The organism is Pseudomonas sp. QC2 (assembly GCF_002859085.1).
GTDB lineage: Bacteria > Pseudomonadota > Gammaproteobacteria > Pseudomonadales > Pseudomonadaceae > Aquipseudomonas > Aquipseudomonas petroselini.
In genome coordinates, this window is the sequence record NZ_PKKS01000018.1 from 1 (window position 1) to 112,388 (window position 112,388).

108 protein-coding genes, 1 other RNA gene and 1 pseudogene (1 of these 110 running past the window's edge) are annotated in these 112,388 nt (G+C 60.9%); 49 read left to right on the top strand and 61 right to left on the bottom strand.

Features of this window, described 5'->3' with window-relative positions; translation table 11 throughout:
• Positions 1–189: 189 nt before the first annotated feature.
• Positions 190–828, bottom strand: coding sequence for a peroxiredoxin (locus tag QCBJ_RS15930; protein WP_015886425.1), 639 nt, complete (start codon positions 826–828; stop codon positions 190–192).
• Positions 829–1,120: 292 nt separating this feature from the next.
• Positions 1,121–2,491 (bottom strand): OprD family porin, encoded by a 1,371-nt coding sequence (locus tag QCBJ_RS15935; protein WP_102061179.1) that lies wholly within the window; start codon positions 2,489–2,491, stop codon positions 1,121–1,123.
• Positions 2,492–2,861: 370 nt separating this feature from the next.
• Here QCBJ_RS15935 and tauA point away from each other — a divergent pair.
• Positions 2,862–3,233 (top strand): annotated as a pseudogene (gene tauA, locus QCBJ_RS30420) (taurine ABC transporter substrate-binding protein); the annotation flags it as partial.
• Between the two features lie 165 nt (positions 3,234–3,398).
• Here the strand turns inward: tauA and argA are convergent.
• Together argA and argE are read right to left on the bottom strand one after the other, a co-directional pair.
• Complete coding sequence (argA, locus tag QCBJ_RS15945; protein ID WP_015886427.1) at positions 3,399–4,700, bottom strand: amino-acid N-acetyltransferase; 1,302 nt, start codon at positions 4,698–4,700, stop codon at positions 3,399–3,401.
• Between the two features lie 135 nt (positions 4,701–4,835).
• Positions 4,836–5,984, bottom strand: a complete 1,149-nt coding sequence (argE, locus tag QCBJ_RS15950; protein ID WP_046034906.1) for an acetylornithine deacetylase — start codon at positions 5,982–5,984, stop codon at positions 4,836–4,838.
• A gap of 158 nt (positions 5,985–6,142) precedes the next feature.
• On the opposite strand from argE, the gene QCBJ_RS15955 reads away from it, so the two are divergent.
• Positions 6,143–7,510 (top strand): inorganic triphosphatase, encoded by a 1,368-nt coding sequence (locus QCBJ_RS15955; RefSeq protein ID WP_015886429.1) that lies wholly within the window; start codon positions 6,143–6,145, stop codon positions 7,508–7,510.
• 86 nt (positions 7,511–7,596) lie between these two features.
• Here the strand turns inward: QCBJ_RS15955 and QCBJ_RS15960 are convergent, their stop codons facing one another.
• Entirely contained in the window at positions 7,597–8,067 is a 471-nt protein-coding gene (locus QCBJ_RS15960) for an Lrp/AsnC family transcriptional regulator (RefSeq protein ID WP_015886430.1), read from the bottom strand.
• 127 nt (positions 8,068–8,194) lie between these two features.
• Between QCBJ_RS15960 and QCBJ_RS15965 the strand changes: the two genes are divergently transcribed.
• From QCBJ_RS15965 to QCBJ_RS15995, 7 genes are all read left to right on the top strand, one after another.
• Positions 8,195–8,533: a hypothetical protein gene (locus QCBJ_RS15965; protein WP_015886431.1), complete on the top strand. Its 339-nt coding sequence runs from the start codon at positions 8,195–8,197 to the stop codon at positions 8,531–8,533.
• Positions 8,534–8,615: 82 nt separating this feature from the next.
• Entirely contained in the window at positions 8,616–10,295 is a 1,680-nt protein-coding gene (locus QCBJ_RS15970; protein ID WP_046034904.1) for a GspE/PulE family protein, read from the top strand.
• Between the two features lie 77 nt (positions 10,296–10,372).
• Entirely contained in the window at positions 10,373–11,293 is a 921-nt protein-coding gene (locus QCBJ_RS15975) for an SPFH domain-containing protein (protein ID WP_010207363.1), read from the top strand.
• Positions 11,294–11,303: 10 nt separating this feature from the next.
• Entirely contained in the window at positions 11,304–11,750 is a 447-nt protein-coding gene (locus tag QCBJ_RS15980; protein WP_015886433.1) for an NfeD family protein, read from the top strand.
• 69 nt (positions 11,751–11,819) lie between these two features.
• Positions 11,820–12,134 (top strand): DUF2388 domain-containing protein, encoded by a 315-nt coding sequence (locus tag QCBJ_RS15985; RefSeq protein ID WP_003176799.1) that lies wholly within the window; start codon positions 11,820–11,822, stop codon positions 12,132–12,134.
• Between the two features lie 188 nt (positions 12,135–12,322).
• Positions 12,323–12,988: an outer membrane protein gene (locus tag QCBJ_RS15990; protein ID WP_102061180.1), complete on the top strand. Its 666-nt coding sequence runs from the start codon at positions 12,323–12,325 to the stop codon at positions 12,986–12,988.
• Positions 12,989–13,146: 158 nt separating this feature from the next.
• Positions 13,147–14,286 carry a DegT/DnrJ/EryC1/StrS aminotransferase family protein gene (locus tag QCBJ_RS15995; RefSeq protein WP_102061181.1) on the top strand — a complete coding sequence of 380 codons (1,140 nt, stop codon included), beginning with the start codon at positions 13,147–13,149 and terminating at the stop codon, positions 14,284–14,286.
• Between the two features lie 41 nt (positions 14,287–14,327).
• Here QCBJ_RS15995 and gcvH read toward each other — a convergent pair whose 3' ends face one another.
• The 9 genes from gcvH to QCBJ_RS16040 form a co-directional block, all read right to left on the bottom strand.
• Entirely contained in the window at positions 14,328–14,711 is a 384-nt protein-coding gene (gcvH, locus tag QCBJ_RS16000; RefSeq protein WP_102061182.1) for a glycine cleavage system protein GcvH, read from the bottom strand.
• A 53-nt stretch (positions 14,712–14,764) separates the two neighbouring features.
• Positions 14,765–15,847, bottom strand: a complete 1,083-nt coding sequence (gene gcvT / locus QCBJ_RS16005; protein WP_102061183.1) for a glycine cleavage system aminomethyltransferase GcvT — start codon at positions 15,845–15,847, stop codon at positions 14,765–14,767.
• Positions 15,848–16,003: 156 nt separating this feature from the next.
• Entirely contained in the window at positions 16,004–17,620 is a 1,617-nt protein-coding gene (locus tag QCBJ_RS16010; RefSeq protein WP_102061184.1) for an iron ABC transporter permease, read from the bottom strand.
• Positions 17,621–17,854: 234 nt separating this feature from the next.
• Positions 17,855–18,859, bottom strand: a complete 1,005-nt coding sequence (locus QCBJ_RS16015; protein ID WP_015886439.1) for an extracellular solute-binding protein — start codon at positions 18,857–18,859, stop codon at positions 17,855–17,857.
• A 164-nt stretch (positions 18,860–19,023) separates the two neighbouring features.
• Positions 19,024–20,241: a 2-octaprenyl-3-methyl-6-methoxy-1,4-benzoquinol hydroxylase gene (locus tag QCBJ_RS16020; protein ID WP_177410669.1), complete on the bottom strand. Its 1,218-nt coding sequence runs from the start codon at positions 20,239–20,241 to the stop codon at positions 19,024–19,026.
• A gap of 9 nt (positions 20,242–20,250) precedes the next feature.
• Positions 20,251–20,736 carry a DUF4442 domain-containing protein gene (locus tag QCBJ_RS16025; protein ID WP_046034897.1) on the bottom strand — a complete coding sequence of 162 codons (486 nt, stop codon included), beginning with the start codon at positions 20,734–20,736 and terminating at the stop codon, positions 20,251–20,253.
• Positions 20,729–21,916, bottom strand: a complete 1,188-nt coding sequence (ubiH, locus tag QCBJ_RS16030; RefSeq protein ID WP_015886442.1) for a 2-octaprenyl-6-methoxyphenyl hydroxylase — start codon at positions 21,914–21,916, stop codon at positions 20,729–20,731. The genes QCBJ_RS16025 and ubiH overlap by 8 nt, the downstream gene beginning before the upstream one ends.
• The gene (pepP, locus tag QCBJ_RS16035; RefSeq protein ID WP_093542599.1) at positions 21,913–23,235 is read right to left on the bottom strand and encodes a Xaa-Pro aminopeptidase; all 1,323 of its coding nucleotides are present in this window, start codon (positions 23,233–23,235) and stop codon (positions 21,913–21,915) included. The genes ubiH and pepP overlap by 4 nt, the downstream gene beginning before the upstream one ends.
• A 20-nt stretch (positions 23,236–23,255) precedes the next feature.
• Entirely contained in the window at positions 23,256–23,813 is a 558-nt protein-coding gene (locus QCBJ_RS16040; protein WP_015886444.1) for a YecA family protein, read from the bottom strand.
• A 138-nt stretch (positions 23,814–23,951) separates the two neighbouring features.
• Here QCBJ_RS16040 and QCBJ_RS16045 point away from each other — a divergent pair, with 138 nt between their 5' ends.
• From QCBJ_RS16045 to QCBJ_RS16060, 4 genes are all read left to right on the top strand, one after another.
• Positions 23,952–24,161 carry a TIGR02449 family protein gene (locus tag QCBJ_RS16045; protein WP_007982902.1) on the top strand — a complete coding sequence of 70 codons (210 nt, stop codon included), beginning with the start codon at positions 23,952–23,954 and terminating at the stop codon, positions 24,159–24,161.
• Entirely contained in the window at positions 24,158–24,475 is a 318-nt protein-coding gene (locus QCBJ_RS16050; RefSeq protein ID WP_010207385.1) for a cell division protein ZapA, read from the top strand. Before QCBJ_RS16045 ends, QCBJ_RS16050 begins: the two co-directional genes overlap by 4 nt.
• Positions 24,476–24,505: 30 nt before the next feature.
• Positions 24,506–24,684: non-coding RNA, 6S RNA (gene ssrS, locus QCBJ_RS16055), on the top strand.
• A 56-nt stretch (positions 24,685–24,740) separates the two neighbouring features.
• Positions 24,741–25,370, top strand: coding sequence for a 5-formyltetrahydrofolate cyclo-ligase (locus QCBJ_RS16060; RefSeq protein ID WP_015886445.1), 630 nt, complete (start codon positions 24,741–24,743; stop codon positions 25,368–25,370).
• A gap of 7 nt (positions 25,371–25,377) precedes the next feature.
• Here QCBJ_RS16060 and QCBJ_RS30215 read toward each other — a convergent pair whose 3' ends face one another.
• Positions 25,378–25,524: a hypothetical protein gene (locus QCBJ_RS30215; protein ID WP_015886446.1), complete on the bottom strand. Its 147-nt coding sequence runs from the start codon at positions 25,522–25,524 to the stop codon at positions 25,378–25,380.
• Positions 25,525–25,718: 194 nt separating this feature from the next.
• Between QCBJ_RS30215 and QCBJ_RS16065 the strand changes: the two genes are divergently transcribed.
• The 4 genes from QCBJ_RS16065 to QCBJ_RS16080 all read left to right on the top strand — a co-directional run bounded on the left by QCBJ_RS16065 (position 25,719) and on the right by QCBJ_RS16080 (position 31,035).
• Positions 25,719–26,168: an EVE domain-containing protein gene (locus QCBJ_RS16065; protein ID WP_015886447.1), complete on the top strand. Its 450-nt coding sequence runs from the start codon at positions 25,719–25,721 to the stop codon at positions 26,166–26,168.
• 69 nt (positions 26,169–26,237) lie between these two features.
• On the top strand, positions 26,238–27,203 hold the full coding sequence (locus tag QCBJ_RS16070; RefSeq protein WP_046035028.1) for an HlyD family secretion protein: 966 nt from the start codon (positions 26,238–26,240) through the stop codon (positions 27,201–27,203).
• A complete protein-coding gene (rbbA, locus tag QCBJ_RS16075) occupies positions 27,200–29,917 on the top strand; it encodes a ribosome-associated ATPase/putative transporter RbbA (RefSeq protein ID WP_093542603.1) in 2,718 nt (905 codons plus the stop codon). The genes QCBJ_RS16070 and rbbA overlap by 4 nt, the downstream gene beginning before the upstream one ends.
• A complete protein-coding gene (locus QCBJ_RS16080; protein ID WP_102061186.1) occupies positions 29,917–31,035 on the top strand; it encodes an ABC transporter permease in 1,119 nt (372 codons plus the stop codon). Before rbbA ends, QCBJ_RS16080 begins: the two co-directional genes overlap by 1 nt.
• Positions 31,036–31,132: 97 nt before the next feature.
• Here QCBJ_RS16080 and QCBJ_RS16085 read toward each other — a convergent pair whose 3' ends face one another.
• Positions 31,133–31,540: a flagellar basal body-associated protein FliL gene (locus QCBJ_RS16085; RefSeq protein WP_015886451.1), complete on the bottom strand. Its 408-nt coding sequence runs from the start codon at positions 31,538–31,540 to the stop codon at positions 31,133–31,135.
• Positions 31,541–31,690: 150 nt separating this feature from the next.
• On the opposite strand from QCBJ_RS16085, the gene QCBJ_RS16090 reads away from it, so the two are divergent.
• Both QCBJ_RS16090 and glpT read left to right on the top strand, forming a co-directional pair.
• Positions 31,691–32,668 (top strand): NADPH:quinone oxidoreductase family protein, encoded by a 978-nt coding sequence (locus QCBJ_RS16090; RefSeq protein WP_064054381.1) that lies wholly within the window; start codon positions 31,691–31,693, stop codon positions 32,666–32,668.
• A 295-nt stretch (positions 32,669–32,963) separates the two neighbouring features.
• Positions 32,964–34,301, top strand: coding sequence for a glycerol-3-phosphate transporter (glpT, locus tag QCBJ_RS16095; protein WP_015886453.1), 1,338 nt, complete (start codon positions 32,964–32,966; stop codon positions 34,299–34,301).
• Here the strand turns inward: glpT and QCBJ_RS16100 are convergent.
• Positions 34,298–34,951, bottom strand: a complete 654-nt coding sequence (locus QCBJ_RS16100) for a gamma-glutamylcyclotransferase (RefSeq protein WP_102061187.1) — start codon at positions 34,949–34,951, stop codon at positions 34,298–34,300. The genes glpT and QCBJ_RS16100 overlap by 4 nt on opposite strands.
• A gap of 27 nt (positions 34,952–34,978) precedes the next feature.
• Positions 34,979–37,366 (bottom strand): TonB-dependent siderophore receptor, encoded by a 2,388-nt coding sequence (locus QCBJ_RS16105; protein WP_102061188.1) that lies wholly within the window; start codon positions 37,364–37,366, stop codon positions 34,979–34,981.
• A 325-nt stretch (positions 37,367–37,691) separates the two neighbouring features.
• Here QCBJ_RS16105 and QCBJ_RS16110 point away from each other — a divergent pair, with 325 nt between their 5' ends.
• Complete coding sequence (locus QCBJ_RS16110) at positions 37,692–38,174, top strand: hypothetical protein (RefSeq protein WP_015886456.1); 483 nt, start codon at positions 37,692–37,694, stop codon at positions 38,172–38,174.
• Between the two features lie 213 nt (positions 38,175–38,387).
• On the opposite strand, the gene QCBJ_RS16120 is transcribed toward QCBJ_RS16110, so the two are convergent.
• The 6 genes from QCBJ_RS16120 to QCBJ_RS16145 form a co-directional block, all read right to left on the bottom strand.
• Complete coding sequence (locus QCBJ_RS16120; protein ID WP_102061190.1) at positions 38,388–39,356, bottom strand: CDP-6-deoxy-delta-3,4-glucoseen reductase; 969 nt, start codon at positions 39,354–39,356, stop codon at positions 38,388–38,390.
• Positions 39,356–40,822, bottom strand: coding sequence for a 4-hydroxy-3-polyprenylbenzoate decarboxylase (gene ubiD, locus QCBJ_RS16125; protein ID WP_003176824.1), 1,467 nt, complete (start codon positions 40,820–40,822; stop codon positions 39,356–39,358). The genes QCBJ_RS16120 and ubiD overlap by 1 nt, the downstream gene beginning before the upstream one ends.
• A gap of 59 nt (positions 40,823–40,881) precedes the next feature.
• Entirely contained in the window at positions 40,882–42,864 is a 1,983-nt protein-coding gene (locus QCBJ_RS16130) for an acyltransferase family protein (protein WP_102061191.1), read from the bottom strand.
• A 156-nt stretch (positions 42,865–43,020) separates the two neighbouring features.
• Positions 43,021–44,280 (bottom strand): transcription termination factor Rho, encoded by a 1,260-nt coding sequence (gene rho / locus QCBJ_RS16135; protein ID WP_003176825.1) that lies wholly within the window; start codon positions 44,278–44,280, stop codon positions 43,021–43,023.
• A gap of 234 nt (positions 44,281–44,514) precedes the next feature.
• Complete coding sequence (gene trxA / locus QCBJ_RS16140; protein ID WP_015886460.1) at positions 44,515–44,844, bottom strand: thioredoxin TrxA; 330 nt, start codon at positions 44,842–44,844, stop codon at positions 44,515–44,517.
• A gap of 121 nt (positions 44,845–44,965) precedes the next feature.
• Positions 44,966–45,661, bottom strand: a complete 696-nt coding sequence (locus tag QCBJ_RS16145) for a FadR/GntR family transcriptional regulator (protein ID WP_015886461.1) — start codon at positions 45,659–45,661, stop codon at positions 44,966–44,968.
• Positions 45,662–45,916: 255 nt separating this feature from the next.
• On the opposite strand from QCBJ_RS16145, the gene QCBJ_RS16150 reads away from it, so the two are divergent.
• The 4 genes from QCBJ_RS16150 to QCBJ_RS16165 are packed head-to-tail and all read left to right on the top strand — an operon-like array spanning position 45,917 to position 48,750.
• Entirely contained in the window at positions 45,917–46,702 is a 786-nt protein-coding gene (locus tag QCBJ_RS16150; RefSeq protein WP_015886462.1) for a transporter substrate-binding domain-containing protein, read from the top strand.
• Positions 46,703–46,716: 14 nt separating this feature from the next.
• A complete protein-coding gene (locus QCBJ_RS16155) occupies positions 46,717–47,385 on the top strand; it encodes an amino acid ABC transporter permease (RefSeq protein WP_010207407.1) in 669 nt (222 codons plus the stop codon).
• Positions 47,382–48,032: an amino acid ABC transporter permease gene (locus tag QCBJ_RS16160; RefSeq protein ID WP_046034889.1), complete on the top strand. Its 651-nt coding sequence runs from the start codon at positions 47,382–47,384 to the stop codon at positions 48,030–48,032. The genes QCBJ_RS16155 and QCBJ_RS16160 overlap by 4 nt, the downstream gene beginning before the upstream one ends.
• Complete coding sequence (locus QCBJ_RS16165; protein ID WP_046034888.1) at positions 48,019–48,750, top strand: amino acid ABC transporter ATP-binding protein; 732 nt, start codon at positions 48,019–48,021, stop codon at positions 48,748–48,750. The genes QCBJ_RS16160 and QCBJ_RS16165 overlap by 14 nt, the downstream gene beginning before the upstream one ends.
• On the opposite strand, the gene QCBJ_RS16170 is transcribed toward QCBJ_RS16165, so the two are convergent.
• The 4 genes from QCBJ_RS16170 to QCBJ_RS16185 form a co-directional block, all read right to left on the bottom strand.
• The gene (locus tag QCBJ_RS16170) at positions 48,737–49,270 is read right to left on the bottom strand and encodes a hypothetical protein (RefSeq protein ID WP_102061267.1); all 534 of its coding nucleotides are present in this window, start codon (positions 49,268–49,270) and stop codon (positions 48,737–48,739) included. The two genes, QCBJ_RS16165 and QCBJ_RS16170, sit on opposite strands and share 14 nt — an antisense overlap.
• Before the next feature lie 4 nt (positions 49,271–49,274).
• Positions 49,275–51,791 (bottom strand): fimbria/pilus outer membrane usher protein, encoded by a 2,517-nt coding sequence (locus QCBJ_RS16175; protein WP_256581515.1) that lies wholly within the window; start codon positions 51,789–51,791, stop codon positions 49,275–49,277.
• Positions 51,792–51,798: 7 nt separating this feature from the next.
• Positions 51,799–52,497, bottom strand: coding sequence for a fimbria/pilus chaperone family protein (locus tag QCBJ_RS16180; protein WP_080943257.1), 699 nt, complete (start codon positions 52,495–52,497; stop codon positions 51,799–51,801).
• A gap of 133 nt (positions 52,498–52,630) precedes the next feature.
• Positions 52,631–53,281 (bottom strand): DUF1120 domain-containing protein, encoded by a 651-nt coding sequence (locus tag QCBJ_RS16185; protein ID WP_043206046.1) that lies wholly within the window; start codon positions 53,279–53,281, stop codon positions 52,631–52,633.
• Positions 53,282–53,724: 443 nt separating this feature from the next.
• Here QCBJ_RS16185 and ppx point away from each other — a divergent pair, with 443 nt between their 5' ends.
• Positions 53,725–55,227 carry an exopolyphosphatase gene (gene ppx, locus QCBJ_RS16190; RefSeq protein ID WP_015886469.1) on the top strand — a complete coding sequence of 501 codons (1,503 nt, stop codon included), beginning with the start codon at positions 53,725–53,727 and terminating at the stop codon, positions 55,225–55,227.
• Positions 55,228–55,465: 238 nt separating this feature from the next.
• Here the strand turns inward: ppx and ppk1 are convergent, their stop codons facing one another.
• Together ppk1 and hemB are read right to left on the bottom strand one after the other, a co-directional pair.
• Positions 55,466–57,688 (bottom strand): polyphosphate kinase 1, encoded by a 2,223-nt coding sequence (ppk1, locus tag QCBJ_RS16200; RefSeq protein WP_015886470.1) that lies wholly within the window; start codon positions 57,686–57,688, stop codon positions 55,466–55,468.
• A gap of 18 nt (positions 57,689–57,706) precedes the next feature.
• Entirely contained in the window at positions 57,707–58,720 is a 1,014-nt protein-coding gene (gene hemB / locus QCBJ_RS16205; RefSeq protein ID WP_093542616.1) for a porphobilinogen synthase, read from the bottom strand.
• Between the two features lie 207 nt (positions 58,721–58,927).
• Here hemB and QCBJ_RS16210 point away from each other — a divergent pair, with 207 nt between their 5' ends.
• Positions 58,928–59,563 carry a DedA family protein gene (locus tag QCBJ_RS16210; protein WP_015886472.1) on the top strand — a complete coding sequence of 212 codons (636 nt, stop codon included), beginning with the start codon at positions 58,928–58,930 and terminating at the stop codon, positions 59,561–59,563.
• On the opposite strand, the gene QCBJ_RS16215 is transcribed toward QCBJ_RS16210, so the two are convergent.
• Entirely contained in the window at positions 59,544–60,779 is a 1,236-nt protein-coding gene (locus tag QCBJ_RS16215; protein WP_015886473.1) for a sterol desaturase family protein, read from the bottom strand. The genes QCBJ_RS16210 and QCBJ_RS16215 overlap by 20 nt on opposite strands.
• A gap of 116 nt (positions 60,780–60,895) precedes the next feature.
• Between QCBJ_RS16215 and elbB the strand changes: the two genes are divergently transcribed.
• Positions 60,896–61,561 (top strand): isoprenoid biosynthesis glyoxalase ElbB, encoded by a 666-nt coding sequence (gene elbB, locus QCBJ_RS16220; protein WP_102061192.1) that lies wholly within the window; start codon positions 60,896–60,898, stop codon positions 61,559–61,561.
• Between the two features lie 370 nt (positions 61,562–61,931).
• On the opposite strand, the gene QCBJ_RS16225 is transcribed toward elbB, so the two are convergent.
• Together QCBJ_RS16225 and QCBJ_RS16230 are read right to left on the bottom strand one after the other, a co-directional pair.
• Positions 61,932–62,387, bottom strand: coding sequence for a YaiI/YqxD family protein (locus QCBJ_RS16225; protein WP_015886475.1), 456 nt, complete (start codon positions 62,385–62,387; stop codon positions 61,932–61,934).
• Positions 62,388–62,389: 2 nt separating this feature from the next.
• Positions 62,390–64,285 carry an FTR1 family protein gene (locus tag QCBJ_RS16230; protein WP_102061193.1) on the bottom strand — a complete coding sequence of 632 codons (1,896 nt, stop codon included), beginning with the start codon at positions 64,283–64,285 and terminating at the stop codon, positions 62,390–62,392.
• Between the two features lie 267 nt (positions 64,286–64,552).
• Between QCBJ_RS16230 and QCBJ_RS16235 the strand changes: the two genes are divergently transcribed.
• Genes QCBJ_RS16235 through QCBJ_RS16250 form a run of 4 tightly spaced genes read left to right on the top strand, consistent with a single transcriptional unit; the run spans position 64,553 to position 67,696 of the window.
• The gene (locus QCBJ_RS16235; RefSeq protein WP_015886477.1) at positions 64,553–65,947 is read left to right on the top strand and encodes a COG3014 family protein; all 1,395 of its coding nucleotides are present in this window, start codon (positions 64,553–64,555) and stop codon (positions 65,945–65,947) included.
• Positions 65,948–65,957: 10 nt separating this feature from the next.
• Positions 65,958–66,329 carry a YcfL family protein gene (locus QCBJ_RS16240; RefSeq protein ID WP_015886478.1) on the top strand — a complete coding sequence of 124 codons (372 nt, stop codon included), beginning with the start codon at positions 65,958–65,960 and terminating at the stop codon, positions 66,327–66,329.
• Between the two features lie 35 nt (positions 66,330–66,364).
• Positions 66,365–66,952, top strand: a complete 588-nt coding sequence (gene lpoB, locus QCBJ_RS16245) for a penicillin-binding protein activator LpoB (RefSeq protein ID WP_015886479.1) — start codon at positions 66,365–66,367, stop codon at positions 66,950–66,952.
• 3 nt (positions 66,953–66,955) lie between these two features.
• Positions 66,956–67,696 (top strand): hypothetical protein, encoded by a 741-nt coding sequence (locus tag QCBJ_RS16250; protein ID WP_046034882.1) that lies wholly within the window; start codon positions 66,956–66,958, stop codon positions 67,694–67,696.
• Between the two features lie 154 nt (positions 67,697–67,850).
• On the opposite strand, the gene QCBJ_RS16255 is transcribed toward QCBJ_RS16250, so the two are convergent.
• The 3 genes from QCBJ_RS16255 to QCBJ_RS16265 all read right to left on the bottom strand — a co-directional run bounded on the left by QCBJ_RS16255 (position 67,851) and on the right by QCBJ_RS16265 (position 71,052).
• Complete coding sequence (locus QCBJ_RS16255; protein WP_015886481.1) at positions 67,851–68,483, bottom strand: LysE family transporter; 633 nt, start codon at positions 68,481–68,483, stop codon at positions 67,851–67,853.
• Positions 68,484–68,569: 86 nt separating this feature from the next.
• A complete protein-coding gene (locus tag QCBJ_RS16260) occupies positions 68,570–69,142 on the bottom strand; it encodes a mechanosensitive ion channel family protein (RefSeq protein WP_015886482.1) in 573 nt (190 codons plus the stop codon).
• Positions 69,142–71,052, bottom strand: a complete 1,911-nt coding sequence (locus tag QCBJ_RS16265; RefSeq protein WP_015886483.1) for an ATP-binding cassette domain-containing protein — start codon at positions 71,050–71,052, stop codon at positions 69,142–69,144. Before QCBJ_RS16265 ends, QCBJ_RS16260 begins: the two co-directional genes overlap by 1 nt.
• A 50-nt stretch (positions 71,053–71,102) precedes the next feature.
• On the opposite strand from QCBJ_RS16265, the gene QCBJ_RS16270 reads away from it, so the two are divergent.
• Entirely contained in the window at positions 71,103–71,570 is a 468-nt protein-coding gene (locus tag QCBJ_RS16270; protein WP_102061194.1) for a TIGR02444 family protein, read from the top strand.
• Here QCBJ_RS16270 and QCBJ_RS16275 read toward each other — a convergent pair.
• Positions 71,567–72,703: an AlgP family protein gene (locus QCBJ_RS16275; protein ID WP_102061195.1), complete on the bottom strand. Its 1,137-nt coding sequence runs from the start codon at positions 72,701–72,703 to the stop codon at positions 71,567–71,569. The two genes, QCBJ_RS16270 and QCBJ_RS16275, sit on opposite strands and share 4 nt — an antisense overlap.
• Before the next feature lie 192 nt (positions 72,704–72,895).
• Here QCBJ_RS16275 and QCBJ_RS16280 point away from each other — a divergent pair, with 192 nt between their 5' ends.
• Positions 72,896–73,573 carry an FKBP-type peptidyl-prolyl cis-trans isomerase gene (locus tag QCBJ_RS16280; RefSeq protein ID WP_015886486.1) on the top strand — a complete coding sequence of 226 codons (678 nt, stop codon included), beginning with the start codon at positions 72,896–72,898 and terminating at the stop codon, positions 73,571–73,573.
• A 53-nt stretch (positions 73,574–73,626) separates the two neighbouring features.
• Here QCBJ_RS16280 and QCBJ_RS16285 read toward each other — a convergent pair whose 3' ends face one another.
• The 7 genes from QCBJ_RS16285 to QCBJ_RS16310 all read right to left on the bottom strand — a co-directional run bounded on the left by QCBJ_RS16285 (position 73,627) and on the right by QCBJ_RS16310 (position 80,019).
• On the bottom strand, positions 73,627–74,085 hold the full coding sequence (locus QCBJ_RS16285; protein WP_028618432.1) for an Rsd/AlgQ family anti-sigma factor: 459 nt from the start codon (positions 74,083–74,085) through the stop codon (positions 73,627–73,629).
• Positions 74,086–74,294: 209 nt separating this feature from the next.
• Positions 74,295–74,816, bottom strand: a complete 522-nt coding sequence (locus QCBJ_RS16290; protein ID WP_015886488.1) for a disulfide bond formation protein B — start codon at positions 74,814–74,816, stop codon at positions 74,295–74,297.
• A gap of 245 nt (positions 74,817–75,061) precedes the next feature.
• The gene (locus QCBJ_RS16295) at positions 75,062–76,303 is read right to left on the bottom strand and encodes a heme biosynthesis protein HemY (RefSeq protein WP_064053273.1); all 1,242 of its coding nucleotides are present in this window, start codon (positions 76,301–76,303) and stop codon (positions 75,062–75,064) included.
• Positions 76,304–76,308: 5 nt separating this feature from the next.
• The gene (locus QCBJ_RS30425) at positions 76,309–77,421 is read right to left on the bottom strand and encodes a uroporphyrinogen-III C-methyltransferase (RefSeq protein WP_015886490.1); all 1,113 of its coding nucleotides are present in this window, start codon (positions 77,419–77,421) and stop codon (positions 76,309–76,311) included.
• Positions 77,422–77,439: 18 nt separating this feature from the next.
• Positions 77,440–78,198: a uroporphyrinogen-III synthase gene (locus tag QCBJ_RS30430; RefSeq protein WP_015886491.1), complete on the bottom strand. Its 759-nt coding sequence runs from the start codon at positions 78,196–78,198 to the stop codon at positions 77,440–77,442.
• A complete protein-coding gene (hemC, locus tag QCBJ_RS16305) occupies positions 78,195–79,136 on the bottom strand; it encodes a hydroxymethylbilane synthase (protein WP_015886492.1) in 942 nt (313 codons plus the stop codon). Before hemC ends, QCBJ_RS30430 begins: the two co-directional genes overlap by 4 nt.
• A gap of 136 nt (positions 79,137–79,272) precedes the next feature.
• Positions 79,273–80,019, bottom strand: a complete 747-nt coding sequence (locus QCBJ_RS16310) for a LytTR family DNA-binding domain-containing protein (protein WP_015886493.1) — start codon at positions 80,017–80,019, stop codon at positions 79,273–79,275.
• Positions 80,020–80,520: 501 nt separating this feature from the next.
• Between QCBJ_RS16310 and argH the strand changes: the two genes are divergently transcribed.
• Positions 80,521–81,915, top strand: coding sequence for an argininosuccinate lyase (gene argH / locus QCBJ_RS16315; RefSeq protein WP_046034880.1), 1,395 nt, complete (start codon positions 80,521–80,523; stop codon positions 81,913–81,915).
• A 99-nt stretch (positions 81,916–82,014) separates the two neighbouring features.
• Here the strand turns inward: argH and QCBJ_RS16320 are convergent, their stop codons facing one another.
• Positions 82,015–82,674, bottom strand: a complete 660-nt coding sequence (locus QCBJ_RS16320; protein ID WP_046034879.1) for a glutathione S-transferase family protein — start codon at positions 82,672–82,674, stop codon at positions 82,015–82,017.
• Positions 82,675–82,799: 125 nt separating this feature from the next.
• Here QCBJ_RS16320 and QCBJ_RS16325 point away from each other — a divergent pair, with 125 nt between their 5' ends.
• The 3 genes from QCBJ_RS16325 (at position 82,800) to QCBJ_RS16335 (ending at position 86,432) form a co-directional block, all read left to right on the top strand.
• Entirely contained in the window at positions 82,800–83,084 is a 285-nt protein-coding gene (locus QCBJ_RS16325) for a hypothetical protein (RefSeq protein ID WP_010207441.1), read from the top strand.
• 85 nt (positions 83,085–83,169) lie between these two features.
• Positions 83,170–83,424 carry a TIGR02647 family protein gene (locus QCBJ_RS16330; RefSeq protein ID WP_010207442.1) on the top strand — a complete coding sequence of 85 codons (255 nt, stop codon included), beginning with the start codon at positions 83,170–83,172 and terminating at the stop codon, positions 83,422–83,424.
• A 167-nt stretch (positions 83,425–83,591) separates the two neighbouring features.
• Positions 83,592–86,432, top strand: coding sequence for a class I adenylate cyclase (locus QCBJ_RS16335; protein WP_015886496.1), 2,841 nt, complete (start codon positions 83,592–83,594; stop codon positions 86,430–86,432).
• Positions 86,433–86,460: 28 nt separating this feature from the next.
• On the opposite strand, the gene rnk is transcribed toward QCBJ_RS16335, so the two are convergent.
• The 3 genes from rnk to cyaY form a co-directional block, all read right to left on the bottom strand.
• The gene (gene rnk / locus QCBJ_RS16340) at positions 86,461–86,871 is read right to left on the bottom strand and encodes a nucleoside diphosphate kinase regulator (protein WP_015886497.1); all 411 of its coding nucleotides are present in this window, start codon (positions 86,869–86,871) and stop codon (positions 86,461–86,463) included.
• 131 nt (positions 86,872–87,002) lie between these two features.
• Positions 87,003–87,221 carry a DUF1289 domain-containing protein gene (locus tag QCBJ_RS16345; protein WP_015886498.1) on the bottom strand — a complete coding sequence of 73 codons (219 nt, stop codon included), beginning with the start codon at positions 87,219–87,221 and terminating at the stop codon, positions 87,003–87,005.
• A gap of 2 nt (positions 87,222–87,223) precedes the next feature.
• Positions 87,224–87,556, bottom strand: a complete 333-nt coding sequence (gene cyaY / locus QCBJ_RS16350; RefSeq protein WP_015886499.1) for an iron donor protein CyaY — start codon at positions 87,554–87,556, stop codon at positions 87,224–87,226.
• Between the two features lie 238 nt (positions 87,557–87,794).
• On the opposite strand from cyaY, the gene QCBJ_RS16355 reads away from it, so the two are divergent.
• From QCBJ_RS16355 to QCBJ_RS16380, 6 genes are read left to right on the top strand one after another with little or no spacing between them, the layout of a single operon-like run.
• Positions 87,795–87,965: a lipoprotein gene (locus QCBJ_RS16355; protein WP_010207449.1), complete on the top strand. Its 171-nt coding sequence runs from the start codon at positions 87,795–87,797 to the stop codon at positions 87,963–87,965.
• Between the two features lie 9 nt (positions 87,966–87,974).
• Positions 87,975–89,222 carry a diaminopimelate decarboxylase gene (gene lysA / locus QCBJ_RS16360; protein ID WP_102061196.1) on the top strand — a complete coding sequence of 416 codons (1,248 nt, stop codon included), beginning with the start codon at positions 87,975–87,977 and terminating at the stop codon, positions 89,220–89,222.
• Positions 89,223–89,225: 3 nt separating this feature from the next.
• Positions 89,226–90,056 (top strand): diaminopimelate epimerase, encoded by an 831-nt coding sequence (gene dapF, locus QCBJ_RS16365; protein WP_015886501.1) that lies wholly within the window; start codon positions 89,226–89,228, stop codon positions 90,054–90,056.
• Between the two features lie 13 nt (positions 90,057–90,069).
• A complete protein-coding gene (locus QCBJ_RS16370; protein ID WP_015886502.1) occupies positions 90,070–90,786 on the top strand; it encodes a DUF484 family protein in 717 nt (238 codons plus the stop codon).
• A 2-nt stretch (positions 90,787–90,788) separates the two neighbouring features.
• A complete protein-coding gene (gene xerC, locus QCBJ_RS16375) occupies positions 90,789–91,688 on the top strand; it encodes a tyrosine recombinase XerC (RefSeq protein ID WP_010207453.1) in 900 nt (299 codons plus the stop codon).
• Positions 91,685–92,380 carry an HAD family hydrolase gene (locus tag QCBJ_RS16380; protein ID WP_102061197.1) on the top strand — a complete coding sequence of 232 codons (696 nt, stop codon included), beginning with the start codon at positions 91,685–91,687 and terminating at the stop codon, positions 92,378–92,380. The genes xerC and QCBJ_RS16380 overlap by 4 nt, the downstream gene beginning before the upstream one ends.
• A gap of 132 nt (positions 92,381–92,512) precedes the next feature.
• On the opposite strand, the gene sutA is transcribed toward QCBJ_RS16380, so the two are convergent.
• The 4 genes from sutA to glnK all read right to left on the bottom strand — a co-directional run bounded on the left by sutA (position 92,513) and on the right by glnK (position 95,293).
• Positions 92,513–92,839, bottom strand: a complete 327-nt coding sequence (gene sutA / locus QCBJ_RS16385) for a transcriptional regulator SutA (protein ID WP_015886504.1) — start codon at positions 92,837–92,839, stop codon at positions 92,513–92,515.
• A 103-nt stretch (positions 92,840–92,942) separates the two neighbouring features.
• The gene (locus tag QCBJ_RS16390) at positions 92,943–93,368 is read right to left on the bottom strand and encodes a secondary thiamine-phosphate synthase enzyme YjbQ (protein ID WP_015886505.1); all 426 of its coding nucleotides are present in this window, start codon (positions 93,366–93,368) and stop codon (positions 92,943–92,945) included.
• 211 nt (positions 93,369–93,579) lie between these two features.
• Positions 93,580–94,920: an ammonium transporter gene (locus tag QCBJ_RS16395; RefSeq protein ID WP_015886506.1), complete on the bottom strand. Its 1,341-nt coding sequence runs from the start codon at positions 94,918–94,920 to the stop codon at positions 93,580–93,582.
• A gap of 34 nt (positions 94,921–94,954) precedes the next feature.
• Entirely contained in the window at positions 94,955–95,293 is a 339-nt protein-coding gene (gene glnK / locus QCBJ_RS16400) for a P-II family nitrogen regulator (RefSeq protein ID WP_002555808.1), read from the bottom strand.
• A gap of 420 nt (positions 95,294–95,713) precedes the next feature.
• Here glnK and QCBJ_RS16405 point away from each other — a divergent pair, with 420 nt between their 5' ends.
• The 3 genes from QCBJ_RS16405 to QCBJ_RS16415 all read left to right on the top strand — a co-directional run bounded on the left by QCBJ_RS16405 (position 95,714) and on the right by QCBJ_RS16415 (position 98,034).
• Positions 95,714–95,974, top strand: a complete 261-nt coding sequence (locus QCBJ_RS16405) for an accessory factor UbiK family protein (protein ID WP_010207460.1) — start codon at positions 95,714–95,716, stop codon at positions 95,972–95,974.
• Between the two features lie 65 nt (positions 95,975–96,039).
• Complete coding sequence (locus QCBJ_RS16410) at positions 96,040–96,444, top strand: hypothetical protein (protein ID WP_177410666.1); 405 nt, start codon at positions 96,040–96,042, stop codon at positions 96,442–96,444.
• A 93-nt stretch (positions 96,445–96,537) separates the two neighbouring features.
• A complete protein-coding gene (locus tag QCBJ_RS16415) occupies positions 96,538–98,034 on the top strand; it encodes a YifB family Mg chelatase-like AAA ATPase (RefSeq protein ID WP_102061198.1) in 1,497 nt (498 codons plus the stop codon).
• Between the two features lie 71 nt (positions 98,035–98,105).
• Here QCBJ_RS16415 and QCBJ_RS16420 read toward each other — a convergent pair whose 3' ends face one another.
• Positions 98,106–100,082 carry a methyl-accepting chemotaxis protein gene (locus QCBJ_RS16420; protein WP_015886510.1) on the bottom strand — a complete coding sequence of 659 codons (1,977 nt, stop codon included), beginning with the start codon at positions 100,080–100,082 and terminating at the stop codon, positions 98,106–98,108.
• A gap of 177 nt (positions 100,083–100,259) precedes the next feature.
• Entirely contained in the window at positions 100,260–101,180 is a 921-nt protein-coding gene (locus QCBJ_RS16425; RefSeq protein WP_015886511.1) for a LysR substrate-binding domain-containing protein, read from the bottom strand.
• Positions 101,181–101,332: 152 nt separating this feature from the next.
• On the opposite strand from QCBJ_RS16425, the gene QCBJ_RS16430 reads away from it, so the two are divergent.
• A complete protein-coding gene (locus tag QCBJ_RS16430) occupies positions 101,333–102,736 on the top strand; it encodes a NorM family multidrug efflux MATE transporter (protein WP_046034869.1) in 1,404 nt (467 codons plus the stop codon).
• 63 nt (positions 102,737–102,799) lie between these two features.
• Here the strand turns inward: QCBJ_RS16430 and QCBJ_RS16435 are convergent, their stop codons facing one another.
• Positions 102,800–104,464: a bifunctional diguanylate cyclase/phosphodiesterase gene (locus QCBJ_RS16435; protein ID WP_015886513.1), complete on the bottom strand. Its 1,665-nt coding sequence runs from the start codon at positions 104,462–104,464 to the stop codon at positions 102,800–102,802.
• A gap of 256 nt (positions 104,465–104,720) precedes the next feature.
• Here QCBJ_RS16435 and rep point away from each other — a divergent pair, with 256 nt between their 5' ends.
• Positions 104,721–106,730 (top strand): DNA helicase Rep, encoded by a 2,010-nt coding sequence (rep, locus tag QCBJ_RS16440; RefSeq protein ID WP_102061199.1) that lies wholly within the window; start codon positions 104,721–104,723, stop codon positions 106,728–106,730.
• A gap of 58 nt (positions 106,731–106,788) precedes the next feature.
• A complete protein-coding gene (locus QCBJ_RS16445; protein ID WP_003195447.1) occupies positions 106,789–107,361 on the top strand; it encodes a xanthine phosphoribosyltransferase in 573 nt (190 codons plus the stop codon).
• A 138-nt stretch (positions 107,362–107,499) separates the two neighbouring features.
• Here QCBJ_RS16445 and QCBJ_RS16450 read toward each other — a convergent pair whose 3' ends face one another.
• From QCBJ_RS16450 to dadA, 6 genes are all read right to left on the bottom strand, one after another.
• Positions 107,500–109,422 carry an acetyl-CoA hydrolase/transferase C-terminal domain-containing protein gene (locus QCBJ_RS16450; protein ID WP_102061200.1) on the bottom strand — a complete coding sequence of 641 codons (1,923 nt, stop codon included), beginning with the start codon at positions 109,420–109,422 and terminating at the stop codon, positions 107,500–107,502.
• Between the two features lie 133 nt (positions 109,423–109,555).
• Entirely contained in the window at positions 109,556–109,969 is a 414-nt protein-coding gene (locus QCBJ_RS16455; protein WP_016975909.1) for a cytochrome c5 family protein, read from the bottom strand.
• Between the two features lie 182 nt (positions 109,970–110,151).
• Complete coding sequence (locus QCBJ_RS16460; protein ID WP_003176893.1) at positions 110,152–110,700, bottom strand: cupin domain-containing protein; 549 nt, start codon at positions 110,698–110,700, stop codon at positions 110,152–110,154.
• A 116-nt stretch (positions 110,701–110,816) separates the two neighbouring features.
• Positions 110,817–111,890, bottom strand: coding sequence for an alanine racemase (gene alr, locus QCBJ_RS16465; RefSeq protein WP_102061201.1), 1,074 nt, complete (start codon positions 111,888–111,890; stop codon positions 110,817–110,819).
• A gap of 80 nt (positions 111,891–111,970) precedes the next feature.
• A complete protein-coding gene (locus QCBJ_RS16470) occupies positions 111,971–112,324 on the bottom strand; it encodes a RidA family protein (protein WP_046034864.1) in 354 nt (117 codons plus the stop codon).
• Positions 112,296–112,388, bottom strand: the final stretch of a protein-coding gene (gene dadA, locus QCBJ_RS16475; RefSeq protein WP_102061202.1) for a D-amino acid dehydrogenase. Its footprint extends 1,209 nt past the window's final position; the window shows 93 of its 1,302 coding nt (coding positions 1,210–1,302); its start codon lies beyond the right edge, outside the window; its stop codon occupies positions 112,296–112,298. The genes QCBJ_RS16470 and dadA overlap by 29 nt, the downstream gene beginning before the upstream one ends.

Consider the following 112,388-nt stretch of genomic DNA (forward strand, 5'->3'; position numbering starts at 1 on the left):
CTATGTCTCGCGCTACAACATCAGCAGGCCTCACAGCTATAACGACTACAGGTCGCCGGTCGTGAAGGAAAGGTTGGCGGCGTGAACCGTAATCGGTGTCCAAGATTACTTGACCAGTTCAAGCCCCCTCCCACAGGGGAATGCGGTCAACGGTGGGAGGGGGGCTTTCCCCCGATGCCTATATCCGCGTTAACGATTGGGTTGCGGGGTGAGTCGCAGGTACGGCTTCACTGCGCGATACCCCTTCGGAAAGCGCTTCTTGATCTCTTCCTCATCCTTGAGCGACGGCACGATCACCACTTCATCACCGTCCTGCCAGTTGGCAGGCGTGGCGACCTTGTGGTTGTCGGTGAGTTGCAACGAGTCAATCACCCGCAGGATTTCGTGGAAGTTGCGCCCGGTGCTGGCCGGGTAGGTGATGGTCAGGCGGATCTTCTTGTTCGGGTCGATCACGAACAAGGAACGCACGGTGAGCGTGTCACTGGCGTTGGGGTGGATCAGGTCATACAGGTCGGACACTTTGCGATCGGCGTCGGCCAGGATCGGGAAGTTGACGACAGTGTTCTGGGTTTCGTTGATGTCTTCGATCCACTTGTGGTGCGAGTCCACCGGGTCCACCGACAGGGCGATGGCCTTGACGCCACGCTGGGCGAATTCATCCTTGAGTTTGGCGGTGAAACCCAGCTCGGTGGTGCACACCGGCGTGAAGTCCGCTGGGTGGGAAAACAACACACCCCAGCTATCGCCCAGCCATTCGTGGAAACGAATCTTGCCGGCGCTGGAATCCTGTTCGAAGTCGGGGGCGATATCGCCCAGTCTTAGGCTCATGGTGTGGCTCCTGGTGAGTGCTTATGGAGCCCACTGTGCATGGATTGTGGATTATTTAAAAAGAATAAATATCGATTTATCTAGACGATAAAGGAATATTAAAAATCTGTTCATTGGACGGGCGTACGCGCGAGGAGCAACATCCATTTCAAGGTTTGAGAAGGCCTTGAGACGCTGTACACAGAGGGATTCAGGAAGGGCTTGCGGGGGTTGAGCCCGACTTGAAAAGTAAGACACCTTGCCCGGCGTTGCGCCGGGCAAGGTTTTACAAGCTTACAACAGCTTCATGCTACTAGAACAGTGGCAGCGAGTAGCTGACGATCAGGCGGTTTTCGTCCTGGGAACGGGTGTTCGCCAGGTCGGTGCGCCACATTGCGTTTTTCCAGGCAACACCGAGGTTTTTCAGTGGGCCTTCTGGGATTACGTAAGCAACGGTGATGTCGCGTTCCCACTCGGATTGACCGGTGGTTTCAGCACGACCCGCATTGTTGGCGATTGTGTCAATGTCGCTACCCTTGAGGTAGACAACACCGGCCGTCAGGCCAGGTACGCCAACCTTGGCGAAATCGTAAGCGTAACGTGCTTGCCAGGTGCGCTCGCCAGCGCGGGCGAACTTCTGGATCTGCATGTCGGTAGTGATGTAAGCCGACGAACCGTCACCCTGGTTCAACCAAGGGAAATCGCTGCTGCCATTGCTGACTTGATAACCACCACCGAAGGTGTGCCCCGCAACGGTGTACAGGAACAGGCCGCTGTACAGGTTGTTGTCGACCTTGCCTTTACCTGCGTTGAAGTTGTTGTAGTTACCGCTGGTGAAGTAGGCAGCAGTGTCGCCGTTCTTCCCATCGTCAGAGCTGTTGAAATAACGCAGGTCAGACTTCAATACGCCCGGACCGATTGCCCAGTTATGGGTCAGACCCAGGAAGTGCTGCTTGTAGAAGTCTTCCAGATTGCCGTAGTAGTACTGGGCAGTCAGGTCTTTGGTGAGCTTGTAATCGCCACCGGCGTAGTAGAACTTGTTGGTGAACTTGCCTGCGTTGTAGTTGGAGCTACCGTTGGCGCCAGCAATCGACAAGTTTTCGTTGTTGCTGGAGTTACGGCCCTTGGCCTTCTCCACCTGGCCGGCAACCAGGGTCAAATCCTTGATGTCGTTGGTGGTGATCTGGCCACCTTGGAAGGTTTGAGGCAGCAGACGACCATCGTTAGTCACGATAACTGGCAGTTTAGGCTGCAGAGTGCCCAGCTTCAGTTCGGTTTGGGAGATCTTGACCTTACCGGTCACGCCCAGGCTGGCGTAATCATTAACAGCCTTGTTGCCGTCGCTTGGGAACACGGTGCCGCCGGAAGCGGTGCCGGTGAAGTTACCGTGATCAGACTTGCTCGAATCCAGACGCACACCGTACAGGCCGATCGCATCAACACCGAACTGAACGGTACCTTGGGTGTAACCCGAGATAAAACGCAGGTCGAAGCCTTGGCCCCACTCAGCGTTTTTGCTGCGGGTGTTGGACGTCGCGTTCGGGTGCCCATCACGGTTGTCCGTGTTGATGTAAAAGTTACGCAGCCCCAGTGTTGCCTTACTGTCTTCGATAAAACCGGCAGCGCCTGCTTGCTGGGCGATTGCGCCCAAAGCTACAGCCAAAGCCAAGGTGGACTTCTTCATGTACCGCTCCTCTCATTTCTAATTTTTGTATTTCTTAGGTCTCGGGTCTAACGCCCTCGATCCACAGATGCGCGATTAGCACCGCATAGTGACTGACAAGTCAATCGTAACCTTGTGTGTCTACTACCTTCGTCTAACCGCAGTTGATTTGGTCCCTGCAGGGTAATGAGTTTTTCATACACCCAAAAAGAATTGTTTCATTCTTTTTCATACGATTTGGGAATAAGCCATTTCGTGATGCGGACAGGTCAGGGTAGACCAACCGCTCCCTTAGCTAATGCCTAAAAGGTATTTGTTAACGCCTTTTTAGATCGAATAGCGTGGCCATACGGTTGCATACGTCACCTACGATCAAAAACGCGACGCCATCATGGCCAAACGCATATCCTCCCGTCAATTTGTTACAGTTTTTGTGTCACTAATTCTTTCTTTTGATGTCAAAGCCGCCCATTTGCGATCGCCTACCTCAGCAGCTTCACGAAATCTACCCCTCGTTGCATCGTTAGTATCGGCCCAGATCAATGCTTCTGAAGCATGAGCGGTGCATAACGGCAGCCACAATGTCGCAGCCCAGGACCTGATCGGAAGAACCATCGCCACACCGATTCTCTCAACCTCTCATAAAAGCCAGCTCGGCACGCTGAAGCCTTGGGGCCTGCATGCTCGGAAAGTGAATGTGTTGAACCTGAACGCGACAGAAATTGCCGCTGAGTGGAAACGTAGCGAAATCGACGCGGTGTTCGGGTGACAGCGCAATAAATCTCGAAACTGACAGCCTAAAAACTACGGACATTTCCGAACTGCTGGCCAGCGTCCGATTGCCGGACGCCCAGACACCTCAGATCCAATGTGGGAGCGAGCAAGGCCGTTCCCACATTTTTAACCTGTGTCGTTCCCGAAATCGGGTTTAGAGGGCCTTCTCGAAAATCTTCGAGTTACGCTGATAGTTGTACAGCGACGCCCGCGCCGACGGCAGACGGTCCACACTGCTCGGCACAAAGCCGCGCTCACGGAACCAGTGGGCGGTACGCGTGGTAAGCACGAACAAGGTCTTCAACCCCTGCGCCCGCGCACGGGTCTGGATACGCTCCAGCAACACATCACCCCGTGCGCCGTGGCGGTATTCCGGGTTCACCGCCAGGCAGGCCAGCTCACCCGCATCCGAATCGGCGATCTGATACAACGCCGCACAGGCGATGATCATGCCTTCGCGCTCCACCACGCTGAACTGCTCGATCTCACGCTCAAGCACTTCGCGCGAACGGCGCACCAGGATGCCCTGCTCTTCCAGCGGGCTGATCAGGTCGAGCAAGCCGCCGACATCTTCAATCGCCGCTTCACGCACCAGTTCGAACTGCTCCTGGGCCACCAGCGTACCGCCGCCGTCCCGTGTGAACAGTTCGGTGAGCAAGGCCCCGTCTTCGGCGTAGCTGACGATATGGCTGCGTCCTACGCCGCCCCGACAGGCCTCGGCGGCCGCATCCAGCAACTCGGCCTGGTAGTTGCTGCTGCCCAGGCGTTGCAGGTGGGCCGGCACTTGTTGCGGGCGCAACTCGCGCACCAGGCGACCGTTTTCATCGATCAAGCCCAGGTCGGCACCAAACAGCAGCAGCTTGTCGGCGCCCAGGTCGATGGCAGCGCGGGTAGCGACGTCTTCGCAGGCCAAGTTGAAGATCTCACCGGTCGGTGAATACCCCAGCGGCGACAGCAGCACGATGGAGCGTTCGTCCAGCAGGCGGTTGATGCCCTTGCGGTCGACACGACGCACTTCGCCGGTGTGGTGGTAGTCCACGCCTTCCAGTACGCCGATAGGACGTGCGGTTACGAAATTGCCGCTGGTCACGCGCAGGCGCGAGCCCTGCATCGGCGACGAGGCCATGTCCATCGACAGGCGTGCTTCGATGGCGATACGCAAGTGGCCGACGGCGTCGATCACACACTCCAGTGTCGCGGCATCGGTGATGCGCATGCCTTCGTGGTAAGTCGGAGTCAGGCCACGCGCTTCAAGGCGCACCTCAATCTGTGGGCGCGAACCGTGCACCAGCACCAGTCGCACGCCGAGGCTGTGGAGCAGCACCAGGTCGTGGACGATATTGCCGAAGTTAGGATGTTCCACACCATCGCCGGGCAGCATGACCACAAAGGTGCAGTCCCGGTGAGCGTTGATGTAGGGCGAAGCGTGACGAAGCCAATTGACGTATTCGGGCATGGAACCTGGGCCTGTAATAAAAAGCAGCCGAAAAAGGATGAGTCGTGAAAACGCACAGCGGGCTGATGGTTATCGTCGGAACAGGCTTGGCGACACGCTCACTCTCCTTCTATGTACGAATAGGCAGGGGTTAATTTATGCAGGTTTCAGGCAGTAATGTTCGATCAGTTCCCGCAATAGACGCACTGTAGGCGTCAAGCGTGACATTTCGAGGTACTCGCCCGGCTGGTGGGCGCAGGCGATGTCGCCGGGGCCGAGCACCAGGGTTTCACAACCAAGGCGCTGAAGATAAGGCGCTTCGGTGCCGAACGCTACTGCTTCGGCACGATGACCGGTCAATCGTTCCGCGACCCGCACCAGCTCGGCGTCTTCGACTTGCTCAAACGGCGGCACTTCGGGGAACAGCGGCGCATAGTCGATCTTGACCTGATGGCGCTCGGCCAAGGGTTCAAGCTTCTGCCGGATGGCCGCGCGCAGCACTTCGGGATCCATGCCCGGCAAAGGTCGCAGGTCGAATTCCAGGGAGCATTGACCGCAGATGCGGTTGGGGTTGTCACCGCCGTGGATGCAGCCGAAGTTCATGGTCGGCTGGGGCACACTGAATTGCGGGTTGCGGTACTCCCGCTGCCAGGCCAGGCGCAAACCACGCAGTTCGCCAATGGCGTCGTGCATGGCTTCCAGGGCACTGTGACCCAGGCGCGGGTCCGACGAGTGGCCGCTTTGCCCAAGAATGTCGATGCGCTCCATCATCACGCCTTTGTGCAGGCGGATCGGCTTGAGGCCGGTGGGCTCGCCGATCACGGCCGCACGGCCCAGGGGGCGACCCGCCTCGGCCAGTGCGCGCGCACCGGACATCGAGCTTTCTTCATCGCAGGTCGCGAGGATCAGCAGCGGCTGCTTGAACGGTTGGTCCAGCAGCGGCAATACCGCTTCGATGGCCAGCGCGAAAAAGCCCTTCATGTCGCAACTGCCCAATCCTACCCAGCGGCCGTCGACTTCCGTCAGTTTGAGCGGATCAGTCTTCCACAACGCGGCGTCATAAGGGACGGTGTCGCTATGCCCCGCCAGCACCAGGCCGCCGGGGCCGCTGCCAAAACTGGCGAGCAGGTTGAACTTGCCGGGGCTGACGTGTTGGATGTCGATGGCGAAGCCCAGGTCTCCCAGCCAGCTGGCAAGCAAATCGATCACCGGGCGGTTGGTCTGGTCGAGAGACGCTTGGGTGCAACTGACCGAAGGCGCGGCAACCAGTGCGGCGAACTGCTCTTTCATGGACGGTAACGGCATGCGCGGTCTCTCAACTTCCCGGATGAACCTCACTATAGAGGCATCTGCACAACACAATAAACCGTTGCGGCACGTTGCCGGGCTCAGTCCTGTACACTGCACGACCTTGGCAGCCACACTTTTCCCCGGCTGCGCTCCCGATCCTGGATTTTCCGGCCATGCAGAAAGAAACCGAAATCAAGCTCCGCGTCAGCCGCGAAACACTCGCCGCGCTGCGTGAGCACCCGCTACTGAAAAAACGCAACAAAAGTGGCTGGGAACGCCGTGAGTTGATGAACCAATACTTCGACACCCCCGAGCGCGACCTGGCCCAGGCCAAAGTCGCCCTGCGCCTGCGCAAGGACGGTGACGACATCATCCAGACCCTCAAGACCCGTGGCCAGAGCGTCGCCGGCCTGTCGGAACGTAACGAATACAACTGGGAACTGCCCAAAGCCAAGCTCGACGTGAAGAAGCTCGACGGCGAATGCTGGCCAGAGCAGTTGGCCGAGCTGGACAAAAAGACCCTCAAGCCGATCTTCACCACCGACTTCGTGCGTGAACGCGCCGAAATCGCCTGGGGCCGTGGCAAGGCCAAGGTGGTCATCGAAGCCGCCCTGGACCTGGGCCATGTGGTGGTCGGCAAGCAGAAAGAAGAAATCTGTGAGCTGGAACTGGAACTGCGCGAAGGCGAACCGGCTGCCCTGCTGGAACTCGCCGCCGAACTGGCCGCCACCCTTGCCTTGATGCCATGCGACATCAGCAAAGCCGAGCGTGGCTATCGCCTGTACGACGCCAGCAGCTACTCCTTGAGCCTGCCGGCGCCGCAACTGCAGGCCGAAATGCCGCTGGACGACGCCTTCGCCGCGATCATGTGGCACTTGCTTGGCAGCAGCCAGCGCCTGGCCGAGCAATACCGTTTTAATGGCCACTGGCGCCTGCTGCAGGACTGGGTCGACAACCTCGGCGAACTGCGCGCCCTGATCGGTAGCCTCGGTCAGGCGGCACCGCGCCAATCCACCAGCGAACTGCGCAGCGCACTCGATGCCCTGCTGGAAGACTGGCGCCCGCTGGTGCAAGCCGGTGATGACGACGAAGACATTCGCAAAGCCGCACCGGAACAGTTCATCGAAGAATTGGACGACGTGCGTTGGGGCCTGTTCTCACTGAACGCTTCGCGCTGGCTGCTGGCCCGCACCTGGACCGCCGACCGCAACGTACGCGGCAACCGCCAAGGCGCTGCGCAAATCACCAACTGGCTGCCACGCCTGCTGGCCGACGATGCCGTCGCCCTGCAACTGCCGCGCTACCAGCAACAGCCGGAAGACCTGGCTGAGCAGCTGCCGCGCATCGAACGCATCCAGGCCTGGCTGCACCATGCGCGCCAGGTGGTGGATATTCCGGAACTGGACCGCCTGTACGGCGAGCTGAACAAGTTGGTGCAATTGGCCAACCAGCCGATCACCGACGAGTCGCTGGATGCGCGGATGCATCAGGCGATTGCGGTGTACCAGAACCGTGCGTGGAAGATGTTGCTGCGTCTGTAAGATCGCCATCGGCGAGCAAGCCCGTCCCACATTTGAAATGCATTCCAAATGTGGGAGGGAGCTTGCTCCCGATGAGGCCGGTCCGGTCAGCGCAAGACCGGCAGGCTGGTAGTGGATTTGATCTCCGACAACGCCACAATCGAATTAACTTCCTGAATCCCCGGCACCATCGACAGCTTTTCAAAGAAAAACCGCTCATAGGCCTCGATGTCCGAGGTGACGATACGCAGCAGAAAATCCACCGCCCCCATCAGCACATAACACTCCAGCACTTCCGGAAACCCGCGAATCGCGTCGGTGAACTCGGTGAAGTTGGAGCGACCGTGGGCGTTGAGTTTCACCTCGGCGAAAATCTGCGTGTTGAGGCCGATCTTCTTGCGGTCCAGCAAGGTCACTTGACCGCGAATCACGCCCTCTTCCTTGAGCCGTTGGATCCGTCGCCAGCACGGCGATTGAGACAGGCCGACCTGTTCGGCGATCTGCGCGCTGGAGAGCGAGGCGTCTTCTTGCAACAGGGCCAGGATACGGCGGTCGTAGGCGTCCAACTGGCTGTGCATATAAATACCTTTTATTGTGCTTATCTTGAATTATACGATTCGATTAATCGCACAAAAGGCTCATCTTAGATAAGAAATCTCCGTTAGCGAATGTAAAAATTTCTCCAGTCGAATCTGGAGAGCCAGCATGCACGCCATCGAAACCACCCACCCTGTAACCCGCGTCGATGCGTGGGCCGTCAACAGTGCCCACTGCCAGGCGCACTACCGCATCGTCGCCGAGGCGGAACCGGATGTGTTGTGCCGGGTGCTCAACTATTTCGCCCTGCAATGCCTCACGCCGCGACAGGTCACGGTGAACAGGGAAGATGACCTGCTTAACATCAACATCCTGATGGATGGCTTGAGCTGGCACCGCGCCCAGGTGATCGGTGAAAAGATTCGAAACCTGATCAGCGTGTGCTCGCTCGACGTGTGGTCGGCTGATTCGGCGGGGCCTCAGGCGGTGATGGCCGTCGCGCAGTAAAAACCTGCAATACACGCTGGGAGGTGGATATTCAGAGGCTGACTAGCCTGGGGTTTACACCCATTGCCCCAGGAAAACCTTCATGCTTGTTGATCAACGATTGGAACTGCATCAGCTGTTGCCGGCTTTGGTCGACGGGCGCCTGATCACACCCGAAGTGGCGCAGCGCTTGTCGGCGCTGCCGGCCAGCAACAGCCAGCATCCCCTGGAGAGCATCGCAGCCCAAGGCCCCAACCTGGAAACCCTGACCGAATGGCTTGCCCAGCATGCCGGGCAACCCTATCTGCGTATCGACCCATTGAAGATCGACGTGGCAGCCGTGGTGCCGCTGATGTCTCACGCGTTCGCCCAACGTCATGCCATTCTCGCGGTGGCGGTGGACGCGCAGACCGTCACTGTCGCCAGCGCCCAACCCCACATCACCAGCTGGGAAGCCGGGCTGGCGCAGGTGCTCAAGCGTTCGATCAAACGCGTGGTGGCCAACCCGCAGGACATCGCGCGCTGCATCGGCGAGTTTTACCGGCTGGCCAAATCCGTCAGCGGTGCCGACCAAAAGGTCGCGGCGCCTGGCCATGTCGAATTGCTCAACCTCGGCGCCAGCGAGCAAGAGCCGGATGCCAATGACGCGCATATCGTCAACATCGTCGACTGGTTGTTGCAGTACGCCTTCGCACAGCGTGCCAGTGATATCCACATCGAGCCGTGCCGCGAACAGGGCCGGGTACGCTTTCGTATCGACGGGCTGCTGCATGACGTCTATCAGTTTCCGCCCCAGGTCACGATGGCGGTGGTCAGCCGCCTGAAAAGCCTGGGCCGTATGAACGTAGCGGAAAAACGCCGGCCCCAGGACGGCCGAGTCAAGACCAAAAGCCCGACAGGCGCGGAAGTGGAGCTGCGCCTTTCCACCTTGCCCACGGCGTTTGGCGAGAAGCTGGTGATGCGGATCTTCGACCCGCAGGTGCTGCTCAAAGGCTTTGACCAATTGGGCTTGTCTGCTGATGACCAACAGCGCTGGCACGCCATGACCAGCCAGACCAATGGCATCATCCTGGTCACCGGCCCTACCGGTTCGGGCAAGACCAGCACCCTCTACACGACGCTCAGGCAACTGGCGACCCGGGAGGTCAACCTGTGCACCGTGGAAGACCCGGTCGAGATGGTCGAGCCGGCGTTCAACCAGATGCAGGTGCAGCACAACATCGACCTGACCTTCGCCAGCGGCATCCGCGCCCTGCTGCGCCAGGACCCGGACATCATCATGATCGGCGAGATTCGCGACCAGGAAACTGCTGAAATGGCGATCCAAGCCGCGTTGACCGGACACTTGGTGCTGTCGACCCTGCATACCAACGATGCACCCAGTGCCATCAGCCGCTTGCAGGAACTGGGAGTTGCTCATTATTTGATCAAAGCAACGCTACTGGGCGTGATGGCGCAGCGCTTGGTGCGGGTTTTGTGCCCCCACTGCAAGCGTGCACGGGGTGACGTGCATGAGGCCGTGGGGTGCGTTGAATGTCGAAACAGCGGTTATCGGGGACGCGCCGGCGTATACGAAATCATGGTGTTGAACGAAGCACTGAAGACGCTGATCACGCCCGGCGCCGACGTGCAGGCGCTGCGTCAGGCGGCGGTGGCACAAGGTATGTGCAGCCTGCGCATGGCTGGCGTGCAAAAGGTCCAGGCAGGGCTGACCACCCTGGCGGAGGTATTGCGGGTGACCCCTGGGGATTCGGTAACAAATCCTTTGTTTGTTACGCGGTGAAACCGTTCTTATCGGTGACAACACCGTTACAATCGGCCGAACGTCGTTTCACTGACACCATCAGATAGGGAATCGCTATGCAGATCGGAACCGTACTGCTTCTTTTCGTGGGCTTGGCCATCGCCATCCTGTTCATGGGCTTCAAGGTCGTCCCCCAGGGTTACCAATGGACGGTCGAGCGTTTCGGGCGCTACACCAACACCCTCAAGCCTGGCCTGAACATCATTATCCCGGTCATGGACCGCATCGGCCGCAAGATCAACGTGATGGAAAGCGTGCTGGACATCCCGCCCCAGGAAGTCATCACCGCCGACAACGCCACCGTGCAGATCGACGCCGTGTGCTTCTTCCAGGTGGTCAACACGGCCCAGGCCGCCTACGAGGTCAACAACCTCGAACATGCCATCCGCAACCTGCTGCAAACCAACATCCGTACCGTGCTCGGCTCCATGGAGCTGGATGCCATGCTCAGCCAGCGTGACGGCATCAACGAAAAACTGCTGAAAACCGTGGACGAAGCCACGGCACCTTGGGGCATCAAGATCACCCGTATCGAGATCAAGGACATCAGCCCGCCGGCCGACCTGATGGCCGCCATGTCGGGCCAGATGAAAGCCGAGCGGATCAAGCGTGCGCAAATCCTCGAAGCCGAAGGCCTGCGCGCCTCGGCGATCCTGACTGCCGAAGGCAAGAAGCAGGCGCAGATCCTTGAGGCTGAAGGTAGCCGCCAAGCGGCGTTCCTTGAGTCCGAGGCCCGCGAACGTCAGGCCGAAGCGGAAGCCCGTGCCACCCAGGTCGTGTCCGAGGCGATCGCATCGGGCAACGTGCAGGCAGTCAATTACTTCGTCGCGCAGAAATACATCGATGCCCTGGGCAAGCTGGCTTCGGCCAACAACAGCAAGGTCATCCTGATGCCGCTGGAAGCCAGCCAAGTCATCGGCGCGGTCGGCGGTATCGGCGAGATCGTCAAGGCGACGTTCGACAACAAGAAAGGCTGAGGCCATCGCCATGTGGGATTTCCTGCAGCATCTGTCGTTCTGGGATTGGCTGGCACTGGGTACCGTGCTGTTGATTCTTGAAGTATTTGGCGCCGGTGGTTACCTGTTGTGGATGGGTATCGCAGCGGCTGCCGTGGGCGTGATCAAGTTCCTGGTGCCGCCTCTTGGGCTGGAATGGCAGCTCCTGCTGTTTGCCGTGTTGTCGATTTTGACGGCGGTGTATTGGTGGAAGCGCCAACGCAGCAGCGCCAAGGCCAGTGACCAGCCAGGCTTGAACGAGCGTGGCTCGGAGCTGATCGGCCGCACCTTCGTGGTGCATCAGGCGATTGTAGATGGCCGGGGCAAGGTAAAGGTCGGCGATGGCGTGTGGATGGTGACCGGCCCGGACAGCCCCGTAGGCGCTCAAGTACGGGTGGTTGGCCAGGAAGGCGTGGTGTTAAAGGTTGAAACTGTTTAGTCAGTGATGGAACTCGATTGGCCTAACTACAATCATAAACTACAGATAACCCACCCGGAGTCACCCATCATGCGTCTCAAATATGCTGTCGCAACCCTCGCTGTGCTTTCCCTCCCTGTCGGTTCAGCCATGGCCGACAGTTTCTGGCGCAATGTCATCTCGTCGGGCGCCACTACAGGCTCGACGTACCTGACCTTCAAAGACCACAAGCTGGTGGTTGCCGCACAAGATGACGCAGGCAGCTTTGTTGCCAGCGACGGCGGCATCCGTGGCCCGTACCTGGAAGCCGCGATGCAGAAAGTCCGCGCCGATAACCCTGGCCTGCAGGCCACGGACATGGAGCTGGCCAACGCCATCCTCGCGAAAAACGCCGTCACCGAATAACTCGGGCTCGATAAAAAATGCCGCTTTTGACAGCGGCATTTTTTTGTCTTCAATTCCTACGGTCATCGCCGCTGATTACTACATAAGCATCCCTGCTTTCCCAAGTGAACACGGAGAAGTCCTGTCGAGCCTCACCCTGCCGGGCAACAAGCTAAGGCTTCCTTTTTAAATAAAGCGAACCACTGCCCATGCACACGCTTGCCTACGCACTGCTGCTCTCTGCATTTGCCACCCCTTACGCACAAGCGGAAAGCTGGTACGGATCAGCCAAATTCAACAGCGCTCGCCAGAATCTCTCCAGCTCGCTGCTGACCAGCCCACGCGTCACTGACAGGATGGACGCCCCGGATAGCAGCAAGTCATTTGTGGCCTCTTTCGCCACGGGCTATGCCTTTGACAATGGCTGGCGCCTCGAAGGGGAATACACCATGCCGAACAACTCGACATTCAAATCCTACTGGGCCCCCTTCAATGCCAACGTCAACAGCCTGCATGTCCAGAGCCAACGCTTGATGCTCAATGGCTATAAAGACATCCCGATCAACCCATGGTTGTCGTTCTACGGCATGGCCGGGGTGGGCGTCGCACGCATTGAAGCCGAGGGCTATCAAACGAATGAGACCCGTCGTTTCGCCAGCAATCGCCAGCATCATTTCGCCTACAGCGTAGGCATGGGGCTGGAAGCCAAGGTCAGTGAGCAAATCACGCTGGGTGCTGGCTATCGTTACATCGCAATGGGCGATGTTGAAACCGGCTACAACACCTTCGCAAACCGTGTGAACGCTCGGGATGAGCAACTCAAAGGTAAGCTCAAGGAACAGAATGTGTTTCTGGAGGCGCGCTATTCCTTCTGAAACCTAGTAGGAAATGCCGCTTTCGAAGCGGCATTTTTTAACCGGACGGTGACGATTCATTCACAGGCGACAGGCTATATTCAGTCAAGCCGTGCAACCATGCCGGTACTGATACCTCGCTTACTCATCGCCAATCTGAAACGGATGCCTTCGTCGTCATGAGCCAACAGCCCTTCCTGCCGTTTTCCAAACCCACCATTGATGAAGCCACCATCTCGGCGGTCGGCGATGTACTGCGTTCGGGCTGGATTACCAGCGGGCCGAAAGTGCAGGCCTTCGAAGCGCAGTTGTCGGAATACTTTGGCGGACGGCCGGTGCGCACGTTCAACTCGGGCACCTGCACCATGGAGATTGCCTTGCGCATCGCCGGTATTGGGCCAGGCGATGAAGTCATCACCACGCCGATCTCCTGGGTGGCCACGGCCAACGTGATCCTGGAAGTGGGTGCCACACCGGTGTTTGCCGATATTGACCCGGTTACCCGCAATCTCGACCTGGTCCAGGTGGAGGCTGCCATCACCCCGCGCACCAAGGCGATCATCCCGGTGTACCTGGCCGGCCTGCCCTTGGACATGCCGATGCTGTATGCACTGGCCAACAAGTACAACCTGCGCATCGTCGAGGACGCAGCGCAGGCGCTGGGTTCCAGCTGGGATGGCGAACGTATCGGCGCCACTGGGGATTTCGTGTCGTTCAGCTTCCAGGCCAACAAGAACATCACCTCTTCCGAAGGCGGTTGCCTGGTGTTGAACAACGCAGAGGAAGCGCGGCTGGCAGAGAAGTACCGCCTGCAAGGCGTTACCCGCAGCGGCTTCGATGGTCTGGACGTGGACGTGCTGGGCGGCAAGTTCAATATGACCGACATCGCCGCTGCCATTGGCCTGGGGCAATTTGCCCATATCGAGAAGATCACCGCGCACCGCCAGAACCTGGCGCGCCACTATTTCAAATGCTTTGGCAGTGATTTCGAAGAGCAATACGGCGCACAGCTGCCGCCGGCTGATTTCGAAAACAGCAACTGGCACCTGTTCCAGTTGGTACTGCCGGAGCGCCACGACGGCCTACCGGCCCGCGCCACCTTCATGGAGCAGATGCAGGCCCACGGGGTCGGCATTGGCTATCACTATCCGCCGATCCACCTGCTGAGCCTTTATCGGGCGCAGGGGTTCAAGGAAGGTATGTTTCCGGTGGCGGAGAAGGTGGGGCGTTTGATCGTGTCACTGCCGATGTTTACGGCGATGACTGAGGCGGATGTGGAGCGCTCGGTGGCAGCGGTGAAGGCGGTTCTACAGCGCTGAAACACATTGCGGGAGCCGGATAACCGGCTCCCGCAACAGGATCACTCGCCGATGGCGGCTTTGTAGCCAGCAGCATCCAGCAGTTTTTCCAGGTCAGCCGGGTTGCTAGGCTTGAGCTTGAAGATCCACGCGCCGTACGGGTCGGAGTTGAGCAGCTCGGGGCTGCCGCTCAGTTCTTCGTTGACGGCAATCACTTCGCCCGCAATCGGAGCGTAGATATCCGAGGCGGCCTTCACCGACTCAACCACGCCCGCTTGGCCCGCAGCGTCAAACTGAGCGCCAACTTCGGCCAATTCAACAAACACCACATCACCCAACGCTTCCTGAGCATGGTCGGAAATACCGACGGTCACAGTGCCGTCAGCTTCCAGGCGCGCCCATTCGTGGCTTTCGGCGAAACGCAGGTCGGCAGGGATATCGCTCATAGTCTGTGTCCTCAAGAAGTAATGTCAGCGGCCTTCGGCCTGCCGGAAATAGGTTAGATCAAGGTTTTGCCATGGCGCACGAAGGTCGGTTTGACCACTCGAACCGGGTACCACTTGCCGCGGATTTCCACTTCGGCCCGATCAGCGGTTGCCGTCGGTACACGCGCCAGGGCAATGGATTTGCTCAGCGTAGGAGAGAAACTACCACTGGTGATCTCCCCTTCGCCAATATTGGCGATACGAACCACCTGGTGAGCGCGTAAAACCCCGCGTTCTTCCAGTACCAGCCCGACCAGTTTGAACTGCACGCCGGCTGCTTTTTCCGCTTCCAGCGCAGCGCGGCCAATGAAATGACGCTCGGCAGGCTCCCAGGCGATACTCCAGGCCATGTTCGAAGCCAAGGGCGAAACGCTCTGGTGGATGTCCTGGCCGTACAGGTTCATACCGGCTTCGAGACGCAGCGTATCTCGGGCGCCGAGACCAATGGGTGAAATACCAGCGCCCACCAGGTCGTTGAAAAAACCCGGCGCCTGATCAGCCGGCAAGACAATCTCCAGGCCATCTTCCCCGGTATAACCCGTGCGCGCGATAAACCAATCGCCATCAGCCTGGCCCTCGAAGGGCTTGAGCTGGTGAATCAGCGTGCCACGAGACTGGGTGACCAACTCGGCGATCTTCTGCCGGGCGTGGGGACCTTGAATAGCCAGCATCGCCAACTCAGGCCGCTCATGCAGTTGCACTTGGTAATTGCCCAGTTGCGCATGCATCCAGGCCATGTCCTGGTCGCGAGTGGCGGCATTGACCACCAGCCGATAGGCGGCCTCGGTACGGTAGACAATCATGTCGTCCACCACGCCGCCCTTTTCGTTGAGCATGGCGCTGTACAACGCACGGCCACAGCCATGCAGACGTTCGACATCATTGGCCAGCAGGCGCTGGAGCCATTCCTTGGCCTGGGGGCCGGTGACATCGATCACGGTCATATGAGATACATCGAACACCCCGCAGTCGCGTCGCACCTGGTGGTGTTCTTCAACTTGCGAGCCGTAGTGCAGAGGCATATCCCAACCGCCAAAATCGACCATTTTCGCGCCGAGGGCGAGATGCAGGTCATACAGAGGCGTACGCTGTCCCATGGGTTTCTCCTTCCGGGCTTGGCGAAGGTGCGCAGCATTGCTGTTCGTGCCGGACACCTTGAATTACAAGGCCTGCAGCCACGTCCAGCGACTCGATCCGAAAGACGGACCGCACCGAATGCCGCGCATTGTAGCCGCAAGCCGTAGGACTGGCACCTAACCGATTTGCCGGGCGGAGCGTCGGATCAGCCCGATCACCGGCAACAGGCCCACCAGCACCAGGGTCAGCGCAGGTAAAGACGCCCGGGCCCACTCGCCTTCACTGGTCATTTCAAAGATCCGCACCGCCAGCGTGTCCCAGCCGAACGGGCGCATCAGCAGGGTAGCGGGCATTTCCTTGAGCACGTCGACGAACACCAGCAACGCTGCGCTCAAGGTGCCCGGCAACAACAACGGCAGATACACTTTGCAAAACAGTCGTGGACCGCTGACGCCAAGACTGCGTGCCGCTTCCGGCAACGAGGGCCGGATACGCGCCAGGCTGTTTTCCAACGGCCCGTAGGCCACCGCCAGGAATCGCACCAGATACGCCAGCACCAACGCCGACAGGCTGCCCAACAGCAACGGTTTGCCCGCACCACCGAGCCAGCCGGACAGCGGCACCACCCATTCACGGTCCAGGTAGCTGAACGCCAACATGATCGACACTGCCAGCACCGAGCCCGGCAAGGCATAGCCGACATTGGCCAGGCTGATGCCGGAGCGGATCGCGCGTGTCGGCGCCAGGCGGTTGGCGAAAGCCAGCACCAGCGCCACGCTGACGGTGATCAGGGCAGCGATACCACCCAAGTACAGGGTGTGGAGGATCAATCCGGAATAGCGCTCATCCAGGTCGAAGCGGCCGCGCTGCCAGAACCAGGCGAACAATTGCAGCATCGGGATGACAAACGCACAGGCGAATACCAGCCCGCACCCGCTACTGGCCGCCGCCGCCTTGAACCCGCGCAGGTGATACAGCGCCTGGCCCCGTGGCCGCTCATTGCTCGGTCGGCTCGCGCCCCGGGCACGCCGTTCGCCGTACAGCACCAGCATCACCACCAGCAGCAACAGGCTGGCCAATTGGGCGGCGCTGGATAGGCTGAAAAAGCCGTACCAAGTCTTGTAGATGGCCGTGGTGAAGGTGTCGAAGTTGAACACCGAGACCGCACCGAAATCCGCCAGGGTTTCCATCAATGCCAACGCCACCCCGGCACCAATCGCCGGCCGCGCCATGGGCAGTGCCACGTGCCAGAACGCTCGCCACGGCGATTGCCCGAGCACCCGCGCCGCTTCCATCAGGCCTTTGCCCTGGGCCAGGAACGCGGAGCGCGCCAGCAAGTAGACGTAGGGGTAGAACACCAGCACGAGGACGATGATCACACCGCTGGTGGAGCGCACCCGTGGCAGACGCAGGCCGGTGCCGAACCATTCGCGCAGCAGGGTTTGCACAGGCCCTGAGAAGTCCAGCAGGCCGACGAATACAAACGCCAGCACATAAGCCGGTATGGCGAAGGGCAGCATCAGCGCCCAGTCGAGCCAGCGTCGGCCGGGGAATTCGCAAAGGCTAGTGAGCCAGGCCAGGCTCACGCCTAACAGGGTTACGCCAACACCGACACCCAGCACCAGCGTCAGCGTGTTGCCCAGCAGGCGGGGCATCTGGGTTTCCCAGAGGTGAGACCAGATTTGCGCGTCGATACTCTGCCAGGACAGCAACAGCACGCTCAGCGGCAGCAGCACCAGGGCGGCGACGGTAAAGACCGGCAGGTACCAGCGGCGTTGGGCGGGGTGGGCCAAAGTCAGTTCTCAGTGAATGAATAGCTTGAAATCGCCGCAATCCAATGTGGGAGGGGGCTTGCTGTGGTGAGGGGGCTTGCCCCCCGACGGGTTCACCGTAGAACCATTGGGGCTGCTCCGCAGCCCAGCGCGGGGCAAGCCCGCTCACCACAGGAAGCTCGCTCATCACAGCAAGCCCGGTCACCACAGCAAGCCCCTCCCACATTTGGATCTACGGTGCCCGGCAGAGTGTACTTAGTTCCAGCCAGCGCGATCCATCAGGCGAATGGCTTCAGCCTGGCGCTTGCCCGCCACTTCCACCGGCAAGGTATCAGCCACGAACTTGCCCCAGGTCGCCACTTCGGCCGACGGCGGTACCGCCGGGTTGGCCGGGAACTCTTGGTTCACGTCGGCAAAGATTTTCTGCGCCTCAGCCGTGGTCATCCATTCCACCAGCGCCTTGGCGGCTTCCGGGTGCGGCGCGTGTTTGGTCAGGCCGATGCCCGACAAATTCACGTGCACACCACGGTCGCCCTGGTTCGGCCAGAACAACTTCACCGCCAGGTCCGGCTTCTGCTTGTGCAGGCGGCCGTAGTAGTAGGTGTTGACGATGCCCACATCGCACTGGCCGGCATTGATGGCTTCGAGCACGGCGATGTCGTCGGAGAATACGTCGGTGGACAGGTTGTTGACCCAACCCTTGACGATTTCCTCGGTCTTGGCCGCGCCGTGGGTTTCGATCAGGGTGGCGGTCAGCGACTGGTTGTAGACTTTTTTCGCCGTACGCAGGCACAGGCGGCCTTCCCACTGTTTGTCGGCCAGGGCTTCGTAGGTGGTGAGGTCACCCGGCTTTACCCGGTCGGTGGAGTAGGCAATGGTCCGAGCGCGCAGGCTCAAGCCCGTCCAGGCATGCTTTGAAGAGCGGTACTGCAGGGGGATGTTCTTGTCGATGACTGCGGAGGTGAAGGGTTGCAGAATGCCCATTTGCTCGGCCTGCCAGAGGTTGCCGGCATCCACGGTGAGCAGCAGGTCGGCAGTGGCGTTCTCGCCCTCGGCCTTGATGCGCTGCATCAGCGGGGCTTCCTTGTCAGTGATGAACTTCACCTGCACGCCAGTCTTCTGAGTGTAGGCATCGAACACCGGCTTGATCAGCTCGTCGATGCGCGAGGAGTAGACCACCACTTCGTCGGCGGCCTGCACGGTCGTGCTGCCGATCAAGGTGAGTGCCAGGGCAGTCAGGAGGCGCTTGGGTGCCAACATGGGGGCGGTCTCTCATTTGCAAAAAGAGGGCAAATGATAAGGACTGGCATTTAGTGGCGCTTGGTGGAGGCGTTACCAGATGTTGCATGAGGGAGTGTGCGATGAAGCGGATAGCCTCATCGCGGCCTATCTTTTACGAGCACAGCAGTAACCGCATTTCGATGTCAGGGTTTTGCCAGGCCAGGTAGATCGCCGGTCAGGCCCAGCGCCTGGCGTACAAACACGGCCTTGGCTTCAGGCATCTGGTCGACCATCTTCAAGCCAGCATTGCGCAACCAGCGCAACGGCAGTTGATCGGCCTGGAACAGACGCTCGAAACCCTCCATCGCCGCCATCAACGCCAGGTTATGCGGCATGCGCCGACGCTCATAACGACTCAGCACCTTCACATCCGCCAGCCGCTCACCACGCTCGGTTGCCGCCAACAACACCTCGGCCAACACCGCCGCATCGAGGAAACCCAGGTTCACACCCTGCCCCGCCAACGGGTGTATCACGTGTGCCGCGTCTCCGATCAACGCCAGGCCCTCAGCCACGTAACGCTTGGCGTGACGCTGGCGCAAATGCACGCACACACGCGGGTCGGCGCTCACCACGGTCCCCAACCGCCCTTCAAAGGCGCGCTCCAGTTCACCGCAGAAGCTCTCATCGTCCAACGCCATCAGGCGCTCGGACTCGGCCGGCGTGGTCGACCAGACGATCGAGCACCAATCCTCCTGCCCATCCCGCACCAGCGGCAAAAACGCCAGCGGCCCGGTGTCGGTAAACCGTTGCCACGCCGTGCGCTGGTGCGGCTGGCTGCTGCGCACGCTGGTGACGATGGCGTTATGCAGGTAATCCCATTCGCGGGTCGCAGTGCCGGTCAGGCGGCGCACGGCGGAGTGGGCGCCGTCGGCGGCTACCACCAGCGGCGCACGCAACTTACGGCCATCGGCCAACGTCAGCAGCCAGTCATCGCCGGAGCGGCGCATCTGTTCCAGGCGGGCATTGGCCAGCAGGCCCAGGTCGCAGTCATGCAGGCGGTCGAGCAAGGCATCCTGAACCACGCGGTTCTCGACGATGTGCCCAAGCACCTCGGCATGCACGCTGGCCGCCGAAAAGTGGATCTGCCCGGTGCCGCTGCCGTCCCACACCTGCATCTCGCCGTAGGGGCTGGCGCGCCGCGAGACGATACCGTCCCACACCCCCAGGCGCTCGAGGATGCGCTGGCTGGCGGCCGACAAGGCGCTCACCCGGGGCTCGAAGGCCGCATCACGGTCGAACGGCTTGACGCTCAACGGGCTGCCGTCGAGCAACAGCACCTGCAGGCCACTGCCCTGCAACGCAAGCGCCAAGGCGCTTCCGACCATTCCGGCCCCGACAATCAGCACATCTGCGCGCATGTCCATGCTTTAAGCCTGTCTCACTGGCGGCTTGCGCCGCACATAAAGGGTTTTGTCGACCCGCGCCACCAGGGTGCCGGAGCCGTCATGAATCTGCACCTTGAGGTGGGGCAGGTACTTCTCGCCCCCTTCGGTGTGTCGACGGACCTCGTCCAGCAAGGCCTCGTCGATGGAAAATTCGGCATACACCGGGCCTTTGCCCGGCGACACGAAGTCAATGCTCGCGGCCTTGTCCCACACAATGTAGTCGCGGCCCAGGTTCTCCATCAGCATCAGCATGTAGAACGGGTCAACCATCGAATACAGGCTGCCGCCGAATTGCGTGCCGACATAGTTGCGGTTGTACCAGCCCAGACCCATGCGCACTTTGACGTGACGGAAATCGGCGCTCATGTGCCGGACGCTGACCCCCGCCCCCAGGTACGGCGGATACAGGGTCATGATCCAGCGCAACAACCGCGCCTTGCCCAGGCGCTCGATCAACCACTTACGCATCGGGACGCGTGCCCAGGCCCATGGCCTGACGGGCGAACCAGCGTTTGGCCGGTGGCAACAGGTCCAGGCCCAGCAGGCCCATGTTGCGTCCCAGCGCCACCAGCGGCTGGGCGCTGCCGAACAGGCGCGTGACCTGGTCGGAGAAGCCCACGGTGAGTTTCTGGTCCAAGCGCTGGCGTTCGCGATAGCCCTGCAAGGTCGCCAGGTCACCCGGCACTTGCGGCCCGGCCAGCAAGGCCTCGGCCAAGGCATTCGCATCGCGCAGGGACAGGTTGAAGCCTTGCCCGGCAATCGGGTGCAGGCTGTGGGCGGCGTTGCCGAGGATCGCCAGGTGGGAACGCACCTGCTCTTCGGCTTCGACCAAGGTCAGAGGGTACAGATGGCGGGCGCCGACTTGCTTGAGGGTGCCCAGGCGGTAGCCGAACACGCCCTGCAATTCACTCAAGAAGCTGCGTTCGTCGAGATTGGCCAGGCGCTGTGCGTCCATGCCGATGCGGGTCCAGACCAGGGCGCAGCGGTTGTCCGGCAGCGGCAACAGGGCCATCGGGCCCTCATCGGTAAAGCGTTCGAAGGCTTCGCCGTTATGGGACTCGCTCGGGGTAATGTTGGCGATCAGCGCGCTCTGGTTGTACGGGCGGGTTTTCACGCCGATGCCCAGCTGTTCGCGCAGTCCGGAGCGGCCACCATCGGCCAGTACGGCGAGATCGCATTCCAGTACGGTTTCATCGTTGAGGGTCAGGCGGTAGCCATCGGCCAGCGGCTCCATGCGCGTGACTTCCGCCGGGCAACGCCAGCTGACCACGTCTTTGTCCAGGCCTTGCCACAGGCATTGGCCCAGCCAGGCGTTTTCCACCACGTAACCGAGGGCCGGCACGCCCTCCTCCATGGCAGACAACCGTGCGGTGGAGAAACGCCCACGATCCGACACGTGGATTTGCTTGATCGGCTCGGCACGGCGGGAAATGTCCTGCCACAGGCCCAGGCGCTGATAGATCTGCCGGGCGCCATAGGACAGCGCCGAAGACCGCGCATCGTAGCTCGGCTGGTAGCTGTCGCCCGGCGCAAAGGGTTCGATCAGCACGATCTTCCAGCCACGGGCCTTAGCCCCGGCCTGCAACGCCAGCGCCAGGCTGGCGCCTACCAAACCGCCGCCGATAATGGCCAGGTTGACCCGGCTCATCGGGCAGCCGCCATCAGCGCTTCGATGTCGGCGACGGTCTTGGGCACGCCGCCGGTCAGGATTTCACAGCCTTGCTTGGTCACTACCACGTCGTCCTCGATGCGTACGCCAATGCCACGCCATTTCTTTGCCACGTTTTGGTTGTCCGGCGAAATGTAGATCCCCGGCTCCACGGTCAACGCCATGCCGACTTCCAGCACACGCCATTCACCGCCCACTTTGTACTCGCCCACATCATGCACATCCATGCCCAGCCAATGGCCGGCGCGGTGCATATAGAAGGCTTTATAGGCTTCGCTGGCGATCAACTCGTCGACGTCGCCCTGCAACAAGCCCAACTTTACCAGCCCGGCGGTGATGACCTGCACCGTGGCCTCATGGGCCTGGTTCCAATGTTTGTCCGGGGCGATTTCGGCGAAGGCGGCTTCCTGGGAGGCCAGCACAATCTCGTAGATCGCCTTCTGTTCCGGCGAGAACTTGCCGTTGACCGGCCAGGTACGGGTGATGTCGCTGGCGTAGCAGTCGATCTCACAACCGGCGTCGATCAGCACCAGGTCGCCGTCCTTGAGCAGCGCGTCGTTTTGCTGGTAATGCAGGATGCAGCTGTTGCGCCCGGCGGCGACGATGGAACCGTAGGCCGGCATCTTTGCGCCGCCCTTGCGGAACTCATAGTCCAATTCTGCTTCCAGGCTGAACTCATGCAAACCGGCGCGGCTGGCCTGCATCGCCTTCACGTGGGCGGCGCAGGAGATTCGGGCCGCCTCGCGCATCACCTTCAACTCTGCCGCCGATTTATACAGGCGCATGTCGTGGAGCAGATGATCCAGGGCAACGAATTCGTTCGGCGGCTGGGCGCCCAGGTGCGCTTTAGAGCGGATCACGTTGATCCACTCCATCAGGTGCCGGTCGAATTCGGCGTTGCTGCCCATCGCCGAGTACACCCGGTCGCGGCCTTCGATCAGGCCGGGCAGGATGTCGTCGATATCGGTGATAGGGAAGGCATCGTCGGCACCGAAGTCACGGATCGCGCCTTCGGTGCCGGCGCGCAGGCCATCCCACAGCTCGCGTTCGACATTGCGCTCGCGGCAGAACAGCACGTACTCGCCGTGCTGGCGACCGGGCATCAACACGATCACGGCTTCCGGCTCGGGGAAACCGCTCAGGTACTGGAAGTCACTGTCCTGGCGGTACACGTGCTCGACATCGCGATTGCGGATCGCCACGGCGGCGGCCGGCAGGATCGCGATGCTGTTGGGTTCCATCTGCGCCATGAGCGCCTTGCGGCGTCGGGTGTATTCCGCTTTGGGGATATGGATCATGGGCAGATGGGCTTCCTTTCTTAGTGCAGCGACGGCTTGGGTGCAGCAGGCTCAGCGGACTTCTTGGTCTCGGTGAACAGCAGCAGCGGCGCAACGCGCAGGTACTCCATCACCTCCATGTAGTCGCCTTCGCCGTCTTCGGACTCTTCCAGGGCGTCCTGCACCTGGGAGATGGCTGCCAGGTCCTGCAGCACTTCCTTGGCGTCGGTGCTCAGTTCCAGGCCACCGGCGTTCACACCGAAACCGTGGAGGAAGCCCTGGCACCATTGGCCCAGTGCAGCGGCGCGCTCGGTGAGCGGCGCGTCGTCGGTCGGCAGCAGCAGGACCACGGTGACGTCGTCACCGGTCAGCTCGCCCTTGACCATCTCTTGCAGGCCGATCAGCGCGTTACGCACGTTGTCGGTCGGTTCGGTTTCCAGCAGCTCGGCCACGTCAGCCAGCCAGTTGTCGGCATCAAAGCCAACACCGGTGCAGCTGCGGCCCAGCAACACGCCGTGCAGTTCGGCAGGCGAGCATGGGTGGCCGCTGGTGCTCAGCAGTTTGGAAAAAGCGTCGTACGGGGAGTTCTGAATAGGCATGGTGAGCTAGGCGCCAGACGGCGCAATGTCTAGAATGGAGCGCTGTATCCTAGCACCGGCAGACGTACCAAGACTATCAAGGGCGTCAGATCGTTTATCCTGCAGTTGCCATTCATCAGACAAATCCAGTGGAACCCAATGGAAGACACCGACCTGCAAGCGCTGATGGCCAGACTCGAATTGCTAATTACTCGGGTCGAGCAACTTAAGAGTCAAAACGGACTCCTATTAGCTCAGGAAAAGACCTGGCGCGAGGAACGCGCTCACCTCATTGAAAAAAACGAAATCGCCCGGCGTAAGGTCGAATCGATGATTTCGCGCCTGAAGGCCCTGGAGCAAGACTCATGAGTTCAAGCAATAGCGTCACCGTGCAGATCCTCGATAAAGAATACTCGATCATCTGCCCCCAGGAAGAGCGCAGCAACCTGGTGAGCGCCGCCCGCTACCTGGATGGCAAGATGCGTGAAATCCGCAGCAGCGGCAAAGTCATCGGCGCCGACCGCATCGCCGTGATGGCCGCACTGAACATCACCCACGATTTGCTGCATAAGCAGGAACGCCCTGACGTGCAGGCCAGCGGCTCCACCCGTGAGCAGGTGCGTGACCTGCTGGAACGCGTGGATCTGGTGCTTTCCAGCGACTCAGACGCACCCAAGGGCTGATTGCCGCGACTGTTTGGGGTATACTCGCCCCACTCCCTGGCGTGTTTGCCAGTCGGCGATGTCCCTGAGCCGATTCGCACTACCCTGGAAGTTGCACGTTGGGCTGGTGTGCATGTCCGCTAGACGGAAAGCCTTAAAGCCTACTGCATCTTCCACCTTGAACTTTCGGGTTCAAGGGCTAAGTCGACAGCGGCTCTGTCGGGGAGCCTGAATTCCCAAACTCAATGCCAGTCCTCGGACTGGCATTGTTTTATGAGCCGAAACCATGACCGAACCTGCGCCGCTTTCCCGTCCGCAACTTCGACGCATGTTGCGCAATGCCCGCCGCGCCCTCACGCCGAGCGAGCAGCGCAAGGCCGCCCACGGCCTGTATCGGCAACTGGCACAGCACCCGCTGTTTCGCCGCGCCAAACATATCTCTTTGTATTTACCGACGGACGGTGAAATCGATCCGCGCCTGCTGCTGCGCGCCGCCCAGCGCCGTGGCAAGGCCACCTACCTGCCGGTGCTCAGCGCCTGGCCACGGACCAAGATGGTGTTCCAACGGGTAAGACCTGGGGAAAAGCTGCTGCCCAATCGCTTTCGCATCCTGGAGCCACGCGTGAATATCAGCCGCCAACGCAAGGTCTGGGCGCTGGACCTGGTGCTGCTGCCGTTGGTGGGGTTCGATGATGCGGGGGGACGCCTGGGCATGGGCGGCGGGTTTTACGATCGCAGCCTGGCATATCTGGCGCGCCGCCAAAGCTGGCGCAAACCGACGCTGCTGGGCCTGGCCCATGAATGTCAGAAGGTCGAGCGTTTGGTGCAGGCGAGTTGGGATGTGCCGCTGGCTGGCACCGTCACCGATAAGCAGTGGTATATCGCAGGGACGCCACTGGAATCAGCGGCGCCTTGAAGCCGTGTTAACGCTTGAATTGCTGCTGCACGGGTGACAGTTCAACCGGCGCATCGGTCTTGTTCGACCACAAGCTTTGCGCATACCCGGTGGTCACGACGCCCAGACCAAACAAAATCACCAAAATCCATAGTAAATCCGGTTTACGTTGCATCGATTGCCCCCCTTCAGGCACCTCGTACACGATGACAACAACGTTCCAAAGTAGTCCGTTGCAGCTGCGTCAAGCTTAAAGGCCGGCATTTTGCGGTAACGTGAACCAACACGCAAACCTTGGCGCCAACCGACTGTCGGTTTGTCATCAAATTGCCTGACAACTTGCCCAATGCCTTTTTCAGGAGCCCAAAAATGGCCTATTGGCTGATGAAATCCGAGCCCGACGAACTCTCCATCAACGGTCTGGAAAAGCTCGGTGAAGCACGCTGGGACGGGGTGCGTAACTACCAGGCCCGCAACTTCCTGCGCGCCATGGCGGTGGGTGACGAATTTTTCTTTTATCACTCCAGTTGCCCGGAGCCGGGTATTGCCGGTATCGGCAAGATCGTCGAGGCGGCCTATCCGGACCCTACTGCATTGGAGCCACAAAGCCACTACTTCGACGCGAAGGCCACCCCGGAGAAAAACCCGTGGAGTGCGATCAACGTGGCCCACGTCCAGACCTTTCCCAAAGTGCTCGGCCTCGGTTACCTGAAGCAGCAAACCGCCCTTGCCGAACTGCCCCTGGTGCAAAAAGGCAGCCGGCTGTCGGTGATGGCCGTCACGCCCGAGCAATGGGCTGCAGTAATCAACTTGCTTTAACTGACCGGTATCAACGCCCCGCCGGGGCAAACCGCTCAAACTAGGACGCTAATGCCGCAGGAAGCCGCCATGTCGACGAATCACCACACCTCCCGTCTTTTCGCCGTCGCACTCATCGCTTTGTTGTTGGGTGCCGGTGGCTTTGGTTACTGGCGCTCCACCCAGGACCGCCTGCCGGAAGGCATTGGCATGGGCAATGGCCGCTTGGAATCCACCGAAGTGCAGATCGCCGCCAAGATCCCCGGGCGCCTGGCCGAAGTGCGGGTTGACGAAGGCGACAAGGTGCTCAAGGGCCAATTGCTTGCACGCATGGACACCCGCACCCTCGAAGCCCAGCGCGCCCAGGCCGAAGCCGAAGTACTGCGCGCCAAGGAAAACTTCGCCGCCGCCGAAGCCAATGTGCAACTGCGCCAGAGCGAGCAACTGCTGGCCAACCAGGAACTCAAGCGCACCCAGGAGCTGTACAAGCGCGGCTTCGCCAGCAGCCAGTTGATCGACCAGCAGCAAGCGCGGCAAAACACCGGCAATGCGGCAGTGATTGCCGCCCAAGCGCAGGTCAACTCGGGAAAGGCCGCCATCGGAGCCGCCCAGGCCCAGGTGGCCCAACTTACCAGCGAAATCGACGACAGCAGCCTGCGCGCCCCCATCGACGGCATTATCCAATTGCGCCTGGCCGAGCCAGGTGAGGTGCTGGGCGCGGGTGGGCGCGTGCTGCTGTTGATTGATCCCAATGATCAATACATGAACCTCTACCTGCCCGCGTCCGTCACCGGTCGCCTGACCGTCGGCAGCGACGCGCGTATCCTGCTCGACGCCCTGCCCGGCCAGCCACTGCCGGCCAAGATCAGTTTTGTCGCCGCCAAATCCCAGTTCACCCCCAAGGAAGTGGAAACCCGCGACGAGCGCCAAAAACTGGTCTTCCGCGTCAAACTGCGCCTCACCCAGCCCAGCGCCGTGCCCCAAGCCAAACCGGGCATGCCCGGCGCAGGTTATGTGCGCACGGCTGACACTGACTGGCCGGCCAACCTGCAATGACCGCCCTGGCGCTGCAGGCCACGGGGATCAATCATCGCTACGGCAAGCAGCAGGCACTGGTCGACATCACGTTCAGCTTGCCGGCCGGTACGCGCTGCGGGTTGATCGGTCCGGATGGCGCGGGCAAGTCGAGCCTGCTGGGTTTGATCGCCGGGGTTAAAAAACTTCAGGATGGCCAGTTGCACGTGCTCGGCGGCGCCATCGAAGACCGCCGTCACCGCAACAGCCTGTACCCACGCATTGCCTTTATGCCCCAGGGTTTGGGCGGCAACCTGTACCCCGAGCTGTCTATCCGCGAAAACATCCGATTCTTCGCCACGTTGTTCGGCCTGTCGAAAGCCGATTGCGACCAGCGCATGCACAACCTGCTGCTGGCCACCGACCTCGCACGCTTCGCCGACCGTCCGGCCGGCAAGCTGTCTGGCGGTATGAAGCAGAAGCTTGGCCTGTGTTGCGCGCTGATCCACGACCCCGACCTGTTGATCCTCGACGAGCCCACCACTGGCGTCGATCCGTTGTCACGTCGACGCTTCTGGGAATTGGTCGACAGTGTACGCAGCGAGCGGCCACAACTGACGCTGCTGGTGGCCACGGCATACATGGAAGAAGCCGAGCAGTTCGAGCATTGCCTGATGCTTGATCGCGGCAAGTTGATCGCCGACGGCCTGAGCAGTGAATTGGCTGGCGCAACATCCAGCGGCAAATTGGACGAGGCGTTCACCCACTTCCAGGGTGACAGCGCCCACGACAACCAACCGCTGGTGATTCCGCCGCGCGAAAGCGACAACACCGACATCGCCATCGAAGCCCACGACCTGACCCTGCGCTTCGGCGATTTCACCGCGGTCAACAACGTCAGCTTCGCCATCGGCCGAGGTGAAATATTCGGGTTCCTCGGCTCCAACGGCTGCGGCAAGACCACCACCATGAAAGTCCTCACCGGGCTGATGCCAGCCACTGAGGGCAGTGCGACGCTGCTGGGCAACCCGGTCAATGCCAAGGACCTGGCCACCCGCAAGCGCGTGGGGTTCATGTCGCAAAGCTTCTCGCTGTATGGCGAGCTCAGCGTGCGCCAGAACTTGGTGCTGCATGCGCAATTGTTCGACTTGCCCACGGCCGATAGCGGTCCGCGCATTGACGAGCTGATCCAACGCTTCGATCTCATTGACGTCGCCGAGCAACCGTCCGGTGAACTGCCTCTCGGCCTGCGTCAGCGACTGTCATTGGCGGTGGCCGTATTGCATCGCCCGGAAGTGCTGATCCTGGATGAGCCCACCTCGGGCGTCGACCCGGCTGCGCGGGATGATTTCTGGCGACTGCTGATCGAGCTATCCCGCGAACAAGGCGTGACCATCTTCCTGTCCACCCACTTCATGAACGAAGCCCAGCGCTGCGATCGCATCTCCCTGATGCATGCGGGCAAGGTGCTGGCCTGCGATACACCGGATGCGCTGCGACGGCAATTTCACGGTGACACGCTGGAAGCCGCGTTCGTCACCTGCCTGGAACAGGCCCAGGGCGAAGCCGAGCCCGCTGCAGCCACCGCAACCGTCAGCGCGACCAGCGCACCGCCCGTGAGCAAGCGTGGATTCAGCCTGGCTCGCCTGTTGGCCGTGGCCAGCCGCGAAGGCAAGGAACTGCTGCGCGACAAAGTGCGCATGGCCTTCGCGCTGCTGGGAGCGATGTTCATGATGGTGATCTTCGGCTATGGCATTTCCCTGGACGTGGAAAACCTCGCGTTCGCCGTCTACGACCAGGACCAGACGCCGCAAAGCCGCGCCTATTTGGAAGCCTTTCGTAGCTCACGCTATTTCGCCGAGCAGTCGCCCATTCAGGATTCGACTGAGTTGCACCGACGCCTGCAACGTTCGGAAATCAAACTGGCCCTGGAGATTCCGCCCGGTTTTGGCCGCGACCTCTACGCCGGTCGCCAGCCCACAGTGGCCGCGTGGCTCGATGGCGGCATGCCGTTTCGCGCGGAAACCAGCCGCAACTACGTCGAGGCCGTACACCAGGGCAACCTTGCGCAACTGGCCGAACTGAGCAGCCTGCCCCGCAACGACCTGACCGCCGCCAGGCTGGAGACGCGCTTTCGCTATAACCAGGACGTGGTCAGCGTGAACGCCATCGGCCCCGGAGTGATGGCGCTGATCCTGGCGTTTATCCCGGCGATGCTCACCGCCCTCGGCATCGTGCGCGAGAAGGAGCTGGGCTCGATCACCAACTTCTACGCCACGCCGCTGACCCGCCTGGAGTTCCTGCTTGGCAAACAGGCGCCCTACCTGGCCGTCAGCTTGGTCAACCTGGCGGTATTGGTGGCGATGAACCGCTGGTTGTTCGGCGTACCGTTCAAGGGCAGCGGCCTGACACTGGCGTTCGGCGGGTTGCTGTACGTGCTGGCGACCACCAGCATGGGCTTGCTGATTTCGGCGTTCACCCGTACGCAGATCGCGGCGATCCTCGGCACGATGATCATCACCAGCCTGCCGACAATCCAGTTCTCCGGGCTGATCGTGCCACGCTCGTCACTGGAAGGAGCGGCGGCATTGATGGGCATGCTGTTTCCGGCCGGGCACTTTCTGGATATCGCCGTGGGCACGTTCACCAAGGCCCTGGACCTGCGCCAGTTGTGGCCGCAATGCCTGGCGCTGTTCGGGTTTTTCGTCGGGTTTACCGGGCTGAGCCTGATCATGCTCAAGAAGCAGGAGGCCTGATGCACACGTTCGCGCACATCCTGCGGCTGGGGGTCAAGGAGCTGACCAGCCTGCGACACGACAGCGTGTTGCTGCTGTTTTTGTTCTACGCCTTCACCGTCGCCATCTATATGCCCGCCGCCGGCTCGGTGATCGGCGTGCACAACGCCAGCGTGGCGTTTGTGGACGAAGACCACAGCTCACTCTCACGCCAAATGGCCGAGGCGTTGCAGCCGCCCGAGTTCCAAGCGCCTGTGCCGTTACCCTATGACCAGTTGGACAAGGTCATGGACAGCGGCGAATACACCTTCGTGATCAATGTGCCAGCGAACTTCCAGGCCGACCTGTTGGCAGGGCGCCAGCCGGGCGTGCAGGTGAATGTGGATGCCACGGCGATGAGCCAGGCGTTCATGGGCGCGGGCTACATTGGGCGGATATTTCAACGCGAACTGCTGACCAACAGCGGACAAGCCGATGCCGCCGGCCAGGCACCCGCGTTGCTGACCACCCGCGCCCTGTTCAACACCAACTTGGAAGGTGGCTGGTTCCTGGCGGTGATCCAGATCGTCAACAACATCACCATCCTGGCTATCGTGCTGACCGGCACGGCGCTGCTGCGCGAACGCGAGCATGGCACCCTCGACCATCTGCTGGTACTGCCACTGACGGCGCTGGAAATCATGCTGGCGAAAATCTGGAGCAACATGCTCGTGGTGGTGCTGTGCACCTGGGTGTCGCTGGAAGTGGTGGTCAAAGGCCTGCTCGGCGTACCGCTGGCCGGATCGCTGAGCTTGTTTCTGTTCGTGACGGCGCTGTACCTGTTTGCCAGCACCGCGCTGGGCATCTTCCTCGCCACCCTCGCCCGCTCGACGCCGCAGTTCGGCTTGCTGGCAATCCCGGTGATCATCCCGATGCTGCTGCTCTCAGGCGGCAGCACGCCGCTGGACAGCATGCCCGAGTGGCTGCAGTGGATAATGCAGGGCTCGCCGTCGACGCATTTTGTGAGTCTGAGCGCGGCGATTCTGTTTCGGGATGCGGGAGTAAGCGTGGTGTGGCCGGACTTGCTGGCGCTGGCGGGGATTGGGTTGGTGTTTTTTGCGGTGGCGTTGGCGCGGTTCAGGAAGAGCCTGGCGTCCTGAGGCGTCTGTACCGCCGTCATCGGGGGCAAGCCCCCTCCCACATTTGATCGCATTCCAACTGTGGGAGGGGGCTTGCCCCCGATAGTCGCGTAGCGACTTATTGGATGATCAGGTTGTTGAACAACAGGTCTTCCACCACCGGCTTGCCCGTCTCGTCGTTCATCACTTGCTGGGTTTGCTTCAACGCTTCCTGGCGCAGCTTTTCCTTGCCTTCAACGGTGCTCATGGCCTCGTTGGTCTGCTGGGTGAACAGTGCCACCAGCTGGTTGCGGATCAATGGATCGTTGGCTTTGACCAGTGCTGCCGCCTCGGTGCCGGTCACGCGCAGGGCGATGTCGGCCTTGAACACCTTGAGCTTCGCCGTGCCATCCAGGCCATAGTTACCCACGAACGGCGGGCTCAGGCTGATATAGCTGACTTTCGGCGCCTCGCCTTCTTTGGCCTCTTCGGCCTGGGCTGCCATCGGCAAGGTCAGGGCCAGCATCAATAGGATCCACGCTTTCACAGTTCATTCCTCACATTCGGTTGCCGGGTAGCATAACGCTAGCAAGGCAGAGCACAAGCTTATGGCGACTTATCAGGCCCGGGCATGCTCGTTGACCCAGGGGCATACCCTCCTACACTTATCGGCCACGACGCCAAAAGGAATAGTCCGATGAAAGCTGTGCTGTGCAAAGCCTTCGGCCCCGCCGAAACCCTGGTGCTGGAAGAGATCGCCAGCCCGGCGATCAAGAAGAACGAAATCCTGCTGGACGTGCATGCCGCCGGGGTCAACTTCCCGGACACCCTGATTATCGAGGGCAAGTACCAGTTCAAGCCGCCCTTCCCGTTCTCGCCGGGTGGCGAAGCGGCGGGCGTGGTCAGTGAAGTGGGCGAAAAAGTCAGCCACCTCAAAGTCGGTGACCGGGTCATGGCGCTGACCGGCTGGGGCAGCTTTGCCGAACAGGTCGCGGTGCCGGGCTATAACGTGCTGCCGATCCCGCCGAGCATGGACTTCAACACGGCCGCCGCGTTCAGCATGACCTACGGCACGTCCATGCACGCGCTGAAACAACGGGCCAACCTGCAACCCGGCGAAACCCTGTTGGTCCTGGGCGCCTCCGGAGGCGTGGGCCTGGCCGCCGTGGAAATCGGCAAGGCCATGGGCGCACGGGTGATCGCTGCCGCCAGCAGCGCCGACAAACTGGCGGTGGCGAAGGCCGCCGGCGCCGATGAGCTGGTCAACTACAGCGAAACCAGCCTGAAAGACGAGATCAAGCGCCTGACCGACGGCAACGGTGCCGATGTGATCTACGACCCGGTGGGGGGCGACCTGTTTGACCAAGCCATCCGCGCCATCGCCTGGAACGGCCGCTTGCTGGTGGTGGGGTTTGCCAGCGGGCGCATCCCGGAGCTGCCGGTGAACCTGGCGCTGCTCAAGGGGGCGGCGGTGGTCGGGGTGTTCTGGGGTTCATTTGCCCAGCGGCAGCCGCAGGACAATGCGGCGAATTTCCAGCAATTGTTCGGCTGGTACGCCGAGGGCAAGTTGAAGCCGTTGGTGTCGCAGGTGTATCCACTGGAACAAGCCGCCCAGGCGATCAATGACCTGGGGCAGCGCAAGGCGGTGGGCAAGGTCGTGGTCCAAACGCGCTGAGCGATGTGAAATGCGCTCACAGGTGGAAGGGGGCTTGCTCCCGATTGCAGGGTGTCAGTCACTGAATCTGTCGACTGAGCCACCGCTATCGGGCGCAAGCCGCCTCCCACATTTGGGTCTCCATCATCCTGAAGAACTCAACCACGACCCGCACTTATCTATTAGCGACATGTTCATAAGAGAACATGCAATTGCGCTCATTTCCTGTGTTTGCCACTAAGAGGCGATGCTATTTTCGGTAACGAAACTGTAACATTCGCATCCGCAGTCAAAACAAGAAATCTGGAGCCCTTGAATGTTTGCTTTCTTTCGTCCTGCCGCACATCAGGCGCCCCTGCCTGAAGAAAAAATAGACAGTACCTACCGACGCCTGCGCTGGCAGATCTTCGCCGGTATTTTCTTCGGTTACGCCGGGTACTACCTGCTGCGCAAAAACTTCTCCCTCGCCATGCCGTACCTGATCGACGAGGGTTACACCCGTGGTGAACTGGGCCTGGCTATGTCCGCCATCGCGATTGCCTACGGCCTGTCCAAATTCCTCATGGGCCTGGTGTCCGACCGCTCGAACCCGCGCTATTTCCTGCCCTTCGGCCTGCTGGTTTCAGCAGGGGTGATGTTCATTTTCGGTTTCGCACCTTGGGCGACGTCCAGCGTGACCATGATGTTCATTTTGCTGTTCATCAATGGCTGGGCCCAGGGCATGGGCTGGCCGCCGAGCGGACGCACCATGGTGCACTGGTGGTCGCAGAAAGAACGCGGTGGCGTGGTGTCGGTGTGGAACGTGGCGCATAACGTCGGCGGCGGCCTGATCGGCCCGCTGTTCCTGCTGGGCATGGCCTGGTTCAACGACTGGCATGCAGCGTTCTATGTACCGGCGACGGTGGCCTTGGCAGTGGCGGCGTTTGCCTTCATCACCATGCGCGACACGCCGCAGTCGGTCGGCCTGCCGCCGATTGAGAAATACAAGAACGATTACCCGGAAGGCTACGACGCCAGCCACGAAGACGAATTCAGCGCCAAGGAAATTTTCGTCAAGTACGTGCTGCGCAATAAAATGCTGTGGTACATCGCCTTCGCCAACGTCTTCGTCTACCTGCTGCGCTACGGCGTACTGGATTGGGCACCGACCTACCTCAAGGAAGCCAAGCACTTCACGGTCGATAAATCATCCTGGGCGTACTTCTTCTACGAATGGGCGGGTATCCCAGGCACGCTGCTGTGCGGCTGGATGTCGGACAAGATCTTCCGTGGCAACCGTGGCCTGACCGGTATCGTGTTCATGGCGCTGGTGACCGTGGCGACCCTGGTGTACTGGCTCAACCCGCCGGGCAACCCGATGGTCGACATGATCGCGCTGGTGTCCATCGGCTTCCTGATCTACGGCCCGGTGATGCTGATCGGCCTGCAAGCGCTGGAACTGGCACCGAAGAAAGCGGCCGGCACCGCGGCAGGTTTCACCGGTCTGTTCGGTTACCTGGGCGGTTCGGTGGCGGCGAGCGCGGCCATGGGCTACACCGTGGACCATTTCGGCTGGGACGGTGGTTTTGTGCTGCTGATCGGCGCGTGCGTATTGGCGATCGCCTTCCTGATCCCCACGCTGTGGCACACCAACAGCGTCAGCTCGGCGCGTTAATCGCCTGAGCAATCCTTTGCACAACGCTTGAGCCGCGCCTCCAGGTTTTTATCTGGCATGGCGTGGCTACGCAGGGCGTTGACGGTCTGCTCGACATAATCGCGAGTGGTGCCGTAACGCCCGCAAGCGCTTTGCAACACATGGTTCAGCACGATGTCGGGCAGGTTGCCGGCGTAGCTGGGCAGGTGTCGCTCCAATACAAACCCGAGCGCCTGCACGGTACTGCCATCCTCAAGACGGCAACTGAGCCAGTGCGGCCGATAGGAGGGGTAAGGCATCTCGCGCTGCCACAGGGCATACAGCGAGGCCTCCAGCTGATCTTCCGGCAAGCGGTAAGCGAACCCACTGCAAGAGCCTCCACGGTCCAGACCAAACACCAGCCCCGGCAACTCCGGCGTGCCCCGATGCTCGTGAGACCACAGGTACAGGCCCCGGTGATAACCGTGAACCCGCGCCCGCATGCGCTCGGTCGACGAGCATTCAGGCCGCCAGATCAGCGAACCATACGCAAACAGCCAGACCGGCCCACCCTTATGCCGAGCCATGGTGGCTTGCATCGAGCTCATCAATTGTTCGTGAGTGAGTTGCGGCCCAAGATCGAGTCGCGGAGGGTAAGCCAATTGCAAAAGATCGGTTTCAATGGCGGTCATGGCAAATCGCTTAGGTCTCCTGTGCTCTTACCAGTTATAGGCAACTTTACCGTAATAGAACGCGCCGCTGTAACCGTACGGCGAAAAAGTGCTATAGGCCAAATTGCCACCACTGCTGGCGAAGGCGTTGACCTTCTCCGGGTACTTATCAGTGACGTTGTCGCCGCCCAGGGTGAAGGTCCAGTTCTTCAGCTTGTAGTCTGCCGACAGGTCCAGCACCCAGGCCGCCTTGAAGGTCTGGTCATTGACCTTGTCTGCCTGGTAGCTGGTGAATTCACCATAGCGCACCAGGTTGCTGTGCAGCGCCCAACGGCCGAAGGTGAAGTCGTTACCCAGGCTCAGCTTGTGTTGTGGCGTGGTATCGCCGAGCAAACCGATACGCTCGCGACGGTCCACGCGCAACAGGTTCACACCCAGGCTGTCGAGAATCGCCGGGTTGGCTTTTACGTCAGTGACTTTGGTGTGGTTGTAGTTATAGCCCACGGTGCTGTTCCAGCGGATACCGTTATCGAACTGGTAGCGATAGTTGGCCACGAGGTCGACACCGTCGGTGCTGGTGTCGGTCGCGTTGGTGAAGTAGCGGGCGCTGGTGTAGTTGATGTTGCCCACGCCATTGGCTTGCAGGTAGGCAATCGCCGCCGGGTTGAGGTTCAGGTTTGACGACAGGCTGATGCGGTCGCGGATGTCGATACGGTACACATCGAGCGTCACGGTCAGGTCATCGGCAGGCTCCAGCACCAGGCCGAGGCTGTAGTTGCGCGACTTTTCAGCCTTGAGGTCTTCGGCGCCGAGCAAGCGAGCCACCTGGCTGTTGGCCGGGAAGGTGCCCGCTTCCTGGACGGTACTGCCGATCAGTTGCGATGAGGTGTAGGCAAAGTTCTGCTGGGCCAGGGACGGCGCGCGGAAACCATTGGAAATACTGCCGCGCAAGGCCACCTGCGGGGTGAAGTCGTAGCGGGCCGACAGCGAGCCACTGACGTTGGAACCGAAGTCGCTGTAGTCCTCATGGCGCACGGCGGCGGAGGCGCTGAGTTTTTCGGTGAAATTGGTTTCCAGGTCCAGGTACTGCGCCCAGTTATGCCGTGTGCTCGTACCGGCGTCGGCGTCGCGGAAACCGCCCAGGCCGGAGCTGCCGGTCTGGAAGTAGGACGCCGGCTCACCCGCTTCGATCTCGTAACCCTGGTGCAGGTATTCGCCACCAAAGGCCACGGAGACCGGGTAAGGCAGGAAGCCCACGTCGAACTCACGCGACAGGTCCAGGCTGATCTGCTTCTGATCGTTGCTCAGGGTGCCGTTGTTGAACTTGCGCGGCGTGGCCAGGCCCAGGGACGTGTTGATGGTTTCGGTGCCCAGCTCGTACTGGTTCTTGCCGTAGTTGGCCGACAGGTCGTAATGCCAGTCGTAGGCCAACAGCCCGCGCAGGCCCACCACCAGCGAGGTGTCTTCCAGGTTGCCCTTGATCAGCGGCAGGTAGCCGTTGGGGTTGAGTGCCGCGATGTTGTTGGAGGCGTTGCTCGCCCGGTAAAACGCTGCCGTCTCCCCGCGCCGTTTGCTGTAGCCACCGAAGCTGTAGAACTCGGCGGCATCGTTGAAGGCATATTCCGAGTTGAACTGGAATTTGCCTTCATCGGTGGCCGGCTCGCCCTGGCGGAACACGCGCTGGCCGTAGGTGGTGGAACCGATGCTGGCTGGGCGGTAATCATTGCCGGCGCGGTTGGTGTAATCGTTATCGGCGCCTTCGGCCGACAGGTTGATAAAGCCGTTGTCGCCCAGCGCCAGGCCGGTATTGCCGCTGACATTACGCTGGATACCGTCGCCCTTCTTGTACTCGCCGAACTTGGTGGAGATCGAGCCGCCCTGGTCGGCGTGCTTGAGGATCACGTTGATCACCCCGGCAATCGCATCGGAGCCATAGCGGGCGGACGCGCCGTCGCGCAGCACTTCGATATGGTCCACCGCCGACAGCGGGATCGCGTTCAAGTCCGCCGGTGCAGAGCCACGGCCCACCGCCCCACCCAGGTTGACGAAGGCGCTGGTGTGGCGACGTTTGCCATTGACCAGCACCAGCACCTGATCCGGCGACAGGCCGCGCAATTGCGCAGGACGCACCAGTTCGGCGCCGTCCACCAGGCTTGGGCGTGGGAAATTGATCGACGGAATCAGCCGCGCCAACACCGCGCCCAACTCATCGGAACCCGTGCTGCGCAAGGTATCTCCGGAAATCACATCGATCGGTGACAGCGAAGCACTGGCCGTACGCTCCTGGGCGCGGGTACCGGTGACGATCACAGTGTCGAGCTTGGGTGTATCGGTGGCGGACGTTTCGGCCGCAAAGACGGGATTGAAACCCACAGCGGTCAGCAAATTGGCCGACAAAATCGCCGTGTACAGCGCGTGTTGCTGGTAGCTCCCCATACCGCTCCCCTTGAATCAAAAACCAGAACGTCGTGCTCTGAGTTCGTACGATCGGTCCGGCTGGCGGGCGGTGGCGGTCAGTGATTGGTTGTTGTGAGTGTTCGGTAGTCCGTTGATATATAGCCTAATGATATTTATGAAAAAAATTAAATACCTTTAAAGAATAAGCGAATGCATAAGCGAATCCGCCCATTCATCAGGATTGAGCGCGCCAATCTCGCTACTTTCAGCCCCGGTTCAGCCTGGGAACGTGCCAAACCCTCAAAATAACGCACACATCACGACCCACCTAGCCGCCCAATAATCGACTACCGAGGTCGCACCCATGAAGAAATTCCGACTGCCTGGCCTGTTGCTGCTGGCCCAGGCCACCACCGCACTGGCGGGCGAAACATCCGCTACCGAGGACGACAAAGGCTTCTGGTATGCACAGACCAGCGTCTACACGCGGCACTTCGCGCCCGACCCGGACCACAACAACAACCAGGATCTGATCGGCCTGGAGCGCAACGAAGCATCCGGTTTTGTGTACGGCGGGGCGACGTTCCGCAACTCGTTCCGCCAACGCTCGTACTACGCCTATGCGGGCAAGCGCTATGACATGGCCGACTATCCGGTGTATTTGAAGCTGACAGGCGGGGCGATCCAAGGTTATCGCGGCAAGTACCGCGACAAGATCCCGTTGAATCGTTTTGGCGTGGCGCCGGTGATCATTCCGTCCGTGGGCACGCATTACGGGCCGGTGGCGGCGGAGTTGGTGTTACTGGGGTTCAATGCGGCGATGGTGACGACGGGATTGCGATTCTAAGCAGGCACCGTCCAGCGTGGTAGCGGGCTTACTGGGGCGAGGGAGCTTGCTGTGGCGAGGGAGCTTGCTGTGGCGAGGGAGCTTGCTCCCGTTCGACAGCGCAGCTGGAGCCGGCTCTTTGGGCGGCGCTTCGCCCCCCAGCGCAAGCCAGCGTGCTCGCCACAGCAAGCCCGCACAATTTGATCGGCATGCAACCGTGATGTTTTGCCCGGCTCAGGGCCGTGGCGCGTAGGCAAACACATCGGCACGCATCTGGTGCGCATCCATACCGGCCTCGACCAGGGCATCCAGGGTGCCGTAGATCATCGCCGGTGAACCGCTGGCGTAGACGTGCACCGACTTGAGGTCGGTGATGTCTTCGCACACCGCTTCGTGCAGCAACCCGCAGCGCCCTTCCCAGCCGCACAAGTCACTGACGACTTTGTGCAGGAACAGGTTGGGCAGTTGCAGCCACTGGTCCCAGTGTTCTATCTGGTAGAAATCTTCCGGGCGACGCACGCCCCAGTACAGGTGCACCGGGTGCTTGAAGCCGGACGCGCGACAATGTTCGATCAGGCTATGCATCTGCGCCATGCCGGTGCCGGCGGCGATCAACACCAGCGGCCCATCCGGCAACTCGGCCAAATGGGTGTCGCCGAACGGCAGCTCCACACGGGCCATCTGATTGCGCTGCAGTTGCTCCAGCAAGCTACGCGCGCTGTCCTCGCGGGCCAGCACATGCAGCTCCAGCTCGCGCCCGGCATGGGGCGCCGACGCCAGGGAAAATGCCGACTTCTCGCCATTCTCCCGCTCGATCATCAAGTATTGCCCGGCGTGGTAACGCACCGTCTTGCCGGCTGGCGCCCGCAGGCGCACACGCCACACGTCGCCACCGACCTCTACACATTCACTCAATTGGCACGACAACTTGCGCAACGGCAACTCTCCCGGCGCCAGCACGCCATCCCACAACACAATGCAGTCTTCCAGCGGCTCAGCGATGCAGGTGTAGAACTCGCCGTGGTCACGCACCTCACCGGCTTGCTGCACGCGGCCTTCCACCAACAGCGCCGCGCACACATGGCACACGCCGTTGCGGCAGGCCTGGGGGCATTCGTAGCCCAGGCGGCGCGCACCTTCGAGGATTCGCTCGCCAGGGACCAGCTCCAGCACGGCGCCGGAAGGTTGCAGGGTTACACGCATCAATCTATTCCCAATTCTTTCCAAATCGCATCAACACGCGCGGTGACAGCTTCATCCTTGACGATCACCCTGCCCCACTCGCGGGTGGTTTCACCCGGCCATTTGTGGGTAGCGTCCAGGCCCATCTTCGACCCCAGGCCAGACACGGGCGACGCGAAGTCGAGGTAGTCGATCGGCGTGTTGTCGATCATCACCGTGTCGCGCTTGGGGTCCATGCGCGTGGTGATGGCCCAGATCACGTCGTTCCAGTCGCGGGCATTGATGTCGTCGTCGGTGACAATAACGAACTTGGTGTACATGAACTGTCGCAAAAACGACCACACACCGAGCATTACCCGCTTGGCATGACCGGGGTACGACTTCTTCATGGTCACGATGGCCATGCGGTACGAGCAGCCTTCCGGCGGCAGGTAGAAGTCGGTGATCTCCGGGAATTGCTTCTGCAGGATCGGCACGAACACTTCGTTGAGCGCCACGCCGAGAATGGCCGGCTCATCCGGCGGACGGCCGGTGTAGGTGCTGTGGTAGATCGGTTTGATCCGATGGGTGATGCGCTCGACGGTGAACACCGGGAAGCTGTCGACTTCGTTGTAGTAGCCGGTGTGGTCGCCGTAAGGGCCTTCATCCGCCATTTCGCCGGGATGAATCACGCCTTCGAGGATGATTTCAGCAGTCGCCGGCACTTGCAGGTCGTTGCCGCGGCACTTCACCAGCTCGGTACGGTTGCCGCGCAACAGGCCAGCGAAAGCGTATTCGGACAGGCTGTCAGGCACCGGGGTCACGGCCCCGAGGATGGTGGCCGGGTCGGCACCCAGGGCCACGGAGACCGGGAACGGTTTACCAGGGTGTTTTTCGCACCACTCGCGGAAGTCCAAGGCACCGCCACGGTGGCTCAGCCAGCGCATGATCACCTTGTTGCGGCCGATCACTTGCTGGCGGTAGATACCGAGGTTCTGGCGATCCTTGTTCGGGCCTTTGGTGACGGTCAGGCCCCAGGTGATCAGCGGGCCGACGTCGCCGGGCCAGCAGGTCTGTACCGGCAACATGGCGAGGTCGACATCATCGCCTTCGATGACCACTTCCTGGCACACCGCGTCCTTGACCACCTTGGGGGCCATGGCAATGATCTTGCGGAAGATCGGCAGCTTCGACCAGGCATCCTTCAGCCCCTTGGGCGGCTCGGGCTCCTTGAGAAAGGCCAGCAACTTGCCGATCTCGCGAAGCTCGCTGACCGACTCGGCGCCCATGCCAAAGGCCACGCGCTCGGGGGTACCGAAGAGGTTGCCCAGCACCGGGATATCAAAGCCGGTCGGGTTCTCGAACAGCAGCGCCGGGCCCTTGTTGCGCAGGGTACGGTCGCAAATCTCAGTCATTTCCAGCACCGGGGAAATCGGCATCTGGATACGTTTCAACTCTCCGCGCTGCTCAAGTTGCTGCACGAAATCCCGAAGATCCTTGAATTTCATTAACCATGCCACCCGTAAAATAGGCGTACATCCTACCTGCTCTGAAGGCAGCTGGCAGCTTAATTGGCCGTCAGCCGCCGTGATTGCAAGGAACTGAACAGCGGTTCCAGGAAGGCCTCGATGTGCCGCGCGCCCACGTCAGAGAGGTGGTTGTCGTCGGTGTACAACGCGCGACCATTGAGCTCGACCCGGCACAGGCCATCGGCGCCACACAGCAGGGGCGCGGGGTCCAACACGGTCACGCCGCTGTCGGCAGCCGCCAGTTCGTCAAACAACTGAGTGATAAAGGCCTGGCGCTTCATATGTTCCTCCACGGGCAGCCCTTCCTTGTCCACCGGACGGTGCATCATGGCCAGGCGACTGAGGCGGTACGGCACAATGATTTCCTGCAACGGCACCTCCTTGACCAGCCACACCCGATGCCCGGCGGCGCGCAGCCCTTTAATACGTTCGCGCAGGCCCTGGGCGAAGCGCTCTTCAGCCACGGAGCGTACGTAGTTGCCGGTGGCAGGGTCTTTGAGCGCATGCTCTTTGTCCCCTGACATTTGCCCATAGAGGTACAGGCTCCAGCGCGCCACCAGCACTACATCGCTGAACGGCTGTTCGGCCATGGCTTTCTCGACCCGCTGGTTGAAATGCGCGCAACGGGCAATATTCTCCAGGCCATCCAATGGCATGCAGCCGGCGAAGCTCGCCTGCACCAGGCTGATATCGTGACGTTTGGCGCCGTCCTCGAGTGCCGGAATCAATGCGGTGGCATGGCTGTCACCCCAGACCAGCGCGGACACCGAGCTGTTTTTGGGACCGAAGTGGCAAAACAGGCGTTCATCCGGCGTGTTTTTGTCGGCCATGCACGCCATCAACGCCGGGCTCCATGTTTTCGCCTGGGCATAACGCAGCGCCTGCTCGGACAAGCGCCAGGGCACCCCTTTGGCTTCACGCAACGCCAAACCGGTAAAACCAAGGCACAGGATCCCGGCGAGACCCGCCGCCAGGATCGCCTTGCGGCCCGCCAGCAAGCGCTTTTCGCGAAACGGTGCCTCCACGAAACGCCAGGACAGATAGCCCAGCACCAGGCTCACCAGCATCAGGCCCGCCAACTCAAACGGGCTCAAACCGTCCACCGCCGCATAGTTGGCGTACACGAACACCGGCCAGTGCCACAGGTACCAGGAATATGAAATAAGCCCCACGCCCACCATGACCCGAGAGCTCAACAAGCGCCCGACCCAGGTGTGTTGCTGCCCGTTGGCCCAGATCAACCCGACCACGCCCAGCACCGGCAGCAACGCGGCAGCACCAGGAAACGGCGTGTGTCGATCGAAACCGAACACGGCAATCAGGATCAACGCCAGGGAGACCAGGCTGACCCCTTGGGCCAGAGCGGGCGGGGCGCGCCAGTCACGCAGGGGCATCACCGCCAGCATCGCCCCGGCGAGTAACTCCCAGGCACGCAGGTGCAGCAGATAGAACGCTTTTTGCGGCTGATGCGTGACCGCCCAGACGCTCATGCCGAAAGACACCAGCAACACACCCAGCAACGCCAGCCGCCAATGTTTCAAACGGCTTGAAAGCAGGGTCAGCAACAGCGGAAAGACAATGTAGAACTGCTCTTCCACTGCCAACGACCAGGTATGCAGTAACGGCTTGATGTCGGAGGCCGCATCAAAATAACCGTGCTGGCGTGCAAACAGCAGATTGGAGCTGAAGGTCGCCTGATAGTGCGCCGAGCGCCCCAATGCTTCGTAGTCCTTGGGCGCCAGCAGGAACCAACCCACCACCAGCGTCGCCGCCATCATCACAAACAGCGCCGGCAGAATACGCCGGGCACGGCGCGCCCAGAACTCCACGAAACTGAAACGCCCGGCCTGACGTTCGCGCCAGATGATCGAGGTGATCAGAAAGCCGGAAATCACAAAAAACACATCGACGCCGACAAAACCGCCAGTGACGCCTGGAACGCCAAAATGGAACAGCACGACAGCCAGGACAGCAATGGCACGCAGGCCGTCGATGTCTCTTCGATAAGCAAGAACGGTCATAAACAATGGTCAGCCAGATACGAATGGGGATGAGCGTAGCCGCACTCACCTGTTTTTGTTTCTTAACTGACACTTGAGGTGCTCAAACCTCCCCTTTTCGACACAAAAAAAATGGCGCCCCTGAGGGCGCCATTTTTTCGGACCTGAAACGTGGTTTTACTTACGCTTCATCGACAAGAAGAACTCATCGTTGGTCTTGGTGGTTTTCAGCTTGTCGATCAAGAACTCGATGGCAGCGACTTCGTCCATCGGGTGCAGCAGCTTGCGCAGGATCCACATACGCTGCAGTTCGTCGTCGGCGGTCAGCAACTCTTCGCGGCGGGTACCGGAACGGTTGATGTTGATCGCCGGGAACACGCGTTTTTCCGCGATGCGACGGTCCAGGGGCAGTTCCATGTTGCCGGTACCCTTGAACTCTTCGTAGATCACTTCGTCCATCTTCGAACCGGTTTCAACCAGTGCGGTGGCGATAATGGTCAGCGAGCCGCCTTCCTCGATGTTCCGCGCGGCGCCGAAGAAACGCTTCGGTTTCTCCAGGGCGTGGGCATCGACACCACCGGTCAATACCTTGCCGGAGCTCGGGATCACGGTGTTATAGGCGCGGGCCAGACGGGTGATGGAGTCGAGCAGGATCACCACGTCCTTCTTGTGTTCGACCAGGCGCTTGGCCTTCTCGATCACCATTTCGGCAACCTGCACGTGGCGGGTTGGCGGCTCATCGAACGTGGAGGCAACCACTTCGCCGCGCACGGTGCGCTGCATTTCGGTCACTTCTTCCGGACGCTCATCGATCAACAGCACGATCAGGTGAACTTCAGGATTGTTACGTGCGATGTTCGCTGCAATGTTCTGCAGCATGATGGTCTTACCGGCCTTCGGCGGGGCGACGATCAGGCCACGTTGGCCTTTGCCGATCGGGGCACACAGGTCGATGACACGGCCGGTCAAGTCTTCGGTGGAACCGTTACCGGCTTCCATCTTCATGCGCACGGTCGGGAACAGCGGCGTCAGGTTCTCGAAGAGAATCTTGTTTTTCGCGTTCTCGGGACGATCGAAGTTGATCGTGTCGACCTTGAGCAGGGCGAAATAACGCTCGCCTTCCTTCGGAGGGCGGATCTTGCCAACAATGGTGTCGCCGGTGCGCAAGTTGAAGCGACGGATCTGGCTCGGCGAGACGTAGATATCGTCTGGGCCGGCGAGATAGGAGGCGTCTGCAGAGCGGAGGAAGCCGAAGCCGTCCTGGAGAATCTCCAGCACGCCATCACCGGAGATTTCCTCGCCGCTTTTCGCGTGCTTTTTCAGCAGGGAGAAAATCACGTCCTGCTTGCGCGAACGGGCCATATTTTCTATGCCCATTTCTTCGGCCAGTTGGAGCAGGTCGGTAATCGGCTTTTGCTTGAGTTCAGTCAGATTCATATAGGAATGACGTAATCATTTATGGAGGGGGGAAATTAAGCTTTTGGCTTAATGAGGCCGCGCCGCAGAGAAGGCGACAGGATCGCGTACTAATCGAAAAGGAATGCGTCGGCGACGGCTTGCAGGGGGCAGTGGAGAAACCAGTGCGGGGCCGAATGTACCACCTGAGTTTGGGAGCGTCTAGCCCTGTTTCACGAAAAAGCCCCGCTATTTGCGGGGCTTTTTTGACGACGCTTAGATGTTCGCGTCGAGGAAAGCTTGCAGCTGAGACTTCGACAGCGCGCCTACTTTAGTGGCTTCGACGTTGCCGTTCTTGAACAGCATCAGCGTAGGAATACCACGCACGCCATGCTTGGCCGGGGTTTCCTGGTTGTCGTCGATGTTCAGCTTGGCAATGGTCAATTTGCCTTCGTAGGTGGTCGCAATGTCGTCCAGGACTGGAGCGATCATTTTGCAAGGGCCGCACCATTCAGCCCAGTAGTCAACCAGCACCGGGCCAGCAGCCTTGAGTACTTCGGCCTCAAAGGTCGCGTCGGTGACGTGCTTGATAAGATCGTTGCTCATGGATGTCTCCGGATTGTAAGCAAAAAAAACGTGGCCCATCATAGCCGCCCTTCCCCCGTTCAGGAAGCCGCCTCTGATTGAGTCTTGCTATGGTGGCGCATGAGTTTGCGTATAGCCCAACTCACGGCGTTACGGGAGTCACGAAGGCGATGCCCGTGCGCAACGCCGCATTGCGCACGTGTTCCTGCATGGTTTTCTGCGCCGCCGCACTGGCGCGCCGGGCCAGGGCACGCAGGATCTTGCGGTGCTCCTGCCAGGTTTCCATGGCCCGCTCCGGCCGGATGAACGGTAGTTTCTGGCTCTCCAGGAACACCTCGGCGCTGGCGCTCAGGATACTCACCATGGCTTGGTTACCGCTGGCCAGCAGGATGCGTTGGTGAAATTCAAAGTCCAGCCGCGCGGCGGCTTCAAAGTCGCCGACCTTGAGCACCTTGCGCATCGCTTCGACGTTGTCTTCCAGGCGGTCCAGTTCATCCGTCGTCAACGTGACCGCCGCCAGCCCCGCCGCAAACCCCTCAAGGGCGTAGCGCAACTGGAAGATATCCAGCGGCGTGGCCTGCGCCGCGAACGGCCAGGCAAACCCTGGCGATTCCTCAGGCGCTTGCACGAACACCCCCTTGCCAGGCTGCACACTCACCACTCCCAAGGCACTCAGTGACGACAACGCCTCGCGCAACGACGCCCGGCTCACGCCCAACTGCACGGCCAGGTCACGCTGGGACGGCAACGCATCGCCCGGCCCGAAGCCTTGCTCCTTGATCAGTTTGCGGATGGCCTGCAGGGCCGCTTCCGGTACGGCTTGGGCGATGGAATTCATAAAAAACTCAAGGTTCCAGTCAACTGAGCGGCTAGTTGTAAAGCTATTCGCGGCAGGCGGCAAGCCACGCCCCAAAGGCGCTCGCCCGATTCTGCCAGCGCTCGAAAAGGGTGCGAAAAGCCCGACAACTGTTCAGACCAGTAAGACCACCTCGGCTCAATAAACACCAGCCTTACAGACGATCTGAGCGGTACTGGCATGGGCTGTGCACTGGGCAAATCCAGAAAATCCCTTCGCCCTTCTCGGAGAGTTGCCATGACCAAGCGCTACAGCGCCCTGCTTACTGCCCTGTTCGCCAGCCTGATGCTGAGCCAGGCACCCGCCCAGGCCAATGGTCTGGACGACATCGTTGCCCGTGGCACCCTAAAGGTCGCCGTGCCCCAGGACTTCCCGCCGTTCGGCTCGGTCGGCCCTGACATGAAGCCTCGCGGCCTCGACATCGACACCGCCAAGCTGTTGGCCGACCAGCTCAAGGTCAAGCTGGAGCTGACCCCGGTGAACAGCACCAACCGTATTCCGTTCCTCACCACCGGCAAGGTCGACCTGGTGATTTCCAGCCTGGGCAAGAACCCCGAGCGCGAAAAGGTCATCGATTTTTCCAAGGCCTACGCGCCGTTCTACCTGGCCGTGTTCGGTCCGCCTGATGCCGCCATCAGCAGCGTCGACGACCTCAAGGGCAAGACCATCAGCGTGACCCGTGGCGCCATTGAAGACATCGAGCTGACCGCCGTCGCGCCCAAGGAAGCCACGATCAAACGCTTCGAAGACAACAACTCGACCATCGCCGCCTACCTGGCCGGCCAGGTCGACCTGATTGCCAGCGGTAACGTGGTGATGGTGGCGATCAGCGAGCGCAACCCGAAACGCGTGCCGGCGTTGAAGGTGAAGCTCAAGGATTCCCCCGTGTACGTGGGCGTGAACAAGAACGAGCCCGCACTGCTGGAGAAGGTCAATCAGATCCTGGTTGCGGCCAAGGCCGACGGCAGCCTGGAAAAGAACGCGATGCAGTGGCTCAAAGAACCATTGCCTGCTGATCTCTAAGGCGGAGCTGACCCATGGCCTATCAATTCGACTTTGTGCCGGTGCTGGCCAATACCGACCTGCTGCTGCGCGGCGCACTGTTCACCCTTGAGCTGACAGCGATCGGTGCGATCCTGGGGGTAGCCCTGGGCACCGTCGGAGCGGTGGTGAGGGCGTGGAAGATCCAGCCCTTCGCCTGGTGCTTCGGTGTGTATGTCGAGTTGATTCGCAACACACCGTTCCTGGTGCAGCTGTTCTTCATCTTCTTCGGCCTGCCGTCATTGGGGCTGAAAATTACCGAGTGGCAAGCCGCCGTGCTGGCGATGGTGATCAACTTGGGGGCCTACTCCACCGAGATCATCCGCGCCGGCATCCAAGCCATTCCCCGCGGGCAACTGGAAGCCGCCGCCGCGCTGGCCATGACGCGTTTCGAAGCCTTCCGTCATGTGGTGCTGCTGCCGGCGCTGGGCAAGGTGTGGCCGGCGCTGAGCAGCCAGATCATCATCGTGATGCTCGGTTCGGCGGTGTGTTCCCAGATCGCCACCGAGGAGCTGAGCTTTGCCGCCAACTTTATCCAGTCGCGTAACTTCCGTGCGTTCGAAACCTATGCCCTGACCACCCTGGTGTACCTGTGCATGGCGCTGATGATTCGCCAGTTGCTCAATTGGATCGGTCGACGCTTCGTGATGAGGAACAGCCGATGAGTGATTTTTCCTTTTGGGACATCGTGCGTAACCTGGCCACCGGCCTGCAATGGACACTCCTGCTGTCGCTGGTGGCGTTTGTTGGTGGCGGCGTGATCGGTTTGCTGGTGATGACGATGCGCATCAGCCGCAAAGCCTTCCCGCGCAACGTGGCGCGCACCTATATCGAACTGTTCCAGGGCACACCGCTGCTGATGCAGCTGTTCCTGGTGTTTTTCGGCATTGCCCTGCTCGGCGTGGATATCTCGCCCTGGCTGGCGGCGGCCATTGCCCTGACCCTGTTTACCAGCGCCTACCTGGCCGAAATCTGGCGCGGCTGCGTCGACTCCATCGCCCATGGGCAATGGGAAGCGTCGGCCAGCCTGGCGCTTAACCCACTGGAGCAACTGCGCTACGTGATCCTGCCCCAGGCGCTGCGAATTGCCGTGGCGCCAACGGTGGGCTTCTCGGTGCAAGTCGTCAAAGGCACCGCCGTGACTTCGATCATCGGCTTTACCGAACTGACCAAGACCGGCGGCATGCTCGCCAACGCCACCTTCGAGCCCTTCATGGTCTACGGCCTGGTGGCCCTTGGTTACTTTTTGCTCTGCTACCCCTTGTCCCTCAGTGCGCGCTACCTGGAAAGGAGACTGCATGCCTCTGCTTAGAATTTCCGCCCTGCATAAGTATTACGGCGATCACCACGTACTCAAGGGCATAGACCTGACCGTTGAAGAAGGCCAGGTGGTGGCGATCATCGGCCGCAGCGGCTCGGGCAAGTCCACTTTGCTGCGAACCCTCAACGGCCTGGAATCCATCAACGACGGCGTGATCGAAGTCGATGGCGAATACCTGGACGCCGCCCGCGCCGACCTGCGCAGCCTGCGGCAGAAAGTCGGCATGGTGTTCCAGCAGTTCAACCTGTTCCCGCACCTGACTGTCGGCGAAAACGTCATGCTTGCGCCACAAGTGGTGCAGAAGGTGCCCAAGGCCAAGGCCGCCCAATTGGCCAGGCAAATGCTCGAACGCGTGGGGCTGGGCGAGAAATTCGACGCCTTCCCCGATCGCCTGTCCGGCGGCCAGCAACAACGCGTGGCGATTGCCCGCGCGCTGGCGATGTCGCCCAAGGTGTTGCTGTGCGACGAAATCACCTCGGCCCTCGACCCGGAACTGGTCAACGAAGTGCTCAGCGTGGTGCGCCAACTGGCCAAGGACGGCATGACCCTGATCATGGTGACCCACGAAATGCGCTTCGCGCGGGAAGTCGGCGATAAGCTGGTGTTCATGCACCAGGGCAAGGTGCATGAAGTGGGTGACCCCAAGCAGCTGTTCGCCAACCCGCAAACGGCCGAACTGGCCAACTTCATCGGCTCTACGGAACAGTAGGACTGACCAGTTCGAATTGGCCATGCCCCTCCAGCAGCACCTCCCGGCGCACCGAGAGGGCATCGGCGGGCAAGTGAACCTCAATCTCTACCTGGGCCGTCAACCGGCGGCCCGTCACTGGCACACCGGCTGCGCTCGCCACCAATGTGCGGCCAGGTAACAGCCGCCCGTCAGCCGTTTCATCGGGTTGCCACGCCACCGGCCTGCCGTCGACCTGAGCCCGCTTCAGGCTCAACATGAAGCGTCCTTGCCGGCCAAACTGAAAACCCTGGGCATCGGCAGGCGCACCACTGAAGCGCAATGCCATTGCCGCCGGGTTGGCGCAGAGCACGCTCAGGTGCAGCGTACGCTGCGTATCCAGCCTCAGTGTCGAGCGACCGGACGACGTTTGCGAGGGACGAATCACCCCGTAATCGACCCGGGGCTCGCTCAAGGTCATCCGGCAGTCTTCAGCCCGCGCCTGGTTCACCAGCAGGGCGACGACCACCAGACACACGCCAGCGGCACGCGGGCCGTTCATCCGTTCAGCGAACATGGCATACCACGGGTGCGGTTTCGTAGAGTTGGTCATCGTCAGGCTCTTGCTCCGGGTTGACTTGCAGCAGACAGGATTGCGAATCCGGCAATGAAACCTTCAGGGTTTGCGGCCCATCGATGTTGCTGAGGAAAATCATGCCCTCACCCACCACGCTGGTTACAAAGTTGTTGTCCTGGCCAAACACAGCAGCCCCTTGAGGCAAGGGCCGACCTTGTTCATCCTGAGCTTCAAGCAACAGGCGACGGACTTTCATCACATCAAAGTTGAGAATATTGACTGAACCCCGACCAGCGGCGAGCACCTTGGTCCCGTTCTTCAAGTCGACGCGCTTGGGCAGCGACTGGGTCTGCACCTGCAGATGGTTGTTGCTGTAGGCCTGCAGCCCGGGGATCACGGCCTGGCCACTGAAATCGGTCCATACCGGTCCTTGGGGCGTCGAGACCTTTGCCGCACCGATATCACCCACCGAGACAATGCCAAAGGTGTCCTGCACCGCATACGGAGAGAAGGTCACGCCGTGCTCATGGGCCACGATGCCGCCTTGCAGTTGGCCGGAATAGTTGGTGTTCGACGGGTCACGGTCGACGCCCAGGCTCACGCGGGTATAGAGCGGCAAGATGTCCACACGGCCACGCACGCTTTGCTCTCGTTCTTTCAGGTCCCGATCAACACCGACCTCGTAGTTCAAATAGTCGTTGACCCGCTCGCTGAGGGCGGTGCCGGCATCCAGCCGGTCACCTCGACGACTGACGTAAGCGCTCACACGCCGATCATCGCCGAGCGGCACCGTGACCTGCAGCCGGACAGACGTGCCCTCGTCCAGCCGCTCGTCACGGCGACCGCCCCGAACCGGGTCCAGGCGCCGAGGCTCGGTCGCACCTACCTGAGCGTCGGCGATCAGGGCTACCCCCACGCCGTTGAAGGTGTTGTTCCACGAGGCAAAGAGGTGATCGTTGGAGTGCCCGTCAAATTGCGAGTTACGTGTGAAGCCGAGGGAGAAACCGCCCAGGGACGGGTCCGCCCAGCTCAAACCTGCCGTGTACTGGCGCTTGAAACGCGCATCCAGATCGTACCCTCGCGACGCCTGGCCGGCGTCCAGTACTTCCCGGTAGCCGCGGCTCTGTGCCGAGGCACTCAGGTTGATATCAAGGTTGGCAAATAACGGAGTCCCCAAAGACAGCGTGCTACGTGCGCCTCCCACCTCATCTTGAGCATCACGGGACAGGTTATGCCGCACACCCACGGTCACCTGGTGGAAAAATACACTGCTCAGGGAGCCGCCTGCCGACTGGTACTCATCGGTACTCAGTAGACCGAAGCCCAACGACGAGCGCTGGCCCAATCCCCAGGTGCCGCTGCCCATGGCGACCACAGGGGACTCCCGGTTGTCGAGGGACGTCTCACGCACCTTGCCGAGGGAAAAATAGTACCCCGGCTCCACCGGCGCCCCACCACGAAAGGAAGCAGCGGGCACCACGAAACTGCGCTTGGCCCCACGCACGTCAATCACGCTCACGTCGAGGTCGCTGGTGCTGTTCAGCAATGGCAAACCGGTAAGCCTGAAAGGACCTTCCGGCACCAGGGTGGAGTGGATCAATGCGCCCGATTGACGGACTTCGACCCGAGACTGGCTTTGAGCCAGCCCTTCCACCACGACGTTGCTGTCGCCCGTGCCGGTGCGCTGCTGGCCATCCGGGGAGAACTGCAAGCCCGTCAGCTGCACACCGCCAAATATCGGGTTGTTGCTGGAAATCTGCCCCACCTGGAAGGTCGACTGCAACGCCGCGATATCACGCTGGGCATAAGCATTCACCTGCTCGGTGCGCGTCTTGCCATTGTCGGACACATAAAACTGGCGGCTGCGGACAATCCAATTACCCAGGTTGAAACCCGCCTCGGTATAGGCCGATACGAAGCGACTTGGCCCACCGCGCGAGTGGGTATCGAAACCCAATATGTCGTAGTTAAAGAGGGCTGCCGCGCCCCCCTGGGAAAAATTCCCGGTCTCCCACTCGGGCTCGCGCAGGGACTGCGTGGGCACCACCAGGGTGATCTCATCGCTGCTGGGGCGTAGCCGCACCATGGTCGCCGGGTATTCCCCGACGAAGTCATGGCAGGCCTGGTCAGGGGTAATGCCCTCGCGCAGAACCCTGGACGGGGTGACCAGACCGGCCTTTGCCAGTAACGCAGGGGTGAAGCACAACTGGCCCTGGTAATCGAAACGTGCATCAACCAACCCCAGCGGGGTGCCATTGACTCGCAGCCCGACCACATGGACACCTTCGCGAAAGCGCGCGGCGCTACGAAAGTATTCCGACACCTGTGGATCAATGCCAAGGGAGGTCAACGCAGCCAGATCAAAACCTTCCCCCAGCCCGACCGCTGCGCTGGTACCGGGCAGACTCCACAGCGTCGCAAGCCCCAGCAGAATCCTGGAACGCGCTTGGGAAACATTGCTCGGCACGCTATTGGCAGAGCGACGGGTATGCCTGCTCTTCTTCATAGGCGCGTCAATCCGCATCAGCCGTAACGGGTGCGCGGTAGGTATCCACCGTAAACCCGTAGACCGTGGCCGGTTGAATCCCCACGGCCACCACGCCCGCCACCGGGCCTGCCGACGCAAGCGTCAGCACTTCGCCCGGGAGGATGTAGGTTCGCGGCAACGTTGCAACGCTTGCCTGCGGATGCAGTTGTACTTCCATCCCCAGGCGTACGACGTAAGCGCTGTTGTTGTGGACCCTCAACTGATCCCCTTCACGCTTCCATGTCAGCAACTGCCAGGGCGCGTCATGCCTGGGCAAGCCTTTAGGGTGCAGGATCAAGGGCAGGCTCTGGCGCAGGGTGATACCAATGGTCGCACCGCCGGGTGCACGTGCCTCGGGGATACCTTCAAAGGAAACCCGTTTCAGGCGCTGGGTCTTGAGCGGTTTCTTCGTGGTACTGATGAAGCGAACAAGTTGGGTGTCGCCCGCTTCGACCCGAGTAATCGGGGGCGTTACGATCAACAAGGGTTCCAGGTCTTCGGGTATGTTTTGTATGACCGAATGGAGCAACGCAGGGCCAGGGTCGGTATTTTTAACATTAAGCGTTGCCTCACCCTCTTCTTCATTAAGAATGACAACGGTTGTTTCGGGTTGCATTCCGTCTGCGACTGCCAAACCACACCAAAAGAGGCACAAGCTTATATAGCGCAGCAACGACACAACCATTATTGATAGAACATTCACCGATTTTCCCCACGGCCATAAAATCAAACACCAATAAACGCACACGTTAAAACAGCCGACATTTAACAGAGATAGATAAGTACCTTTGCGTTAATGTCGGCCGTTAATGACGTACTTAGATGTAATCCACTGACAGGCTGGTGCGACCATCCAACGTTACATCGCGGGTCAGGTCCAAATCCTGTGTGCGGTTGATAACGGCTTTCACTTCAAGTGTGCCCGTAAGACTGGTGACGGATGCAGGTACCACACTGGTACCGCTACGCCACGAATACTGGGCGGGTGATTGGGCGACTTTACCGTCACTGTTCTGCCAGGCAGCGCCCGAGCTGCTGCGCATGATAGGGCTCAGGGTCCCGCTGGACGATTGCAGATTTTTGAGGGTGACGGAGTACCCACCGGTACGCTTGCTATTGGCGAGACCCAGACCGTAGTTCTGCGCCTCGGTGAACCCGGTACCGAGGATGCCTGTCACCTTGCTGGCGGATTGCAGGTCACTCAGCGCCACTCGGAACTGCGCTGGGGTTTGGCCGCAACTGATGCTCAAGCCGACCGTTTTCGCTGCAAGAGAAGTGAACTGCGTCGGCGACAAGCTTGCGGCGGGAATTGTCTGGTAATCAACGATGCCGCCACCGGCGAGGCTAAGGTTGCACGCCACCGGTTTGATAGTCCCGCGTACAATCAGTTCAGCAACATTCGTTGCATGAGCCCCGATACTCGCGACCAGGCAAAGAGTCCCCACTGTCACACCAAGCATTTTTTTCATAGTAAACCTGTCATCTGTAATGAATCGGTGCATTCACGAAGGCCGAACATTCCGACCCTAAATAAATAACACCACGGCGTAATTGCCGGATGACAGTCTGTCGTTTTGGCACCTGATTAAAGAATCAGATTAGACGCCAGTCATTGTGGGAACCGTAAAAACAAATAGTGAGCCAAGCCAAAACACCAGGTAGGCGTAAATACAAAACCAATAAGTTATTAATCGCTCCCTTGTAGGCAAAATCATAAACAGCAAAATGACAACAAAAGGTTAATAATTCCTACAAAAGTGAAGCTCTATTCAAGGGTGGTTCAGAAACCTCCCTACATTACCTACAAGAATTCCTCACAGACACCTACATGAAAATTACCGAAGCCGTACGCGTTGGCACCAAAGGTCGATCGTGGCACGATGGCTGGGTTATCGACCGAGACCCCCTAACCATGCCGCAATCCCAAGCCAAGAATCTGTCCCTGATCGCCGCCATCGACCTGGGCTCGAACAGCTTTCACATGGTCGTGGCCAAGGCCCAGAACGGCGAAATCCGCATCCTTGAGCGGCTCGGCGAAAAAGTACAACTGGCTGCCGGAATCGACGATGAGCGCCAACTCAATGAAGAATCCATGCAACGTGGGCTTGATTGTCTCAAGCGCTTTGCCCAACTGATCAACGGCATGCCCCTGGGCGCCGTGCGAATCGTCGGCACCAACGCCCTGCGTGAAGCCCGCAACCGCGGCGAATTCATCCGGCGCGCCGAGGAAATCCTCGGGCATCCCGTAGAAGTCATCTCCGGCCGTGAAGAAGCGCGCCTGATCTACCTCGGCGTGTCCCACACCCTGGCTGACACCCCTGGCAAACGCCTGGTCGCCGACATTGGCGGCGGCAGCACCGAATTCATCATTGGCCAACGCTTCGAGCCGCTGCTGCGCGAAAGCCTGCAGATGGGCTGCGTCAGCTACACCCAACGCTATTTCAAGGATGGCAAGATCACCCCGGCGCGCTATGCCCAGGCCTACACGGCGGCGCGACTGGAGATCATGAGCATCGAGCACGCCCTGCACCGCCTGACCTGGGATGAAGCCATCGGTTCGTCCGGCACCATCCGCGCCATCGGCCTGGCCCTGAAAGCCGGCGGCCATGGCACCGGCGAGGTCAACGCCGAAGGCCTGGCGTGGCTCAAGCGCAAACTGTTCAAGCTGGGGGATGCAGAAAAAATCGACTTCGACGGCATCAAGCCCGACCGTCGTACTATCTTCCCGGCCGGCTTGGCGATTCTCGAAGCGATCTTCGACGCCCTCGAACTTCAGCGCATGGACCACTGCGACGGCGCCCTGCGCGAAGGCGTGCTCTACGACCTGCTGGGGCGTCACCATCACGAAGACGTGCGTGAGCGCACGCTCACCTCGTTGATGGAGCGCTACCACGTCGATCTGGAACAAGCCGCCCGCGTGGAACGCAAAGCGCTGCACGCCTTCGACCAGGTGGCCGAGGATTGGGACTTGGAAGACGGTGTATGGCGCGAGCTGCTGGGCTGGGCCGCCAAGGTGCATGAAGTGGGCCTGGATATCGCCCACTACCATTACCACAAGCACGGCGCCTACCTGATCGAGCATTCGGACCTGGCGGGTTTCTCCCGGGAAGACCAGCAGATGCTCGCCCTGTTGGTGCGCGGCCATCGCCGCAACATCCCCAGGGACAAGTTCGCTGAATTCGGTGACGAAGGCATCAAGCTGATTCGCCTGTGCGTGCTGCTGCGCTTTGCGATCCTGTTCCACCACATTCGTGGCACCCAGGAAATGCCTCAGGTAACCCTGCGCGCCGACGGCGACAGCCTGGACGTGGTGTTCCCGAAAGGCTGGCTGGATGAGAACCAGCTGACCCAGGCAGATTTTGGCCAGGAAGCGGAGTGGCTGACGCGGGTGGGGTTCAGCCTTAATTTGCGCTGATGAACACCGCAAACAACTGTGTGAGCGGGCTTATGTGGTGAGCGGGCTTGCGTGGTGAGCGGGCTTGCCCCGCGCTGGGCTGCGAAGCGGCCCCAATAAAAACGCCGCATTCTGTCAGACAGAATGCGGCGTTTCATTTTAGGGCTGCTTCGCAGCCCAGCGCGGGGCAAGCCCGCTCACCACACAAGCCTGCTCGCTACAACAAGCCTGCTCCCACATGGGGTCGCGTTAGCCTGGATTAATTCACCGACAGGATCGGGCTACCCAACTTCTCCAACAGCGTCGCCTGCGCACTGCGCGGGTTCTGGTTGCCGGTCGGTGTGTTGCGCACGTAGCGGCCGTCCGACTGCAGGCTCCAGCTGTGGGTGTTGTCGGTCAGGTAGCTTTCCAGCTCCTTCTTGACCCGCATGATCAGCTTCTTGCCTTCCACCGGGAAGCAGGTCTCCACACGCTTATCGAGGTTGCGCTCCATCCAGTCGGCGCTGGAGAGGAACATCTGCTCCTCGCCGCCGTTGAGGAAGTAGAACACCCGTGTGTGTTCCAGGAAGCGGCCGATGATCGAGCGCACATGAATGTTGTGCGACACCCCGACAATGCCCGGACGCAGGCAGCACATGCCACGCACCACCAGGTCGATACGCACGCCGGACTGGCTGGCCTTGTACAGCGCGCGGATGATCTTCGGATCGGTCAGCGAGTTGAACTTGGCAATAATGTGCGCCGGTTTGCCCTCCAGGGCGAACTGGGTTTCGCGGGCAATCATGTCGAGCATGCCCTTCTTGAGGGTGAACGGCGCGTGCAGCAGCTTCTTCATGCGCAAGGTCTTGCCCATGCCGATCAGCTGGCTGAACAACTTGCCGACGTCTTCACACAAGGCATCGTCGGACGTCAGCAGGCTGTAGTCGGTGTAGAGCTTGGCGTTGCCGGCGTGATAGTTGCCGGTGCCCAAGTGGGCGTAACGCACGATCTCACCGGCTTCACGGCGCAGGATCAGCATCATCTTGGCGTGAGTCTTGAAGCCCACGACGCCGTAGATCACCACCGCACCCGCCGCCTGCAGACGGCTGGCCAGCTGCAGGTTGGATTCTTCGTCGAACCGCGCACGCAGCTCGATCACCGCGGTGACTTCCTTGCCGTTACGCGCGGCGTCGACCAAGGCGTCGACAATTTCCGAGTTGGCGCCGGAACGGTACAGGGTCTGGCGTACGGCCAAGACGTGCGGGTCCTTGGCAGCCTGGCGCAGCAGGTCGACCACCGGGGTGAAGGACTCGAACGGGTGCAGCAACAGGATGTCCTGCTTGCTCACCACACTGAAAATGTTCTCGCTGTTTTGCAGCAGCTTCGGGATCTGCGGGGTGAACGGCGTGTATTGCAGCTCCGGGTGGCTGTCCAGGCCGGTGATGCTGAACAGGCGCGTCAGGTTCACCGGGCCATTGACCTGGTACAGCTCGGACTCGGACAGGTTGAATTGCTTGAGCAGGTAGTCCGACAGGTGTTTGGGGCAGGTGTCGGCCACTTCCAGGCGCACCGCATCGCCGTAGCGCCGCGAGAACAGCTCACCGCGCAGGGCACGGGCCAAGTCTTCGACGTCTTCGGAGTCCAGCGCCAGGTCGGCGTTACGGGTCAGGCGGAATTGGTAGCAGCCCTTCACCTTCATGCCCTGGAACAGGTCATCGGCGTGCGCATGGATCATCGACGACAGGAATACATAGTTATCGCCAGCGCCCCCCACCTCTTCGGGTACCTTGATGATCCGTGGCAACAGGCGCGGCGCCGGGATGATCGCCAGGCCGGAGTCACGACCGAAGGCGTCGATACCTTCCAACTCCACGATGAAGTTGAGGCTCTTGTTCACCAGCAACGGGAACGGGTGAGTCGGGTCGAGGCCGATCGGGGTGATGATCGGGGAAATCTCGTCACGGAAGTAACGGCGCACCCAGGTCTTGATCTTGGTGGTCCAGTGACGGCGGCGGATGAAGCGGACCTGATGTTTTTCCAGTTCCGGCAACAGGATGTCATTGAGGATCGCGTACTGGCGGTCCACATGGCCGTGTACCAGCTCGCTGATGCGTGCCAGGGCCTGATGCGGCTGCAGGCCATCGGCGCCGGCTTGCTCGCGGGCAAAGGTGATCTGCTTCTTGAGGCCGGCGACGCGGATCTCGAAGAACTCGTCCAGGTTGCTGGAGAAGATCAGCAGGAACTTCAGCCGTTCCAGCAACGGATAGGACTCATCCAGCGCCTGCTCCAGCACGCGGATGTTGAATTGCAGTTGTGACAGCTCGCGGTGGATGTACAGGCTGCTGTCATCCAGGTTGGTCACGGCGACCACCGGGGCCGGTACGGGCGGCTCGGCGACCACGACCGGCGCGGCAGGCTCGTGCTCCGGCGGGGTCTCGCTGACCTGTTCAACCACCGGGTGAGCGTCTTTTACGGCAACTTCTGTGAGTCCTTCGGTATTCATCGAGTGTTCCTGTGAGGGCTATTGTTGCTCTCTAAGCAATTGGGCGGCGCGGGCGGCGAAGTAAGTCAGGATGCCATCAGCCCCGGCGCGTTTAAAGGCTGTCAGGGATTCAAGGATCACCCCTTCACTCAGCCATCCATTCTGTATTGCAGCCATGTGCATCGCGTATTCGCCGCTGACCTGATAGACGAAAGTCGGCACTTTGAATTCTTCTTTGACCCGGTAAAGGATGTCCAGGTAAGGCATCCCCGGCTTGACCATCACCATGTCAGCGCCTTCGGCCAGGTCGGCCGCCACTTCGTGCAGGGCTTCATGGCTGTTGGCCGGGTCCATCTGGTACGAAGCCTTGTTGGCCTTGCCCAGGTTCAGCGCCGAGCCCACCGCATCGCGGAACGGGCCGTAATAGGCGCTGGCGTACTTGGCCGAGTAAGCCATGATCCGCACGTTGACGTGACCGGCCAGCTCCAGGGCTTCGCGGATCGCCTGGATGCGGCCGTCCATCATGTCCGACGGTGCAACCACCTGGGCGCCTGCCGCTGCGTGGGACAACGCCTGCTTTACCAGCGCGTCGACAGTGATGTCGTTCTGAACATAGCCGTCTTCGTCAAGAATGCCATCCTGCCCGTGGGTGGTGAACGGGTCCAACGCCACGTCGGTGATCACCCCAAGCTCCGGGAACCGCTCGCGCAAGGCACGGGTGGCGCGCTGTGCGATCCCGTCCGGGTTCCAGGCTTCGGCAGCATCCAAAGACTTGAGTTCAGGCGGCGTGACCGGGAACAGCGCCAATGCCGGAATCCCCAGCTCGACCCAACCGGCGGCTTCTTCAAGCAGCAGGTCAATGGTCAAGCGCTCCACACCGGGCATCGAAGCCACTGCTTCGCGACGATTTTCACCGTCCAGCACAAACACCGGCAGGATCAGATCGTTGGTCGTCAGCACGTTTTCACGTACCAGGCGACGAGAGAAATCATCTCGACGATTGCGACGCAGACGGGTGGCGGGAAACAGGCGATTGGCAGGGGTAAAGCTCACGACAGACTCCTGAGCCCGGGTTCACGGGCGAGCGTTGCAGTTATAAGCGGCCATTATGACGAAGGTATGACAGTTGTGCTTAACGATGCGACCTGTAGTCGCATTCGTCATTTCCGTAGGAATTGTTCACTTCGTGACACATCTCGATACTTTCATGAATCTTCGTGAAGGCGTAGGCTGCGCGTTCATTTCGCCAGCACCCAGACCATGCTTCAACAATTTCTGCATGACTTCGGCTACTTTGCCCTCTTCCTAGGCACCTTCTTCGAAGGCGAGACCATCTTGGTGCTCGCAGGCTTCCTGGCGTTCCGTGGGTACATGGATATCAACCTGGTGGTCGTGGTTGCCTTTTTCGGCAGCTACGCCGGCGATCAGCTCTGGTATTACATGGGCCGCAAACACGGGCGCAAGCTGTTAGCGCGCAAGCCACGCTGGCAGTTGATGGGCGACAAGGCCCTGGAGCATATCCGCAAACATCCGGATATCTGGGTGCTGAGCTTTCGCTTTGTCTACGGATTGCGCACGGTCATGCCGGTGGCGATCGGCCTTTCCGGCTACCCACCCCTGCGCTACCTGATCCTCAACGGTATTGGAGCCGCGATCTGGGCTGCCGCCCTGGGTGCTGCGGCGTATCACTTCGGTGCCGTACTGGAAGGCATGCTCGGTAGCGTCAAGAAATATGAGCTGTGGGTATTGGGTGCGTTGCTGGTACTGGGCTTCGGCCTGTGGCTGCGCCGCCGCTTCAAGAATGCGCGTATTGCCCGTGAGGCCTGCGCCGAAGCCAAGGCCCGACTGGCCGCCGAACCCGCCCCTGTCGAAGCCCCTAAGACGCCAGTCGAGTAAACCGGCCTCTGCAGCAATAGAGGCCGATCACGCTGAGCAGGCTGTAGCTCAGCAGGCCCAGCCAGCCCAGGTTGCTGGCGGGCCATAGCCCGGTCAACGGCGCCAGCCATACCAGCGGCACATTCAGTGCCAGCCTCAAAAGCTCGGCCTTCCACGCCCACGGGCGGTTCTCCAGGGCCACGCCCAACGTAAACAGCCCCAGCGCCATCGCACTCCAGCCCAGGATCAACGCCGCCGTGGGCAAGCCTTCGCCAACATTCATCAAATAGCTGCCAAAACCTACATACGCCGCAAACTGCAGGGCGATATAGACCTGCTGGCGCACACCCAGCGGGACTTCGAATTTGCGGAACTGGCTCAAGTCATGTTTGGCCAACGGGTACTTGGCCTTCACGTCAGCCGGGCGCCAGCCGGTGCGCATGAACCAGATGCGCAGCTTGTCCCACCGGCTCTCGGTGCGCCGTGCGTCACGCCATAACTGTGCATAAAACTGCAGGTTGGCCCACAGCGGATTCCAGCTGGCCAGCGGCGTGGTCACGCCGAAAATCACCGGCTCGTTGTCGTCTTCCTCTTGGAAGGTGCCGAACAGTCGGTCCCAAATAATGAACACCCCGCCGTAGTTGCGATCCATGTAGAGAGCGTTCTGTGCATGGTGGGCCCGATGATTGGACGGCGTGACAAAAAACCACTCATACCAGCCGAGCTTCGGCACATGCCGGGTGTGCACCCAGAATTGATACAGCAAATTGAGCGATGCCACGCTGATAAACACCACCAATGGCACGCCCAGTACAGCCAGGGGCAGGTAGAAGATCCAGCTGAGCAGGAAGCCGGTGCTGGTCTGGCGCAGTGCGGTGCTGAGGTTGTAGTCCTCGCTCTGGTGATGCACCGAGTGCGCGGCCCACAGGATGTTGCGCTCGTGGCCCATGCGGTGCAGCCAGTAATAGCAAAAGTCGTAGAACACAAACGCGAACACCCAGGTCCAGACACTTTGGGCAGGCAGTTCGATGACAGCGAGATGCTTGAGGGCGAACGCGTAGGTCAACAGCCCCACACCCTTGGTCAACAACCCCGTGGTCGTCGACAACACCCCGGTGCTGAGGCTGTTGATAGCATCCGCCACCCGGTAGTTGCGCTCGCCGCGCCAACGGTCGGCAAGCAGCTCCACGATGATCAAGACGACGAAAAACGGTACCGCGTAAGGCACAAAGTCCATGGTCTGGTCCGGTCTATTTTTGTTACATCAAGATTAGGTGCAGCGGCGCGAGATCCCATTGGCAACAGATGACAAATTAGTAGACATTTAACGCCAAGAACCCAGGAGAAATGCCCATGAGCAAAAAGATTGCAGTGATCCTTTCCGGCTGCGGCGTGTACGACGGCGCAGAGATTCACGAAAGCGTGATCACCTTGCTGCGCCTGGACCAGCGTGGCGCTCAGGTCCAATGTTTTGCCCCGGATATCGCGCAATTGCACGTGATCAACCACCTCACCGGCGAAGAGATGCCCGAGTCGCGCAATGTACTGGTGGAGTCGGCCCGGATCGCACGGGGTAACGTGAAGAACCTTCGCGACGCCAACGCCGAAGACTTCGATGCGCTGATCGTGCCCGGCGGGTTCGGCGCGGCGAAAAACCTCTCGAACTTTGCCGTTGAAGGCGCCGGCTGCAGCGTCAACCCGCAAGTGCTGGAACTGGCCGAGGCGTTTGCCGAAGCACGCAAGCCTGTGGGGCTGATCTGCATTTCACCGGCCCTGGCGGCCAAAATCTACGGCCCAGGCGTGACCTGCACCATCGGCAACTGTGCCGACACCGCTGCCGCGCTGGACAAGATGGGCGCCACACACCTGGAATGTGCGGTGGAAGATATCGTCGAAGACACGGCACGCAAGCTGGTGAGCACGCCGGCCTATATGCTCGGCAAGAACATCAGCGAGGTCGCATCGGGGATCAACAAGCTGGTTGACCGGGTGCTGGAACTGACCCACGAGAACGACTGATAGCCCCCTACTGTGGTGAGCGGGCTTGTTCTGGTGACCGGGCCTGTTTTGTGAGCAGGCCTGTTGTTGTGAGTAGGCTTGTGGGTGGGTGGGCTTGTGTGGTGAGCGAGCTTGTTGTGGTGAGCGGGCTTGTTGTGGTGAGCGGGCTTGCCCCGCGCTGGGTGGCGAAGCCGCCCTAAACCCGGCAGTCATGTTCTAACGGACTCACCGCGTCGGCTGAATTGGGGCTGCTGCGCAGCCCAGCGCGGGGCAAGCCCGCTCACCACACAAGCCCGCACCACACAAGCCCGCTCACCACAACAAGCCTGACCACCACAACAAGCACCCTCACCACAACAAGCCTGCTCGGCACACCTACCCCGCCAAAGGGTCAGGCCTGGCGCATTAACCGCGTCAGGATCCGGTCCAACGCATTGGCAAACGCCTGCTTCTCCTTCTCCCCGTGCGGCGGTGGCCCTCCGCCCATCTGGCCTTGCTCACGCAGATCAGTGAACAGGTTGCGCACCGCCAAGCGTTCGCTCATGTTCGCCGGGCTGAACTCCTTGCCGCGTGGGTCGAGGGCCGTGACGCCGTTTTTCACCAAGCGGTCGGCCAGGGGCACATCGCTGCAGATCACCAACTCGCCGGGCACCGCGTGTTCCACCAGGTAGTCATCCGCCGCATCCGGGCCACTGGGCACCACGATCAACTTCACGCAAGAAAAGCTCGGCTTAATCTGGCTCTGACCGGCCACCAGTACCACTTCGAACTGGCGCTTGAGGGCAAACTTCACCACTTGGTCCTTGGCCGCCCGAGGACAGGCGTCGGCATCGATCCACACCCGCATACTTAAGCCATCACCCGGCGCTTCTCGGCCAAACGGCTGCGGCCATACAGCACCACAATCGCCAGGATCGCCACGGCCTGCGCACTCAGCGAGTACGCATCGGCGTGGATGCCCAGCCAGTCGAAGTCAAAGAAGGCGACCGGCCGCGTGCCAAAAATGCCGGCCTCCTGCAACGCCTTCACGCCATGCCCGGCAAACACCACCGACAGTGCACACAACAATGCCGCGTTGATCCCGAAGAACAACGCCAGCGGCAGCTTCGCCGAACCGCGCAGGATCACCCACGCCAGGCCCACCAGCAACACCAGCGCCGTGGCGCCACCGGCCAACACCGCGTTGTGCCCGGCCGGGCCAGCTTGCAGCCACAGGGTTTCGTAGAACAGGATCACTTCGAACAACTCGCGGTACACCGAGAAGAACGCCAGCATCGCAAAGCCGAACCGCCCGCCGCCGCCCACCAGGCTGCTCTTGATGTAGTCCTGCCAAGCGGCGGCGTGGCGGCGATCGTGCATCCACACGCCGAGCCACAGCACCATCACACTGGCGAACAGGGCTGTGCAGCCTTCAAGCAATTCGCGCTGGGCGCCGCTCACGTCAATCACATACGCCGCCAACGCCCAGGTCGCCAGACCCGCCAACAGCGCCAGGCCCCAACCGACGTTGACGCTGCGCACCGCCGACTGCTGGCCGGTGTTGCGCAGGAACGCGAGGATCGCGGCCAGCACCAGGATCGCTTCCAGGCCTTCGCGCAACAGGATCAGCAAGCCGGAGATGTAGCTCAACGACCAACTCAGGCCATCACTGCCTAGCAAGCCGGCAGACTCGGTGAGCTTGCCCTTGGCCACGTCCAGGCGTTGTTGCACCTGCTCGACCGGCAAACCGTCCTGCAACGACTGCCGGTAGGCCATCAGCGCCTTCTCGGTGTCCTTGCGCACGTTGGCGTCAACGTTATCCAGCGAGCTTTCTACCAGCTCGAAACCTTCCAGATACGCGGCCACCGACAGGTCGTAAGCCTGTTCGTGGTCACCCTTTTGGAACGCCGCCAGGCTCTTGTCCAGCGTGCTGGCGGTGTAGTCCAGCAACTGCGCCGGGCCACGCTTGACCTGCGGCGGTTGCGCACGCTGGGCGCGGAACGTCGCGGCAGCCGCGGGACCGCTGGCGGCCAGCACTTCATTGGGGGTCTGGCGGGCCAGGTCGGCGAGGTTGAACGGTTGCTCGCTTTTCGCAGCGGCCGGGTCGGCGGTGAAGCCGGCGATGTAGGTGGCCAGGTCCCAGCGCTGGCGGTCGTCCAGTTGGTCGGCGAAGGACGGCATGTCAGTGCCTTCGACGCCCAGGCCAAGGGTGTTGTAGATCGCGTAAAGGCTCAGGCGGTCCAGGCGTACGGCGTCCCGCAGGTTGGCGGGTGGCGGCGTCATGCCTACGCTGGCCGGGCCGTCACCGGCGCCAGCAGTGCCGTGGCATACCGAACAATGCTGGGCGTAGAGCGGCGCACCGCGCGTGGGATCAGGGGTGATCGCCGGGGCCTGGCTGACTTCATAGGCCACGGCCAACTGGGCGCCCAATTGACGGGCTTGGCGAGCGACTGTCGCGCCGTCTTGATGGGCAGTTACAGCCGCTAACAGTTCGTCGACGCCCTTGACCAACGCCGCGCGCTCCGGGCGTTGTGGCAGTTCTGCCACCAGGCCCTGCAACACGCCGAGAAACTCCAGTTGTTCGCGGTATTCGGATTCATCGATAACCTTGCCCGCCTCCACCGTCGGAGGATAGTCAGCGCCAATGTAGTCCAGCAAATGCAGGGCTTGTGGGGCGCCCTCGGCAGTCGCGGCCATCAGGTTGAAGCTGCACGACATCAACGCCGGCAACATCAGCCAGGCGAGAAAACGGAAGGGGGCAGTCATGAACGAATCTCAAAGGGAAATACGAAGTAACACATTGTTGAGCCTTAATGGGTTTGACTCAAGGCGTAAGTGATTGGGTGTTGGTGGGGGCGGGGCATTTTTAGAAGCGGACTAGTGGCGTTTGGCGACTTCGTCGGGGCAAAAAGCCATTGTTTTGCCAGTAATGGTGCTTATAATGCCGCGCCCTGTTAGTGCGAAAGGGAATTTCATTCCTCGTTTTTATGAGGAATGACCACATCGGTTGATACTTTCAGGGAAGAAGTCTGCATGGCATTTCGCGCCTTACCCTCGCTCGCGCTCGCGGCGGTGACCTTGTTGTCCGGCTGCTCGATGTTCCGCAGCTACGATACCGAGCTGCAAGCCACCAATCAGCAATTGGCCACCGGCAATGTCGACGCCGCCCTGACCCTGCTGGAAAAGAACAACACCGGCGACGACAAGGACCTGCTCTATTTCTTCGAAAAGGGCGAGCTGCTGCGTGCCAAGGGTGACTTGACCGGCAGCCAGACCGCCTGGCGCAGCGCCGACCTGCAAGTCTACAAGTGGGAAGAGTCGGTCAAGTTCGACAGCGCCAGGTACCTCGCCCAATTTGGCAGCTTCCTGGCCAATGACAAGGTGCGGCGCTACGAAGGCTATGACTACGAAAAGGTCATGCTGACCACGCAGATGGCCCTGAACCTGTTGGCCCTGAACGACTTCGACGGCGCACGCACCGAAATCAAGAAAACCCATGAACGTGAAGCCGTGATCGCCGACCTGCGGGACAAGGAATACCTCAAGCGCGAGGACGAAGCCCAGCGCGAAGGCGTGACCACCCAGATGAAAGACCTGCGCGGCTACCCGGTGGAAACCCTGGACGCGCCGGAAGTGGTCGGCCTGAAAAACAGCTACCAGAGTGCGTTCAGCCATTACCTGGCTGGCTTTGTCTACGAAGCCCTCGGCGAAAAAGACCTGGCGGCACCCGGCTATCGCAAGGCCGTTGAACTGCGCCCCAACACGCCATTATTGGAAAAGGCCCTGCTGGACCTGGACAAATCCAAGGTCGGCGCCGATGAAACCGACGTGCTGATCGTGGTACAGAGCGGCCTGGCACCAGCCCGCGACTCTATTCGCCTGCCGCTGCCGATCCCGATCAATGGCAACCTGGTGATCACCCCGCTGTCGTTCCCGGTGATCAAGGCTGATACGTCCACCGCAACCTTCGCGCAGATTGGCGTCGACGGCCAGCAACAGAACCTCACTGCACTCAACAGCACCACGGCCATGTCCCGCCGCGCCCTGCGCGATGACATGCCGGGGATCATCCTGCGCACCACCGTGCGTGCGGTCACCCGTGGCGTGGCGCAAAACAACCTGAACAAGACCAACCCCATGGCGGGCCTGGTGCTGGGTATCGCCTCGGCCGTCACCGAAGGCGCCGACACCCGCACGTGGCGTACCCTGCCGGACCTGACCCAGGTGACCCGCCTGCGCCTCAAGCATGGCGAGCATCAGGTCAGTCTGCCCAACGCCCTGGGCGGCACGCGGGTGACGGTCAAGGCCGATCAGCGTTATCAGGTCATCACCCTGCGCGTGGTCGGCAACCAGGTATTCGCCGGCGGCCTGGCCGCCCACGTGGAGCCGAACACCGCCAACCAGGCCATCGCCCTCAAACAACCTTAAGGAGCACGTTATGCGTCATTTCATCCTCGGCGCCCTGGCGCTGGTCCTGCTGGCCGGCTGTGCCACCCCGCCGCCGCCGGAGCCTGGCAGCGCCGCGAGCAAAATCGTGGTGATGGGCAAGTTCAAGGGCATCGCGGTCGGTGCCATTCGCGTGGCCCGCGAGAACGGCTTCCTCACTGCCAAGGTGCAGTTGAGCAACATCACCAGCAGCAACCAGATGATGTATTACCGCTTTGCCTGGCTGGGTGCCGACGGCTTCCCGGTGGGCGATGAAGAAACCTGGAAAGTGCTGAACCTGTACGCCAACCAGGCGACCTTCCTGCCTGCGATTGCCAATGTGCCGCAGGCGGCGGACTTCCGTCTTGAAGTGAAAACCCCTTGAGCCGTCCATCCTTTTTGCTGCTGAGAGATTTCCCAATGTTTGCACGCTTCTCGATCCTTGCCGTCGTCGCCGTCCTGGCCAGCGGCTGCGCCAACACCTCCCCGGTACTGGGCGGTAAAAACATCAGCTACGGCGATACCAAGGCAGTGGAACTGGTGACCAATGAGTTCGGTTCCACCGACCTGCAGATGATCGCCGAAAGCATGACCCGCTCCCTGGCTCAGTCCGGCATCCTGCAAGGCCGTCCGGTGGTGCAGGTATACGACGTGAAGAACAAGACCAGTGAGTACATCGACACCCGTGAAATCACCACGTCGATCAAGACCCAACTGATGAAGACCGGCACCGCACGCTTTGCCAGCGACAACACCGACATGCAGAGCCAGGTCGACCAGCTCAAGCTGCAGAACCAGAGCGGCCTGTACAAGAAGTCCACCGTCAGCAAGACCGGCAATATGGTCGCTGCCAAGTACCGCCTGGAAGGCTCCATCAGCTCCATCGTCAAGCGCAGCTCGGACTACAAGGACGTGTTCTACAAATTCAGCCTGCAGCTGATCGACGTCGAGAGCGGCCTGGCCGAATGGATGGACGAAAAAGAAATCCGCAAAACCACGGAGCGCTAAGTAATGCGTGCATGGATCGGCATGATCGGCCTGCTGTGTGCCTTCGGCGCCTCGGCCGCCCCGAAGATCGCGGTGACCGACCTGGCCTACGAGGCGCGGGTCGAGGAATACATCCACCAGGTTTCGGCGAGCAACAACTTCCAGGCCAGCGCTTACCACGCCAGTGGGGCGTCGAACTACAGCGAGTACGAAAGCCGTACCAGCTACATCGAACAGACCGAGCTGCGTAAATTCAGCGGTGATATCAAGGGCGAGATCCTCAAGTCCCGGCAGTTCCAACTGGTGCAGGGCACGCCCTACACCGCCGATGCCAAGGGTGACGTCTACGACGTGATCAAACGCATCAAGGCCGGTAATTTCAAGGGCGCCGACTATGTGCTGTTCGGCACACTGTCAGACATCGACTTCACCCAGGACATCAACGCCCTGGACCACACCAACAGCTACTCGGCGGTGCTGGGCCTGACGCTGGTGGCGGATTTCAGCCTGATCAATACGCGCACCTACGAGATCACCTCGGCGTTTACCGCCATGGGTGAAGGCCAGGACACCAAGCTGGTGAACAGCCGTGACATACGCGTGAGCCTGAACCGGCCGCGCGTGGTGAAGGAAGTGTCGAAAGCCTTGGGTGAAGATGTGGCCCGGCAGTTGGCGGAACAGTTGGGTGGTGGGTATCAAGACCCCGGCCAGCCACCGCTACGCAACAACCTGCCAAGGGATGAAGCACCGAAGATTTTGCGCTGAAACCTGGTACTCACAGGCAACGCAAAATCAATGTGGGAGCGGGCTTGCTCGCGAATGCGGTTTATCGGTCACCAGACGTATTGACTGATCCACCGCATTCGCGAGCAAGCCCGCTCCCACATTTTTGATTCGGTGTCTTCAGTTGGCGTGCGGTTTACGCCGTTGCGCGATGCAAGCTGGCCAGGAAACCCGCAGCGCCCACAAACAACCCGGCAAACGTGCGGTTCATACGCTTCTGCTGCTTAGGCGTACGCAACAAGCGCAACACCTTCGACGCCAGCCCCGTATAGCCTGCCATCACGACCATGTCGACGCAGATCATCGTCGCGCCCAGGATCAGGTACTGGATCAGCAGCGGCGCCTGCGGATTCACGAACTGCGGCAGCACCGCCAGCATGAACACCAAAGCCTTCGGGTTGCTGGCGTTCACCAGGAACCCACGAAACATCATCGCCATCGGCTTGCCGATCGGGCGCACGGCCGCGTCATCGGTCATGTCCATGGGCAAGGCGCGCCACTGCTTGATGGCCAGGTACACCAAGTACGCCACGCCAAACCATTTGATCACATAGAAGGCCGTGGACGACGTCGCCAGAATGGCACCCAGGCCGCAAGCAACGACGGCAATCTGCATCGCCAGGCCCAGTTGCAGGCCAATGGCGTTCCAGTAACCACGCAGGAAACCGTATTGCAGGCCGCTGGACATCGAGGCGATGGCGCCGGCGCCAGGGGAAAGGGAGATGATCCAACTGGCCAGGAAAAAGGCCAGCCACGTATCGAGTGCCATTACACACCTCAGGAGGGAGTTTGCTGTTGTGCCTTAAGCTAACTCCGCCGACCAAAGAATGGCTATAGATTTTTACAGGATGACTGCTAGCGGTCGCCCGGAAACACATGGGTACCTGGCCAACGTCGCACCGAGCGCTGGAAGAACAAGCTGTTGGGCACTTGCACCATCGCGCTGTCGGTTCCGGCTTCCGCTACTTCGACCAGCGTGGTGTAGAGCAGGTTGATCGCCACGACGCGGCCTTTCACACCCGGTTTGTCGACGGTGTCCACCAACTCGACGATGTCACCCAGGCGAAACGGCCCGACGGTGAAGATCAGAATGGCGCACAGCAGGTTGGAGAGCACCGACCACATGGCGAAGAACGCCACCGCCGCCACCGCGACAAACCCCGACAGCGCCGTCCACAACACCGTTGCAGACACACCCAGGCGACCCAGCACAAAGATCAGCGCACTGCCCATGATCAGCCAGCGCAAGCCACCGCGCAGCGGCATCAACAATTGCGGTGGGAACGGGTAACGCTCACCGAGGCGCGTCAGGCCTTTGGCAACAAAACGCTGGGCGAGGTAGCCGGCCAGCAGAATCAGCAGGATTTGCACGCCGATCCACACGGGTTCGATCCATTGCGCCGGCAGTGGCAGTTGCAACGCTTCCATCAGGACAGCGCCTCCAGCTCCGCTTGCAGGGTTTCCAGCACTTCGAGGGCTTCCATCCAAGTCTCCTCCAATTGCCCTTCGCGGACCTTGAGCTTGGCCTGTTCAGCCAGCAGGTCGCGCAACTCGTCCTTACGGGCAGCTTCATAGACGGCGCTGTCGCCCAGGCTGGTTTCGATTTTGGCCAGGCGCTCGTGCACCTTGCCCAACTCGGCCTCCAGCTTGTCGGCTTCACGCTTGTGCGGCGCCAATTGTTGGCGCAACGCAGCGGCAGCCTGACGCTGGGCTTTCTTGTCAGTCTTGTCGGGGTTGACCGGGGTATTGCTGACCGGCGCATTGCGCAGGCGGTAATCCGTCAGCCAGCGTGCGTAGTCATCCAGGTCGCCGTCGAATTCTTCGACCTTACCGTCCGCCACCAGCAGGAAGTTATCCGTGGTGCTCTTGAGCAAGTGGCGATCGTGAGACACCACCAGTACCGCACCACTGAACTCTTGCAGGGCCATGGTCAGCGCCAGGCGCATTTCCAGGTCCAGGTGGTTGGTCGGTTCGTCGAGCAGCAGCAGGTTCGGGCGGTCCCAGGCGATCAACGCCAGGGCCAGGCGGGCTTTTTCGCCGCCGGAGAAATTCAGCACCGGCTCATCGATGCGCGCGCCACGGAAGTCGAAACCACCGAGGAAGTCGCGCAGGGTTTGCTCGCGCTCGGTCGGCGCCAGGCGCTGCAAGTGCAGCAACGGGCTGGCCTTGGCGTCGAGGGAGTCCAACTGGTGCTGGGCGAAGTAGCCCACCACCGTGTTCTCGCCACGGGTCAAGCGCCCGGCCAGGGGCGAAAGCTCGCCCGACAGGTTCTTGATCAGCGTCGACTTGCCCGCACCGTTAGGGCCGAGCAAACCGATGCGCGCACCTGGCGTGAGCTGCAGCTTCACTTTTTCCAGGATGGTTTTGTCGCCGTACCCCAAGCGGGCATCTGACAAGTCCAGCAGAGGGCTGGAGATCTTCGCCGACTCGCGGAACACAAAGTCGAACGGCGAATCGACGTGGGCCGCCGACAGCTCTTCCATGCGTTCCAGGGCCTTGATCCGGCTCTGGGCCTGGCGGGCCTTGGTGGCCTGGGCCTTGAAGCGGGCGATATAGCTTTCCATGTGCGCACGCTGCGCCTGCTGCTTTTCAAAGGCCTGCTGCTGCTGGGCCAGACGTTCGGCGCGGGCGCGTTCGAATGCGGTGTAGCCGCCCCGGTAGAGCGTGATTTTCTTCTGTTCGACGTGGGCGATGTTGTCGACCACGGCGTCGAGGAAGTCCCGGTCGTGGGAAATCAGCAGCAAGGTGCCCTGATAGTTCTTGAGGAAGTCTTCCAGCCACAGGATCGCATCGAGGTCCAAGTGGTTGGTCGGTTCGTCGAGCAGTAACAGGTCCGAGGGGCACATCAGCGCCTGCGCCAGGTTCAGGCGCATGCGCCAGCCGCCGGAGAAGTCGGCGACCGGGCGGTCCATCTGTTCGTTGGTAAAGCCAAGACCGGCGAGCATCTTGCGGGCGCGGGCGTCGGCGGTGTAGCCGTCGGCGCTGTCGAGTTCCGAGTGCAGGCGGGCCTGAGCGGCACCATCCTGGGCTTTCTCGGCCTCGGCCAGGTCGTGTTGCACCTGGCGCAGGCGCAGGTCACCATCGAGCACGTAGTCGATCGCGATGCGGTCCAGGGTGTCGATCTCCTGGCGCATATGGGCGATACGCCAGTCGGCCGGCAGCAAGCAGTCCCCGGAGTCCGGGGTCAGCTCACCCAGCAACAGGGCGAACAACGTGGATTTGCCGGCACCGTTGGCACCGATCAGGCCGGCTTTGTGACCGGCGTGCAGGGTCAGCTCGGCGTCTTCGAGAAGACGTTGCGGGCCACGCTGTAATGTTAGGCTTTGAAGTCGGATCATAATGGCGGCGGAGTCTACCAGCTTCGTTGGCCGCTGGCTTGGGTGTGAATATGTACGCTGACCTGTGGAGCTTTGCCCTCTCGACTTACGCCCGCCCGGACGTCGAAGTCGCTTGCCTGCGCTTGCAGGAGCAAGGGGGGGATGTGTGCCTGTTGCTGTGTGGCGCATGGCTGGAGCAGCGCGCTGTGACAGTGACCGCCGAGCGCATGCAGGCGCTGAAACAAATCGCCAGGCCCTGGCAGGCACAGGTGATCGAGCCGCTACGACGCGTACGCATGCAATGGCGCGCCATGGCGCAGCAGGATGAGGATTTAGCGGCGTTACGCGAGCGGGTCAAGGCTCTGGAGCTGGACGCCGAACGGCAGCTGTTGATGCGACTGGAAGCGTTGGCACAAACGTGGCCGACTGGCGAAGCGATGAATCAGCAACTGTGGCTGGAAGGACTGGCGGCTGAGGATGCCGCCAACCTTGACCACGACGCGCTGCAGCGGCTGCGCGTCGTGGCCACCAGCGCTTAGGAAGCGCTGGTTGGGGTGGTGCTTGGCGCTACCGGTGCAGACGTGTTGCTGGCCGGTGCAGTTGGAGCGGTGGACGCTGTCGGGGCGGCAGCAGGTGTTGCTGGCTTGGCCGGTGCGGGTTTTGCGGCAGCGGGTTTGGTAACGGCTGGCTTGGCGGCTGGCTTTGCAGCAGCAGGTTTGGCAGCTGGCTTAGCGGCTGGTTTTGCAGCAGCCGGTTTAGCCACTGGCTTGGCAGCTGGTTTCGCAGCAGCGGTTTTAGCGGCTGGCTTGGCGGCTGGTTTTGCAGCAGCCGTTTTAGCAACTGGCCTGGCGGCTGGTTTTGCAACAGCCGTTTTAGCAGCTGGCTTGGCAGCTGGTTTCGCAGCAGCGGTTTTAGCGGCTGGCTTGGCAGCTGGTTTCGCAGCGGCGGTTTTAGCGGCTGGCTTGGCAGCTGGTTTCGCAGCGGCGGTTTTAGCGGCTGGCTTGGCAGCTGGTTTCGCAGCGGCGGTTTTAGCGGCTGGCTTGGCAGCTGGTTTTGCAGCAGCGGTTTTAGCAACTGGCTTGGCGGCTGGTTTTGCAGCAGCGGTTTTAGCAGCTGGCTTGGCGGCTGGTTTTGCAGCAGCCGTTTTAGCAGCTGGCTTGGCGGCTGGTTTTGCAGCAGCGGGTTTTGCTGCGGCTTTAGCAGGTGCCTTAGCAGCAACAGCTTTGCTCGCCGGCTTTTTCGCCGCGCTTGCTGCAACAGCTTTTGCAGGGGTACGAGCGCCCAGCACCTTAGCCACAGCTTCCTTCACACGACCAACGCCCTGGGCCAGTTTCAGGCTTTCCTGAGCATCTTTTTTGAGTTGGGAAATGTAGGCGCGGGTTTCAGCTTGGCGATCCTTGAGGGCGTCCAGCAGGTCCTCAAGTTCTTTGACTGCGTCCTTGGCTTTGGCTTGGGCCTTGGCCTTGCCGGCAGTAGCGGCGTCTTGCAATTTGGTGCGGGATTTGTGCAGCTTTTCTTGCGCTTTACCGCGCTGTTTTTCCAGCTTGGCGAGCAGTTTTTCTGCATCGGCCAACGCTTGGGAACAGGCGCTTTCCAGATGTTCGAGCAAGCTGCCCGAAAGTTGTTGGAGTAAATGCAACGGGGTATTAACAGGCTTCTGTTTGGCCGACATGGTTTACCTCCTGGCTGACGTGGGTGCGGCTCATACTAGCCCTCTGCTCTTACCGCCGCTAGGGCATGTTGACAGTATCGTTTGCCTTGCGTTGCACCGTACGAAAATTCTTATCGTTGTAACGAAAGTACGCGGCACTTTTTACCGGCTCACACTGGCATAATCCGTCGCACTTTCGGCGGGAGACCACCCATGTCGCGTTACCTTTTTCTTGTGCTTGGCCTGGCGATTTCGGTGGCCAATGCGAGCGAGCAATCACCATCCAAAACCACTGAACAAAATCAGCATGACCTCGCCTACAGCCTGGGCGCAAGCCTCGGTGAACGCCTGCGCCAGGAGGTCCCTGACCTGCAGATCCAGGCGTTGATCGACGGCCTAAAGCAAGCCTATCAAGGCAAGCCGCTGGCGCTGGATAACGCGCGCATCGAACAGATTCTGGCCCAGCACGAAGCACAGAATGAAGCAGATACGCAGGCACCTCAAAGCGAAAAAGCCCTGGCTGCCGAACAACAATTCCTGAGCAAAGAGAAAGCCGCAAAAGGCGTGCGCGAATTGGCGAATGGAATCCTGCTCACCGAACTCACTCCCGGCACTGGCGACAAGCCAACGGCCAGCGATCAAGTTCAAGTGAAATACGTGGGGCGGTTACCCGATGGAACGGTGTTCGACCAGAGCACCCAACCTCAGTGGTTTCGTCTTGATAGTGTGATCAGCGGCTGGAGCACTGCGTTGCAGCAGATGCCAGTGGGGGCAAAATGGCGCCTGGTGATCCCATCAGCCCAGGCGTATGGCGCCGACGGTGCAGGTGAATTGATCCCGCCTTATACCCCCCTGGTGTTCGAGATCGAATTGCTCGGTACCCGACACTGAGCCAATAAAAAACGGTGCGCCATGCGCACCGTTTTTTATATAGCTATCGAGGGTCAGGCCTGAGTGGCAGGCTCTTCCTTATGGGCGTTGTGCAGCACTTCGATCAGGCAGTCTTCCAATTCGAAACGCTCGTGAAGCAGTGCGCCCAATTCTTTGAATTTCTCTGCAACACATTGCCCGGCATCACACAGGTCGGTGAACGCCAGCAGCTTCTCGGTAATGGCATCGATGCGCGGGTAAAGGGTCTCAGCCAATTCCAGGCCACGCTGATCGTCGAAGGCTTCCGCCTCCTTGGTCAGCTGTTCGTAGACGCCGAAATGGCCGGCTGACACGTAGTCCACCAACACACCGCAGAAATCCTGCAACGGTTCACGGTTCTGCGCCAGTGCCTCGGGCTTGGCACCGAGAGCATCAAAGGCCCGAACCAGTTCGTGACGTGCCTTCAGCCAGCTGTCGATCAGCTTGTGCACCCCACCCCAGCGTTCCTGAGCATTCTGACAACTTTCCAGCATGATGATCTCTCTTCCCTATAGGGGCGCTGCCGCCTGGTGCCCGCGCAACACTTCAAGGATAAAGCGGCAGCCGGACAAGGCCACATCTGACAAACGGTTTCAATAACACGTGCGGGCCAGATTATGCCCGCATGACTATGGCTTCAAGGTACGCAGGAGAGAAAGTTCATACAAGTGTTTAATCCCGTCCTACAAACTGCGACTGCCTTTCAGCGCCCCAACGGGCGCAAATGCTGGCTCAAAAACAGCCGTGAAAACTGCATAAAGCCCAAGATCAACATCCCCAGGAAGAACAACAGACTCCACTCCGGCAGGCTCAAGTCAAACAGCGTCCAATTGATGTCCATGCAGTCAACGCTGCCTTTGACGGTCAATTGCAGCGCCTGCCAAAACGACAGGTTTTCGATCATGTAGTGCAGGCTGGGCCAGCAGTCAGCCGTCTGGTCCGGCGCGGCATTTTGTAGCAGTACCTGGCGCACGGCGGTAATGGCACCGAGCAGCGCGAAGCTCATGCTCGCCAGCCCGTACCGGCAGATAACGCTACGCTTGGGGTTATGGAGGGTGGCGGCCAGATTGTTCAATGTGAAAGCCGCCAGGAACCCCCGCTGCATCTGGCATAGGAAGCAAGGACGCAACGAAGCGCCGAACTCGAGGTAAAAGGACGCGCCCAATGTCAGCGTACCCGCCAGGAACGCAAAGAAAAACAAGGAGCGTGAAGGGGCCAAAGACATGCTTTATCCGCATCGCGAAAGATAGGTCGCTACGGTAGAGGAAAGGCCTTACCCCTTTCAATACGTACTAGAGCAGACGATTCCGCGAGCGGTTAAGGACTTGCCGCCAGAAGATGAAAGACGTTGCGCAATCGAGCGTCGGACCTTGCCCACAAACCCTCTAAACCCGTCTTTTGCAGTGTTTTCGAAGCAACGAAAGGTGGCCCGCTGGATATAGCTGAGCCAACCCTCGTCGCTTTCCTACGTCAGACCCGCGCCGGAACAGGCAGCGGTGACGCCAGCAATCGGTTATCCAGCAGCCCCAGCCCCTCTTGGAACAGCTGGTTACTGCGCTCGGTGTCACCCAGTTGAGCCAACAAGCGCGCCAACTCGGCACAGGCCTCAGGATTGCGCTGCACTTGGAGGCTGCTTTCCAGATAATCCCGCGCCTTGCCCCATAGACTGTTTTGCAGGCACAGGCGACCCAGCGTCAGCAGCAGGCTGGCATCACCGGGGTGGTCCTTGAGCCAACCTTCGGCAAACTTCAACTGCCGGGCCGGATCACTGCCGCGCAACAGGCCGTACAGTCGGATCAGGTGGCTGTCGTAACCGCGCTTGATCGCGCCACGCAACGCTTCTTCGGCCTGGGTGTCAGCACCCAACTGGCGCAGTTGCTCGGCGTAGGCCAAGACCAGTTGCGGTTCTTGGCGCTGAGCGGACGTCAGTTGTTGCCAGGCCCGCTCAAGCGACTGCAAGCCTGCTTCGCCCTGTTCTTCGCGCTGGGCTGCGAGACTCAGGTTCTCCCCCCAAGCGCGACGCTCAAGCTCGGCCAGCTCGCTGGCGGGCAGCACCTTGTCCTTGCGCAGTTCGGGCAGCAAGCGGATCACCGACGACCAATCACCGCGCTGCTGATGCAGGCGCTGCAATTGACGCAGAACCTGGGCGTTATGAGGATGGCGCTCGTGCATCGCCTGCAAGGTGATCAGTGCGCCGTCCGTATCGCCGCGGTCCAGTTGCAATTGCGCATGGCTCAAGGCAACCGCCAGCTCGGCCTGAGGCTGACGTTCCAACGCTCTCTCCAGCAAGCCGTCGGACTCTTCGTAGCGCCCCTGTTCATTTGCGGCACGCGCCGCGCCGAGGTAGTACAGCAGCGGCTGGCGCTCGGCCTCGGCGGCACGGTGCAGGTGGCGCTCGGCACTGGCCCAACGGCCTTCGGCAAGGTCCATCTGGCCTTGCTCGATGGCGACCTGTACACGACGGCTGCGGTTACGCCGCGACCACGGGTTGACCACGCCGCCGGAGGTGGTAATCAGGCTCAACAGCACCCGGATCAGGTAGATCGCCAAACCGACGGCAAATACCGCCACCAGCGTCGCCCACAGGCTCGACTCGTAATGCAGCACATGCGGGTAGGTAATCAGCACGTAGCCGGTGTGTTTCGAAATGCCTACAGCCAGTGCCAGCGCGATTGCAATCGCCAGCACGAGGATCACATAGAAACGCTTCATCGGCTCTACTCCTGCTTCGCCGACGTCGCCGCTGCCTTGGCTTCGTCGGCAGACAGATGACGACGCTCAAGGTAAGCCTGCACGGCAGCCAGGCTCGCGGCCAGGTCCGGCGTCACCACCGATACCGCCTTCGGCTCAAGTTCGGCGATACGCGCCAGCATCGCCTTGCTCTGCGGGTTGTCCTGGTTGAAGTTGTCCTGCAACACACTGCGCGCCTCGCCCAGCGAGCGGCTGTAGACGGCCGACTCGCCATTGAGCGCCGCCCATTGGGCTTGCTCCAGGGCCAGGCTCAGGGCCAGGCGCACTTGGTTCAGGCCTTGGCCGGCCAGCAGTGGGCGAATGTTATCGTCGGGGTTGAAGTCGATACGGAAGTAACGGGAAATCTGCTCCCACCATTGGCTCCAACGGCTTTGCGTATCGGTAGTCGGTCGCCCCTCGGAAGCAGGATCGGTCAGTTGATACTCGGGGGCAATGGCCGCCAGTTGCACGACTTGGTCACGCAAGGCCGCCAATTGCAGGTACAGCCCGGTGCGGTCCGGCTGCTCGGTGCTGCGCAGCGCGGCAAGGCTCTTGGCCAATTGCTCACGGGCGGCATAGGAACCCGGATCGCTTTGCTCGCGAAGAATCTCGTCGGCCCCCTGGACCAGCGCCTGGGCACTGTTGATGTCCTGCAGGGCAGACAGGCGCAGACTCGCCAGACGAATCAAGTGCTCGGCCTCGGCCAAGCGCCAGTCTTTGCGGCTGGACCCGAGCACCGTCTCCAGGCGCTGGCTCAGACGCTGCTGATCACCCTGCAACTGGGCGACCAGGCGACGGCGCTCTTCCAGCTCATCCGCACCCGGCAACTGCGCCAGCCGCGCAGCCAGTTGCTGCTGGCTTTGCTTGAGGGACTGGGATTGGTCATCGAGGGTCTGCACCTGGCCCAACTGCTGCTGGCTGCTGGCCTGCAGGGCGCGGACCTGCCAGATCCCCCAACCACCGGCGGCAACACCCGCGGCGCCGAGCAACAGGGCGACGATTGCCAGGCCATTACCACGGCGCGGCGCGGTGACCGGTGACGCAACCGGCGCATCAAGTGCGGGTTGGGTTTCATCTTTAGGCAAGGCTGTTTCGCTCACGTATCCGTCCTTTGCGTTTCAGAGAGTGGGAACGGTATAGCTCCGTATCGCCACTAACAAAGCCGCGGCACTCGCACCGCGACAATCCACAACTTTTTCTGCGCCAGCGGCCCGCGCCATCTCTTGGACCCGCGGGCTAGGCACGAACAACGGCAGCTGCGCCACCTGTGGCCAATCGGGGCCAGCCAGGGCTTGCAGGTGTAAAAAACCCTGTCCACTGCTGACCACCAGGCCGTTCAAGCGTTCCAACTGGATGCGTTGCATCAGTACACCGGCGTCGTAGGCCGGAAGCAAACGGCGATACAACTCCAGATAGTCGACACTAGCACCTTGCTCGCGCAAACGCTCCGCCAGCAGCTCCCGACCACCCTCACCCCGCAGAATCAAGACTCGGGCGTGTGGGGGTGCGATAGCCTCGCGCAAAGCAGGCAATTGAAGCAGGGCCTCACTGTCATCGCCTGTAGGGGGATACTGAACGTTAAGGCCATGCTCGGCCAGTACCTGCGCGGTGGCGGCACCGACACTGAACCATCGCAGATGCGGCCAGGCTTGACCCAACTGCTGCACGGCAAGGCGCGCGGCCGGCTTGCTGACAACGATTACGGCACAGTAGCGACCCAGGTCACGGAAGACGGCTTGTTGTTCAGGTGTGACGGGGAGCGGCTCGATGTCCAGCAACGGCAAGCTGCTGCTGAAAATACCGGCTTCGGACAACGAGGCCGCCAGGGCCATCGATTCCTCGGCAGGCCGCGTCAGCAGCACACGCCATTCGGTCACTGCGGGCCGGCCTCGCCGTAGACTTTCTGCAGAATCGCACCAGCGCCCTTATCCAGCAGCGCTTGCGCCACCTGGATACCCAACGCCGTAGCATCACACTGCGGACCACGGACCTCGGCGGTCAGCAGGTTGCCGCCTTCCGGGTCTCCGACCAAGCCACGCAACCACAGGTTTTCACCTTCGAGCACGGCGTAGCAGGCGATCGGCACTTGGCAGCCACCGTTGAGGTGCTTGTTCAGGGCACGCTCAGCCGTGACGCGTACTTCAGTGTCGTGGTGATCCAGGGGTTTGAGCAGGGCGTGGATATCACTGTCGGCGGTACGGCATTCAATGCCGACGGCGCCCTGCCCACCGGCAGGCAGGCTGTCCTCGACGCTGATGGCCGAAGTGATACGGTCTTCGAAACCCAGACGGATCAGGCCAGCCGCTGCGAGGATGATCGCGTCATATTCACCCGCATCCAGCTTCGCCAGGCGGGTGTTGACGTTGCCGCGCAGGAAGCGGATCTGCAGGTCCGGGCGGCGGGTCAGCAACTGTGCCTGGCGACGCAGGCTCGACGTACCGACGATGCTGCCCAAAGGCAGCGCATCCAGGGACGCGTAAGTATTGGAAACGAAGGCATCACGCGGGTCTTCACGCTCGCAGATGCAAAACAGGCCCAAGCCTTCAGGGAAGTCCATGGGCACGTCTTTCATCGAGTGCACGGCAATGTCCGCTTCGTTTTCCAGCAGCGCGGTTTCCAGCTCTTTGACAAACAGGCCCTTGCCGCCGATTTTCGACAGTGGCGAGTCGAGCAGTTTGTCACCGCGACTGACCATGGGCACCAGGGACACCTTGAGGCCGGGGTGGGCCTGCTCCAGGCGTGCTTTGACGTATTCGGCCTGCCACAAGGCCAGGGCGCTTTTACGGGTGGCGATGCGGATTTCGCGAGAGGACATGGATCAATCCGTACTGAATAGATACGGCAGATAATAACAGCTCAGGCAAATATGCCTTGATTTGTATCAGCAAGTGCGCGGCCTCCCTGGCCACGTCGCACCGGGATAACGAATGCAGACCTCGCCACGCCTCGGCCTAAAGCTGCTGCATCATTTTGCGCACGCCGGCGACATGGCGTCGGCTGACGATCAACGCATCGCCGTTAAGCCCTTTGAGGAACAACTGAAAATGCCCCAGGGGCGTACGTTGCAGGCGCTCGATTCGCTCGCGGGCCACCAGCGCATTGCGGTGGATACGCACGAAGCGGTCGCCGAATTCATCCTCAAGGGCCTTGAGCGGTTCATCGAGCAAGACTTCACCGCCTTGGTGGCGCAAGGTCACGTACTTGTGATCCGCAATAAAATAAACCACCTCGCCCAAGGGGATCAGCTCGATACCTTTGCGTGTGCGTGCGCTGATATGGCTGCGCGGCCCGTTACCACTTTGGGCGGCAGGCTGAGTCAGGGCAGCAAGCTGGACGCGGGTTGGGCGCTCGGCCTTTTTAAGGGCTTTGAGCAAGGTTTCGCCCGCCACCGGTTTGGTGAGGAAGCTGACACCACTGGCTTCAAGCGTCTCCGCAGAGAACTCTTCACCGGCTGCGCAGAACACCACAGCGGGTGGTGACTCTCGCTCGCTCAATCGGGCGGCAACTTGCAGGCCATCAAGGCCTGGCATACGGATATCGAGCAACACCACATCCGGCTTGAGGCTGTCGATCAGCGTCAACGCCTCTTCGCCCGTGGTGGCGCTCGGCTCTAGTACTGCATAACCCTCGAGTTCACTGACCAAACGGCTCAGTCGCTCGCGGGCTTGGGGTTCGTCATCAACGATCAGGACATTCATATTGCGCTGGATTCCTGCGTGAGTCTCGCACAAGGATAGCGTAGACAGGTGCGGTGACTTGCGTCACAGCGATCCACGCTAAGACTAGCGCGAGCGGCAAAAAGTGCCCTGAGAGTGGCACCCATATTTACCCGGACCTGTTCAATAGCGCCCAAGACCTGCTGCCTTCGGGCATTGTCGTAGGGTTTGCTGATACACAATCCGAATCCCCCCTTTCAAATGGATAGTCCGGGTTCTGACCGCATCACCGGACTTTGGTGCATTCACACACTATCAGTCCAACTGTAGACGCTCGCTGCGACGACATTGCTCAATCGTCAAATATCGTTTCAATAAGCCTCTGCACCAGTCTCGTCCTCGACGCGGTCGGCGGCAAGGCACTTAGCCATCCATTGCGCAAATAAAAATGCCGACCACCCGCAGCACCGCCTCTGCGGACAACCCTGTTATTATCGGCGGCACACTTCCCAGTCTCCTTATAAGCAGATCACGAGCGAACTCATGAGCACCGACAAGACCAACCAGTCCTGGGGCGGCCGCTTCAGTGAACCCGTCGACGCCTTCGTCGCCCGCTTCACCGCCTCCGTCACCTTCGACCAGCGCCTGTACCGCCATGACATCATGGGCTCCATCGCCCACGCGACGATGCTGGCCAAGGTCGGCGTGCTGACCGACGCCGAGCGCGACAGCATCATCGACGGCCTCAACACCATCCGTGGCGAGATCGAAGCCGGCACGTTTGACTGGCGCGTCGACCTGGAAGACGTGCACATGAACATCGAAGCCCGCCTCACCGACCGCATCGGTGTGACCGGCAAAAAACTGCACACCGGCCGTAGCCGTAACGACCAGGTCGCCACCGATATCCGTCTGTGGCTGCGTGATGAAATCGACCTGATCCTGGGCGAAATCACCCGCCTGCAGAAAGGCCTGCTGGAACAGGCAGAGCGTGAGTCGGACACCATCATGCCCGGCTTCACTCACCTGCAGACCGCGCAACCCGTGACCTTCGGCCACCACTTGCTGGCCTGGTTCGAAATGCTCAGTCGCGACTATGAACGCTTGGTGGACTGCCGCAAGCGCGCCAACCGCATGCCATTGGGCAGCGCCGCGCTGGCCGGCACCACGTACCCGATCGACCGCGAGTACACCGCGCAATTGCTGGGCTTCGACGCCGTCGGCGGTAACTCGCTGGATGGTGTGTCGGACCGTGACTTCGCCATCGAATTCTGCGCCGCCGCCAGCATCGCGATGATGCACCTGTCGCGCTTCTCCGAAGAGCTGGTGCTGTGGACCAGCGCGCAATTCCAGTTCATCGACCTGCCGGACCGCTTCTGCACCGGCAGCTCGATCATGCCGCAAAAGAAAAACCCCGACGTGCCCGAGCTGGTGCGTGGCAAGAGTGGCCGCGTATTCGGCGCCTTGATGGGCCTGCTGACCCTGATGAAAGGCCAACCACTGGCCTACAACAAGGACAACCAGGAAGACAAGGAGCCGTTGTTCGACGCCGCCGACACCCTGCGCGACTCGCTGCGCGCATTTGCCGACATGATCCCGGCGATCAAGCCCAAGCACGCGATCATGCGTGAAGCGGCGCTGCGCGGGTTCTCCACCGCGACCGACCTGGCGGACTACCTGGTACGCCGTGGCCTGCCGTTCCGCGACTGCCACGAAATCGTTGGTCACGCGGTGAAGTACGGCGTGGACACCGGCAAGGACTTGGCGGAAATGAGCCTGGAAGAACTGCGTCAGTTCAGCGACCAGATCGAGCAGGACGTGTTTGCCGTGCTGACCCTGGAAGGCTCGGTAAATGCCCGCAATCACATCGGCGGTACTGCGCCGGCGCAGGTGAAAGCAGCTGTGTTGCGCGGCCAGGCCTTACTGGCTAGCCGCTGAAAAATGTGGGAGGGGGCTTGCCCCCGATAGCGGTGGGCCAGCCAGCACACGTGTTGCCTGACACTCTGCTATCGGGGGCAAGCCCCCTCCCACACTTGATCACTTTTTGGCCGCGATCATCGCCATAAACGCCGGCATCGCCGCCTCCCTGTCTGCCGCCACTTTCTGGGCGTTGGGCATGGCATGCAACCTTTCCAGCAACGCCTTGGCCGCCGGCATTCCATCCAGCACATCCAGTCCAAACAGCTTCTCGCCCACCGCACAGGCGAGGTTCACGCTGTACATGAAATACAAATCCGCAATCGTGAAGCTCTCCCCCGCCACATACGGCGCGAACTTGCCGTGCCGACCCAACGAACCAAAACCCAACAACAACTCGGCCTTGGACTTCTCCTTGATCGCCTCCGCCACCGGCATTCCAAAAAACGCCTCGGCGAAACATGCACGGGCAGGCAGTTCGATATACAGCTCAATCTCGCGACATAACGCCAGCACCTGAGCACGCTGAAACGGCTCGGCCGGAAGCAGCGCACGGCCCTCCTGGGTGTGCTCGATGTATTCGAGGATCACGCTGGTCTCGTTGATAAACCCCTGCTTCACGCCCAGCACCGGCACCTTGCCGCGCGGGCTGACAGCCAAGGCCTCTGGGGTTTGCCCGGCATAAAAGGGCACCTCTTCGAACGGCAACCCTTTCTCCAGCAGCGCCAGCTTGACCATGTTGTAGTAGTTGCTGACCGAAAATCCGTAAAGCTTGAGCATCGCAAAGCCTCCAGGCCGTGTGCGGGGTTGGCTGCAAGCGTTATAGCGCCCCCCGCCTGGCCGTGCCAGCAGCATCACCCGCCTGAATGGGGGTAGACTGGCGCCCTTTCCTTGAGGAGCCTGCCATGAGCGAGCCGACCGATATCGACAACGACGAAGAAGAATTCGCCGAAACCACCCTGATCGAAGCGATCGAGAACCAGATCGAAAGCGAAAACCCACCAGCGGCCAAGGCCACGTTCAACAAGCTGACCCTGGTGGGCTACGAGCGTGAAGAGATCCTGCAACTGATGGCTCACGTGCTGGCTGTCGAGATCGACGCATTGCTGGAAGAAGACCGTGCCTTCAATACCGAATGGTATGAAACTGCACTGCGCGCCTTGCCGGAATTGCCGCCTGAAAAGCAATAATTGCTCCTACTGGACAGTTCGGCAAAGTGCGTTCACCTTATGGCCTGCTAGCCTCTAATAAATTCTTAGAAAGTCTGGAGTCCTTATGTCGTATACCCCTGAGTTGGTTGCCGAACTGGAAATCCTTGTACTCTTCCCATTGGACAGCACCAAAGAAGGTCTGAAAGTCCACCAGACCGCCGCGCCTACTGCCATCGCCGCTGCCAAACGCCTCCACGCGAAAGGACTTATCGACCAGCCGGACGGGGGCTACCTGACCAGCCTTGGCCGGGACGCCGCAGAGCAGGCCCAGACCCTGCTGACTATCTTGACCACTGCCACTACCAAAGAAGCCGCCTGATACCTATACCGCCCATGGAGTCCGCCTCTTGCGGATTCCGGGGGCGTTGCTGTGGAAGTGCGAAAATTCTGACGTCAAAATCTATTTCCCTCTAAACCTCCTACGCTACTGGCTGTAAACTCCTACACGGCCGCCCACGTCGGGCCCTGCGAGCCACCGAGTTCGACATGACCCGCACCCATGAAATCCGCCCCGACCTGGACGAAGGCATCGACCGTAAGGTGCTGGCTCAATTGCGCGCGCGTTTCATGGCCCTCAACGAAGGGCGCATGGCCCGGGCCGTCGAGGGGCTGACACCCCGCCAGCAAAGCGTGCTGACCCTGTTGCCGTTGTTCTTCCACGTCAACCACCCGCTGCTGCCCGGTTATGTGTCGGGCAGCACGCCGGCAGGCCTGTCGAATTTCGAACCCGACACCCAAGCCCTGGCAGAAGCCCAGCGCCTGACCCGCTCGTTCTCCTACAAGCCACGCCACGGCAACCCGCCGCGACCGATCCACGGCCTGTTCCTGATGGGCAGCCTTGGCACCCTGGCCCAAGCCGACCAGAGCGACATGGATGTGTGGGTCTGCCACGCCGCCGACCTGAGTGAGAGTGAACTGGCCGAACTGCGCAAAAAATGCCAGTTGCTGGAAGCCTGGGCCCTGACCATGGGCGCCGAGGCGCATTTCTTCCTGATCGAGCCGACACGCTTTGTGCTCGGCGAGCGCGACACTCAACTGAGCTCCGATGACTGCGGCACCACCCAGCATTACCTGCTGCTGGACGAGTTCTACCGCACCGCCATCTGGCTCGCCGGGCGTACGCCGATCTGGTGGCTGGTGCCGGTGTACGAAGAGACCCACTATGCCGAGTTCACCCACACGCTGATTTCCAAGCGTTTTATCCGTGCCGATGAAACCCTGGACCTCGGCCATCTGGCACGCATTCCCCCGGGTGAATTCATCGGCGCCGGGCTGTGGCAATTGTTCAAGGGCATCGAGTCGCCCTACAAATCCGTGCTCAAGCTGCTGCTGACTGAGGTCTACGCCAGCGAACACCCGAACGTGCACTGCCTGAGCCTGCGCTTCAAGCGTGCGGTATTCGCCAACCAGATGGACCTGGATGAGCTGGACCCGTACATCGTGGTGTACCGCCGTATCGAGGAATACCTCAAGGCCCGCCATGAACCCGAGCGCCTGGAGCTGGTGCGACGCGCGCTGTACCTGAAGGTCAACCGCAAGCTCAGCGCCGGCCAGCGCACCACCGGTTGGCAACGGCTGCTGCTGGAGCGTCTGGCCCACGAATGGGGCTGGGACCAGCGCCAATTGACGCTGCTCGACAGCCGCAGCCAATGGAAAGTGCGCCAGGTGGCCTCGGAGCGCCGGGCGCTGGTCAGCGAGCTCAATTACAGCTATCGCTTCCTGACCCAGTTCGCCCGGACCGAACAGACCGTCAGCCTGATCAACAAACGCGACCTCAATGTGCTGGGGCGGCGCCTGTACGCCGCGTTCGAGCGCAAGGCCGGCAAAGTCGAGTTCATCAACCCCGGCATCGCCCCGGACCTGGCCGAAGACACGCTGACCCTGGTGCAATCGCCCAACCGCAAGGAGCCGGGCCAGCACCACTGGGGCCTGTACAACGGTAACCTGACAGCCCTGGAATGGGAGCATTTCGCGCCGATCAAACGCAGCCGCGATCTGCTGGAAATGCTCACCTGGTGCCATCGCAACGGCGTGATCGACAGCAGCACGCGCCTGGCCTTGCACCCCGGCACCAGCGACATGACTGAATTCGAGCTGTTCAACCTGTTGGGCAGCCTGCAACAGACCATCGCCCTGCCCCTGGCCAGCGTGGATGAAGACCGTTTGCTGCGCTCGGCAGTGCCCGAGGAAGTGTTGCTGCTGATCAACGTCGGCGTCGACCCGCTCAAGCATCACCGTGACCTGAATATCCTGATGACCACCGAGCGCACCGATTCCCTGAGCTATGCCGGTGTGCGCGATAACTTGGTGCTGACCCTGGACCAGGTCACGCTCAATAGCTGGAACGAGGTGATGGTCAGCCGCTATGACGGCCCCCACGCCTTGCTCGACTGCCTGCGCGATTACCTCAACCAGTTACCGCCGGACCACCTGCCACGCCTGCGAGTGCGCTGCTTCTGCCACAACCGTGCGCAATTCATTGCGCAGCGGGTGGAAGAGATCTTCGACACCGCGCAGAACCTGCTGCTGGGCCAGGGCAACCACCGCTATCTGCTCCAGGTGCAGCAGCACTATCACGTGATGGAACTGATGCCGGGCCAAGCCACCCATGTGTCGTTGCCGACCCAGGATGCGCTGATCGCCTACCTCAGCGAAGAACTGGCCAGCTACAGCCCGCTGCACCTGGACGCCATGGCCCTGGAAGACCACGACCTGGCGCTGCTGTTGCCCATGGGCCAGGCCGATAGCGTGCAGGTGTTCTACCGGGTCAACGAAGGCTTCGCCGAGCTGTATGTGTTGGATGAATTCAACGCGCTCTGGCAGCAGCGCTTGCCGTTCCATGATGAACAGAGCCTGTTGGCGCCTTTGCAGCGTTTTTTACAGTCGATCATTTATCGCCGCGACGCGCTGTCGCCGCTGGACCCGCAAGAGCCGCTGGGCGCGGTGCACATCTTGTATTACCAACTATTGCCTGCGGGCAGCGGTCGCGCGCGCGGCATCGAGCCTCGACCGGCGCCGCTGAACCCGGCAAACAAACCGTTTTATGACGTACAGGCGATTATCGGCAAAGCAGCGCCGGGTCAGGTGGGGATTACCCTGTACTGCAATCAGCGGGAGTTTTCCGAGCTGGAATTTGGCGACCAGCTGTTTGCAGTGGTCGCCCAGGAAATCGTCGGGCAACGCCGGGAGACCGAGCGTTACCGCTGCTACATCACTGACCTGGACCTGTCCGGCCTGCTCGGCGATGTGCAAAGCCCGAGCAACCTGTACCTGCGTTACAAGGCCGAGCTGGAGCTGTCGCTCAACGAGGCGCTGAGCCAGATTTAGCACGCTGCCTTTTAAAGCGAGAAGGCACCTAAAGCGAAAAGGCGCCGCCGTCTTTTGGCTGGCCTTCGACACTGAGCAGTTCGAGCTTGAGGGTCTTGCCGCCCGGTGCAGGCCAATCGATATGCTGACCGACCTTTAGGCCGAGCAACGCACTGCCCACCGGCGCCAGGATCGAGATCTTGCCTTCATCGGCGTTGGCGTCCTTGGGGTAAACCAACGTCAGGTGGTAGTCCTTGCCACTGCCTTGCTCGCGGCAATGCACACTGGAATTCATGGTCACGACCGTTGCAGGCACTTCATCGTGGCCAACCACTTCTTCGGCGCGGTCGAGTTCGTGCTGAAGGGCTTCGACACCCGGCGAGTCCTCGCCTACACGGTCGATCAGTTGCTCAAGACGCTGCACGTCGAGACGGGTAAGAATGATGGAAGGTGCGGTCATGATTGAGGCAGACTCCTTTTTTCTGCACAAAAAAGCAAAACCCCGCCAGGAAAAGGCGGGGTTCTCACGGGCCTCGATGAGTTGAGGCGTACCCGGACACTACCACAGCGTCACAAATAAACAAGACGGCCTCAGGCGTGGGCCCGGCGCTGCTCGGCCTCGGCACAGATCACCCGGCGCCGGGCATCGTCGGCAGAGCGCCATTCACGGATATCTTCCACGTGGCGGAAGCAGCCGAGGCAGACTTTCTGCTCGTCCAGGCGACACAAACTGATACAAGGTGACGGCACCGCCGGGCTGACATTGCTGAACAGCGGCTTGGGCGGGCGGACAGGTGCAGGCTGGGTCACGTTCAGATCTCGTCGAAATCCAGGTCGGCGCCGGTGTACTCGCTGACCAGGCGCGCGAGCATTTCACTCAGCAGCTCTTCACTCTTGTCGCACTGCCATTTGCCGCTTTCTTCGTCGTAGTCGAAGTGAACGCCGCCGGAACGCGCAGCCAGCCACAGCTGACGCAACGGCTCCTGGCGGCTGAAGATCAACTGCTGGCCGCTCTCGAACTTGACGGTCAGCACGCCGGCCGAGTTTTCCAGGTCCACGTCCAGGCCGCTGTCGTCGAAAATATCTTCCAGCGCCTGCTGGGTCGAATCCACCAGGTCGTGAAAACGGGCTTCGGTCAAACTCATTGTGGCAACCTCAAAAGTGTCTGGTTTTGCTCAAGCGCCGCACGATACGGGCGAGCCCCGCCGATTGCAAAGGATACCGATTTCAACACGATTGACGGCGTGAAATATCCTCAACCAGCGTAGTCCGCTTCCCGACTGTCTCGGCAAAGCCCCGCCGGACGGGTATTCCGGCGCATAGGCAAGCTGGCGGGTGGTCGGTATACTCGGGCGCAATTAATGCATATTCAAGGATTTCGCCATGAAGCGCCTGATCTCTTCCCTTGCTGCGCTCGTCGCGGTCGCTTGCCTCGTTAGTGCCTGTGGTCAAAAAGGCCCGCTGTACCTGCCCGATGACAGCAAAGACCCGAATGAACAGGCGCAATCGTCGCAAAAACCTTCCAAAGCGCATAAGCACGACACCTACGAATAAGGGTACTCCATGGACGCTTTTAACTACCGGGACGGCGAGCTGTTCGCGGAAGGCGTGGCGTTGTCCGCGATTGCCGAGCGCTTTGGTACCCCGACCTATGTGTACTCGCGTGCGCATATCGAAGCCCAGTACCGCTCCTTCACCGACGCGCTCGATGGCGTGCCGCACCTGGTGTGCTACGCGGTCAAGGCCAACTCCAACCTGGGCGTACTGAATGTCCTGGCGCGCCTGGGCGCTGGTTTCGACATCGTCTCCCGTGGCGAGCTGGAACGTGTACTGGCTGCCGGCGGCAAGGCTGACAAGATCGTCTTCTCCGGTGTAGGCAAGACCCGCGAAGACATGCGTCGCGCCCTGGAAGTCGGCGTGCACTGCTTCAACATCGAATCCACCGACGAGCTGGAGCGCCTGCAAGGGGTGGCCGCCGAGATGGGCGTTCGTGCGCCGATCTCCCTGCGCGTCAACCCGGATGTCGACGCCGGCACCCACCCTTACATTTCCACCGGTCTCAAAGAGAACAAGTTCGGCATCGCCATTGCCGACGCCGAAGACGTGTACATCCGCGCCGCGCAACTGCCGAACCTGGAAGTGTTGGGCGTCGACTGCCATATCGGCTCGCAACTGACCAGCCTGCCTCCGTTCCTGGATGCGCTCGACCGCCTGTTGGCGCTGATCGACCGCCTGAGCGAATGCGGCATCTACCTGCACCACATCGACCTGGGTGGCGGTGTGGGCGTGCGTTACCGCGATGAAGAGCCGCCGCTGATTGCCGACTATATCCAAGCCGTGCGCGAGCGCATCGAAGGCCGCGACCTGACGCTGATGTTCGAGCCGGGCCGTTATATCGTCGCCAACGCGGGCGTGCTGCTGACCCAGGTCGAGTACCTCAAGCACACCGAACACAAGGATTTCGCCATCGTCGATGCGGCGATGAACGACCTGATCCGCCCCGCGCTGTACCAGGCCTGGATGAATGTCACCGCCGTGACGCCTCGCAACAGCGAAGCCCGCGCCTATGACATCGTCGGCCCGATCTGCGAGACCGGCGACTTCCTGGCCAAGGATCGTCAGCTGGCCCTGGAAGAAGGCGATCTGCTGGCCGTGCATTCGGCCGGTGCCTACGGGTTTGTCATGAGTTCCAACTACAACACCCGCGGGCGTACCGCCGAGGTGCTGGTGGACGGTGATCAAGCGTTCGAAGTGCGTCGCCGCGAGACGGTAGCCGAGTTGTATGCTGGCGAAAGCCTGCTGCCGGAGTAAGCCATGCTGCTGCGTTTTACCAAGATGCACGGGCTGGGCAATGATTTCATGGTCCTCGACCTGGTCAGCCAGCACGCGCATATTCTGCCTAAACACGCTAAACAGTGGGGCGACCGTCACACCGGCATCGGTTTTGATCAATTGCTGATCGTCGAAGCGCCAAGCAACCCGGAGGTGGATTTCCGTTACCGGATCTTCAACTCCGACGGTTCCGAAGTGGAGCAGTGCGGCAACGGCGCGCGCTGCTTCGCGCGCTTCGTGCTGGACAAGCGCCTGACCGCCAAACGGCAGATCCGCGTCGAGACCAAGAGCGGCGTGATCGAGCTAGATATCCGCAGCGACGGCCAGATCAGCGTCAACATGGGCGCGCCACGCCTGGTGCCGGCGGACATTCCGTTCGAGGCCACCGAGCAGGCTGTCAGCTATGCGCTGGACGTCGACGGCAAGACCGTCGACATCGCCGCCGTGTCCATGGGCAATCCCCACGCGGTGCTGCGCGTCAACGACATCAACAACGCGCCCGTGCATGAATGGGGGCCGAAGATCGAACACCACCCGCGCTTTCCGGCACGGGTCAACGTGGGCTTCCTGCAGGTGATCGACCGTACCCGCGCGCAATTGCGTGTGTGGGAACGCGGCGCCGGCGAAACCCAGGCCTGCGGTACCGGTGCTTGCGCCGCTGCCGTGGCCGCGATCAGCCAGGGGTGGATGGATTCGCCGCTGCTGATCGACCTGCCCGGTGGACGCTTGTCCATCGAGTGGGCAGGCCCTGGCCACCCGGTGATGATGACCGGGCCGGCCTCGCGCGTATACGAAGGACAGGTCCGTCTATGAGTGAGTCAAGCCAATGACCGATAAGCCTCAAGTACCCGCACAAGCAATCCCGAGCGACAGCCTGGAGGCCGCTACCGTCGCGGCGTATCTTGAGGCTAATCCGGACTTCTTCGTCGAGCACGAAGAGTTGCTGCCGGCACTGCGCATCCCCCATCAACGCGGCGATACGGTGTCGCTGGTGGAGCGGCAGATGAAGATCCTGCGTGAGCGCAATATCGAAATGCGCCACAAGCTCTCGCACTTGATGGACGTTGCCCGCGACAACGACCGCCTGTTCGAGAAAACCCGTCGCCTGATTCTGACCCTGATGGACGCCACCAGCCTGGAAGAAACGGTGATCGCCGTGGAAGACAGCCTGCGTCAGGACTTCCAGGTGCCATTCGTGAGCCTGATCCTGTTCAGCGACAACCCGATGCCGGTGGGCCGGTGGGTCAGCGGCAGCGATGCACAAACCGCCATCGGCGGACTGCTGTCCGAAGGCAAGACCATCAGCGGCACCTTGCGTGAGCATGAACTGGACTTCCTGTTTGGCGCTGAACAGCGCAAGCAGATCGGCTCCACCGCCGTGGTCGCCCTCAGCCATCAGGGCCTGCACGGCGTGTTGGCCATCGCCAGCCGCGATCCTCAGCACTATAAAAGCTCAGTCGGCACGCTGTTCCTGACCTACATCGCCGAAGTGCTGGGCCGCGTCCTGCCGCGCTTCACCACCGCCCTGCGCGCGGTGCGCTAGCGATGGAACGGCAACTGGACGCTTACTGCGCTCACCTGCGCAACGAGCGCCAGGTGTCGCCCCATACCCTGGAAGCCTACCGACGGGACTTGAACAAGGTCCTGGCGTACTGCGAGAAACAACAGATCAGCAGCTGGAAAGCCCTGGACATCCAGAGCCTGCGCAGCCTGATCGCGCGCCTGCACCAGGCCGGCCAGTCCTCGCGCAGCCTGTCGCGCCTGCTCTCGGCGGTGCGCGGGCTCTATCATTACCTTAACCGTGAAGGCCTCTGCGACCACGACCCGGCCAACGGCCTGTCGCCGCCCAAGGGTGAGCGACGCCTGCCCAAGACCCTGGACACTGACCGCGCCCTGCAATTGCTGGATGGCGCCGTCGAGGACGACTTCCTCGCTCATCGCGACCAGGCGATCCTGGAGCTGTTCTATTCCTCGGGTTTGCGTTTGTCAGAGCTGACCGGCCTGAACCTGGATCAATTGGACCTCGCCGACGGCCTGGTGCAGGTGCTCGGCAAGGGCAGCAAGACCCGCGTCCTGCCGGTGGGCCGCAAAGCGCGGGAAGCCTTGCAGCTGTGGCTGCCGCTGCGCCTGCTGACCAACCCGGCGGATGACGCGGTGTTTGTCAGCCAACAAGGCCGCCGCCTGGGGCCACGCGCGATTCAGGTGCGGGTCAAGGCCGCCGGCGAGCGCGAGTTGGGGCAGAACCTGCACCCACACATGCTGCGACACTCTTTTGCCAGCCATATGCTGGAATCTTCCCAAGACCTGCGCGCGGTTCAAGAGCTGCTCGGCCACTCCGACATCAAGACCACACAGATCTACACCCATCTGGACTTCCAACACCTGGCAACGGTGTATGACAGCGCCCATCCACGGGCCAAACGCATCAAGGGCGGCGACTCATGAGTATCAAGCTGATCACCTTCGACCTGGACGACACGCTCTGGGACAACGTACCTGTCATCATCAGCGCCGAGGCGTCGATGCGCGAATGGCTGGCGGCAAACGCGTCCAAGGTCGGCGACCTGCCCCTGGAGCATTTCGCCAGCCTGCGCCAGCAGGTGCTGCAACGTCATCCAGAACTCAAACACCGCATCAGCATCCTGCGCCACCGAGTGTTGATACATGCGTTTGAAGAAGCCGGTTATCCACAGCCTGAAGCCACGCAAATGGCGGATGTGTGCTTTGAGGCATTCATTCACGCGCGGCACCAGCTCACGGTATTCCCAGAAGCCGAGCCGATGCTGCACGCCCTGCGCCAGCACTTTTTGCTCGGGGTGATCACCAACGGCAATGCCGATGTGCAGCGCGTGGGCCTGGCGGATTACTTTCACTTTGCCCTGCGCGCCGAAGATATCGGCATCGCCAAGCCGGATGCCCGCTTGTTTCAGGAGGCGTTGCAGCGCGGTGGCGTGGAGGCCGGGGCGGCGGTGCATGTGGGCGATCACCCAGGCGATGACATTGCCGGGGCGCAGCAGGCCGGGCTGCGGGCGGTGTGGTTTAACCCGACGGGTAAAGCCTGGGAAGGGGAAAAGCACCCGGATGCGCAGATTCGCAGCCTGAACGAGTTGCCGCCATTGCTGCAGAGCTGGCAGTAACACCGAAGATCCAAATGTGGGAGGGGGCTTGCCCACTCCCACATTTGCATCACCACAAGGCTCAAACAAATCATCAGGCATGAAAAAACCCGCAGCGACGGCGGGCTTTTTCTTACAAGCAGGTGTCTGACCTCAGATAGGTCGGCTGCCGTACTTGTTATCCGGCTTCTTCGGTGGGTCTGCCACCACGTTAGCCTCGACTTCCTGCACTTTGCCGCCTTTAGCGAGGAATTCTTCCATCGCACGGGCCAGGGCATCACGCTCTTTGTTCTTGGCTTCAACGCTCGGCAATTCATCTACCGACACCGCTGCCTTGGCTTTGCCTTTGGCAGCCGGGACAGGTGCATCATCGCCACCGTCGTCGTCAGCAACGTCTTCCGCCGCCGCTTCAAGACCTTCTTCGGTGTCGTCTTCGTCACCTACTTCGAGTTCGTCGTTTTCCAGATCATCGTCGCTCATGTTCTACCTCATGACTTGCGAAAAGCAGATTAGTTATAGCCCAGCTTCACCCTCTGTCGACGGCGGCTGGAAAAAAATCAACATCCACCGGATAACCAGTGGCTTATGCCCCATCACCGTGCAAGGTGGCGAGGACTTTACGAGCACCGCCATGATCACGGTGCTCGCCCAGATAAACACCTTGCCAGGTCCCCATCGCCAAGCGGCCGGCCTTCACCGGCAAACTCAGCTGGCAGCCCAGGAGACTGGCCTTGAAGTGCGCCGGCAGGTCATCCGGACCTTCGTCGTTGTGTTCGAACCCTGCAAGGCCTTGCGGCACCAGCGAGTTGAAAAAACGTTCGAAGTCACGGCGAACCGCCGGATCGGCATTCTCGTTGACGGTCAACGAGGCCGAGGTGTGCTGCAGCCACAGATGCAACAAGCCCACGCGGCAGGCCCTTAATTCAGGCAAGCCGGCCAGCAACTCATCGGTCACCAAGTGAAAGCCCCGGGGCTTGGCCCGCAGAGTAATCAGGGTCTGTTGCCACATACAGTTCTCCGCCCATCGGCGCGCATTCTAGCGCGCTCTGGGAAAAAACAAAGTGCCGAATACGCCTACATGGCTGTAAGACATTCGCACGCAGAAAAGTGCCGTGTGCGCCCCATCACAAACTTGAGGCGAAAACCGGTACAGCTTGTTATGACTGACAAACGCCAGGCAAAAAAATGCCCGGCGAGCCGGGCATCTTTTTTTCGCGTACTTACAAGTTGTAGCCGCGCTCGTTGTGTTGTGCCAGGTCGAGGCCGACAGCCTCTTCTTCTTCGGTGACCCGCAGGCCCATGACCATGTCCAGCACCTTGAGGATGATGTAGGTCACGATGGCGGTGTAGATCACGGTGAAGCCGACGCCTTTGCACTGAATCCAGACCTGGGCCGCGATATCAGTGGTCGCCGCGTTGAAGCCACCCATCGATGGTGCAGCAAAGACACCGGTCAGGATCGCACCGAGGATACCGCCGATACCGTGTACACCAAAGGCGTCCAGGGAATCGTCGTAGCCCAGTTTACGTTTCAGCGTCGTTGCGCAGAAGAAGCACACGACACCCGCCGCCAGGCCGATGATCAGCGCGCCCATCGGGCCTACGGTGCCCGCAGCCGGAGTGATCGCAACCAGACCCGCCACCACACCCGAGGCGATGCCCAGTGCGCTTGGCTTACCGTGGGTGATCCATTCGGCAAACATCCAACCCAACGCCGCCGCAGCGGTAGCGATCTGGGTGACCAGCATCGCCATGCCGGCGGTGCCGTTAGCGGCAGCGGCAGAACCGGCGTTGAAGCCAAACCAGCCGATCCACAGCATGGCGGCACCGATCAGGGTGTAACCAAGGTTGTGCGGGGCCATGGGCGTGGTCGGGAAGCCTTTGCGCTTGCCGAGCACGAGGCACGCCACCAGGCCAGCCACACCGGCGTTGATGTGAACCACGGTGCCGCCGGCGAAGTCCAGCACGCCCCAGTCCCACATCAGGCCACCGTTACCGCTCCAGACCATGTGCGCGATCGGCGCATAGACCAGGGTGAACCAGATAGCCATGAAGATCAGCATCGCCGAGAACTTCATGCGTTCGGCGAAAGCACCGACGATCAGCGCCGGGGTGATGATGGCGAAGGTCATCTGGAAGGTGATGAACACGGCTTCCGGGAACAGCGCCGCAGGCCCGGTGATGCTGGCCGGGGTAACGCCCGCCAGGAACGCCTTGCCCATGCCGCCGAAGAAGGAATTGAAGTTGACGACGCCCTGCTCCATCCCGGTCGTATCGAACGCGATGCTGTAACCGTAGACGACCCACAGGATGCTGATCAGGCCAGTGATGGCGAAGCACTGCATCATCACCGACAGAATATTTTTGGAACGAACCATGCCGCCGTAGAACAGCGCCAGGCCCGGGATGGTCATGAACAGCACCAAGGCGGTGGCGGTCAGCATCCAGGCGGTGTCGCCGGAATTGAGGACTGGAGCAGCCACTTCGTCTGCCGCCATGGCCAGGCTTGGCATTACGATGGACAACAGGGCTCCGAGCCCTGCGAATTTACGCAGAGTCATATTGTTTTCTCCTGGGGCGTTGGGGTTTGGCGGCTTAGATTGCGTCGGTATCGGTTTCGCCGGTACGGATGCGAATAGCCTGTTCCAGATTGACCACGAAGATCTTGCCGTCACCAATCTTGCCGGTGTTGGCGGCCTTGGTTATCGCCTCGATAACCCGGTCAAGATCCTTGTCGTCAATGGCGACATCAATCTTCACCTTCGGCAGGAAATCGACCACGTATTCCGCGCCGCGGTACAGCTCGGTGTGACCCTTCTGCCGACCGAAGCCTTTGACCTCAGTAACGGTAATGCCCTGCACGCCGATCTCGGACAACGACTCGCGTACATCGTCCAACTTGAACGGCTTGATGATGGCAGTGACTAGCTTCATGAAAACTCTCTCCCGAATTGGTGGACTTGCCCCAGGAAAACAAACCCGTCTCAAGTCTAAGCGCAGTGCCTGGCTTTGTAACGCATCGTCGCCTCGGCATTTGCCTTTGCGACGCCAGCGAACCACTGGTGACGAAACCTGTACCCCTGATCCGTCGGCGCACTGCATTCGTCACAGCGACTGCATCAGTGCATGGGTCATGATCGTCTAAGCAGAAACCTTGCCAGCTCCGTAAAAATCACTGAAATCAGTCCTTTGCCCACTTATGCCGACCCAGCGCCGGTGCTGGCGACCACAATGCGCACAAAAACAGTGCGCCACCGCCCAGCCCCCTGCGCGAAAAGCGTGCGCCCGGGTCACGAAAAGACTATAGACGCTGCGTGATACACTGCCGGCCAACAGTTTTCCGGAATATTTCCCATGCTCGCGCCCAAAGACCTCCTCGACGCCCTGAGCGGCCACGCCTCTCGCCTGTTCAGCGGTGACACCCCCCTGCCCCGCAATGAAATCGAAAGCCAGTTCAAGGCGTTGCTGCAGAGCGGCTTCAGCAAGCTCGACCTGGTCAGCCGGGAAGAATTCGACAGCCAGATGGTGGTGCTCGCCCGTACGCGCGCACGCCTGGAGAGCCTGGAGGCGAAGGTAGCGGAGCTTGAAGCACGGTTGACGCCAGCAGGCGAATAACCGGCCTCCATGGCCAGCCTGCTGACCGCGCTGTTGATGGTTGCTCTATCCGCTAGCGTCGGGGCGTGATGCTGCTCAGCAGCGCCGTCGCCGGCGTATGCGACCCGTTGCAATCGTCGATCATTCCGCTGTTTGCAGACGACGATCAGTTCTCCCTGGCACTGCGCACCAAAAGCATGCTGTCGTCCATTCCCATTCTGCTCGGGCCGATCCTGGGCCGGCTCGCCAACCGCCTGCCCCGCAACCTCTGCGTCGCGGCGGGCTTTGCACTGTTGGGGAGCAGTTTCGCCATGAACGGCCTGATCGCTCAGTTAGGCATCGCGCTGAGCATCACGTCGTTGGGTGCAATGATGACGGGCTTGTCGTTGCGGGTGTTCCTGATCCCTGATTTGCGCACGTTCATGCGCGCCCCCGACACACAACTCAACGATGCCTACCTGGCCAACTACCCCAGCGCCTTTGCACGTTGATACGTCCTGTAAAAGTCTGCTCCCTTGCACCTGCAATCCCTCGACTACCTTTGAAAAGCCGCAGCAAGCGGCCCTCCCTTTCAAGGAACGAGCATGTCCCTCGCCATTGTCCACAGCCGCGCCCAGATCGGCGTCGAAGCCCCTGCCGTCACCGTCGAAGTGCACATGGCCAATGGTCTGCCGTCGCTGACGCTGGTGGGCTTGCCGGAAACGGCGGTCAAGGAAAGCAAGGACCGCGTGCGCAGCGCGATCCTCAACTCCGCGCTTCAATACCCGTCCCGCCGCATCACCCTCAACCTCGCGCCCGCCGACTTGCCCAAGGACGGTGGGCGTTTTGACTTGGCGATTGCCCTGGGGATCCTGGCCGCCAGTGTGCAGGTGCCGGCGCTGATGCTCGATGACGTGGAGTGCCTTGGGGAGCTGGCGCTGTCCGGTGAAGTCCGGGCGGTGAAAGGTGTGTTGCCGGCCGCATTGGCGGCACGCAAGGCCGGGCGTACCCTGATAGTGCCGCGGGCGAATGCCGAGGAGGCGTGCCTGGCTTCAGGGTTGAAGGTGATCGCGGTGGATCACTTGCTGCAGGTGGTGGCGCACTTGAATGGGCATGTGCCGATTGAACCGTATAAGTCCGACGGCTTGCTGTACTTGAATAAGCCGTATCCAGACCTGAGTGAAGTCCAGGGCCAATTGGCGGCCAAGCGCGCGCTGCTGATCGCAGCGGCGGGCGCGCATAACCTGTTGTTCAGCGGGCCGCCGGGCACGGGAAAGACGTTGCTCGCCAGCCGACTGCCGGGGTTGTTGCCCCCCCTGAGTGAACAGGAGGCGTTGGAAGTGGCTGCGATTCAGTCGGTCGTCAGCCTGGCGCCGCTGAGCCATTGGCCGCACCGGCCGTTTCGCCAGCCACACCATTCCGCCTCAGGACCAGCGCTGGTGGGAGGCGGCTCGAAACCGCAGCCGGGGGAGATCACCCTGGCCCATCACGGGGTGCTGTTCCTGGATGAGCTGCCGGAATTTGATCGCAAAGTGCTGGAGGTACTGCGTGAACCCTTGGAGTCGGGGCATATCGTGATCTCCCGCGCCCGTGACCGAGTGAGTTTCCCGGCGCGCTTTCAACTGGTGGCGGCCATGAACCCCTGCCCCTGCGGCTACCTGGGTGAACCCAGTGGGCGCTGTCGTTGTACGCCGGAGCAAATTCAGCGCTATCGCAACAAGCTGTCCGGGCCGTTGATGGATCGCATCGACCTGCACCTGACCGTTGCTCGGGAAACCACTGCGCTGAATCCAATCCAGCAGGCCGGCGATATCACAGCGAAGGCCTCGGCAGAGGTAGCCGAGGCACGGGAGCGCCAGTTGCGGCGTCAGGGCTGCGCGAATGCCTTCCTTGACCTGCCTGGGCTACGCCGTCACTGCACGCTGGCAAAGGTCGATGAAGGCTGGCTGGAGACCGCCTGCGAGCGATTGACCCTGTCGCTGCGTGCGGCGCATCGGCTGCTCAAGGTGGCGCGGACCCTGGCGGATCTGGAGCAGGGAGATGCCATTACGCGCGACCATCTGAAGGAGGCCTTGCAATACCGCCCGGCGGCGATCACTTGAGCCTGGCGCAGAACCTGATGCGGGAGAGGGCTTGCTCCCACACTTGATCAACTGCGCCTGAAGGGCCGGTTTCAGCGGAACCGATCCACCTCATGCCGCAAGCCCGCCGCCAGGGTTTCCAGTTCCTTGGCGGTGATCGCCAGGTTCGACACCACTTCGCGCTGCTCGCTGTTGGCCAGCGCAATGCTCTGCAAATTGCTGCTGAGCAAGGTCGCGGTGCTGCTCTGTTCCTGGGTGGCGGTGGTGATCGCCGCGAACTGTTGACCGGCCGAGCGGCTTTGCTCGTCGATACGTGCCAACGCCGACGCCACGTCGGCGTTGCGTGACAGGCCTTCCTGCATCAGCGCGTTGCCGTGTTCCATGGTGCTGATGGCGTTGCCGGTTTCGTGCTGGATGCTCTGGATCATCCCAGAGATCTCGTCGGTGGCCTGACGGGTGCGCGAAGCCAGGTTGCGTACTTCGTCGGCGACCACGGCGAAACCCCGGCCTTGCTCACCGGCCCGGGCGGCTTCGATCGCAGCGTTGAGCGCCAGCAGGTTGGTCTGTTCGGCGATCGAGGTAATCACACCGACGATCCCACCAATTTCCTGGGAGCGTTGGCCCAGGGTGTTGATCACCGTGGCCGTGCTGTTCAACGAGGTCGCGATATGTTCGAGGGACGACGAGGCTTCTTGCATCGAGTTACGGCCGATACGGGTTTGCTGGGCGTTTTCCTGGGCCAGGCGTTCCGTGGCGCCCATGTTGTCGGCGATGTTCAGCGACGTGGCGCTGAACTCTTCTACCGCGCCGGCCATGCTGGTGATCTCGCCGGACTGCTGCTCCATGCCTTCGTAGGCACCGCCGGACAGACCGGACAATGCCTGGGCGCGGCTGTTGACCTCTTCAGCCGCCTTGCGGATATGCGAGACCATGGTCGACAGCGCTTCTCCCATCTGATTGAAGCTGCGTGCCAACTGGCCGATTTCGTCATGGCTGGACACGTTCAGACGCGCGCTCAAATCACCCGCGCCCAAGGCTTCGGCCTGGCGTACAAGGTCACTCAACGGCGCGAGTTTGCTGCGCAGCAGCCAGACCGTTGCGCCGACGGCCAGCAGCATGGCCAGCACGCTGCCGATCACCAGGCGAATGCCGACATCCCACGTCACCGAGCGAATCTCCGCTTTGGGCATGCTTGCGACCACAGCCCACGGCCCGCCTTCGAAGGGCACCGACACGCTGTAGAAGTCCTCGGTTTTATCCGCCCAGAAGCGCCCCGTACCGGGGGTCTTGGCCAGGTCCGACATCACCGGCACCGCTTGGTCCGGCGCCTGCACGCCGGCCGGTGGTACCAGCCAGCGCTTTTGCTCGTCCAGCAACGCCAGGGAACCCGTTTGGCCGATACGGAAGCGTTTCAGGTTTTCGAACTGGGCATTCTGCGCGTCGGTGTAGTCAAAACCGATGAACAGCACCGCAATGACTTTGCCGCTGGCGTCGCGCACCGGGCTGTATTGAGTCATGTAGGAGCGATCGAACAACACTGCGCGGCCGATGTAAGTCTGCCCACTGAACACACGCGAATAGGCCGGCCCATTGCGGTCAAGCACAGTGCCGATGGCGCGATTGCCGTCCTGTTTGGTCAGGGAGGTGCTGACGCGGATGAAGTCGTCGCCGCTGCGCACGAACACCGTCGCCACACCGCCGGACATCTGCTTGAACTCGTCGACTTTATCGAAGTTGTTGTTCAGCAGATCGCTGCCCAGGTACAAGCTCGGGGTCTGTACACCCGCGACGGCAACAGGTTGATCTGCCTGTACGCGCAAGCCGGCACTGAAGCGCTTCTCGAAAAGCCCCGTCAGGCGCTGTGTACTCTCACGCAAGGTGCTGTGAAACGTATTGAGCTGGTCGGCGAGCAAGCGCGCCTCGCTGGCCAAGTGTTCCTCACGGGTCGCGAGGTTGGCGGTGTCGAGCGAACGCAGGGCAAAAACAGTGCTGCCACCAATGGCAACAGCAAGGATCACAGCTAACGCGATACCAAGCTGGGAGGCAATCCGGGCGCGAGGTTGAGACATGATGGCTCCTGGCCGAGGCCAGGATCATCCTGATCTCATAGCGCTGCTCGGCAAATTATCTAGTGGGTAACGTTGGTGCACGATGGTTCCAACACACCTACTTCGGCGGGCAGAGCCAATACTTGAGCGCATCACCGGGACATCGCGCAAACGATTGCAGGAGCGGCCTGCCGGCACTCAATCGAGACGTTCGACCTCGGGCAATGCCATGGCCTTGACTTCTGCCTGGAGAAACTCCGCCAAGCGCCGCAAACGCTCGCCGCCGGGGCGGGTTTTCGGCCAGACCAGGTAGTAATTTTCGCCACTGGCCACGGCGGTTGGCCACGGCAGGCTCAACCGCCCTTGGGCCACGTCTTCGGCCACCATCAACAGGTCGCCCATGGACACGCCATAGCCCCGCGCGGCGGCGATCATGCCCAGTTCGAGCGTATCGAATACCTGCCCACCCTTGAGCGACACTTGGGATGACAACCCCATGCGCTCCAACCAATTGCGCCAGTCGCGACGGTCAGGGGTGGGGTGCAGCAATTCGGCGGTGGCCAGGCGTGCTGCATCCCAGGGCCCATCTTCCAGCAGGTTCGGCGCGCCTACCGGGATCAGCAATTCCGGAAATAGATAACTGGCCTCCCAGTCGGCCGGGAAATGCCCGTAACTCAGCAGCACCGCGCAGTCGAACGGTTCTTGGTTGAAGTCCACCTCGTCCACGCTCATCCAGGCGCTGGTCAGTTGCACCTCATTGCCCGGCTGCAGCGCCCGGAAGCGACTGAGCCGCGCCAGCAGCCAACGCATGGTCAGGGTCGACGGCGCCTTCATACGCAGGATGTCATCTTCAGCGTTCAAGGTATGACAGGCCCGTTCCAGCGCAGCAAAGCCTTCCCTCACGCCGGGCAGCAGCAGGCGCGCGGCCTCGGTGAGCTGTAAGGTGCGGCCGCTGCGCTGGAACAGGCGGCAGGCGAAATGCTCTTCCAGCGTGCGGATATGCCGGCTCACCGCACTTTGAGTAATGGACAGCTCCTCCGCTGCGCGGGTGAAGGAGTTGTGTCGAGAGGCGGCTTCAAATGCACGCAAGGCATAAAGCGGAGGAAGACGACGGGACATAGGAAAAGCTCCGACAGCGCAATGCGCAAACCCTACCAGAATCAAGCAAGCATGAGTTTTAATCATGCGAACGATCGCATTTATCCCTTTGTGCAATGCACTGAGAGCGCCGAGAATCCACCCTTCCCCACCCCTGCGAATTTTCGAGTGTGATGATCATGCAGCATCCGGCACGTACCGAACTCTGGGCCATTCTGCGGCTGTCAGGGCCGTTGATTGCCTCACAGTTGGCGCACATGCTGATGGTGCTGACCGACACCCTGATGATGGCCCGTCTGAGCCCCGAAGCCCTGGCCGGCGGCGGGCTGGGCGCGGCGAGCTATTCGTTCGTGTCGATTTTCTGCATCGGCGTGATTGCTGCCGTCGGGACCCTGGTGGCCATCCGTCAAGGTGCGGGCGATATCGAGGGCGCCACCCGCCTGACCCAGGCCGGGCTGTGGCTGGCCTGGCTGATGGCCTTGGCGGCCGGTTTGCTGCTGTGGAACCTCAAGCCGTTGCTGCTGATGTTTGGCCAGACCGAAACCAATGTGCACTCGGCCGGGCAATTCCTGACGATCCTGCCGTTCGCCCTGCCCGGTTTCCTGAGCTTCATGGCCTTGCGCGGCTTCACCAGCGCAATTGGCAAAGCCAAGCCGGTGATGGTCATCAGCCTCGGCGGCGCGGTGGCCAACTACCTGCTCAACCACGCGTTGATCGAAGGCATGTTCGGCCTGCCGAAATTGGGCCTGATGGGCATCGGCCTGGTCACCGCCGTCGTCGCCAACGGCATGGCGTTGGCGCTGATGGGGTACATCCACAGGAACCGTGCCTATGCAGCCTACCCGCTCAGCACTGGCCTGCTGCGCCTCAATACCCAGTACCTGCGTGAGCTGTGGCGCCTGGGCCTGCCGATTGGCGGCACCTATGCCGTTGAAGTCGGGTTGTTTGCCTTTGCGGCGTTGTGCATGGGCACCATGGGCAGCACACAGTTGGCCGCGCATCAGGTTGCGCTGCAGATCGTCTCGGTGGCGTTCATGGTGCCGGCGGGGATGTCCTACGCGGTGACCATGCGCATCGGCCAGCATTACGGCGCCGGGCAGTTAATGCAGGCACGCCTGGCAGGGCGTGTCGGCATAGGATTTGGTGCGGCGGTGATGTTGGGATTTGCCGTGGTGTTATGGCTGTTTTCCGATCCGCTGATCGGACTGCTCATCGACCACCACGACCCGGCGTTCCATGACGTCATCGTCCTGGCCGTCAGCCTGCTCGCGGTGGCGGCATGGTTCGAGCTGTTCGACGGCGTGCAAACCATCGCCATGGGCTGCATTCGTGGGCTGAAAGACGCCAAGACCACCTTTCTGATCGGCGCGGGCTGCTATTGGTTGATTGGTGCGCCGTCGGCCTGGCTGATGGCCTTCACCCTCGGCTGGGGGCCGACCGGCGTGTGGTGGGGTCTGGCACTGGGCCTGGCGTGCGCGGCAGTGAGCCTGACCTGGGCATTTGAGGCGAAGATGAAGCGCATGATTCGGCAAGAGCCTGACCCTCTAGGCTCATTTCAAGCCGCACAGGCAGACTAAAAGCCCTGCTCGGTTGATGTGGAAGGGGCAAGCCTCCTCCCACATACTGATTGGGTTCGCACCTCAGCCCAGCAGCGCTTGCTGGCTTTTGCCGAAGGTCAGGTAGTCCACAAGCTCCGGCAACGGTAACGGCTTGCTGATCAGGTAACCCTGGGCCTGATCACAGCCGAACAACCGCAACAGCGCCAACTGCTCCGGCGTTTCCACACCTTCGGCGACCACTTCCAGGTTGAGGTTGTGAGCCAAGTTGATCATGGCATGCACCAGCTTGCGGTTTTCCTCGCGCTCTTCCATGCCGCCGACGAAGCTCTTGTCGATCTTCAACAAGGCAATCGGCAGGCTGTTGAGGTGCACGAACGAAGAGAAACCCGTGCCGAAATCATCCAGGGAAAACCGCACACCGAGGCGGCCGAGGGCGTCCATGGTCTGCTTGACCAGATCACTGCGGCGCATCACGGCGGTTTCGGTGAGTTCGAACTCCAGCCACTGCGCCTCCACGCCACGCTCGGCAATCAGCCGGCTGAGGGTCGAGAGCAACTGGCTGTCCTGGAATTGGCGGAACGACAGGTTGACCGCCATGTGCAGCGGCGGCAGGCCGCGTTCGCGCAGGTCTTGCATGTCGCGCAGGGCCCGCGAGATGACCCAGTAGCCCAACGGCACGATCAAGCCGCTTTGCTCGGCCAGGGGCACGAACTCGCTGGGCGGCAACAGGCCACGCTCGCCATGGCGCCAGCGCACCAGGGCCTCGAGACCGACGATATGCCCATCGTCGAGGTCCAGGCGCGGCTGGTAATGCAGCTCCAATTCATCACGGCGCAAGGCACGGCGCAGTTCACTTTCCAGGTCGGCCAGGCTGCGCGCATTGCGGTTGATGCGCTCGTTGAAGATATGAAAGGTACAGCCTTGGGTGCTCTTGGCCTGTTGCATGGCGATATGGGCGTGCCACATCAATGGGTCGGCACCGGCGCGGGCGCGGGCATGCGCCACACCCAGGCTGCAACCGATCAGCAGGCTTTCACCATCCACCCAGTAAGGTTCGGCCATGACCTCGGTGATGCGCTCTGCCATCCACTCGGCGCGCTGGGGGGCACGGCGGGTGTCGATCAACAGGGCGAATTCATCGCTGCCCAGGCGCGCCAGTTGATCCCCGGCCTCCAGCTGGCTCTTGAGCCGCGAGACCACTTGCAGGATCAGCCGGTCGCCGGCCTGGTGGCCGAGGGCGTCGTTGGCATGGCGGAAGTTATCGAGGTCCAGGTGGCCCAGCGCCAGGCCGCGCCCGTCATTCTCGGCCAGCCGCGCAGCCAGCAGGGTCTGAAAGCCCTGGCGGTTGGCGATACCGGTGAGCGGGTCCTGCTCGGCCAGGCGTTGCAGCGTGTTTTCCAGCAAACCGCGCTCACGAACGTGGCGCAGGCAGCGGCGCAACGTATCGGCGTCCAATACATCGCGGACCAGCCAATCGCTGACACCGAGGGGCGACACCAGCGGTTCCTGCTCCAGCAGCAACACACACGGCAGGCTGCAACGGCCGGGGCCGGGTTGCAGGCTGGGCGTGGTCAACAACACGGCGCTGTGGTCGTCATCGAACAGACGGCTCACAGACTCCCAGTTTGGCGCACTGATCAGCACAGCCCCATCGCCCATCGGCGCCAGGCACTCGCGCAATAACGCTGCCCACGCGGGCTCATCGGCCAGCAGCAGCAAACGCAAGGGTTCGACAGGCGTAGACAAGCTAGCTCCCTAGACTCTGCAAGATTTCGTTGGCGACGGGCATTATGACGTGCGGCCCGATAATCACCAATGATAGGGGTTATCAAACACGCGAACTGTAAACATTAGTCTCTAACAACCCGCACATCCTGCGGCAAAGTAACAAAACCGGCAAATTTAGATCGAGTGGTACGTCACACTGTCGTTCTGACAGGGCAGAATCCTGCCAGCCTGTTAAAATGCCCGCCCTTTTGAATAACGACTCCCTGAATTCTGTATGTCCCGACTCAATCCCCGGCAGCAAGAAGCCGTGAACTACGTCGGCGGCCCTCTATTGGTGCTCGCCGGTGCAGGCTCCGGCAAAACCAGTGTGATCACCCGCAAGATCGCGCACCTGATCCAGCAGTGCGGCATCCGCGCCCAGTACATCGTCGCCATGACCTTTACCAACAAGGCAGCGCGGGAAATGAAAGAGCGCGTCGGCACCCTGCTAAAGGGTGGCGAAGGCCGTGGCCTCACCGTGTGCACGTTCCACAACCTGGGCCTGAACATCATCCGCAAGGAGCATGTGCGGCTGGGCTACAAGCCGGGCTTCTCGATCTTCGACGAGACCGACGTGAAGTCGCTGATGACCGACATCATGCAAAAGGAATACGCAGGCGACGACGGCGTGGATGAGATCAAGAACATGATCGGCGCCTGGAAAAACGACCTGATCCTGCCTGCCCAGGCCCTGGAAAACGCACGCAACCCCAAGGAGCAGACCGCCGCCATCGTCTACACCCACTACCAGCGCACGCTCAAGGCGTTCAACGCGGTGGACTTCGACGACCTGATCCTGCTGCCGGTGAAGCTGTTCGAGGAACACGCCGACATCCTCGAAAAGTGGCAGAACAAGGTGCGCTACCTGCTGGTGGACGAATACCAGGACACCAACGCCAGCCAATACCTGCTGGTGAAAATGCTGATCGGCAAGCGCAACCAGTTCACCGTGGTAGGCGACGATGACCAGTCGATCTACGCCTGGCGCGGCGCCCGCCCGGAAAACCTGATGCTGCTCAAGGACGACTACCCGTCCTTGAAAGTGGTGATGCTGGAGCAGAACTACCGCTCCACCAGCCGCATCCTGCGCTGCGCCAACGTGCTGATCTCCAACAATCCACACGAATTTGAGAAACAGCTGTGGAGCGAGATGGGCCATGGCGACGAGATTCGCGTGATCCGCTGCCGCAACGAAGACGCCGAAGCCGAGCGCGTGGCCGTGGAAATCCTCAGCCTGCACTTGCGCACCGACCGGCCCTACAGCGATTTCGCGATCCTGTACCGCGGCAACTACCAGGCCAAGCTGATCGAGCTGAAATTGCAGCACCACCAAGTGCCGTATCGCCTGTCAGGCGGCAATAGCTTTTTCGGACGCCAGGAAGTCAAGGACCTGATGGCCTACTTCCGCCTGATCGTGAACCCGGACGACGACAACGCCTTCCTGCGCGTGATCAACGTGCCGCGCCGCGAAATCGGCTCCACCACCCTGGAAAAGCTCGGTAACTACGCCACTGAACGCAAGATCTCGATGTATGCCGCCACCGACGAAATCGGCCTGGGCGAACACCTGGACACGCGCTTCACCGATCGCCTGTCGCGCTTCAAGCGCTTCATGGACAAGGTGCGTGAGCAGTGCGCCGGCGAAGACCCGATCAGCGCCCTGCGCAGCATGGTCATGGACATCGACTACGAAAACTGGCTGCGCACCAACAGCTCCAGCGACAAGGCCGCGGACTACCGCATGGGCAACGTCTGGTTCCTGATCGAAGCCTTGAAGAACACCCTGGAAAAAGACGAAGACGGCGAGATGACCGTCGAAGACGCCATCGGCAAACTGGTGCTGCGCGACATGCTCGAGCGCCAGCAGGAAGAAGAAGACGGCGCCGAAGGTGTGCAGATGATGACCTTGCATGCATCCAAGGGCCTCGAATTTCCCTACGTGTTCATCATGGGCATGGAAGAGGAAATCCTCCCGCACCGCTCCAGCATCGAAGCCGACACCATCGAAGAAGAACGTCGCCTGGCCTACGTGGGCATCACCCGCGCGCGCCAGACACTGGCCTTCACCTTTGCCGCCAAGCGCAAGCAATACGGCGAAATCATCGATTGTGCCCCCAGCCGGTTCCTGGACGAGCTACCACCGGACGATCTGGCCTGGGAAGGCAATGACGACACCCCCACCGAGGTGAAGGCCGTTCGCGGCAACACCGCCTTGGCGGACATACGCGCGATGTTAAAGCGCTAGAATCGACTACTTTTTAATCTACTTTCGGCGCGCACCGCGCCATTAGAGGAAGCTTTCCGTGGAAGCACTGCATAAGAAAATTCGCGAAGAAGGCATCGTGCTTTCCGATCAGGTACTCAAGGTCGACGCCTTTTTGAACCACCAGATCGACCCGGCACTGATGAAGCTGATCGGCGACGAATTCGCCGCGCTGTTCAAGGACTCGGGCATCACCAAGATCGTCACCATAGAAGCCTCGGGCATCGCCCCGGCGATCATGACCGGCTTGAACCTGGGCGTACCGGTGATCTTCGCGCGCAAGCAGCAATCCCTGACCCTGACGGAAAACCTGCTGTCGGCGACGGTGTATTCCTTCACCAAAAAAACCGAGAGCACCGTGGCGATCTCCCCGCGCCACCTGACCAGCAGCGACCGCGTGCTGGTGATCGATGACTTCCTGGCGAACGGCAAGGCGTCCCAGGCGCTGATTTCGATCATCAAGCAGGCCGGCGCGACCGTGGCCGGCTTGGGGATTGTGATCGAGAAGTCGTTCCAGGGCGGCCGTGCGGAGCTGGATGCGCAGGGATACCGAGTGGAATCCCTGGCACGGGTCAAATCCCTCGCCGGTGGTGTGGTCACCTTCATCGAGTAATTTGTTGCACCAAGTGAACACCGATCAAATGTGGGAGGGGGCTTGCCCCCGATCGCGGTGTATCAATCACCCAATGGGTTGGCTGACCCACTGCTATCGGGAGCAAGCCCCCTCCCACATTTGGTTTTGTGTTGGTTTTTAGTGTGCGGTGGCCTGGAGGCCGGCGAGCAGCAGGCGCTGATATAAATCTTCTTTCAAACCTTCCGGGTTATCCAACCGCATCCGCTTCAAATGCTCAGGAAACGCCTCCGGCTCCGGCGCATCCAACGCCGCCTTGCCCAATTCCAGAATCTCCGTGAGCTTGAACTTGCTCTTGAGCCAGTTCAGCGCGCGCAGCAAATCGCGCTCCTCATCCGTAAAGTCGCTGCCCAGCGGATACTCCGGAAACAGCCGACGATGGCGCGCTTGAATGGCCTGAAGCCGCTCCGGCGTGTTATCGGCGAAGCGCGGATCCAACTGGAAACCCTTGGGCAGCTTGCCGGCCTTTTGCGCCTGCTCAATCAAATCGTCCTGGAACCGTGAGTCGGTGATATTGAGCAACGCCTCGATCACCTTGGCATCCGTCTGCCCCCGCAGATCGGCAATGCCGTACTCGGTGATGACAATGTCCCGCAGGTGTCGAGGAATCGTGCAGTGCCCGTAGTCCCACACGATGTTGGAACTGACCTCCCCCGCCGACTCGCGCCAACTGCGCAAAATCAGGATCGACCGCGCGCCTTCCAGCGCATGGCCTTGGGCGACAAAGTTGTACTGCCCGCCCACGCCGCTGAGTACGCGACCGTCCTCCAGTTGATCGGCGACGCCGGCACCGAGCAATGTGACGATGATCGCGCTGTTGATAAACCGTGCGTCCAGGCGTTGCAGGCGCTTGAGTGCTTCCTGGCCGTACAGCTCGTTGATGTAGCTGATGCGGGTCATGTTGAATTCAAGACGCTTGGCGTGGGTCATTTCCTGCAGGCGCTGGTAAAAACTTCTTGGGCCAAGGAAGAATCCGCCGTGGATGGAGATGCCGTCGGGCTGTGCGGCGTCGTCAAGCGTGCCGGCGTTAGCCTGTTCCTGCGTTGCCACATCCGGGTAGACCTTGCGGCGGATAATCCCCGCGTCCGCCAGCACCAACAGGCCGTTGACGAACATTTCGCTGCAACCGTAGAGGCCGCGGGCGAAGGGGTCGACGCCGCCTTCTCGGCTGATCAACGGTGCCCATTGGTACACATCGAGGTCGGTCAGCAGCAATCGATAGGCTTCGTTGTCGGCCTGGCGCGCCAACAGCGCGGCCGTCAGCGCATCCCCCATGGAGCCGATGCCGATCTGCAAGGTGCCGCCATCGCGCACCAGGGTGCTGGCATGCAGGCCGATAAAGTGGTCTTGGAAACCCACCGGCATATTCGGCGTCGAGAACAGCGTGGTGCTGTCTTTTTCATCGAGCAGGTAGTCGAAGGCGTCCATGCCCAACTCGGCATCCCCTGGCATGTAGGGCAACTCGCTGTGGACCTGGCCGACGATCAGCACGGTTTCACCGGCCTCACGGCGCTTGGCGATCATGGGCAGCAGGTCGAGGGTGATATCCGGGTTGCAGCTCAGGCTCAGGCGATCAGGATGCTCGGCGCTGCTGGCAACCAATTGCGCCACCAGGTTCAAGCCGGCTGCGTTGATGTCGCGGGCGGCGTGGCTGTAGTTGCTGCTGACGTAGTCCTGCTGCGCCGACTCGCTATGGAGCAGGCTGCCGGGTTGCATGAAGAACTGCTGTACATGGATATTTTTTGGAAGCGTGTCTTTGTGCAGGTCGGCGAGGAAATCCAGCTCGGGGTAATCGCCAAACACCCGCTCGATAAAGGGTTCGAGAAAGCGTTTCTGCAAGCCATCGCCCAGCGTTGGCCGGCCCAGGCTCAAGGCGGTATAGATCGTCAGCGACCGCTCCGGCAATTTGGCGATGCGCCGGTACAGCGCGTTGGCGAACAGGTTCGGCTTGCCCAGGCCAAGCGGCATACCCATGTGGATATGCGCCGGCAACCGTTCCAGTACGTCGTCAACTGCTTGCTCGATTGAACACAACTGCACCATCCGACCCTCCTGAACATTCCATGATTAGGGGTTGGACCGAGCTTGCAGGGTCTTTGCTGCAAAGAACAGTGTTGAAACACAAATCGCGGCCACAAAAAAGCCGCCCGTAAGCGGCTTTTTGGCGAAGATTGGTTTATTTCAAACCCGACATCTTCTCGATCGCACCTTTCAGGTCATCATCCGAGCAATCAGAGCACGTGCCTTTTGGCGGCATGGCATTGATGCCCGTGATCGCCTTGGCCAGGATCCCATCCAGGCCGCCCTGATGGTCGGCGCGCTCTTTCCAGGCGGCGGTATCGCCGATTTTCGGCGCGCCCAACAGGCCCGTACCGTGGCAAGCGTTGCAGTGCTTGGCGATGATCTCATCCGGCGTCTTCGCCGCGCCGCCGCCGGCGGCTACCGCCACTTCCATGCCCTTGCATTCCTGGCCCTGGACGCAAACCTGACCCACAGGCTCCAGGCGCTTGGCAATGTCGTCGTTGGTCGCAGCTTGAGCGCTGACAGCCCATAGGGCCAGTACGGTTGCTGGTGCAGCCAGCATTTTCATAATTAGGTTCACGCGTTCACCCTCAATGGTGGCTATTCACGCCTGCGGCCACGGTTTCGCAGGCGGCGAAAGTATAACGGTTAGCCCGCCTGGCCGAAACAACCCTATTAAATAAAGGGAGATTCAGCCTCGCGGAATACAGCTGCGGGAACCTCTGCAACGCTGGCAGGGCGCCTCTATTCTTAAAAGTTCGCGGGCGTGGCTGCGCTGATTAGTCGCGCCGGCACATCGAACGGGTTGCGAAAACGATGCGGCTTGGTGCTTTCAAAGTAGTAGCTATCGCCGGCTTCGAGCACAAAAGTTTCAAGACCGACCACCAACTCCAGGCGACCTTCCACCAAAATCCCGGTTTCTTCGCCTTCGTGGGTGAGCATTTCTTCGCCCGTGTCGGCGCCCGGTGGGTAAATCTCGTTGAGAAATGCAATCGCCCGGCTGGGGTGCGCGCGGCCTACCAGTTTCATGGTGACGGCGCCGTCAGAGATATCGATGAGCTCATTGGCTTTATAGACGATCTGCGTCGGTATTTCCTGGAGGATCTCCTCGGAAAAGAACTCGACCATCGACATGGGGATGCCGCCCAGCACCTTGCGCAAGGAGCTGATCGAGGGGCTGACGCTGTTTTTTTCGATCATCGAAATGGTGCTGTTGGTGACACCCGCGCGCTTGGCGAGCTCGCGCTGGGAAAGACCCTTCAGTTTACGGATGGATTGCAGTCGTTCGCCGACGTCCAATGCAGGAGCCTCCTAGGATTCAGGCTTTGTTGTAATTGAGCGTTATCATGGCGACAGCGTTCAGTATTTACAACACTTGGGCCTAAATCCCAGGCGGTTGCGTTCGTACCTGGCGATCAAGCGCCGCAATAGAGCCTTGGCACGCGGCGCAGGTTGCAGAAAATCTGGTAGGGAATGGTCTCGGCGGCGGTGGCGATATCACTGGCGAGGATGTTTTTGCCCCACAACTCCACCGTGGCACCAAGGCCGGCCTGAGGCACGTCCGTCAGGTCGACACACAGCATGTCCATGGAGACACGGCCCAATAGCTGGCTGCGCTGCCCAGCGACCAGTACCGGCGTGCCGGTGGGGGCGTGACGCGGGTAGCCGTCGGCATAGCCCATGGCGACCACGCCGATGCGCATCGGTTTTGGCGTGATGAACTTGGCGCCATAACCCACCGGCTCACCGGCCGGCAGTTCGCGCACGCAGATAACCTTGGATTCCAGGGTCATCACCGGCTGCAAACGCGCGGCGAGGGCCTGGTCTTCGCCAAACGGCGTGGCGCCGTAAAGCATGATGCCCGGGCGCACCCAGTCGCTGGACACACTCGGCCAGCCCAGCACCGACGGCGAATTGCGCAAGCTGACCTCGGCCGAAAGGCCCTGGCGCGCCGCCTCAAACACCGCGACTTGTTCATCGCTGCTGACGCAATCGAGCTCATCGGCGCGGGCGAAGTGGCTCATCAACACGATCTTGGCCACTTTTCCGCTGGCCAACAGGCGCTGGTACGCCTCCTGGAAATCCTTGGGGTGCAGGCCGACACGGTGCATGCCCGAATCCAGCTTGAGCCAGACGGTCAGCGGCGCACGCAACTGCGCCTGCTCAATCGCTTCCAGTTGCCACAGCGAATGCACCACGCACCACAAATCGTGCTCGAGGATCAGCGGCAGCTCGTCGGCCTCGAAAAAACCTTCCAGCAGCAGCACCGGCGCACGAATCCCGGCGGCGCGCAGCTCCAAAGCCTCTTCGATGCACGCCACGGCAAACCCATCGGCGTCGGCTTCCAACGCCTGGGCCACGCGCACGGCACCGTGGCCATAAGCGTCGGCCTTGACCACGGCGAGGGCCTTGGCCCCCGTGACTTCACGGGCCAGTTGGTAGTTGTGACGCAGGGCTTGGAGGTCGATCAAGGCACGGGCAGGACGCATGGCGGCACGCTTCTAGGCAGCAAAGTGAAGAAAAAACCGGCACCCACCGACGGCTTCGGCACCGGAAGAAGGATCGTTGTTTAAGGCAAAGCCGCCACGACAGACAGCTCTACCAGGATTTCCGGTTCGCACAGCTTGGCTTCCACCGTGGCGCGGGCCGGGGCGACGCCTTTGGGCAGCCACTTGTCCCATACCGCGTTCATGCCGGCGAAATCGGCGTCGATGTCTTTCAGGTAGATCGTCACCGACAGCAATTTGGATTTGTCGGTACCGGCCAGGTCCAGCAAACGCTCGATATTGACCAGGGTTTCACGGGTCTGCTGCTCAATCCCGGCGCTCATGTCGTCGCCGACTTGGCCTGCCAGATACACGGTACCGCTGTGAACAACGATCTGGCTCATGCGCTCATTGGTGAGCTGGCGCTGGATTGACATGTTTTGCGGACTCCTGGTGGTTGCCATAACGGGAAATATCGAGGCCTTCGGCGCTGATCTGCGG

What these genes read in the sequence shown, in the direction of transcription:
- QCBJ_RS15930 (WP_015886425.1), bottom strand. Translation starts at nt 828, where the DNA reads ATGAGCCTAAGACTGGGCGATATCGCCCCCGACTTCGAACAGGATTCC.
- QCBJ_RS15935 (WP_102061179.1), bottom strand. Translation starts at nt 2,491, where the DNA reads ATGAAGAAGTCCACCTTGGCTTTGGCTGTAGCTTTGGGCGCAATCGCC.
- argA (WP_015886427.1), bottom strand. Translation starts at nt 4,700, where the DNA reads ATGCCCGAATACGTCAATTGGCTTCGTCACGCTTCGCCCTACATCAAC.
- argE (WP_046034906.1), bottom strand. Translation starts at nt 5,984, where the DNA reads ATGCCGTTACCGTCCATGAAAGAGCAGTTCGCCGCACTGGTTGCCGCG.
- QCBJ_RS15955 (WP_015886429.1), top strand. Translation starts at nt 6,143, where the DNA reads ATGCAGAAAGAAACCGAAATCAAGCTCCGCGTCAGCCGCGAAACACTC.
- QCBJ_RS15960 (WP_015886430.1), bottom strand. Translation starts at nt 8,067, where the DNA reads ATGCACAGCCAGTTGGACGCCTACGACCGCCGTATCCTGGCCCTGTTG.
- QCBJ_RS15965 (WP_015886431.1), top strand. Translation starts at nt 8,195, where the DNA reads ATGCACGCCATCGAAACCACCCACCCTGTAACCCGCGTCGATGCGTGG.
- QCBJ_RS15970 (WP_046034904.1), top strand. Translation starts at nt 8,616, where the DNA reads ATGCTTGTTGATCAACGATTGGAACTGCATCAGCTGTTGCCGGCTTTG.
- QCBJ_RS15975 (WP_010207363.1), top strand. Translation starts at nt 10,373, where the DNA reads ATGCAGATCGGAACCGTACTGCTTCTTTTCGTGGGCTTGGCCATCGCC.
- QCBJ_RS15980 (WP_015886433.1), top strand. Translation starts at nt 11,304, where the DNA reads ATGTGGGATTTCCTGCAGCATCTGTCGTTCTGGGATTGGCTGGCACTG.
- QCBJ_RS15985 (WP_003176799.1), top strand. Translation starts at nt 11,820, where the DNA reads ATGCGTCTCAAATATGCTGTCGCAACCCTCGCTGTGCTTTCCCTCCCT.
- QCBJ_RS15990 (WP_102061180.1), top strand. Translation starts at nt 12,323, where the DNA reads ATGCACACGCTTGCCTACGCACTGCTGCTCTCTGCATTTGCCACCCCT.
- QCBJ_RS15995 (WP_102061181.1), top strand. Translation starts at nt 13,147, where the DNA reads ATGAGCCAACAGCCCTTCCTGCCGTTTTCCAAACCCACCATTGATGAA.
- gcvH (WP_102061182.1), bottom strand. Translation starts at nt 14,711, where the DNA reads ATGAGCGATATCCCTGCCGACCTGCGTTTCGCCGAAAGCCACGAATGG.
- gcvT (WP_102061183.1), bottom strand. Translation starts at nt 15,847, where the DNA reads ATGGGACAGCGTACGCCTCTGTATGACCTGCATCTCGCCCTCGGCGCG.
- QCBJ_RS16015 (WP_015886439.1), bottom strand. Translation starts at nt 18,859, where the DNA reads ATGTTGGCACCCAAGCGCCTCCTGACTGCCCTGGCACTCACCTTGATC.
- QCBJ_RS16020 (WP_177410669.1), bottom strand. Translation starts at nt 20,241, where the DNA reads ATGCGCGCAGATGTGCTGATTGTCGGGGCCGGAATGGTCGGAAGCGCC.
- QCBJ_RS16025 (WP_046034897.1), bottom strand. Translation starts at nt 20,736, where the DNA reads ATGCGTAAGTGGTTGATCGAGCGCCTGGGCAAGGCGCGGTTGTTGCGC.
- ubiH (WP_015886442.1), bottom strand. Translation starts at nt 21,916, where the DNA reads ATGAGCCGGGTCAACCTGGCCATTATCGGCGGCGGTTTGGTAGGCGCC.
- pepP (WP_093542599.1), bottom strand. Translation starts at nt 23,235, where the DNA reads ATGATCCATATCCCCAAAGCGGAATACACCCGACGCCGCAAGGCGCTC.
- QCBJ_RS16040 (WP_015886444.1), bottom strand. Translation starts at nt 23,813, where the DNA reads ATGCCTATTCAGAACTCCCCGTACGACGCTTTTTCCAAACTGCTGAGC.
- QCBJ_RS16045 (WP_007982902.1), top strand. Translation starts at nt 23,952, where the DNA reads ATGGAAGACACCGACCTGCAAGCGCTGATGGCCAGACTCGAATTGCTA.
- QCBJ_RS16050 (WP_010207385.1), top strand. Translation starts at nt 24,158, where the DNA reads ATGAGTTCAAGCAATAGCGTCACCGTGCAGATCCTCGATAAAGAATAC.
- QCBJ_RS16060 (WP_015886445.1), top strand. Translation starts at nt 24,741, where the DNA reads ATGACCGAACCTGCGCCGCTTTCCCGTCCGCAACTTCGACGCATGTTG.
- QCBJ_RS30215 (WP_015886446.1), bottom strand. Translation starts at nt 25,524, where the DNA reads ATGCAACGTAAACCGGATTTACTATGGATTTTGGTGATTTTGTTTGGT.
- QCBJ_RS16065 (WP_015886447.1), top strand. Translation starts at nt 25,719, where the DNA reads ATGGCCTATTGGCTGATGAAATCCGAGCCCGACGAACTCTCCATCAAC.
- QCBJ_RS16070 (WP_046035028.1), top strand. Translation starts at nt 26,238, where the DNA reads ATGTCGACGAATCACCACACCTCCCGTCTTTTCGCCGTCGCACTCATC.
- rbbA (WP_093542603.1), top strand. Translation starts at nt 27,200, where the DNA reads ATGACCGCCCTGGCGCTGCAGGCCACGGGGATCAATCATCGCTACGGC.
- QCBJ_RS16080 (WP_102061186.1), top strand. Translation starts at nt 29,917, where the DNA reads ATGCACACGTTCGCGCACATCCTGCGGCTGGGGGTCAAGGAGCTGACC.
- QCBJ_RS16090 (WP_064054381.1), top strand. Translation starts at nt 31,691, where the DNA reads ATGAAAGCTGTGCTGTGCAAAGCCTTCGGCCCCGCCGAAACCCTGGTG.
- glpT (WP_015886453.1), top strand. Translation starts at nt 32,964, where the DNA reads ATGTTTGCTTTCTTTCGTCCTGCCGCACATCAGGCGCCCCTGCCTGAA.
- QCBJ_RS16100 (WP_102061187.1), bottom strand. Translation starts at nt 34,951, where the DNA reads ATGACCGCCATTGAAACCGATCTTTTGCAATTGGCTTACCCTCCGCGA.
- QCBJ_RS16105 (WP_102061188.1), bottom strand. Translation starts at nt 37,366, where the DNA reads ATGGGGAGCTACCAGCAACACGCGCTGTACACGGCGATTTTGTCGGCC.
- QCBJ_RS16110 (WP_015886456.1), top strand. Translation starts at nt 37,692, where the DNA reads ATGAAGAAATTCCGACTGCCTGGCCTGTTGCTGCTGGCCCAGGCCACC.
- QCBJ_RS16120 (WP_102061190.1), bottom strand. Translation starts at nt 39,356, where the DNA reads ATGCGTGTAACCCTGCAACCTTCCGGCGCCGTGCTGGAGCTGGTCCCT.
- ubiD (WP_003176824.1), bottom strand. Translation starts at nt 40,822, where the DNA reads ATGAAATTCAAGGATCTTCGGGATTTCGTGCAGCAACTTGAGCAGCGC.
- QCBJ_RS16130 (WP_102061191.1), bottom strand. Translation starts at nt 42,864, where the DNA reads ATGACCGTTCTTGCTTATCGAAGAGACATCGACGGCCTGCGTGCCATT.
- rho (WP_003176825.1), bottom strand. Translation starts at nt 44,280, where the DNA reads ATGAATCTGACTGAACTCAAGCAAAAGCCGATTACCGACCTGCTCCAA.
- trxA (WP_015886460.1), bottom strand. Translation starts at nt 44,844, where the DNA reads ATGAGCAACGATCTTATCAAGCACGTCACCGACGCGACCTTTGAGGCC.
- QCBJ_RS16145 (WP_015886461.1), bottom strand. Translation starts at nt 45,661, where the DNA reads ATGAATTCCATCGCCCAAGCCGTACCGGAAGCGGCCCTGCAGGCCATC.
- QCBJ_RS16150 (WP_015886462.1), top strand. Translation starts at nt 45,917, where the DNA reads ATGACCAAGCGCTACAGCGCCCTGCTTACTGCCCTGTTCGCCAGCCTG.
- QCBJ_RS16155 (WP_010207407.1), top strand. Translation starts at nt 46,717, where the DNA reads ATGGCCTATCAATTCGACTTTGTGCCGGTGCTGGCCAATACCGACCTG.
- QCBJ_RS16160 (WP_046034889.1), top strand. Translation starts at nt 47,382, where the DNA reads ATGAGTGATTTTTCCTTTTGGGACATCGTGCGTAACCTGGCCACCGGC.
- QCBJ_RS16165 (WP_046034888.1), top strand. Translation starts at nt 48,019, where the DNA reads ATGCCTCTGCTTAGAATTTCCGCCCTGCATAAGTATTACGGCGATCAC.
- QCBJ_RS16170 (WP_102061267.1), bottom strand. Translation starts at nt 49,270, where the DNA reads ATGAACGGCCCGCGTGCCGCTGGCGTGTGTCTGGTGGTCGTCGCCCTG.
- QCBJ_RS16175 (WP_256581515.1), bottom strand. Translation starts at nt 51,791, where the DNA reads ATGAAGAAGAGCAGGCATACCCGTCGCTCTGCCAATAGCGTGCCGAGC.
- QCBJ_RS16180 (WP_080943257.1), bottom strand. Translation starts at nt 52,497, where the DNA reads ATGGTTGTGTCGTTGCTGCGCTATATAAGCTTGTGCCTCTTTTGGTGT.
- QCBJ_RS16185 (WP_043206046.1), bottom strand. Translation starts at nt 53,281, where the DNA reads ATGAAAAAAATGCTTGGTGTGACAGTGGGGACTCTTTGCCTGGTCGCG.
- ppx (WP_015886469.1), top strand. Translation starts at nt 53,725, where the DNA reads ATGCCGCAATCCCAAGCCAAGAATCTGTCCCTGATCGCCGCCATCGAC.
- ppk1 (WP_015886470.1), bottom strand. Translation starts at nt 57,688, where the DNA reads ATGAATACCGAAGGACTCACAGAAGTTGCCGTAAAAGACGCTCACCCG.
- QCBJ_RS16210 (WP_015886472.1), top strand. Translation starts at nt 58,928, where the DNA reads ATGCTTCAACAATTTCTGCATGACTTCGGCTACTTTGCCCTCTTCCTA.
- QCBJ_RS16215 (WP_015886473.1), bottom strand. Translation starts at nt 60,779, where the DNA reads ATGGACTTTGTGCCTTACGCGGTACCGTTTTTCGTCGTCTTGATCATC.
- elbB (WP_102061192.1), top strand. Translation starts at nt 60,896, where the DNA reads ATGAGCAAAAAGATTGCAGTGATCCTTTCCGGCTGCGGCGTGTACGAC.
- QCBJ_RS16225 (WP_015886475.1), bottom strand. Translation starts at nt 62,387, where the DNA reads ATGCGGGTGTGGATCGATGCCGACGCCTGTCCTCGGGCGGCCAAGGAC.
- QCBJ_RS16230 (WP_102061193.1), bottom strand. Translation starts at nt 64,285, where the DNA reads ATGACTGCCCCCTTCCGTTTTCTCGCCTGGCTGATGTTGCCGGCGTTG.
- QCBJ_RS16235 (WP_015886477.1), top strand. Translation starts at nt 64,553, where the DNA reads ATGGCATTTCGCGCCTTACCCTCGCTCGCGCTCGCGGCGGTGACCTTG.
- QCBJ_RS16240 (WP_015886478.1), top strand. Translation starts at nt 65,958, where the DNA reads ATGCGTCATTTCATCCTCGGCGCCCTGGCGCTGGTCCTGCTGGCCGGC.
- lpoB (WP_015886479.1), top strand. Translation starts at nt 66,365, where the DNA reads ATGTTTGCACGCTTCTCGATCCTTGCCGTCGTCGCCGTCCTGGCCAGC.
- QCBJ_RS16250 (WP_046034882.1), top strand. Translation starts at nt 66,956, where the DNA reads ATGCGTGCATGGATCGGCATGATCGGCCTGCTGTGTGCCTTCGGCGCC.
- QCBJ_RS16255 (WP_015886481.1), bottom strand. Translation starts at nt 68,483, where the DNA reads ATGGCACTCGATACGTGGCTGGCCTTTTTCCTGGCCAGTTGGATCATC.
- QCBJ_RS16260 (WP_015886482.1), bottom strand. Translation starts at nt 69,142, where the DNA reads ATGGAAGCGTTGCAACTGCCACTGCCGGCGCAATGGATCGAACCCGTG.
- QCBJ_RS16265 (WP_015886483.1), bottom strand. Translation starts at nt 71,052, where the DNA reads ATGATCCGACTTCAAAGCCTAACATTACAGCGTGGCCCGCAACGTCTT.
- QCBJ_RS16270 (WP_102061194.1), top strand. Translation starts at nt 71,103, where the DNA reads ATGTACGCTGACCTGTGGAGCTTTGCCCTCTCGACTTACGCCCGCCCG.
- QCBJ_RS16275 (WP_102061195.1), bottom strand. Translation starts at nt 72,703, where the DNA reads ATGTCGGCCAAACAGAAGCCTGTTAATACCCCGTTGCATTTACTCCAA.
- QCBJ_RS16280 (WP_015886486.1), top strand. Translation starts at nt 72,896, where the DNA reads ATGTCGCGTTACCTTTTTCTTGTGCTTGGCCTGGCGATTTCGGTGGCC.
- QCBJ_RS16285 (WP_028618432.1), bottom strand. Translation starts at nt 74,085, where the DNA reads ATGCTGGAAAGTTGTCAGAATGCTCAGGAACGCTGGGGTGGGGTGCAC.
- QCBJ_RS16290 (WP_015886488.1), bottom strand. Translation starts at nt 74,816, where the DNA reads ATGTCTTTGGCCCCTTCACGCTCCTTGTTTTTCTTTGCGTTCCTGGCG.
- QCBJ_RS16295 (WP_064053273.1), bottom strand. Translation starts at nt 76,303, where the DNA reads ATGAAGCGTTTCTATGTGATCCTCGTGCTGGCGATTGCAATCGCGCTG.
- hemC (WP_015886492.1), bottom strand. Translation starts at nt 79,136, where the DNA reads ATGTCCTCTCGCGAAATCCGCATCGCCACCCGTAAAAGCGCCCTGGCC.
- QCBJ_RS16310 (WP_015886493.1), bottom strand. Translation starts at nt 80,019, where the DNA reads ATGAATGTCCTGATCGTTGATGACGAACCCCAAGCCCGCGAGCGACTG.
- argH (WP_046034880.1), top strand. Translation starts at nt 80,521, where the DNA reads ATGAGCACCGACAAGACCAACCAGTCCTGGGGCGGCCGCTTCAGTGAA.
- QCBJ_RS16320 (WP_046034879.1), bottom strand. Translation starts at nt 82,674, where the DNA reads ATGCTCAAGCTTTACGGATTTTCGGTCAGCAACTACTACAACATGGTC.
- QCBJ_RS16325 (WP_010207441.1), top strand. Translation starts at nt 82,800, where the DNA reads ATGAGCGAGCCGACCGATATCGACAACGACGAAGAAGAATTCGCCGAA.
- QCBJ_RS16330 (WP_010207442.1), top strand. Translation starts at nt 83,170, where the DNA reads ATGTCGTATACCCCTGAGTTGGTTGCCGAACTGGAAATCCTTGTACTC.
- QCBJ_RS16335 (WP_015886496.1), top strand. Translation starts at nt 83,592, where the DNA reads ATGACCCGCACCCATGAAATCCGCCCCGACCTGGACGAAGGCATCGAC.
- rnk (WP_015886497.1), bottom strand. Translation starts at nt 86,871, where the DNA reads ATGACCGCACCTTCCATCATTCTTACCCGTCTCGACGTGCAGCGTCTT.
- cyaY (WP_015886499.1), bottom strand. Translation starts at nt 87,556, where the DNA reads ATGAGTTTGACCGAAGCCCGTTTTCACGACCTGGTGGATTCGACCCAG.
- QCBJ_RS16355 (WP_010207449.1), top strand. Translation starts at nt 87,795, where the DNA reads ATGAAGCGCCTGATCTCTTCCCTTGCTGCGCTCGTCGCGGTCGCTTGC.
- lysA (WP_102061196.1), top strand. Translation starts at nt 87,975, where the DNA reads ATGGACGCTTTTAACTACCGGGACGGCGAGCTGTTCGCGGAAGGCGTG.
- dapF (WP_015886501.1), top strand. Translation starts at nt 89,226, where the DNA reads ATGCTGCTGCGTTTTACCAAGATGCACGGGCTGGGCAATGATTTCATG.
- QCBJ_RS16370 (WP_015886502.1), top strand. Translation starts at nt 90,070, where the DNA reads ATGACCGATAAGCCTCAAGTACCCGCACAAGCAATCCCGAGCGACAGC.
- xerC (WP_010207453.1), top strand. Translation starts at nt 90,789, where the DNA reads ATGGAACGGCAACTGGACGCTTACTGCGCTCACCTGCGCAACGAGCGC.
- QCBJ_RS16380 (WP_102061197.1), top strand. Translation starts at nt 91,685, where the DNA reads ATGAGTATCAAGCTGATCACCTTCGACCTGGACGACACGCTCTGGGAC.
- sutA (WP_015886504.1), bottom strand. Translation starts at nt 92,839, where the DNA reads ATGAGCGACGATGATCTGGAAAACGACGAACTCGAAGTAGGTGACGAA.
- QCBJ_RS16390 (WP_015886505.1), bottom strand. Translation starts at nt 93,368, where the DNA reads ATGTGGCAACAGACCCTGATTACTCTGCGGGCCAAGCCCCGGGGCTTT.
- QCBJ_RS16395 (WP_015886506.1), bottom strand. Translation starts at nt 94,920, where the DNA reads ATGACTCTGCGTAAATTCGCAGGGCTCGGAGCCCTGTTGTCCATCGTA.
- glnK (WP_002555808.1), bottom strand. Translation starts at nt 95,293, where the DNA reads ATGAAGCTAGTCACTGCCATCATCAAGCCGTTCAAGTTGGACGATGTA.
- QCBJ_RS16405 (WP_010207460.1), top strand. Translation starts at nt 95,714, where the DNA reads ATGCTCGCGCCCAAAGACCTCCTCGACGCCCTGAGCGGCCACGCCTCT.
- QCBJ_RS16415 (WP_102061198.1), top strand. Translation starts at nt 96,538, where the DNA reads ATGTCCCTCGCCATTGTCCACAGCCGCGCCCAGATCGGCGTCGAAGCC.
- QCBJ_RS16420 (WP_015886510.1), bottom strand. Translation starts at nt 100,082, where the DNA reads ATGTCTCAACCTCGCGCCCGGATTGCCTCCCAGCTTGGTATCGCGTTA.
- QCBJ_RS16425 (WP_015886511.1), bottom strand. Translation starts at nt 101,180, where the DNA reads ATGTCCCGTCGTCTTCCTCCGCTTTATGCCTTGCGTGCATTTGAAGCC.
- QCBJ_RS16430 (WP_046034869.1), top strand. Translation starts at nt 101,333, where the DNA reads ATGATCATGCAGCATCCGGCACGTACCGAACTCTGGGCCATTCTGCGG.
- rep (WP_102061199.1), top strand. Translation starts at nt 104,721, where the DNA reads ATGTCCCGACTCAATCCCCGGCAGCAAGAAGCCGTGAACTACGTCGGC.
- QCBJ_RS16450 (WP_102061200.1), bottom strand. Translation starts at nt 109,422, where the DNA reads ATGGTGCAGTTGTGTTCAATCGAGCAAGCAGTTGACGACGTACTGGAA.
- QCBJ_RS16455 (WP_016975909.1), bottom strand. Translation starts at nt 109,969, where the DNA reads ATGAAAATGCTGGCTGCACCAGCAACCGTACTGGCCCTATGGGCTGTC.
- alr (WP_102061201.1), bottom strand. Translation starts at nt 111,890, where the DNA reads ATGCGTCCTGCCCGTGCCTTGATCGACCTCCAAGCCCTGCGTCACAAC.
- QCBJ_RS16470 (WP_046034864.1), bottom strand. Translation starts at nt 112,324, where the DNA reads ATGTCAATCCAGCGCCAGCTCACCAATGAGCGCATGAGCCAGATCGTT.